Raw genomic sequence first — 115,343 nt, forward strand, 5'->3', positions numbered from 1 at the left:
AAATCTTGTATAAACACAGTATAACAAAAGGTTGACGGAAGCTCTCCTCAAAAAAGAACCGGCTGCTTCAACTTCGAAGGCAAACCGGTTCCTCTCGCTTATAAATACGCCTCAGATGGATCATCCGACAGCTTCTCAATCTTTAAATAGTCAAATTGAACAAGCTGGTCTTTACCCTGAGGACTGCACGCGTAAAGGCCAGCCTTTAATGCAGCACCTTCCGGCAAATCCAAATGAGCAATCCTGATCTGATTCCATGTCTCACCGTCCCAGGAAAAGTCGGCATATGCGTTTAGCCCAATTCGGGATAGCCTGAAATAAAGTTCTACTTTTTCAATATCTACAAACTGCGTTGACCAGTCAGAAAAGCCCCTGTTCGTCACGACTGCCCCGAGCTTGCTTTGACCATCAGGGATGTATTCAAGTGATGTTTTCAACCAGACATCCTCTGAAAAACGAAGCATTAATCCAGCCTGGTCATATTTTGACTGCGGCACTGCTCTTACCTTAGTTGTCATACGGAAGTTTTCATTGGTCTCAAAAGCTAAAAAATGTCCGTTATCCGCCTGAAAACCGTAATGAGTCCGCTGCCAATAATCCGTATTTTCATCCGTCTTAAACTCAAGCTGACCCTTTTCCTGATCAACCTTCCACTCAGCCGGTTCATTCTCCCATTTCAAATCACAATGAAGCTCTGACCGATCAAACTGCTCATTTAACAAAACTTCTGCCATGACGATTCCTCCAACTTTGTTTTATTTTTTTTATTTTAATCAAATGGAGTGTATTTGGCGAGTTTGAAGCGGGGACGGAGCGGGCGTTCTTTTTTCAAAAAAGGAACACCCGCTCCGTCCCCTTTAATCAGGAAACAAGCTTCAATCCAACTGCAGCTGCCAGGATTAAGGCAATAAAAAAGATTCGTTTTACTTCCTTCGGTTCACCATAAAAAATCATACCAAGTATCGCTCCGCCTGATGCACCGATACCTGTCCAAATCGCATAGGCAGTTCCCATCGGCAATGTCTTCATGGCTTCAGCAAGTAAAAGAAAGCTTGCTGCAAATGCGCCTGCAAGATACAGAAAGGCACGGATCGTTTTTTCCTGATTTAATTTGTTCATCATCAGGACACCTGTCATTTCAAATAATCCTGCTAATATTAAATAAATCCAAGCCATTATGCCCTGCTCCCTTCTGATTCATGACCGTCTGAAACTAATTTCAAACCGATTACCCCAATTAATAAAACCCCAATCAGCCCTACTTTTAACCATTGGAACGGCTCGTTAAATAGTAAAATATCAACGACCACTGTTCCGGCTGTCCCAAGTCCGACGAATACTGCATACACCGTACCAACAGGCAGATCCTTACTTGCATTGATCAGTAAATAGAAGCTGATCGCAATAGCTATAAGCGTTCCGCTCCATTCCCATAAACCCTCTGCATGCTTCAGGCCAATGACCCAGCACACCTCAAAAACCGCAGCAATTAACACTTTAATCCATGTCACTTTCTATTCATCCTTTCTTATATTCAAAATAAAAAAGCCCGGGAGATCCTGTTTGTCAGTGATCTCCCGGGCTTTTGTCCCTCCGTGGCACGAATGCAGCTTACGCTTTCGTGAGCCTTCTCTCGGACCAGACCAGCGAGCGCTGCGGAACCCTAGAAAGCATATATATTATTTAGCATTATAACAAATCTCACGGCATTTTCAAGCTGGGGACGGAGCGGGTGTTCTTTTTCGCAAAAAGGAACACCCGCTCCGTCCCCTGTTTATACTATTTCCTTCCTGATCAAAACCCTGTTAATCACCTGCTGCAATACCAAAATCATAATCGGAATCCCTATGACATATAATCCAACATTCCAGATGTTCATATGGTGAGTCACGCTTACCTCACCCCATTCAAGTAACAGTCTTCCTACAAAACCGGTCAAGGTACCTGACAAACTAAGAATAAACACCATGCCACCTTCTTTTTCGGTGTAAATCATACTTAATAACCAAATTACAATACTAAGAACAAGTATTGTCGTGAAAAGATATAACCAATCGGAAATAGGTACAGGATAAATGGCAAACATACTCATGTTTATGAGCAACAAAAACACGACGATCCGTAACGACTTCTTCTTTTGCTGAAACATTTCTCTTTCGGACTCTTTCACAAAACCAACCTCCAAACTACTTTCTTCCCTCCATAACAATTCCATTATAATCCAAACAGAACAAACAAATCATCTGACTTTGACATGAACCCTTTTTCTACTGGTTGAATATCTTGTTTGCACGGATATTTTTCTTGAGGCACAAGTGTTTAATCTAAACATGTTTATTACATGCAAACAAAAAAGTTGCCTTAGGTAAAAAATATGATATATTATCATTATAATTATTTTAATCTAAAGGAGAATGACCATGGATAATGCGATTTTATATGCTTTTCTATTAACGCTTTTTGCCGGATTAGCTACCGGGGTCGGAAGTCTGCTCGCCCTGTTTGCCAAGCGGACCAATACAGCCTTTTTATCTGTAGCACTCGGATTTTCAGCTGGGGTGATGATTTATGTCTCCTTTGTTGAGATTTTCCCAAAAGCACTGGATGAGCTCGTCGCTGTTCATGGAGAGCAATCCGGAACACTTTATACAGTCATTGCTTTTTTTGCCGGAATGCTATTGATCGGGCTGATCGATAAGCTCATTCCTACGGCGGGAAATCCACATGAAAGTAAGTATGTTGAAACGGGGTCTGCGACTGGGAGCGCGGCAGCAGAATCGGCTGTAGCAAACGCGGATGTTCAAAAAACAGGTCTTTCTCACAAAGCAACGAACAGACTGAAAAAAATGGGTGTCTTTATGGCGCTCGCCATTGCCATTCACAATTTCCCTGAAGGATTGGCAACCTTTATATCAGCGATGGATGACCCGGCAATTGGCCTGGCGATTGCGATAGCTGTGGCACTGCACAATATTCCAGAGGGAATCGCGGTATCAGTTCCAATCTATTATGCAACCGGATCTAAAAGGAAGGCATTCAAGTTGTCGTTCCTGTCAGGTCTTGCAGAGCCTGCCGGCGCACTGATTGGGTTCTTGATCTTAATGCCGTTTTTAAATGATACGATTCTCGGACTTGTTTTTGCCGCAGTTGGAGGCATCATGGTCTTTATTTCACTCGACGGCCTCCTTCCAGCTGCACGTGAATACGGAAAGGCGCACCACGGAATGTACGGAATGGTTGCCGGTATGATTGTGATGGCAACAAGTTTGGTTATGTTAATGTAAAAGAAACGAGCCGGCATTGATTTGCCGGCTCGTTTTAGTTTAAAGTACAACTGTTATTGCTTTAACAGGCGATTAATTTCGTTTTTATATAAATCTGAACGACCTCCGAAGATTGCCTGAATGTTTTGACCCACTTTTACTACACCAGCTGCTCCAAGCGATTTAAGCTGGTCCTCATCGATTTTATCTACCGCTTCTACTTCTACTCTTAACCGTGTAAAGCAGGCATCTACATGTTTCAGGTTTTCTTCGCCTCCAAGTGCTTCCATAATGGCTGCTGCAGTTTCTTTTGACTGTGAAGACTTGGAACCTTTTTTCTTCTCATTAAAATCTTTTCGTGTATACAGTTTATTCTCCTGCCCACCACGACCCGGTGTAGCAAGATCCCACTTTTTGATCGCAAAGGAGAATGAATAGTAGTAAATTACGAAGAAAATCGCACCAGCAATCAGATTTACCCACCAGTTCTCAGTACCCGGCAGAGCATTTACCAGAATAAAATCAATTAAACCTGAGCCGCCTGCCCATCCGAGGTGTACATCAAGCATATACATAACTGCAAAGGAGATACCAGCAAGTAAGGCATGAAATAGGAATAGCAGTGGTGCAACGAACAGGAAAGTGAATTCGATTGGTTCGGTGATTCCTGTTAAAAACGCCGTACCTGCTGCTGCAATCAGCATCCCTTTTACGACAGGCTGATTCTTTTTATCGGCACGACGGTACATCGCAAGGGCTGCGCCAAGCAGACCGAACATAATGATCGGGAACTTCCCGGCCATGAATCTTCCCGCCGTTACATCGACACCGGCAGCAATCTGAGCAAGGAAAATATACTGATCTCCTGATACAGTATTTCCTGCCACTTCCGCTGTACCTCCAAGGGAAGTCCAGAGAAATGGCGCGTACCAGATATGGTGCAGACCTGTTGGAATTAATGCACGCTCAAGAAATCCATACAGACCGATGTATAAAGGATTCGTTACACCATTTGCGATCACATTGGCAATGGCATTGATTCCACCCTGAATAGGTGGCCATACCATCATCATGACAAAAGCCAACAGAATTGAAGCAAATACCATAACAATCCCTACTGAACGATCGCCAGCAAAAAAACCAAGTACTTCTGGCGGATCAAACTCATGAAATTTACGGTAAACCCAAACAGCAAGCAGGCCTACCACTATTCCGCCAAGAACCCCTGTTTCGAGAGTCGGTATTCCGACAGCCATCCCATATTCTCCGCTCTCTTCAACCATTTCCGGTGTAATTCCAAGAGCAAAGGATAACGTCTGGTTCATAATTACGTAACCAAGCAAAGCTGCAAGCGCAGCAATTCCCGACCCTCCCGTGAGACCGATCGCGACACCAATGGCAAAAATAACAGCCAGGTTGTTAAAGATGCTAATCCCGATCTCAGACATTCCATTCCCTATTGTCTGGACAGTATCATTCTGCAGAAATGTTAAGGAATCTGCGAGTGGACCCGTTAATGCCGCGCCGAGCCCCAAAAGAATACCGGCAGCTGGCAGAAGCGCAACAGGAACCATAAGAGATTTTCCGAATTTCTGCAGGCTTCCAAATATGTTTTTCACTGTTTCTCCTCCTCGTAACCGCTTACTTTTTGTTTTTATAAGGAACCCAGGCAATACGTGCCCGGGTTCTGTTTATCAGGCATTCACAGTAAGTCGTCTGCTGTGATAAAGCTCCGGCCAGTAATCTTTATTGGCTTCAATCATGTCATCAAGAATTTTACGCGCCCGTGGTGCATCCACGACTGTCCGATTCAAAGTGAGTGCCTGAAGTGCTTTCTCATAACTATTTTCAAAGTATGCATCTACCACAAGCTTTTCATATGCTAATTGACCCTCAATCATCCCCTTATAAAATGTATCGATATGTCCTACAGAGAAAGGTTTTGGTCCTCTGTTTGTGATCATAGCCGGCACTTCCACCATGGCATCATCAGGTAAATTTGCGATCGTCCCATTGTTTTCAACCATTACAATAAAGATATCTCCATTGTTATAGGCCATAGAGGCAGCTACACGAATCATATACCGCCCGTGAATATCTACTTCCAGCTCTGCATGAGCCGTTGTATCGTCAGCGATGATTTGATCAGCCAGCTCATGAACACGCTTTTCACGTCCATTGATTACCTGTCTGGCGCGTGTGTTATCCACATCTTCTTTTTCAACCATTTGTGAAGGATACAAGTAATACTGAAGATACGTATTAGGGAGATATTCCGGAAAATCTGACAGCATTTGTTCTACTTGTTTAAATGTTTTAATCCATGAAGGATCGTTGGCAATTTCAGCGTCTTCAGGTATGAAACCATCTTCAGTTATCGCCCGTTTAATCGTTTCTGTATGATCATGTCCATCTTTATCCAGCACTTTTGTAAACCATCCGAAATGGTTTAACCCGAAATACTCAGGTACAAGATCAAACACATCTTTACCCAGAATGCCTGCATAGCTGACCATGATCGCAGCCGGCATATCACAAATGTTCAGCAGTTTTCGGTCTTCCGGGAATTCTCTTCTAAGTGCCTCAGCTACAATCGCTGCAGGATTTGTATAATTTAAAATCCAAGCATCAGGTGAATAATGGCGGATGTCATGAACCAGCTGAATCATATCTTTAATGGAACGCAGCCCATAAGCCATGCCACCCGGTCCGCAAGTCTCCTGGCCAACCGCTCCATACTTAAGCGGGATTTGCTCATCCTTTTCACGCATTGCCAGGCCACCCGTGCGGATTTGAACGAATACAAAATCAGCATCTGTTAGAGCGGTCTTCTTATCTGTTGTATAGCGAAACTCTTCAAGTTCAGGATATTTCTCACGCAGGATGATTTCACTAGCCTTCGCTATTTTTTCCTGGCGCACAGCATTCGTGTCATAAAAGGTGATAGAGCGAAGTGGAAATTGCTCTTTTTCTGCAACCAGACTCATGACCATACCGATCGTATAAGTGCTACCTCCACCGATTACGACTAAATTTTGCTTTTTCATCTAAACCAGCCTCCAATAGGTATCTTATTTGTATTAAAATTAATTTGATACAAATATAAGATAAATTTTTGACAGCGTCAACATTTTGTATCGAATTTATGTGCTTGTTTCGATATAATAGGTCTATAGAAAGAAGGAGGAGGCAAGGAAATGGGAGCTCCACTTTACAAGCAGATTGCACAACAAATTAAAGAAGAAATCAGCAGCGGGAAATGGAACGAAGGAGAAGCAATTCCTACGGAGCTGCATTTATCCGAATTGTATAAAGCCTCACGCGTTACCGTTAGACAGGCAATTAAACAACTGGTAGATGAAGGCTTGCTCGAAAAAATACAGGGTAGCGGGACCTACGTAAAAGAACAAAAGATTGAACATAATATTTTTGAGCTCGTCAGTTTTACTGAGGAAATGAGAAGACTGGATAAAGAGCCTGTTAATAAAGTTCTTTACTTTCAACTAATACAACCGGATGACCATGTGAGGCGAATGCTCAGACTTGGAGAGGATGATCAGGTATTTTATATTCGCAGACAGCGCCTGGTTGACGATATTCCATATGTACTGGAAGATACTTATCTCCCTGTTTCACTATTTCCTAATTTGTCGTATCAAATTATGACCGGTTCTAAGTATGACTACATTGAAAAAGAGGTTGGAACAAAAATTAAAGAAAGTTTTCAGGAAGTAATCCCCATCCTGCCAGATGAGGAGATCGCAGAAGCATTAAAGATCACCAGAGACAAACCAATATTAAAGATTCAATCATACAGCCTTTTCCAGAATGGTACTGTTTTTGAATACAGTGAGAACCACTTCAGAAGTGAAGAATATAAATTTACGTTACGAGCTTCCAGACCTTAAAGCAGGGTATAAATATTTTAATGCCTAATTAAAAGCCACCCTGACTTCAAAAAAAACCGCTAGAACCTTAGAGTTTTAGCGGCTTTCTTTACTCATAATTTTTTACTCTGCTGAAGCAGCTTTGACTTCCCTGTCCGCTCCCAATCTTCTACTGTTTTATAAGCGTTTTCAGGCGTATATCCTTTGCCGACCAATACGCCCATCAAAATAAATTCCTGGAGAATATGAAGTGCATTCACACCTTTCCGTACGTCCTCAAGACCTTCTTTTACAAGGTAGGAGGTATGCATAACCCACTCATCAGGTGTTTTGCCGAATACTGAATCGGGCTCGTGATGCGCCGCCTCTGCATCTGCTTTTGTCTGATGAACCGTTCCTCGAGGATGATTCGGTGGTGCATAAATAGAATACAGCTTCAGCGGAATGCTTCCTGTATTGACTAGGTTATGCCATGTTCCGGCTGGAATCAGAATCGCGCTGTCATCCATCACCATTCTCCGAAAATCAAGCTGATCCTTCGACTTGCCCATCATCACTATTCCCTGTCCCTGCTCTATGCGCAGAAACTGATCCACATCAGAATGCATCTCAATTCCAATGTCTTCACCGGGATTCAGACACATCAGCGTCACCTGAAGCCGACTCCCTGTCCACAAAGCCCGACGGAAAGCCGTGTTTTGAAGTGTAGCCTGGTTGATGTTGATCGTGAAGGGGTTCGGACCCTGGTCTGATAGTGGCGGGTTTGGAATGGGTAGGGATGGATAGTGATAAAAAGAACCTTCATTCATACTGTTTGACTGGTAGGGATACTGATACATATCATTCTGACTATACATATTAACCTCAATCCCTTCTGTGGGTTTATGGTTAGTTTATGCGCAATAAGTTTATAAGGTCAGCCTTTATCCAATTTAACGTGTAAAATCTCTGTAATCAGTGCGGTTCTTAATATATCTTACTTTCAGCAGATATTTATTCTAATTTACTGATAGAAGGAGCCTTACATGACTCAACCTTTAATTATACAAACAAAAAAGAATAATAAAGATTGGTTTATTCAAATTCAAAACGGACGTATTTTTCGTCTGGGTCATGAAACAGAAGGAATGGCTGGTGATGTTCTGCAGGTACCTGATGGATATCACCTTCTACCTGGTTTCATCGACACACACATCCATGGCGCTTACGGAGCGGACGTAATGGATGCGACTTCCGAAGCGCTTCAGACAATTGCAGACGGTCTGGTAAGGGAAGGTGTTACGTCGTTTCTTGCAACGACGATGACACAGAGCAAGGAAGCAATTTTAAACGCTGTAAAAAATGCAGGGACGTTTATGGACCAGCAAGTTTCAGGTGCAGAACTTCTCGGTATTCATCTGGAAGGCCCTTTTTTATCTCCTGATAAAGCTGGTGCACAGAACCGTGAGCTTATGACAGAACCGGATGAAAACTGGTTTAATTCCCTTCAGAAATTATCGGGTCACTCTATTAAAGTCGTGACAGCTGCTCCGGAGCTTGCCGGAGGAATTGCTTTTTTCAGGAGGTATGCCAAAGAGCTTGTGATGTCAATTGGGCATTCCAATGCTTCTTATCAAGATGCATTGGATGCTATTGAAGCCGGCGCATCACAGGTAACACACCTGTATAATCAGATGAGTCCTTTTCATCACCGGGATCCAGGAGTAACAGGAGCCGCCCTCCTGCATCCAGAGCTGAAAGCTGAATTAATCGTGGATCTGGTTCATGTCCATCCGGATGCTGTGCGTTTGGCCTGGTCGCAAAAAGGAGCAGACGGACTGATTCTGATTACAGATGCAATGAGGGCAAAGGGATTGAAGAATGGTCTGTATGACCTTGGCGGGCAAAAGATCGAGGTTCTTGGAAAGGCAGCTAGACTCGTTGATGGAACACTGGCAGGAAGTGTTCTGACGATGGAAACAGCGGTTCAGCATATAACCGATATCATAGAGCTTACGGACGAAGAGCTGGTCAAAATAAGTTCAGAAAATGCGGCAAAGCAATTAGGGATTTTTGACCGAAAAGGAAGTATTGAAAAAGGAAAAGATGCTGATTTTGTTGTGATGAATGAAAACTATCAAGTTGTCACGACCATCATCAATGGAGTGGTTGCCTTTAATAAGATGTAACGGACATTTTATCGGAATTTAAAACCAGTAACACACTGGTTTTTTATTTTTTATCAAATATATAGTACATTTAACCTATAACTTTTATACCATTTAAGTTATAATAAAAGTAAGTTTATTTGTAAAAATTTATAATAAAGGTGTGGTATTTATGGTCAGCCTTGATACGATCACCCTGGCATTAGTCATCAGCATGCTGGCTCTTGTTTCGGCAGTTGTCATGACGTTAACCTGGCGAATGAACTCTGATGAAAAAGGTCTTGGTTTTTGGGCATGGGGAGCCATAATCGGGGGACTTGGTTTTATGGTCATGTTGATCATGCCCACAATTGGTACTTATGCTATTGTCATAAACAATGTGGCTTCTATTGCCGCTCCTCTTTTAATACTGGAGGGAATCATGAGGTTCCGTCACTTAGGTAAAGAAAAATGGAGAATGGGAATCATGATATCTGTCATTTTATATGCTATCACTATTGCTTTTATCAATAAGGATGACACTACAACACGTTATCTGTTTCATGACTCACTTGCCCTTGCCATTTTCTTTTTGTCAGCATACGTGTTGATGTGGCGAACAACAGGTATTGAGCGAAAAATTTATGGACTTTCGGCAGTTGTCTTTACGATTATTGGCGCTTTCTTTGTGGGAAGAATGGTTTTAGCAAGTCAGGGTGCTTTTAACAGTGGTGTTGATCACGTTTATAATACCTACTTATTTATGGTCATCATCCTCTGGATTATCGGTTGGACATACGGTCTAAGTCTGGCCGTTAACTACCGAGCTCACCAGCGTATGATGAAAATTGCCAGTCACGATTATTTAACCGGGCTTCCAAATCGTAAATACTTAAACGAATATCTGCATTCAAAAATAGACCGGTCACTTTCAACTAAAACACCTTTTACATTGTTTCTGTTGGATTTGAACGGATTTAAACAAATCAATGATACGCATGGACATGGATTTGGAGACCGCGTCTTAATCATGATGTCCGATGCCATCCAGGAAACACTTGGTGAGGAGGATTTTGCTGCACGGCTTGGCGGGGATGAATTTGTAATTGTTCTGCATGGGATCAGCACATCAGATCAAATCCAGTCCGCTAAAGAAAAGATCAGGATGACGATTGAACGTGAACGACCAGTCGCCGGAAGACTGATTGAACTCCGGACATCGATCGGCCATGCAGTGTTCCCATTAAATGGACGGGGAATGGATGAAATTCTTCATCAGGCTGATTATTCCATGTATAAGGAAAAAATGATTGACCGGGAATGCTCAGTCGTCAAGGAAGCTTAATGATTGATTGATTTTTTTACCATAAAATGAAATGATAAAGAAAAATGAATGCTTGAAGGGAGATTTGACCATCGGGGACATCCTCTTAGTATTTAGTATTTATGTACTTTTTATGGTTTTAACGGAGTGGTATTTGATTAAACGGCTCGATATTCCAAGAGATAAAGGCCCCTTTTATAAACGGGCTCACCGTTACCAGTTGATGACTGAGCTTATGGTTCTGGTTGGAGCTTATGCTGGTATCTTTCTCTTATTTCCTTTTCCATCCGTTATCTATGCAATTCCGGTCGGTCTGGCACTTGTTCATGCAACACGAGCGATTTTTGAGTGGCGTTTAGAACGAGACAAACGCCGATACGTCATTTCGCTGATTGGCAGTGCTTACTTGTTTGGTATGGTACCGCTTTTTGCACTTTTATCTTAAAACAGCTGAGGTGATCAGATTGAATCAATTTGTATTATTCGGAAAGCTCACTGCCATACAGGGGCAGCGGCACCAGCTACTAAAAATATTGAAGAAGGCTTCTGAGGAAATGGAAAAGCTCATGGAATGCTATGTATATAGTGTGAGCTTTACTGAAAAAGAACCGGATGCTGTTTTTGTATACGAGGTTTGGGAAAATGAAGAGGCTCATCAGGCCTCTCTTCAGCTGGATGTAACACAGAAGATGATTCAGCAGGCACGTCCGGTGATTGCGGGCATGGAAAGACTGTATACACTGGAAAGTTAAACAGATCGAAAAAACCGGAAAACTTGTTTTCCGGTTTTTTTGATCTTTAAATGCTGCGTAGGATTTCATCTGAGCACACACTACCTGACATTCTCTTTTAAGCGAACCAAAAGCCCGGAGTCTTCACCCCGGGCTTGTACATCGTTTAGTTTACTTTTGCAAATCCAAATCCTGATGCTAAGTCATCGCCAGCCGCTGCACTTCGTCCGCCAAGGATGTCATTTGCTTTCGCACGATTTTGCAGTTCTGTGCGAAGCTGTACATGAGAGAAGCCAGGGTTTTCAGCCCACACTTTTGCTGCAAGTCCTGCAACGTGTGGTGACGCCATAGATGTACCACTGATTGTGTTATAACCGCCATTTGGCCATGTTGAGAAGATGGCTGCACCTGGTGCCGAGATTTCAACGTCACCTTCCTGGATCAGGTAGTCACCAGCTCCTCCACGAACACCGCGTGATGAGAAGTCAGCTACACGATACGTACCATTTTCAAAGCGGTTTTCAAGAGCTGCTACCGCAATCGCATTTTGCAGACCGCCCGGATAACCAATTGACCCTACGCGGAAGCCTGAGTTACCCGCAGCTGCTACTACTAGAACACCTTTCCCGTATGCATATTCAACCGCATCAGCAATTAAACTGTTTTTTACAGACGATCCAAGTGACATGTTAATAACTGTTTTCGTTCCAGTAGCAACCGCCTGATCAGCTGTATGACGGATCGCTGCTGCGATATCGTCTGAGTAACCTGAGCCGTCATCACCAAGCACTTTATATGCCCAAAGATCTGCATCTGGCGCAACACCATAAACTCCTGTGCCATCACTGCCGCCATCCGCAAGTACTGAACCTGCCACGTGTGTTCCGTGGCCGTCTACATCGTTACAAGATCCGTTGACAAGCGGTGTTGCCTGTGTGAAATCCTTACACTGTTCGACCGTTCCTGCAAGATCATGGTGCCCTGTGAATACACCAGTATCCAAAACGGCTACATTGATGCCTGATCCACCTGACGTTGAAGCTACATTTGCATCGTTATAAATTGCCTGAATGCCCCAAGGCGTCTGGTCAGCAGGTGCTGAAAATGCTGCGGTCACATTTTCTTTACTTCTATATGTATCAAGTTGAACCTCTTCCACTTTCGTTAATTTAAGATTTTTATTGTTTTGAAGGGCCTTAAATTGTGCGGCATTCATTTCAGTTGAAAATCCATTCGCACTAAGCTCCCAGCGCGCATCATACTGCTTTTGAAGTGACGCTTTTGTTTTTTGTGCAGAATCTCCTGTTACCTCTACATACACTCGGAACTTCTCAGCATTGTTAACCTGAGCATCCGGTGCAGCACTTGCCCCCGCTGGCGCTGCCAAACTTGCAGCCAATAATAAACTCATAACGATACTTCTCGATTTCTTCATTTCCCCCGACTCCTTTTTGTCAAAATATTTTGTGAATAGACTTATCCTAACAGAGGGGGAGAATATTGTTTATCGGGAAAATTAACGTATTTATGATACGGTAAAGGGGTATCATTCCCTTTATATGTAACACTTCACACGTACTTTTTGTGTTTATCAATCTTTAATGTTGGGAAAATTCTGATAAAATATAAAACTAAATCGCTCTCAAAATATTTTTTTTATGAATAAAATTGATGTTTTTTTACTAAAGCTTATTATTTCCTCTATCTTACCTATTGCCAAAAAGTGTATAATCAGACTAAAAGGGGAAAATCAGATGACATTATACGGTGGGTACGGAAAAATCGTTGCTGAGAAGGGGAAAAGAGAAGAGCTAGCTGCCCTTTTAACTGAAGCTTCAAGAAACATGGTAAAGAATAAGGAATGTGAAATCTTCAGCGTCAGCACATCAGATGAAGATCCCGACGCAGTATTTGTCTATGAAGTATGGGCAAGTGAGGACGCCCATAAAAAATCCTTAAATATGGACGTCACACGGACACTTGTATCAAAAACGCTCCCTATTATTACAGGCATGGAAAGGCTCTATACATTAGATGCCAGAAAATAAATATAAAAATGGACGTCCATGCTGATACAATGGCCGCCCATTTTTTGTTTAAATCATTCTTCACACTACTCAATATGTACTTTCAAAATAGAACAGCTCTCACATTATTTCACCTGCATTTTTCTCACGCTGTCCCGGTGGAAGGGTGAACCTTTTACCTCATTGACTACACTGAACGGATTTCCATCCGGATCAAAGAAATCAAAAAACTTCATCCCTCCGAACTCGCCAATGTCAGAAGTTCTGATCCCCTTATTTTGAAGTGATCGGTATGTTTCATCAATATCCTCAACTACAAAGTTAAAGTATCCGTTCCTTTGATTCTCACTGGTTGTAAATTCAGACACCTGCGGAGAATCCACCTTAACCAGTCCAAGCTGCGTGTCACTATCAGGGAAATAAAACCCCGCTCCACCTTCCCACACATCGATGATCTTCACTCCAAAATTCTCTTCGTACCATCTTGATGATTGTTCCATATTTGTGACTGGTATAAATATACTGCCTACTCTGAACATGAAATCCCTCCATCCATAATTTTTTTAGTCTATAATGCTAATCCTTAAATCGGTTAAACACCCAATCCCCTGTGAATATAATTAGCCTTAACCGGTTTCTTCCCGATCTCCCTTGACCAGATAGACAGCTGGCCTGAATGATGAACCTCATGAACAATCATGTGATTCAACACCTCTCCCTCAGTAAAGGATTCTCCTTCTATTTCGATCAGCTGATCTTCCCGGTCTGCTGACCAGTTTTCCACATATTCTTTGATTTCATGATGATACTGGTCGTTTAACTCCCTTACTTTTTGAAGGGTTGTAAATTCCGAAAGATCATCTTCAAACCGCTCTCCTTTTAAATCCTTCAGCCAACCGATTTCTACCACCACAATATGTAGCAGCGTCTCAAGAATGTTCCCGATTCCGCCTGTTCGTCTCAACAGCAACTCATCCTCTGAAAGCTCAGAAGCCCACTCGAACCATTCCTGTCTCTTTTGCCAGTTGTAATAAAACAATTTTTTCATGAACGAACTTCCTCTCTGTTTTTAAAGCCGGATGCTTTTATCGTTCGGGTAAACTTTTGTATGATCAGCGTCCCCCATAACAGAAGGCCGATATAGAACAAGGTAAAGAAGTTTGGAGTAGATAAGATGGATAACCATTCATAAAATTCGATCCCTTGAAAAACAGAAAATCCGTTTCCATCATCCCATTGCTCAATGCCTGGAAACCCTCCTTCTGTCAGAAAGAAAAAGCCCACATTTGACAGTACATATCCAATAAATAAGCCCGCTGGAAGACTCCACATCTTAGATTTCAATATAAGTCCGAGAAAAATGCCCATCATAAAAAATGCAGCAGGATAGAAGATGAGCAGCACCGTATAGGTTGTCATTCGATTCAGCTCCCTTTATCTATTCTATTTATTACATTCTTCGGGGCTGCTCATCATTCCTGCTTTTTGGATGATATTTTCCATTTAAAAATGATTTACCTGTTCAATCGCCCATTTGTGATGCTCCAAAAGCAGTCTTTCCCTAGCCATTTCTTTTGTCATCCATGTCAGATCATATCCAGCAGCAATCTTATTTCTTCTCTTCAGTGACACTTCATAAAAGGAGGCTTCCTGCTGGATGTTCTCCCCATCCTGATCATAGTGATGCTCTGCCCTGCCGATACACTTACTCAAAAATGCTTTATAACCTGTTTCAATTTCAAACTCTCTAAGCAAACACTGAGCTTCCTGTTCGTTCACTTCCATTTCCCCGCCAGGCAAAAAATATTCACCTTTGTCATTCCTAACCAATAGGAAATGCTGATCCTTAAAACAGACACCGAACACCATTCTTGCATACCGATAATTTACGTCTTCCTGCTTCATACCAAACCTGATCATAAAAAACACCACCTTTTCTTCAGATGTATTTTCCTTAGTCATAATGTCTCTGCACGAGTAAATCCATTGAATACTTTCAAACATGAAAAAATGATAAAACGAAAACTTTATCACTATTTATGATTCTTTTCTGAGTATTTTTACCCTTTTACCTGAAATGATCTATATTTAAACCAAAAACCAGACAAAGAACATTCTTTGTCTGGTTTTTATGCTCGATTCTGAAGGTAAGCTTTGATTTTGTTTCTGAAAAGCATTGGAACAATAAAAACAATAGCGAAGATCGAAATTGCCAATACAATGGTTCCGGAGCTGTCCGAACCTGCACTGAAGCCCAGGAATGTGTATGCAAACGTTCCCGGAATAATCCCGATCAATGTGGCTAAAGAAAAAGGAAGCAGTCTGATTTTAGAAGCGCCTGCTGCATAGCTGATTAAATCGAAATTAAATATGGGTACAAGCCTCAATAGCAATACAATAAAAAAGCCGTTGTGCTCCAACTGATCCTGCAACTTCCTCCCTCTATCACCAAGCTTTGTTTCAATCCGTCTTGCACCAGCTTTTTTTGCAAACATAAAAGCAAGAATAGCCCCTGCTGTTGCACCCGTAATGGTCAGGAGCGTACCGTACACGGGCCCAAATGCCAGTCCTCCTGCCAGAGAAAGAACCGATGCTGGAAATAAAATGAAAGGTCTCGCCGAATAAAATAGAACATATAAAAGTGGTGCCAGCATACCAAATGATAAAATCCAATTGCGGATCCGTTCAGGTGATAAATCCAGTACAGTGCGATTTAGTATAATCAGACCTGCCAGGATGATCACTATAAGTACGATCCATCCCCACTTCCTCATAACCTTCCACCTCGTTATACTACTTGAATAAAAAACAGACGTTCATTTTTAAATAACTGATCTTTTTATCGTAATGGGAATCTGATATTTTGTCATATTTCAAATGTTTACAGACTTCTGCTATCCAGAGTCAGACGAAAAATCTAATGTATGCAGCCGCATTTTTAAGTACTATTACATTTATTTCATTATACACAACCTGTTTACAGTAAGCTGTAGCGGGTATTTTTAATTATAAAGAACTACAACTTTATAACTATTTAGGAAAGCGAGGGATTTTTGTTGAGCATTCAAAAGAAAAGCTGGATGATGACGGGGCTGCTGGTGGCAAATATTATTGCGATCGCTTTATTTTCGTTTTTTTCCTCACAGAATAATGCACAAATTGCGGAAAGTAACGAAAACCGGTTTGAGTCATACTTGTTAGCGGATGAGTTACGGCAAAGTTCGGATGATCTCACTAGATTAGCACGTACATATGTCATCACAGGAGATCCGTTTTATGAAGAAATGTATTTCAGCGTCTTAGCGATCAGGAACGGTGAGGTGCCACGTCCGGAAAACTATGAGCGCATCTACTGGGATTTCTATGCTGCATCCGGTGAGGCTCCGCGTCCAGACAGCGATGTTCAGCGCTCCCTTAATCAGCTTATGATTGATGCAGGCTTTACCGAAGAAGAGATGGGAAAACTTGCAGAAGCAGAAGCAAACTCTAATACACTTGTTAATACGGAAGTCATTGCCATGAATGCTGTAAAAGACATTGTTACGCCTGAAGCAGAAGTTTTAAAGGAACCAGGTGAATCAAATAGTGAATTTGCAGCACGAATCATGCATGATACCGCTTATCACGTTGAAAAAGCGACGATTATGTCGTCCATTGACGAATTTTTCGCTATCCTTGATGCCAGAACATCTGCTGAAGTAACGGCAGCAACGGATCGGCAGGCTGTTCTCAATACGATTTTAGTTGTATTAATCTTTTTACTTGTTGCCTCAGTCGTTTATAATGCGATCAGCCTCAGGTCCATTGTTAAGCCAATCAGACGTTTATCAGGAACGGTGGAAGAGCTTGCCGGTTATGATTTAACGACAAAGAAAAATGATGCAGCTCAGGATTACGCTCATCGTAAGGATGAAATTGGCGTCATTGCTGCATCCATTTTGAATATGCGGACTCAATTTACAACGATGATTCAGCTCATAAGTCAAACCGCCGTGGATACAAACCAGACAGCTAAATCTTTAGCAACAGGAGCGACGGAAACAGGTATGACCTCTGAGCAGATTGCTGTATCCATTCAGGAAGTTGCGACTGGATCAACGACTCAGGCTGACCGGTCCAACACCATTCTTGAATCCAGCACAGAAGTGCACCAAATAGCAGTAGACGGACACTCAAGCATTCTCAGTACAATCGATAATCTGAGCGATACCGGACGTCTGGCCAGAAGCGGTAATGATGTTATTAATGAATCCGTCACCCATTTAGAGAAAATAACGGAAAGCGTTCATCAGTCCTCTCAAGCAGTTCAGCAGCTTGGAGCACGTTCGGGCGAAATTAACAGCATTATTACGACCATCACAGATATTGCCGGTCAGACAAACCTTCTTGCTTTAAACGCAGCAATCGAAGCAGCCAGAGCAGGTGACAGCGGTAAAGGGTTTGCTGTTGTAGCATCGGAAGTACGAAAACTGGCAGAGCAGTCCAGTGATTCTGCAGCAAAAATCGCTGATCTCATTCACACAATTCAGACTGAAACGCATGAAACCGTCAGTATGATGGAACATAACGTGAAGCTCGTTGAACAACAGGCTGACATGATGTCTTCAGCCTCCGGCGCACTGCGGGCCATTCTTGAAGCAGCCGAACGTGGTGAAAAGGATACTGAAGTTATCAATGAACTATTTGACAGGCTTCAAAAAAGTGCAGCAGAGTCACTTGAAAATGTACAGGAGATTGCCAGCGTGATCGAGCAGACAGCTGCGGCTGCCGAAGAGGTTGCTGCAGCAGCCGAAGAACAGACAGCCACTGTTGGTGACATTTCTAACCAGGCTCAGGAATTACGCGAAAAAGCACAGACACTTGAAGAGCAGATTAAACGTTTTAAGGTGGATTGAATGAAAGAAAAGTGTGAATCTCCGGTGAGGTTCACACTTTTTTATTCATTCTCCTTCACCCTCCACCCCAAATACTCCTCCCGCTCACTTTCAAAAATCCCTGTCTGAATCCATTTGCATGCCTTACATACAAGCGGTGATGCATTTTCTATCGTCAGATCCTCCAATGCCATCCAGACAACTCCTTCAGAATCCTGTCCTTCAAATATTTCTGGCGCCACCAGGTCTCCACCTGTGCTGATCTCATAAAACACAGCAATATGATGGATCCAATCGAATTCCTGCCAGTGTGAGGGCAGCAAGAAATCTGATGTGCCAATCTGGTTTGCTGAAAGTACACTCAGGCCCGTTTCCTCCGCAATTTCTCTATGGAGCGCTTTCGTTAAGGCCTCTCCTTCTTCAAGACTGCCACCCGGCAAGTCAAACCGGTTTTGATAAGGACCTCTGTTTTTTCGAATCACAAGTATTTTACCGTTCTCCACGTTGACCCCGTAGACGCCAAACGGCTTATTCACCTTTCCTGCTCCCGGACGCAATTGATAAATGCTTTTTACGAAGGCTGTTTTAGCTTCGGTGTAAGCCTCGATCCCCGTTGTACACTCACTCACATAGTCATTTTTAATCGCTCCATATTGATCCCTGGCATTTTTGTTTTCATTTAAATAATCGCGAAAAAAGATCAGGTTTCGCCATAAAGGTCGGTCGTACTCAGTTAAATGAAGGTAATGCGTTTTAATTTTATAGTCAGGATCGGCAAAAAGGGCAAAAACGATTTCGCCAGGTCTTTCAACTCTCAATCTTAAGAAACCCGCCTTCTTCAATCCATTAAATATATACGGTTCAACGTCATCCAGATTATCTACACCCATTAGCAGATCAATAACCGGCTTAGCTTTAATACCACGAATCGCTGTGCTTCCAATATGTTCAACCTGTAACTCTTCTCCATCCATCTGTCCTAAAATGGACTGTTTCACCTGTTCAAATTCAACTTCCCACTCATGTGTATATGGTACAATTCGTACCTCATCCCTCGATAATCCAAGTTTCATCCAGACACGCCCTTCCCATCTTCCATCTTACCCGGCAGATCAAAACAAAAACAGGGTTAAAATGGATTTATTTGTATGTTATAATAGACTTATAAAATTGGTCATTTTACATTCAAATCAAAACCACCAGTGAGAACTGGTGGTTTTGATTTAGACGTTCACAGAATTTCGTGTGAGTTTCGCAGGATCATGTCCATATACCTAGTATCCAACCCGAAAAAATCAAAAAGCTGCTCCATTTGGAGAGCGGTTTTTCAAACACAATTAAAAAGGCTGCTGAATTAGATGCATCAGCAGCCTTTCGTTCATCTATTTCTGTAAATTCTTAAGTCTGACACCAGCGCCAAATAATAGCACCCCTATCATGACCAAGCTGCTGTAAAAGGCAAGCTGGAACGGACCGCCTCCCAAATGACTGAAGGGGAATGGACCATTTAATAAGGTAAACCTGAGATCTGTGTTAGCATTCATTGTGCTCCACAAAATCAATGGAAGCATAACAAAAAGACAAGCCATGTAAAAAACAATTTTATGCTTCATGTCGACTCTCCTTTATGCACAATCCCTCTCGTTGTCTTCAAGGATAATCTTAACATAAAATCACTTTATTTACCAATTATTCTTAAAATTCCATTTAAAATAGAAAAATGAGACAGTCTTATCAGACAATCTCATACTTATCCTATCCTCTTCAGCCTGCTTTGCTTTAACAGCTGGTTAATAACCTCAGATAACACGATCCCCATTGCAATGGAACCTGAAATCAAAAAAGCTTTAGCAGCAAATTGGACCGCTGTATTATAATCATTTGTCGCAAAAGCACGCATCGCATTATAGGCGGTTCCACCAGGTACAAGCGGAATAATTCCGGATACAATATAAATAATAATGGGCGCCTTATATACTCTCGCATAAAACTGACTGATCACAGCAATTAAAAAGGCTGCTGTAACCGTTGCCGGTATTTCCCCTATCCCAAACGTAAAGAGGAGAAAATAGGTCATCCAGCCAATCATTCCAACAAAACCGCATTTCCACAAAGATTCCTTCGGAGCATTAAAAATAATGCCAAACCCCGCCGCTGCAATAAAGCTCGTAATGATTTGAATCAAAATATCCATCCTTTTCTCCCCTCCTTACAAGAACGTCACAATCACAGCGATTCCTGATCCAATAGCAAAAGCCGTTAAAAATGCCTCTGCTCCTTTGGACAATCCTGATATAAAATGACCGGCAATCAGATCGCGAACGGCATTCGTAATTAATAATCCCGGAACAAGCGGCATTACTGAGCCGATAATAATCTTATCCAGCTCCTGCCCAAGTCCCGTCAGCACACTGATGGCAGCAAGCAATCCAATGATTAAAGAAGCCATAAATTCAGAGAAAAACTTAAGCAGAATTAAATCATGAAAGTACACAACACTGGCAAAACCAATTCCGCCAATGACCATTGCAGGAAGAAAATCTGCCCAGGACCCGTCAAACATCATTAAAAAACAGCCACTTGAAATCGAAGCCGCAGCAATCCGGATTTTCAATGGATACGTTTCCTCTGCTACCTGGATCCGTTTTAAGATCCGGTAAGCCTGCTGAACATCAAGCTCTCCATTGGCAATCCTCCGTGAAATACTGTTAACCTGCATCACTTTTTTCAAATCGGTCGTTCGGTCTGAGATTCTGATCAGCTTCGTCTTCGTTGGCTCTTCTGTTTCAATGGAAAACATAATGCCTGTCGGTGTCACATAACTGTGGGATTCCTTGATCCCGTAATTTTTTGCAATCCTCATCATCGTGTCCTCAACCCGGTAGGTCTCCGCTCCGCTTTCAAGCATAATTTTCCCGGCCAGCAGACTCACGTCCATAATGTCATACTGCTCTTCCAAATATTGTTCCAAGTTATCGATTTCCATTTGATCGCTCCAGTCTTACCATTTCGTTCGTAAATTGTGGTACTAGTGTATCATGATTTTTTGTAAGAATGGTCATTAAATCATTGTAAAGATAGCTTTTATTCACGTGTAACAAAGTCATTTTATTCTGTATTGAATGACACTCTTTAATATGCTTTTTCAGGGGGATCATACTTGAATCCAACAGATGTAGGATTATAATTTTTTCCAAAAAGATATTGACCAAAGTGATTTTTAGTGTAAAATTACACTATAAGTATACTTTAACCCTAATTAGGTGGTAATGAAAATGGAAAAAGAACAGGTTGTACAGGACATTGCAAAAAAAATGAAACTGATCAGAACAGAGCAGTCACTTTCTCAGGATCGGATGGCGGAAATTCTCGGCATTTCAAAAAAAACACTCGTCCAGATTGAAAAAGAACGAACGCTGCCGGGATGGAATGTTGTGGTGAGCTTTACGGCACTATTCGAAAACAGCGAGATTCTGCAGAATACGCTTGGTAACGAACCGCTTGAGGTGATTCGCCTTGTTACATTTGGAAAACCGGAAGAGCCTTACGGAAAAACGATGGGCGGTAAGGTCTGGTGGAGAGAAATCGATTCACAAAACGGCTACACTCTCCAGCAGAACCTGATCAGTCAGCATTACCGCATCATTGATCAGCAGCACTTTCGCTGGTACAGCACGTTTGATCAAAATGAAGCACTGGAACGTTTTAAGCAGTTAATACAATAAAGGGGGACACTTATGATCTGGAAAACGTTTGTGTCAATCATTTTAGCAATGGGATTACTGTTTATAACCGTATTTTTAAGTTTTACACTTTATTTTAATTTTGGTTCAACAGGCGTTATATTCATATGGATTACCTCTTTTATGCTTTATTTCATCTTAGTGATGGGGATATTTGAAAAACTAAAAGGGAAAAAATTCGGGATCACAGTGAGCACTTTTGTAGGTTTGTGCATAATTGTGTTAATAAGTCGGTACGGCTATGATCTTTATATTGAACGTATTACAAACTCAGCTGAGGTAGACTTGACCGAATATGAACCGTTCGGATCAGAAACAAAAGCTGTCTCGTTAGAACAAGCGGCTTCACTGGGGCTTTCAGGTGATCTTCCAGAGCTGGATGGGGCAACTGCACTATATCCTGTGTATTCCGCATTTGCCCAGGCAGTTTATCCTGAGGAACATTATCCACATGTGAATAATACTGACGGAATTGTATTATCCACAAAAACCGACGAAGCTTACACACGTCTTATCAAGGAAGAAACGGATATTATTTTCGTTGCCGGACCATCCGAGCGCCAGATTAAAGCAGCTGAAGATGCAGGACATACGTTAGAAATGACGCCAATCGGCCGGGAAGCATTTGTATTTTTCGTTAATGCCAAAAATCCTGTTGACTCTCTAACGATGGAACAGGTACAGAAGATCTACTCCGGGGAAATTACAAACTGGAATGAGGTTGGCGGAGAAAATGAAAAAATTCAGGCTTTTCAGCGTCCTGATGATAGTGGGAGTCAGACAGCACTTGAAAATCTGATGGGAGATATTCCATTAATGGAGGCTCCTGCTAAAGAGATTGTTTCCGGTATGGGCGGGATCATACGTGAAACCTCTGATTATCGAAATCATGGAAATGCCATTGGTTATTCATTCCGCTTCTTTTCTACAGAAATGCATCGTGATGGAGATATCAAACTGCTTGCCATTGATGGTGTGCCTCCTTCAGAAAAATCAATTCGTGATGGATCTTATCCTATCGCATCTGAATTTTATGCGATCACAGTCGGGGAACGTACAGAAAACGAAACAAAGCTCATTGACTGGATTGTTTCTGAAGAAGGACAGTGGATTGTTGAAGAAACGGGATATGTAGGAGTAAAGGAATGATAGATCCTTTTATCTGGCAACTCGTTATTGTTCCAAGTGTTACAATCAGCTTAGGATGCCTTAGCTCTTGGTATTTTAAAAAGCTCTGGGTTGGTCCTGTGATTAATTGTTTTTGAACATGATTTTTGAAGCTTGGTATTCACTGATATATTTTCAATTAGAATCAGTAAGCTTCTCATCCTGGAATTTCTTTTTTCCTTTTGCAACCTTCATCCTGGTCACGCTTGCCTATTTTATTTTTCGAGAATGGAAACCAGAGGATCCATTTTCTTAGACTGGATCTTTTTAACATTAAGGGATATAAATTTTAAAAAACAAAAGTGCCTGATCATTCCAAAGACGCGCAACTCCAAAAGCGCTGGAATGACCAGGCACTTTTTTATCTCAATTTCAATTATTTTCAAATGCAAAATAAATAGCTTGTCTATCAGAGAATAATGAACTATTATTTTATTACGTATAAAGGACTATTTCTTATTATTTTCCTGTTTACACCCGAACACAGCCAAGCCCCACAGACTGGAGGATCTTTCATGGGAGAATACAATCTGTTTCTCGTTACAGGCTCACTGCTTATCGCGATCTTTTCCTCTTATGCCGCCTTACTCCTTGTGAAAAAAATGATTCAGGAAAACAAAAGAAACCGAAAAGGATTGTGGCTGACATCAGGAAGCCTCATTTTCGGGGCTGGCATCTGGTGCATGCACTTTGTGGCGATGCTTGCCTATCATTTGGACATGCCCGTCTCCTATCATCCAGGTCTTCTGTTCCTCAGCATTGTTTTTGCCGCTATTTCCAGCTTTACCGCTTTTCTACTACTAAATAAGAAAGTCATCACGTCAAGAGTGATTATTTTTGGATCCGTCTTCATTTCCATCAGTATTTTATCTATGCATTACATAGGAATGGAAGCCATGAGAATGCAGGCTGATATTGTGTATAACCTGTGGATTGTTGCACTATCTGCTCTGATTGCGGTCGTTGCTTCCTATGCAGCACTGAGAATTTTCATCTATTTTTCGTTCCAGAAAAACAGCAGTGCCTTTATTGGACCTGCTATCAGCGCGGTAATCATGGGAATCGCCATCTCAGGCATGCACTATACCGGAATGGCTTCAGCAACATTCGATCACTCTGTGCATCACGCAATAGAGGACGTGACCGGACTGGATCAAAATGCGATTGGTTCTATTATTGCCATCGCCATGCTGGTCATTTTATCTTTTGTTTTTATCGTCATTTTTTATGATAAAAAAATGGCGCTGGCAAATCAGAGGCTGACAATGACTGATCAGCTATACCGCTCAATTATGGATGCTGCCAATGATGCCGTCATCACCACTGATGCCAACGGGGCTGTTCTTTCCTGGAATAAGGCTGCAGAAACGATTTTCGGATATGGAAAGTCTGAGATGATGGATCAACCCTTATCCATCATTTTGCCAGGTTACGAACTTTCAACGGACAATGACAAACAGACCCTTGTTCTTAAAGGAAAACATAAGAATAATGAGACTTTTCCGATTGAACTGTCGTTTTCATCTGTAAAAAATGAAAGTCAGCTTTACTACACAGGGATAATCAGAAACATTTCCGAGAGAGTCAAACAGCAGAAAAAGATTGAAGAGCTTGTTTATAAGGATCCACTGACGAACCTTCCTAACAGGCGTATGTTGAATGAAGAGCTTGGAAAGATGATCCACTCAGCAAGTAACGCAGGTCAGGAAGTCGCCGCCGCTTTTATCGATATGGACCGCTTTAAACAGGTGAATGACGTTTACGGACATCAGACAGGGGATCTGCTGCTGAAGGCTATGGCGGATCGAATGAGTAATTTGCTAAAATATGAGGATTTGATTGGAAGACAAAGTGGAGATGAATTTATTATCCTCTCCCCTGCCAGTTCTCCTTTTCAGATCAGCACAAAGGCTAATGCCGTGTTAACAGCTTTTAAAGAGCCTTTTTTAATAGGGAATACAGAGATTTTCATGTCTCCGTCTATCGGGATCAGCCTTTATCCACAGGACGGCATAACTGCTGATGAGCTCATTAAGCATGCAGACATGGCCATGTACAAAGCAAAAGAGCTCGGCGGGGCACATTTTCAATTTTTCACAAGTGAAATTAATGACGAAATTTCAAGTAAAATGAAGATGGAATCCGGTTTAAGAAAAGCCATTATGAATGAAGAACTGGAGGTCTATTATCAGCCGCTTGTCTCTATTCATGATAATCAGATTAATGGAGTCGAAGCGCTGATCCGCTGGCACAGCAGAGAATTGGGTACAGTACCTCCCGCAGATTTTATTCCTTTAGCTGAAGAAACGAACTTGATTTTACCGATCGGCGAATGGGTGCTGCGAAAGGCCTGCACGCAATTTACAGAGTGGAAAAAATCAAATTACATGCCCGGCCACCTTGCTGTGAATATCTCGTCCATCCAGTTTAAGCAGGAGAATTTCCCACAGCTCGTAAGCAAAGTCTTAGAAGAAACAGGCATGCCTCCCCACTGCCTTGTCCTTGAAGTGACTGAAACGGTTATTCAGAATGTGGAAAAGTCCCTTCCGACCTTACACAGCTTAAAGGAAATGGGCATTAAACTTTCGCTTGATGATTTTGGGACAGGCTATTCATCCCTTCAATACTTAAAGGATTTCCCGCTGGATATTATTAAAATTGATAAATCATTTGTACAATCTCTGCTGATCAGCCCCAAAAATCAGGCTGTTGTGGATATGATCATCAATATGGCGGAGCAGCTGGAAATTGAAGTCATTGCTGAGGGAGTGGAGTCTGAGGATCAGAGAAAATATCTCGCCACGAGAGAATCTATTTTTTATCAGGGCTACCTGTACAGTCCTCCAGTAACATTTGAAGAGTTGACTTCCCAGCTTATCAGTCAGTCTGTTCAGCGACTGGCTGAATAGCCGTTAAAAAACAGTGGATTCCTGATGGAGTCCACTGTTTCTCTATCTTATAACCCAAGACTTTCTTATTTATGCCTCAACCTTCACCAGCACACGACCTCGAATTTTACTTTCTATAATATCCTGCATCGCCTGCGGAACTTCTTTCAAAGGAACCTCACGATTGACCAGCAGCTCCAGATCATCAGGTTTCAAATCCTGACCGAGACGTGCCCAGATCTCTTTACGCAGAGGCATCGCACAATACGCTGAATCAACTCCAAGCAGACTGACACCTCTCAGGATAAATGGATGCACCGTAGTCGGAATTTTAGTTCCACCTGTCAGACCGCTTACAGCTACTGCACCATTTTGCTTCATTTCACTCAACACCGCAGCCAGGCTGTCTCCTCCAACCGGATCCACTGCCGCTATCCATTTCCCTTTACTTAACGGCCGGATTTTTCCGCCATCATACACTGCATCGCGTGACAGCACTTCGTTTGCTCCCAGGGCTTTTAAGAAATCATGCTCTGACTGTTTTCCTGTACTCGCAGTAACATCATATCCCCGTTTAGCGAGCATCGCCACAGCCATACTGCCGACACCGCCTGTAGATCCGGTCACGAGAACCTTTCCGGATTCAGGGGTAATACCTGTCTGCTCAAGTCTATGTACAGATAATGCAGCCGTAAAACCGGCAGTTCCAAAAATCATGGCTTCTCTGAGTGATAAATCATCCGGCAATGGCACGACCCAGTCTGCAGGTATTTTCGCATATTCACTGTACCCGCCAAAATGAGTGACACCAATATCATAGCTCGTCGCAATTACCCGGTCGCCCTCACTAAAACGGTCGTCCTCTGAGGAAACGACCGTCCCTGACAAATCAATTCCCGGAATAAACGGATACGATTGAACAATTTTCCCGTCCTTCAATCCAGCAAGTCCATCTTTAAAATTCACGCTTGAGTATGCAACCTTAATCAGCACTTCCCCTTTTGGAAGATCTTCTTCAGATAGCTCTTTTACCTGCGCCTCTACCTGATCATCTTTTAAGTCCACCATCACTGCCTGAAATGTTAACGACATGATTTTCTCCCCTTTGCTATTTTGATACATAGAGATTGTCTTTCACCCAGAAACGGTACGGATAATCGCGCGCTTCACCTGTGTTATCAATCCCTATTCTTGGTCCTGACACTACTTCAAAAGAACCCTCCGGCCAGCCCTCACAAATCTTAAGCGGCCGTCTTGTAAAATGAGTTCCGTAATCGGACATCGCAATCCCTAACGCTTTGGTCAGCTTTCCAGGACCACTCGTCCATTCAAGCTGCTTTCGCCCCTTTCTCCGCTGCTCCATTAAATGCAGTCCATCAACAGGTTCGACCGCCCTGATCAGCACGGCCTGAGGTGTATCAATCTCAGCTGCCACAACATTCACCAGAGTATGTGTATGCATCTGATATGTGTAAACAGAGCCGGCTTTTCCAAACATAATCTCCGTTCTTCGTGTTCTCCGGTTACCAAAGCTGTGAGCAGCACGATCCTCAGCCCCCATGTATGCCTCTGTTTCCACAATGATACCGGATGCCAGTCCCTCTGCCGTCTCTTTCACAAGCAGCTTACCTAAAAGGGCAGGTGCAAGCTCCAGAGCACTTATTTCATAAAAAGACTGATCCAAAGGAATCCGTTCCATCCGCATCCCAACTTTCCATGCTTATATTCTTCTGCTTTTCCCTTTGTAAGTCCTGTTTGAAACGGGATATATGTATAAAAGAGTGTGAATCCTCTTTTTGAGTTTGGAGTTTGTGAGGTTGGGTGGTTAATTCGTGAGGATACATCCGGAATTCATCAGCTTATCAGGGGAGTTTGTGAGCTTAACCCACGAGTTCGTCAGCTTACAAAAAAGTTCGTGAGTTCAGTGAGGTTTGACCTACTCCGGTTACCCTCTGCATACGCGTAACCAGTCTACATAAACAATCAATCCTGTTTCCGCGCGAGCAGACAGCAAAAAGACAAAAAAACACCTGCATCTCCTAAGAGAAACAGGTGTTTGAAATTGTAAAAATTATAATTTTACAACGTTAGCAGCTTGGTCGCCACGGTTGCCTTGAGTGATATCAAAGCTAACTTTTTGACCTTCTTCAAGAGTTTTGAATCCGTCGCCAGTGATAGCTGAGAAGTGTACGAATACGTCTTCGCCGCCGTCAACTTCGATAAATCCAAATCCTTTTTCTGCGTTAAACCATTTTACTGTACCTTCGTTCATGGGTAATTCCTCCACTTTGTTCTTGGTTTTACTTAATAGCTGAGTAAAAACAAAGAATTCACATGTTAGCACGAATTTTACATGATCGGAAATGTAAAATCCCTGATAACATGTGAATTAGATGGTTGTTACGTATTAAGCATGTGTTAATACTAGCACGCACTCGTATAAATAGCAAATTATTCTTTACTATATTTTCCGACAGGTTTCGCATTTACGGCGGTTAACCTAGTCGTGCTAACGGTTCAGCGAGAGGTAAATTAAATTAATTTTATTTATTTCCCGCCTGAAACCGATGATATTTCAGTCGAATAAACGAAACAACCGGATCGATTAATATCGTCCGGCTTTCCGTTTATTCATCAGCTTTCGGATAATCGGGTATACAATCGGTCCATATTTAATGGCTTTTTTAATTAAATTCTTCATGAACAATCTCCTCCTGAAAACGGGATATAGTTATAGGTATTCCCTGATTTCAGTATACACAAACATGAGGATCAGGCGTAATGACAGGCAGCGTAATGTCCTGTTTTGACCTCGCGCCACTCAGGTTTCTCAGCTGCACAGCGTTCATCTGCAAGAGGACAGCGGGTTCTGAATACGCATCCGCTTGGTGGATCAATCGGACTTGGCAGTTCTCCTTCAAGTAGGATCCGCTCCCTGCTTTCCTCAATATCCGGGTCAGGAATCGGAATGGCTGACAGCAGCGCTTTTGTGTAGGGATGCTGCGGATCCTCGTACAGCTTCTCACTCGTTGTGAGCTCCACCATATGACCAAGATACATGACCCCGATCCGGTCTGAAATGTGCTTGACCATGGACAAATCATGCGCAATAAACAAATAGGTAAGCCCTTTTTCGTCCTGGAGGGACTTCAGCAGATTGACGACCTGCGCCTGCACTGATACGTCCAGCGCAGAGATCGGTTCATCCGCAATGATGAAATCCGGATCAAGCGCAAGGGCACGTGCAATCCCGATACGCTGACGCTGACCACCTGAGAATTCATGCGGATAACGATTGGCATGATCACGGGTCAGACCAACATCCTCAAGAAGCTGATACACCTTTTCCTTCATTTCTTTAGCATTTTTGTAAAGACCATGTACTTCCATCGGTTCCGCAATGATCTCAAGAACCGTGGACCTGGGATTCAGTGATGCATACGGATCCTGAAAAATCATTTGCATATTCCGTAAAAAAGAAAAACGCTCTTTTTCATTCATCTGATGAACGTTCTGCCCATCAAAGTGAACTTCCCCATCTGTCAGGTTGTATAGACCCATAACGGTTCTGCCTGTCGTGGATTTTCCGCAGCCTGACTCTCCAACGAGTCCGAGCGTCTCGCCTTTATACACGTCAAAGCTGACGCTATCCACTGCTTTTAACAGCTGGTTTTTTCCTAAATCAAAGTGTTTTTTTAAGCCCTTGACCTCGAGCAGCTTCTGCTGTGTCATGATGTTCCCCTCATTTCTTCCAATATCGACGCGTTTCGCACCATTCTTTTTCATAAAAGGAGCTTTTGATTTCCTGGATCATGATCCGTTTACCCGGTGTTGGGGAATGAATCATTTTACCGTCTCCATGATAAATCCCGACGTGATGAAGTTGCCCTTTGCCTTCTTCATAAGCGAAAAACAGAAGATCACCAGGCTGCACGTCTTCCTTTTTAACCTTTACTCCCGAAGCTGCCTGATCTGAGGCATCACGTGGAATGATATAACCGCTTGCTTTATGTATGGAATAACTGAAGCCTGAGCAATCATAGCCGTAAGGCGTCATTCCTCCCCAAAGATACAGCAGGTCGTTGAAGCGTTCCCCTTCAGTCGCAAGCTCCCGACCGCTGCGTTGCTCCTTTTGACTACGATAAAGCTCTACATCATCCGGTTTTAAAAACCCGCTGCCATGCGGTGTATGTACTTCAATACGCTCTCCTTCTTCAAGTACAGGTAGAATGGTTGTATAAACGAGTGGAAGGATCTGCTCTCCGTTCTCATTTTTCAGATCAGCAAAGTCTGCTGTTACCATAGCAAACAGTTGACCCGGCTCTCCCTCGGCATCCTCCTCTGAAACGTCAGTTAACTGCACAGAAGGAATCCAGCCCGGATAGCCTCCTTCATTCTTTTTACTCGTCTGGGAAGGGACAAGGACATGCGACCACCCATCCTGTTCCTCCAGCACGTAAACTGTTTCTCCATATAGCACCTGTGACTGTATTTTATTATTATCGAGCAGCTGTTTACGTTCCTCTGCCGACATCCCGTTCAACCATTTTTCAATTTGTACAGGATGTTCAATGGCTCCCTGATCCAGATCTCTGGGGGAGTCAGGACCTGTCCATAAAGTCGCAACTGTAACGTTAATTTGAGCTGTTTTCATGATGTTCTCCTCCTAAATGACGGCATGATTTTGAATCGTCAGGATTCCGAGCCCCGGCGTATTAGCCAGCTTCATTTCAGACTGTTGATAGCTTACGCCTCCAACCACGATATCTTCAGCAAGCAGCAACGGCGCATCAAAATCAAATCGTGTAATGTTTCGCTGGCTTGCTGCAAAATGGGCGGCGGCCGTAATCCCGATCTTTGTCTCAATCATACTGCCTGTCATACATTCAATCCCATGACTTTCAGCCAGCTTGGCGATCGTCAGCGCCTGATGAATCCCACCGGCTTTCATCAGCTTAATATTGATCAGGTCAGCAGCCCGCATTTGAAGAACCCGGATTGCATCTTTCGGTGAAAACACACTTTCATCTGCCATAATCGGCGTGAACGTGTGATCGGTCACTCTTTTTAACCCATCAATATCATGTGCTTTGACCGGTTGTTCAACGAGCTCAATATCCAGTCCCTCGTCTTCCATTTTACGTATCGCATAAATCGCCTCTTTCGCCGTCCAGCCCTGATTCGCATCCAGCCGCAGTGTACAGTCCGGTGCTTTTTCACGGATGGCACGAATACGCTTTAGATCTTCTTCGATCGCTCCAATACCCACTTTTATTTTCAAAATGGAAAAACCGTCCTGAACGAACTGTAATGCATCTGAAGCCATTTCATCCGGTTCGTTGATACTGACTGTATAATCGGTTTCAAGTGTATCCCGACTTCCCCCAAGAAACTGATAGAGCGGCAGTCCAGCGTGCTGGGCAAGCAGGTCATGAACGGCACAATCAAGCGCAGCTTTTGCACTGGTATTACCCACCATGGATGTATGGATGATATGTAAAAGATTTTCGCGTGACAGCACGGATTGGCCGATGCATTTCGGTCCAATCACTTCATTAATCGCGGCCTCAATACCTGAAAGCGAATCTCCCGTGATGACATGTGTCGGCGGCGCTTCTCCGTAGCCGGTACGGCCTTCTGAATCCGTTATTTTCACGATAACTGACTCAGCTGTTGTCAACGTTCTTAAAGCCGTTTTAAAAGGTTTTTTTAATGGAACACTCACCCTGAAGGTGTCAATCGAACGAATCATCACTCCACCCCCGGAAGAAGCGTCAGAGATTTTCTTGAGGAGGATAACCTTGCTTTTACACCGAGCGGTACGGCAAAATGCGGTTCGCAATGGCCGATTTTAAACCCGGATAAAACCGGCACACCAAGGTCACCCAGATAATGACCCAACACTTCCTCCAGCGATAAAGACGGCTTTCCGTTAGTAGGTACGGCATTTTTAAAATCACCGATGACTATTCCGGACAGCTGATCAAGCTTTCCGGCCATCCGCAGCTGATTCAGCATACCATCCACCCGATACGGCTCTTCATCAATGTCCTCAATGAGCAGCACTTTATTTTTCAGATCAATCTCCCACGGCGTGCCAAGCGAGCTTGTAATCAGGGTCAGATTGCCTCCTGTCAGCTCTCCGACAGATTCACCCTCAGACACAACGGAAAGTGGGGAAATGGCTTCTGTGTAATGTAATTCCTTCGGTTCAAAGAGCTGGTCAAACATTCGTTTAGATAAATCGTGGAACGTGTCCTTGCCAATATCAGAAGCGGGCATCGGACCATGAAACGTCACAAGTCCTGTTTCCTGCCTGATAGCAGTATGTAAAAACGTAATGTCACTGTAGCCCCAGAAAATTTTCGGGTTTTGTTGAATCAGCTCATAATCAATCCGTGCAGCAAGTCGGGCTGTACCGTAGCCGCCACCTGCACAAATCACGGCGTCAATTTCAGGATCAGCAAACGCCTCATGAAGATCCTGAAGACGGTCTTCATCTTTTCCACCCAGGTATCCGTACACATCTCTCACATGTTTCCCTTCTTTGACTTTAAGTCCAAGGGAAGTAAAAAATTCAATTGATTTTTCCATCTGTGCGATATTCGGCGGACTCGCCGGCGCAATAAAGCCAACCGTATCTCCCGGTTTCAATGCTTTTGGTGTGATCATATTTATTGCTCCTTTCTTAACTCTGGAAAAGAGGACGGAAGAATCTTTTCCACAATCAAGAAAAGTGTATGATTTTTTGCGATAAACTTGCTGATTGACGTCCATTTTTAAAAATAAAACCGGTGAGCTGCGCGCCGGGCTTTCCGCGGCCGGGCGGTGAGCCACCAAGTGCTTCGCACTTCGGTATCTCACCTGACCCTTCTATGCCGCAGGAGTCGCCGCCTTCTGCTCCGCTCACCTTTTATAATCAGTAACTGGTTCTATTTATCCTATGTTTTAAAGATAAGAGTTAAATCAGAACCTTACTCCGTCTTATCTGCCCACTTCAGCTCCACATAGCCAACCGGGTGGCGGACAACGTCTTTTACATTGTCAGCATATAGATAAACCTGGTTGTAATAGTGAAGTGTGAAGATCGGTGCTTCGTCCATCAGCAATTTCTCTGCCTGGTACAGAAGCTCGTAACGTGCCGCTTCATCTGTTTCAGCTTTTGCATCGGCAATCAGCTGATCAAATTCTGCGTTGGACCAGCCTGTGCGGTTCATGGATGAATCCGTAACAAAGCTTTCAAGTGCATTGATTGGATCCGCATAATCATGCAGGAATGAACTGCGTGACAGCTGATGCTGAAGGCCTCGCTGTTCATCAAGGAAGACATTACTTTCAACGGCTGAAAGCTCCATTTCAACACCAAGGTTCTGGCTGATCATCTGCTGGATCGCTTCTGCTACGACACGGTTTGATTCGGTGTTGCTGTATGAAAGCGTGATCGCCGGTAGCTCATCATAGCCTTCCTCTTCCATTCCTTCTGCTAAAAGGGCTTTTGCTTCATCCGCATCAAATACCTGAAGATCTCCGTTTGTTTCACGGAAGTCACTGCCGCTTGCATCTTCAAAACCTGGTGATACAAAACCGGTTGCCGGTACTTCACCCATTTTCGTTACAAAATCAACAAGCTCCTGCTGGTTTACTGCTTTCGCAATTGCCTGACGGATCTTTTTGTTCTGAAACGGCTCTTCATTTACGTTAAAACGATAGAAAGCAAGTCCTGCCTGATCTTCGATTACAACATTTTCGCTGTCGATCAATTGATCAGCACTGTCGGCAGGAATTTCAGACATATCAAGATCTCCACTCTGGAACATCTGATATTCTGTATTCGTGTCACTCACCATTGCCCAGTGAACCTGATCAAGCTTTACATTGTCAGCATCCCAGTACTCTTCGTTTTTAGCCATGACAAGCTCGCTGTCATGTGCCCATGATTCCACTTTAAATGGTCCGTTTGCTACAAATGTATCTGCCTCTGCGTACCACTCAGGGTTTTCCTCTGCTGTTGCTTTATGAATCGGGAAGAATGACGGGTTTGAGATAATGTTCAGGAACGCCCCTGTTGGTGCCGTCAGTTTTACTTCCAGTGTTTTTTCATCTACAGCTGTGATGCCAAGAGATGATGCATCTCCTTCACCTGCGTTAAACTCCTCCGCCCCTTCGATGAAGTAAGCAAGGAATGCTGCCGGAGAAGCAGTATTCGGATCCAGCATATAAGTCCATGCGTAGACAAAATCCTCTGCTGTTACAGGCTCTCCATTTGACCAGTTCGCATCTTCACGAATGTTAAACGTGTAAGTTAAACCATCCTCAGAGATGTCCCATGACTCGGCCATTGCTTCCTGCGGCTGATCATCCTGACCAAGACGCGTTAAGCCTTCCATCACATTATTTAAAATATTCCATGATGAAGCATCAAAGCCGATAGATGGATCCATTGACGTCGGCTCCACACCGTTGTTCATACGAAGCACCTTTTCTCCGCTTTCGCTCTCAGTACCCTCTACATCCTGCTCCGGCGATTCATCACCGGCATTTTCATTTGCTGTACATGCTGCCAGTACAAGCACCATGACGATTGAAAATAAAAAGATTCCCCATTTCTTCATGCTGTTTTCCCCCTTTAATGATTATGTATGGTTCCGGCCTGAAAGCCTGTCTGTCATCAAATCAGACACGTCTCTTTCAGGCCGGATTTGCGCGCTCATCCAGCAGCCAGCAGCTTGCTTTATGCGTGAATGTGAGCTGTTCTGTCTCGGGCATCAGTTTGTCGCACACGACCATGGCATGCGGGCACCGGGCGGCAAACGGACAGCCAACAGGCGGTGAAAATAAATCAGGCGGCGTTCCCTCAATCGGTTCAAGCGCCTTACCCTTTAAATCCAGCCGCGGAACGGAATTCAACAGCCCTTTCGTATAAGGATGCTGAGGCTGATAAAAGATTTCTCTTTTCGTGCCTGTCTCTGCAATCTTTCCTGCATACATGACTGCAATGCGGTGGGCAATTTTCGCTACAACACCCAGGTCATGTGTAATTAAAATGATGGATACACCTGTCTTTTCCTGAATCTCCTGAAACAGCTCCAGAATCTGCGCCTGTATCGTCACGTCGAGTGCAGTCGTCGGCTCATCGGCAATTAACAGTTCTGGTTCACACATCAGGGCAATCGCGATCACGATTCTCTGTCTCATCCCTCCACTGAACTGGTGAGGATACTGTTTCAGCCGTTCTTCAGGATTTGGAATGCCCACCAGCTTCATCATCTCAACCGCTTTTTTCTTCGCCTCAGCTCCGGAGATTTTCTGGTGCTGACGGATTCCTTCTGTCAGCTGATCCCCTATTTTTAATGTAGGGTTAAGAGCTGTCATCGGATCCTGAAAGATCATAGAGATATCAACACCCCGGATTTCCCGCATTTCCTTTTTTGAAAGTGAGGTAAGATCCTTTCCTTTGAACACCACCTGTCCACCCGTGATTTCACCGGGTGGCGATGGAATCAGTCCCATAATCGCGCTGGACGTCACACTTTTACCGCAGCCGGATTCGCCTACAATCGCAAGCGTTTCTCCCCGAAACACATCAAAGCTTACACCCCGGACCGCCTGGACTGTTCCTCCATACGTTTTAAACGTGACCTGCAAATCCTTCACACTTAATACCGGAAGATCTGCTTTAGCGTTTCCGTACTGCTTCCTTTGCTCCTTGATTAAAGTCATTTTTTCACCCCACTTTGTTATTTTCTCAATTTAGGATCCAGCGCATCCTGTAAGCCGTCACCTAATACGTTAAAAGCAAACATGGTGACTGAAATAAAGAACGCCGGGAAGAACAAACGCCACCAGTGCCCTGAAATAATGACACCTAATGCATCATTGGCCATCACACCCCAACTGGCATGCGGTGCCTGAATACCAAGCCCAAGAAAGCTTAGAAACGCTTCCGCAAAAATAGCGGTTGGCACCGTTAACGTCATCTGTACAATGATCGGCCCCATCGTATTCGGCAGAAGATTTTTTCTGATAATACGGGACGTTTTTGCTCCAAACGACTGTGAAGCCGTCACAAACTCATAATTTTTAATCTGCATGACCTGACCGCGGACAATCCGGGCCATTCCAATCCATCCGGTAACCGTCAGCGCCACAATAATCGTGGCAAGGCTCGGCCCCATCACAACAAGCAGCAGAATAACAACGAGCAGGTAAGGAAGTCCATACAGGATCTCCACAATACGCATCATGACATTGTCCGTTCTGCCACCTTTATAACCTGCAATGCCTCCATAAATAATCCCAATAAAGAAATCAATTAAAGCAGCCATCAGACCCACGAATAATGAAATCCGTGCTCCGTACCAGGTTCTGGCGAAAACATCACGGCCGAGGTTGTCAGTTCCAAACCAATGCGTGCTGTTCGGTGCAAGGTTCTGGTTAGGTAAGTTTTGTGTTGTAGGTGAATGAGGGGTCATCATCGGTCCAAAAACCGCCATAAAAGCAAGTCCGATTAAAAAGACTAACCCTGCCATTGCCAGCTTGTTTTTCAACAGACGCCTCCAGGCATCCTTCCAGTAAGAGAGGGAAGGACGAACAACCTCCTCGGCTTTTTCGCGATCCTTCCCAACCGGCTTAAACCAGTCGTCCGGAATTTGTTTTTTATGTGTGTCCTGAGAAGATACTTGTCTCATTCCTACTCTCCTCCCTTCTTCGCCAGCTTGATTCTCGGATCAAGCAGCGTATATGCCACATCAACAAGGAAGAGCATAAAGACCAGAATGGAACTGTAGAACACCGTCGTCCCCATAATAACCGGATAATCACGGTTATTAATACTGTCGACGAAATACTTACCCATTCCGGGAATGGCAAAAATCTTCTCGATGACAAAGGTTCCTGTTAAAATTCCTGCAAGTAACGTACCTAAAATCGTGACAACGGGAAGCATGGCATTTTTCAGCGCATGCTTGACGACAATTTTAAAAGGTGTCAATCCTTTGGCACGCGCCATTTTTATGTAATCCTGCGTCAATACTTCGAGCATGCTGGAACGTGTCAGCCTCGCAATGATTGCCATCGGTCCCGTTGCCAGGGCAATCACCGGTAAAACCATATGCATCGGACTGGACCACGTGGCAGCAGGAAGTACTTGCCAGTTAACAGCAAACTGCTGAATCACAAGTGTTGCCAGTACAAAGTTCGGGATGGAGATACCCAACACAGCGAGCGTCATCGCCATATAATCGACAATTCCATTGTGCTTTAATGCGGCAATGATCCCTAACGTAATACCTGACACGAGTGCGACCAGAACCGTCACGATCCCAAGCTCAAATGAAATCGGAAAGCCGCGTCCCAGCAGATCATTGACCGTCTGATCAGGGTTCTTGATAGATGGTCCGAAGTCAAAGGTTGCAATACTTTTCAGATAAACGCCGTACTGCACGTACCAGGGCTGGTCTAAACCGAAATGAGCCTCCAAGTTCGCCTGAACCGCTTCACTCGTTCCACGGTCCTGATTAAACGGCGAACCCGGAATGCCTTTCATGAGGAAAAAAGTCAGCGTTGCAATCACCAGCACGGTGATGATCATGATAAAAAACCTTTTAACAATATATGTAGTCACTGACTGATCCCCCTAACAAAATGTTGTACGCATCGCGAGCTCCGTCATGACAAGCATCGCCTGATACGCTTCTAAGATGTTTTTTGCTTTGTATGACACAATGCAGGTTCCCGGCTCCAGCACGGTCCCAGGCATTAAAGCTGCCCATTCAGCCTCACCATAATTGGTAAACTCTATTTTCAGCACTGGAGCATCTGATGCAGTGACAGGCTGAATGGATTTGCGTCCTGATAAAGCCTCCCCCGTCGCGAGCTTTAACTTCTCCCGCGCCTTTGCCGGCGTCAGACTTTTAACAGAAGACCTTGATATTGTTTCTTTCACGGCGACCGTTTTCACGTTTTCTATCAGCTTATGCGCTTCTTCAGCCGCACAGTCATCCCCGGCTACCATCACAACCGGAACACCATAATGACCGGCTACCATCGCATTAAACCCAAGCTCTCCAATCACGTGGTCATCAATCCACATATTGCGCACACCCCAAGTCATCGCGTGCGACATCACACCCTTTTGTCCTGCCCTTGCATGATAGCCAACAAAAATAGCCGCATCGAAGTCCGCGGTAAGTCCCTGGACCATTGAAAACGGCTTAACATCTCCGGTGATCAGCTGCGCTTCCTGGTGTAGTTCCTCAATGATGATGTTATTCATTTTTGAGTGAGAATCATTGACGACCACCTCAGTGGCTCCTGCTTCAAAAGCCGCTTCAATGACGGCATTTGCTTCGCGTGTCATGATCAATCGTCCACGTTCATAGTTTTTTTCATTCGAACTCACGTATGTATAATCCGGAAGGCCTGTGATTCCTTCCATGTCCACAGACAAATAAACCTTCATCCCCTTAATCCCCTTTTCTTCTCTCTCTTTCTAATAAACAGGATAACTATCATAATTTTCAAACTACTATAGCAAAATAATCATGATCTATCAAATGAAGGAAGGACTGTTTTTAGTTGGTACAGATGGGTTCTGAAGGAATGGATGATGGCTTTAAATCGCGATATATCAACTATTTCGTGTAGGAAAATAGTTTGGTAAATGGATGCAGAAAAAATTTATTTTTATGTTATTCAAAAGGATATTTATTCATCTGTTCACATACAAAAAACCGGACATGCCCATGAATAACACTGGGATGTCCGGCTTTGCTTAACTGTTAATAAAAATCAGATATGAAGTTGTAAAGTAAACTATGACAATCAGGATGGACGGCAGCATGTATTTAATCGTGGACGTTGCCTTTTTCATCAGGACTGCCCAAATCGCAATGATTGACAGCACCGTTACGCCAATAGCTGTCAGTAAATGCGAATCTGATACAGAAGCAATAATCGCACCTTCACGGTAAATGACATCCGAACCGGCAAGGATCAGCATGTTAAAGATATTACTTCCAAGAATAGAGCCCATAGCAAGATTGATGTTCTTCAGCCTTAATGCTACGAATACAGATACTGCTTCAGGAAGCGAGGTGGTTGCCGCTACTAGAAAGCTTCCGATAAAACTTGAACCAAGCCCTGTAATTACGGCGATCTGGTCACCCATAATGGATAGAACGGTTCCTGCACCCATGATGACAATCGCAGCTATAATAAAACCAATCACAGCATGCCTTACAGTCATCGTGAAATTAGACGCAGTCTTATCGATCGGTTCGTGTGACTCAACCGGTTCAACAGTCTGATTATTTTTTGAAATCCGTCCAATCACCACAATCCCAACAACGTAAATGATGGCAATCAGGAGTGAATCAAGCCCAATACCAATGATCGTAAAATCAAGACGCAGAATTAAGGCAGTCATGACCAGCAGGGTTAACAGTAAACCGAGACCCGCTGTATATAAGTGATCGTTACTCGCCTGCAGGAAAAGCTTTCTTTTCCTGTAATACAAATCAAAACAGGCAAGGATAAAGACGTTGAACAAGTTTGAACCAAGTACGTTTCCAATCGCAATATCATTGTTGCCAATCAGCACCGCTGAAAGGCTCGTCGTCACCTCAGGCAGCGATGTTGCTCCCGCAAGCAGGAGCGTCCCGACCAGCAGGCCACCCATTGCGGTTTTCGTACTAATCACATCAGCGTAGGACGAAAGCTTCATCGCCGCATAAACCGTTACAACAGCCGCCAGCACAAACCAGACGAATACCATTATGTATTCACTCCCTCAAAGAGATTAAGAATAAACCCATATGATTTATTCTCCCCAGAATTTTCTATTTCGAAACCAAAATAGACTGCCGGACAAATCGGCAGTCTGATTTTTACACTTCTTCAGAAGCAGCGTCATGTTTTTCTTTTTCTACTTTAATATGAACTCTTTCAATACGGTTTTCTGAAACCTCAAGCACTTTAAACACTGTGTTTTTGTACTTAACTACCGGCCTCTCATTATTTGACGGAATATAACCAAGCTCATGAATCATAAATCCGCTGATCGTATCCAGATCCTCTGATGGCAGACTTACATGAATGATTTCCTCCAGTTCCCACAAGCGGAAGGTTCCCTCTGCCTCATACTCACCTGGTGTCAGCTCCGTAATTTCCTGTTCAGAAAAACCGGGTTCAAGGCTCTCACTGAGTATTTCTCCAACAATTTCTTCAATGACATCCTCAATCGTAATTAGGCCCTCTGTACCACCATACTCATCAATCACGATGGCGATATGTGTATTGCTTTTTTGCATGGAAGCAAATAATACGTCGATCGGCTGGGATTCTAAAACGAAAAATGGCTTGCGGATGACATTTTTTAAATCAAACGGTTCGTCACGGCCCACGTACTGAAAAAGATCCTTCGCGTGCAGCACTCCGACAATTTTATCAATTTCCCCCTCATATACAGGGAAACGCGTGTAACGCTCTTTATTAACAAGAGCCAGCACGTCTTCAAACGACGCATCAATCGGCAGTGCAGACATATCGCGGCGGTGCGTAATAATATCTGATGCAATTTTATCGTTAAATTCAAAGATATTATTGATCATCGTTTTTTCTTCGGGATTAATAGTGCCTCTTTCACGTCCCACATCTACAAGCATCCGGATATCTTCTTCCGTTGCTTCTTCATTTTTAGCATTCGGATCCACCCCGAACAGGCGGACGACAGTGTTGGTCGAAAATGTAAGAATTGCTACGATTGGGGCACTGACTTTAGCCAAAAAGGATAAAGGACCAGCAGCAACTCTTGAAATCGCCTCTGCTTTTTGTAATGCCAGCTGTTTAGGTACGAGTTCTCCAAATATCAGTGTAAAGTACGAGAGGATGATCGTGATGGTTACAACCGATATTGTATTAAGAACCCCAATTGATAAAGGTACCCCCCAGTCTACAAGCGACTCGGCGAGAGGTCCTGCGAAGAAATCAGCGGCAAAAGCACTGGACAAAAACCCGGCCAGCGTAATACCGATCTGAATGGTACTTAAAAACAAGCTCGGCTTTGAAATAAGATTATAAAGCGTCTTCGCTTTAGGATCACCTTCATCAGCTGCTCTTTTTACTTTATTATCATTTAGGTTTACAAGCGCCAGCTCTGATGCAGCAAAAAAAGCGTTCACCAGAATTAACACAACTAAGGTCACTAATGCGACTGTCAAGAGCAATAACCTCCATAAAAAATTTAATGGCCTTTTTTATTCCCATTTTCACAACACTTACACTTGAGAAGCTTTTATTAACGCTTCATTATATCCAGTCTTACGACAAGAATCTGATGATTGTCCATTTTATCGACACACCACCTGTGTAACTCGTCACTGTGGAAGAAGTCTCCCTCTTCAACATCATACTTTTGGTGTTGAAGCCAGCCTGCTAATGTATCGACTTCCTCTCCATCCGGAAATTCGATTCCAAATCTCTCTTCCAGATCTTCAAGCAGCATACGACCATTGATTCGATACTTTAAATCTCCCATTTCCTCAATATCCGGTGTTTCATCTTCATCAAATTCATCCTGTATCTCACCAACAATTTCCTCAAGTAGATCTTCAAGCGTCAGTAAACCCGCAGTTCCACCATACTCGTCCATGATCAGGCACATATGATTTCTTTCTGATTGCATTTTAACCATCACATCCTGGAGATGGGTTTGTTCATGAATGGAGACAATCGGTAAGAGAGCATCCTCCATTTTATAAGCTTTATCTTTTACAATATTAGTCAATAACTCTTTTACGTTAACATAACCAATAATTGTATCTTTATTGTAATCCTGAGTAACAGGAAATCTTGTATATTGATGCTCATCTATCATTTGAAGAATTTCTTCCGTTGTCATACTGACATCCAACGTCTCCATCTGAATGCGGGGAACCATAATATCCTTTGCGACCCGCTCATCAAAAGAGAAAATATTCTGCATAAAAGATAGTTCAGTCTCGTTAATTTCTCCACTTTTATAGCTTTGAGTCATTATGATTTTCAACTCTTCTTCAGAGTGAGCCTGTTCGTGTCCAGCCGGCTTTACCCCGAAAGCTTTAAGCAAAATTCTTGCAGAACCATTTAAAGTCCAAATGGCAGGAAACATAATTTTACCGAACCAGTATAGTGGTCTCGCCAATAACAATGTCATTTTTTCTGCAAACTGAATGGCCAAAGTTTTAGGTGCCAGCTCACCAATAACTACGTGTAAAAAAGTTACCAAAGAGAAAGCTACAGCGAAACTTACGACTGTTGAAAGTGAAGAAGGGACACCAAGACTATCAAATACCGGATGAAGAATTTTTTCGACGGTGGGTTCACCTAACCAACCAAGTCCCAGAGCAGTAACTGTGATTCCGAGCTGACAGGCTGATAAATAATAATCAAGGTCCGTCACCAATTTCTTGACAATAGGTGCTGTTTTATTTCCTTCTGCTATCAACTGATCCACACGTGACATTCTTACTTTTACAACGGCAAATTCTGATCCAACGAAGAAAGCTGTGAGCCCGATCAATACCGCTACGAGCACAAGGTTCAATATTAATATACTGTCCAATAAGTTCCCCTAAAATAGGGGATTCACCTCCGGGTTATTTCTATTTATTTATGATTTCAAGCTCTACCATCATTATTTGGTGCTGGTCCATTTCTTTAACTGTCCATTTATGTTTAGGGTCACTCAACACTTCTTCCCCTATTTGAGTATCCTGATGCTTATACTGAATCCATCCACCGATCGTATCAAATTCATCGCCTTCACTAAATTGAATACCAAAGCGATCTTGCAGATCATCAAGCAGCACTCTTCCGTTTATCGCGTAAACCAGCTCGCTTTTCTCTTCAATCTCAGGTCTCTCATCCTCATCAAACTCATCCTGAATCTCACCGAAAATCTCTTCAAGAATATCTTCAAGTGTTATTAATCCGGACGTCCCACCAAATTCATCGATGACGATTGCCAAATGTTTCCGTTCGCTCTTCATTTTCATCATTGTCTCTTGCAATGAAGATTGCTCACTGACAAAGATCACTGTTTGCATAGAGTCAGTAAGTTGACTCTTTTCATCCCGGATCATTTTATGAAGCATTTCTTTCACGTTAATAAATCCTAGTATTTCATCTTTATTGTAATCAGACGTTACAGGATATCTGGTGAACTGATATTCGTCTACTAATCCGACAATTTCAGCCTTTGACATTGATAAATCCAAATTGATCATCTGAACCCTCGGGACCATAATGTCTTTTGCAACCCTTTCATCAAATGAAAAGATATTTTCCATATAGGCAAGCTCAGCCTGATTAATTTCTCCGCTTTGAAAGCTCTGAGCCATAATAATTTTCAGTTCTTCTTCAGAGTGCGCCTGTTCATGATTTGCCGGGCGAACACCAAAAGCTCTTAATAAAATTCGTGCAGATCCATTTAACAGCCAAATGGCCGGGAACATAATCTTACCAAATATGAACAAAGGTCTCGCAAGTAACAGAGTCATCTTTTCAGCAAACTGAATTGCGAGTGTTTTCGGTGCCAGTTCCCCAATGACAACGTGTAAAAACGTTACAACAGAGAATGCTACCGCGAATGCAATAACAGAAGATACAGCCGCAGGGACGCCAAGAGTGTCGAATAAAGGATACAAAAGAATTTCGACGGTCGGTTTACCTAGCCAACCAAGCCCTAAAGCCGTAACAGTAATACCCAGCTGACATGCAGAAAGATAATAATCAAGATCTGATACAACTTTCTTCACAACAACAGCCGTTTTATTACCTTCAGCCAGTAGCTGATCTACACGTGACATCCTAACCTTAACGATTGCGAATTCCGATCCTACGAAAAAGGCAGTAGCTAAAATCAATACAACAAGCAAAGTCAAATTAATTAATAACAATATGTCCAATAAGTTCCCCTGAAATAGGGGATTCACCTCCGAAATTTTTCAACTTAACAGAGTCGTGATCATCTGCAGGACAGGTACCATTTTCAGCTGAATTTCCTGTGCAGCATAGCGTCTCTCTTCAGGAGAAGCATGCTCAAGCTCAGACTGAAGTGATGCCAGTTTTGATTGCAAATGCTCAAGCTCTTCATTCACTTCATTTAATGTTGGAGCTGTCGTCTTCTCTTCTTTGCAAGCCATGATTTCTTTAATTTCATGTAAAGTCATTCTGGCCTCTTTCAGCTTCTGTATGTGTTCAATTTTATCCAGAACGGACTCCGGATATAATCTGTAGTTTGCTTCAGAGCGCGAATAAGATAAGAGCCCCATCTGTGTATAGTAATCAATCGTCCGGGTTGAAAGACCACTGCGCTTTGCAACCGTTCCGATTCGTATTAGCTCCTTCCCATCGAACCATCTTCCTCTCTTTTATCAAATTAAGAAAACTATACAGTATAACGTGCTACTTTACAATCGAATTGTTTGTAAACATTAAAAAACTGCAGGAGATATACCCCTGCAGCTTTACACCTATTATAACCAGCCCTTCACAACCGCAGCACTTGGCTGCACTTCTTCAACCGGTTCTCCGTCAAAATGCTCCTGCTCAACGACCAGCCAGTCTAATTGCACGGCACCTGCATACGATTGAAGAGGCAGTGAGCCTTTACCAACCGCCGCAGTCCGCGTTTCACCGTCTCTTTTTTCCAGATCTTTCAGGTGAATAGAGAATATCCTGCCGCGCAGGCGTTCCAGTAAATCATATGTATTCACACCCGAATACTCCGTCCAATACACATCAATTTCGAAATAAACAGGATGATCAGCTGTATGCTTCTCAAGGATCTCCCACCCGGTACGTCCATCTTCAAGCTTCGCAAACTCGAAGTCATGATGATGGTAACCTATATAGATTCCTTCTTTTTCAGCTGCCTGCGAGGTCTCGTTTAGCAGTCGGGCTGCATCCTCATATTTATCGGCAGTGCGCCAGTCCTCATCTAAATAAGGCATGATCAGTTTTGTGTTTCCAATCTCCTTGGAGAACGTGATCCACTTCTTAAATTTTTCAGGGTCCTGAAAGTTTTCCACGGGAACATGAATACCCGCAGGCTTCAGGTTATTTTCATGGAATAATTCATTCCACCGGTTGCTCGTTAATCCATAGTCACCTGCAAGCTGCACCCCTTCATAACCTGCTTTGCTAAGCTTTTTTAACGTTTCTTCAAGGTTTTCTTCCATCGCTTCTTTGACCGACCATAATTGAATCGCCACTTTTGTCATAAAAATCCGCCTCCTTTTCCACAAGCGTACGCTGAAAACCTTTTCAAATCAATTATGTAACTTTATCTGTTACTTGTTCGTCATATTTATAACAAATCATTCCAACAGGAGGATCTTAACGATGGTTAATAAAAAATGGCTCTTTGCTGCTGCGGTGTTGCTGATCGCAGGAGGGGGAATTACCGCCTTTTTGCTTACCTCAAGACCTGAACTGACAGGTACGGCAACAAGTGCATCATCTAAAATGGTGTTCCCGGATCATACTTGGACATTTTATTTCACCGAAAAGATGAACAGTGAGTCGATTAACGAAGATACAGTGTTCATTGAAGATTCAGAAGGAAACAAGATTGAGGTCTCCCTGACGCTGATCAATGAGAATCGATCGTTGAGAGTGGCTCCTCCTGAAAAAGGATACATGGTCGGGCAAACATACACGATGCATTTCTCAGACGAACTGAAATCCTCTCTCGGATTGAAAATGAAAGAGTCTTCCTTCAGCTTCACAATTGTCGATGATCTTCCTTCCTTTCAATCAGAAGAGGATGTAAAGAATTACTTTGCTGCTGCGATGGAAAAACAAAGAGTGGTTATGGAGTCAGATGTGACTGTTGAAGAATCAGCTGCCGAGAGCACAAGCAACTCTTCCGATATGGCCTCGAGCGGCGGTGAAGGTAGCGGTGGACATTCTGAAACCAACAATCAGGTGGAAGGTGTGAACGAAGCAGATATTGTCAAAACAGACGGCTCCTACATTTATCACTTGAATCAAAATCAGGATCTGTTGATTCACCGCATTCTAGATTCCGGTGAGACAGAAAGGATTCAGGCACTTTCATTTGAGCAGGCAAATTTCTACGGCAATCAGCTGTTCTTACATGAAAATACGTTAGTTGTTCTTGGAGATGCATGGAGTGAAGTCGCAAAGAATGGACTCCCGGCGCATTCCGGGGTTACAAGTGCCTATATTTACGATGTCAGCGATCCGGCGAACCCTCAGCTTCAGAGGGAGGTTGCCGCACAGGGACATATGGTAAACGCACGTATGATTGGTGACAACCTCTATTTCATTACCGGTCATTACCCTGATGTGTGGCTCATGCAGGAAGAGCCTGAGAAGGTTGAAGTACTGCCATTCTTTAAGGATTCTGCTGTATCAGAGGAGTACCAGAAGACGGCGGCTGAATCAATTAAGGTGTTCCCTGAATCAGAGGAGACAAATTACTCCACGATCACTTCCGTCAATGTTGCGGATCTGACATTACCGGCTAAAACTCAATCTTACCTTGGCGGCAGCGGAGAACTTTATATGTCACAAAGTCACCTGTATATGGCGGCTTATTCATATGATATTCCTGAAAACGCAGCAGCCACTTCTGACGCTGATTCCACGATGGATATCATGCCTGTCGGACGTTTTAACGCCAACACGAAGATTTATAAATTTGCGATTAACGGCCTCGATGTTCAATTCGTGGCAGAGGGTACGGTTCGCGGAACGATTTTAAATCAATTTTCAATGGATGAGCATGACGGATACTTCCGCATCGTGACGACAGATGGTTCCACGTTTGGTGAGAATCGGGATTCAACCAATAACCTGTTTATTTTAGATGAGGGTATGAACATTACAGGCTCCGTTGAAGATCTGGCAATCGGTGAAAGAATTTACTCTGCACGGTTTATGGGTGATAAAGCGTATATGGTCACCTTCCGTGAGACGGACCCGCTGTTTGTTATTGATACAGCCGATCCTGCCAACCCTGAAGTACTCGGTGAGCTGAAGATTCCAGGTTTCAGTAACTATCTGCATCCGCTTGATGAAAATCATCTGATCGGCTTTGGCAATGAAACGTCACTTGCGGCGACTAAACCAGGTGAGCCACCACTCGTTTTGCAAGAAGGGATGAAAATTTCACTCTTTGATGTCACCGACTTTTCGAACCCGGTCGAAAAAGACGTGGAAGTTATCGGTGGCCGCGGAACGTATTCACCCATTATGCACGACCACAAAGCGCTATTTCAGCATAAAGAAAGAAATCTGTACGGTTTTCCAATCAGCCTGTATAACCAGAAAGACCTGAACAGCGAAATGGAATTCGTCGGTCAGGGTGCCATGGTGTATAAGATTACAACAGATGGCATCGAGCTTGCTGAAGAATATATTCAGGAAAAAGACCCGAACCAGATGTATGACGATTACGAATCAATGGTTCAGCGAATGATTTATGTTGATGACACCCTTTACACCATCAGCATGAAAGGCATTAATCATTATCCGCTGCCTGAATAAATCATGGATAAAAGAAGCCCGGATCTTCATTGAGATCCGGGCTTCTCTCTTGTCCTCTCTCCCCCTTTTGCCTTACAATATAGAGATTGTATAGACAAGAAGGAGCTACTTATTATGACATATAAAATGATTGTTTTAGACATGGATGACACATTACTGCAGGATGATCATACGATTTCCGAGCGCACAAAACATGCGCTTTTACAGGCACAAGAGCAGGGAGTAAAGGTAGTGCTAGCGTCCGGACGCCCGACTTATGCAATGTGGGATACAGCGCGCGAACTGCAGCTGGCTGATTACGGAAGCTATATTTTATCATTCAACGGCGCAAATATTTTTAATGCCAAAACAAAAGAGCTTTTGTTTAAAAGTACACTCTCACCTGAAACGGTTCACCGTCTGTACGACCTGAGCAAACGTGAAAACGTAGGGATTCAGACGTACGTTGGGGATGCCATCGTGACGGAACAGGATAATCCTTATACTCAGATCGAAGCCGATATCACCGGGCTTCCTGTTGAGATTGTTGAAGACTTCAAAGCAGCGGTTCAGGAGCCGGTTGTAAAAGTGTTAATGCTTGAGGAAGGTCCTTTTCTCGCTGAGGTTGAAAAAACACTGAAAAAAGAACTTGAGGGTGAGCTTGCCGTTTATCGTTCAAAGCCTTATTTCCTTGAGTTCACAGAAGACGGCGTGACAAAAGGCTCCAGCCTGTCTCAGCTGATCGAAAAGCTGGGGATCAAACGTGAGGAAGTCATTGCTTGCGGTGACAGCTACAATGATCTTGAGATGATCAAGTTCGCAGGTCTTGGTGTTGCGATGGGTAATGCACCTGAGGATATTCGCGAGGCAGCCGATTTTGTCACGGAAAGCAACATGAATCACGGTGTAGCCCATGTAGTCGAAAAATTTATCCTGTAACGGGGGTCAGGCTGTGCATATTCAATCGTACTTAAGTCAGTGTGGCGCTTTTTCACGAAGAGAAACTGCACGTCTTTTAAAAGCGGGGCGCGTGACAATTAACGGCGAAACCGGTCATGAGAGGAGCACTGTAGGGGAATCCGACCTTGTTCTTGTTGACGGGACGCCCCTGCCTTCTCCCGCTGACCCTGTCTATCTCGCTTTTCACAAGCCGCGCGGTATTACTTGCACAGCTCAGCCCTCTGTTGAAGGAAATTTGTCTGATTACCTGAACTGGCCGACCAGGATTTTCCCTGTAGGCAGGCTCGATAAGGATTCAGACGGGCTCCTGCTGCTAACCAATGATGGCGCAATCGTTAACCAACTGATGAGGGAAGAACAGCAGAAGCAGAAGGAATATGTCGTAACGGTTAAGAGGCCGATTACAGAAGATATGCTTGAAAATATGCGTGCCGGCGGCATCCTGATCAAAGGACGTGCCGCCTCACCCGCAACCGTTCAGAAGATCGATGATTTCAGCTTTCGCATCATATTAATGCAGGGTCTGAACCGTCAGATCCGGCGAATGTGCCGTGCTTGCGGGAATGAGGTTGTGACGCTGACACGTGTCAGAATTGAACATATTGAACTTGGCAGCCTTCCCCTGGGAAAATGGCGCCCGTTAACTGAATCAGAGATTGAAGGATTGAAATAACCGGTGCCTGGTGCGCCGGTTTTTTTATGTGATATGCAGATGGCTATTCGCAGGATCTTGGGAATGTTTCGCAAAATTTTGATGGCGGTTCGAATAATACGACGCCGGTTTCGCGAGATTTTGTCCCCGTTTCGCAGAATTTCATGCGTCTTTCATAGAATTATGCTAAAAGACTTACTCCTCTAAAGCTGCTAACAAAATTTATAAAAAACGATCAATTTTTGTTTCTATTTGTCAGCACTAGGGAATTAAAAAGGTGATTACTCACTTTCAAGGAGGGATAGAATGAACAACCTGTTTTACGATGGCGGATTTAATACAAGTGCTTTTTTAAATTCACTTGGAAACCTTTTACTGGCTGTCATTGTTCTGATTATCGGTTATTTTATCGCGAAAGCCATTGGAACAGCAGTCGAAAAGCTTCTGAAGAAAACCGGTGTGATCCGCAAATACGGCTCTCCACGCAGCTCTTCCCGCGTGACCACCGCATCACGTGAAGGAAAAGAAGGTGAGCAGAAAAACAAATGGCCGCCTGAAAAGATTGCCGGAAAGATTGTATTCTGGATTCTGATGGTCTTTGTCTTTATCTTATTCTTTAATATACTTAACCTGAATATTATCGCTTCCCCACTTGTCGATATGATGAGTACAATCCTTGCCTTTATTCCAAATGTCCTGACTGCTGCGCTGATTCTTCTTTTAGCGTATGTGATTGCGCTTGTACTGAAGTTTCTGGTTGTTAAAGTTGGATCCCGTCTTGTTAAAAACCGTAAAGTCCAGGAAAGTAAATATGTAAAAGACAGATCCAACCTTCAAAGCTATGTCGAAAACGCAGGCACGATAGTGTTCTATATTGTTCTATTAATGTTCCTGCCTGGCATTCTCGGTGCACTTGGCATTGAAGCAGTATCCGGTCCTTTCAGCGGCATGCTGGAAAGCTTCCTGGCATTTATTCCAAGGCTCGTTGCCGCTGCACTGATCTTTGTCATCGGCTGGATTGTCGCTAAAATCGTCCGCGATATTATCACTAATTTTCTTCATGCAATTGGTACAGATAAATTAGGAAGCAGATTAGGATTAAGCAATTTCCTGAAGGATACGTCTATTTCTTCAATCATCGGAACGGTTGTCTTTATTCTGATCATGATTCCTGTAACTGTTTCAGCTCTGGATCAGCTCCAGATTGCCGGTATTACTGAACCGGCGATTAACATGCTGAATGATGCCATGGCGATGATTCCGAACATTATTATCGCGATTATCCTGATCCTTGTAGGTTTGTGGATCGGAAAATGGGCTCGCCGCTTTGTGTCAGATTTGCTGGCAAGACTCAGCTTTAATAACGTCACGAGTCATCTTCGTGTAGGGGGCTGGAAAGCATCAGGAACGAGTATGACCCCTGCTGACATTGTTGGATATCTTGTTCAAATTGTGATTGTTATTCTGTTTGTTGTAGAGGCTTTCAATGTTGTAGGCCTGAGCTTCCTTGTAGACCTTGGAACAGCTGTACTTGCCTTCCTTCCAAGCGTCATCACAGCGATTGTGATTCTCGGACTCGGAATTATTTTAGGCAACATCGTCAAGCGTGTGTTGGACAGTCTGTTCAGCGGATCAGAGCTTTCCATGCTCAGCTCTGTTGCCAAATATGCGATTATGGCACTGGCACTGTTTATGGCGCTCGATCAGCTGGGTGTAGCAGACACAATCGTTAACTCTGCGTTCATTCTGATTCTTGGAGCTGTTGCGCTGGCATTCGGCCTTGCCTTTGGACTTGGCGGGCGTGACAATGCATCACGCTATCTCGATAAGCTTGAGCGAAAAGCAGCCAACACAGAAATTGATACAGAAAAAGCAAAGCAGACACGGGAGGATATCAAACGTGAAACACGTGAAGAATCCGCTCGTTATGAAAACAAATCCACATCGGATCATGACAACCGTCCTGTCGTCAATGACTGGTCACAGGATGAAAAAGTAAATGAAGATCTCTCAAATGATACCTCTGCCTGGGATGATTCGAACGAAGATCTCTCAAACGATACATCCGCCTGGGATGACGTAAACAGTGCAGATGACTTCCCGGAAGAAGACAAACGGAATGAAAACCCGTTCGCCCCGGATGATTTTGACGACGATCGCAGAAGTTAATGAAGTAAGGCGCTCCTATTGGGGCGTCTTTTTTCATGTGCAAAAATAATTTTTTCCAAATGTATTGACTTTTCAGCCGTATGGTTTTATGGTTAATTACATAAGTAACTAACCAAAGAGGCAGGCGAGATTATGGACGAAAAATTACGAGATGATATACCTATTTTTCAACAGATCGCCGAAACGATTGAGTCAGGCATCCTGGAGGGTTCATACAGCATCGGAGATCGTGTTCCATCCACAAACGAATTTGCAAAGTTTTATCAGATCAACCCGGCAACAGCAGCCAAGGGCATTAATCAGCTGGTGGAGCAGGAAATTCTTTTTAAGAAAAGAGGAATTGGAATGTTTGTAGGGGATAACGCACGAAACATTATTTTGTCTAAACGGAAAGAACGCTTCTATCATGATTATGTTGTTCCGTTAAGAACCGAAGCTGCACGTCTAGGCATTTCAGAGGATGAACTAAATGACTGGATCAGAAAGGGTGATCGTGATGAAAATTGAGCTGTTGGAAACCTCAAAGTCATATGGATCCAAGCAGGCGTTAAAGTCCGTCAGCACGACAATTGAACCAAACAAAATTGTTGGTTTACTTGGAAGAAACGGTGCCGGAAAAACAACCATGCTTCAGATCTTAGCCGGACATATCAAGCCATCAGACGGCCGTGTTCTAATCAACGGCCTGGAACCTTTTAATAACCGGAAAGCACTTCAGCATATATGTCTGATCAGCGAAGCAAATAACTTCAAGCGAAAGCTGAAAATTCGTGAAGTATTAAAAACGGTCAGCCGTTTCTACCCGAATTGGTCCCAGGAGACAGCTGAACGGCTATTGAAGACATTTAATCTTGATCCGGGTATGAGTGCAAAAGGGTTATCTAAAGGAATGGAGTCTGCATTAAGTATTACGATTGGTCTTTCGAGCCATACTTCCATTACGATCTTTGATGAGCCCTATATCGGAATGGATGCCAGTGCACGCTATAAGTTCTATGATGTGCTTCTGGAAGAGTATGAATCCTATCCGAGAACGTTTATCATATCTACTCATTTAATCGATGAAGTGAGCAGCCTGTTTGAAGAGATCATCCTAATGAAGGAAGGAAAAATTCTAACGCATGAATCTGCAGAAGAGTTAAAGCTTAAAAGCTTACAGATCAGCGGTCCTAGAGCAAAAGTAGATGATTTCATTGAAGGCAGACAGGTTATTCACGCTGCAGAAATCATGGGACAGAAAACTGCCCTCTTATACGGTGAGGGACTTGACCTTAATAAAGCAAAAGCAATGGGGCTTTTGACAGAACGAAGCTCTATTCAGGAATTGATGGTTCATTTAACGGAAAAGGAGGAAAAATTGTATGTTTAAACAAATGATGGCGCTCATTCGTTTTTTCTTGATTGATATGCGTTTTTCGATTTTGCTATTCTGGTCAATTTACATGATAAGCCTCATCCCGATAAGTGTTTTATCTGCTGCGGCTGAAGGAAATGTTTATATTTCCTCTACCATTGCTATTCTTATATTCTGTGGCATTTCAGGTTTTATTTTACTGAAAGAAACATTCTCCTACACCATTAGGTTAGGGGTAACACGTCTAGAATATGCGATCTCCGGAGTTATTTTCGCAGCTGTTTTAGCATTTATTATGAGCAGCACAGGGATCATCATTAACATGATTTTTTCTGCTTTAATGGAGTGGATTGGGTGGTCACATGTTCAGCTGATCAATATATCCGATATGATCGGGACTCAAAGTACGATGCTTGCTGAATTTGGTTTACTAATGTTGTTTAGTTTTATCACCCTGATAGCCAGCTTCTTTCTTAGCACAGTATTTCACAGGTTCGGCCTGGTTGGCGGACTGAGTGTTGTAGCTCTCTTATTTATTACTATTCTTATTGAATCTCTTCGCACCGAAGTAATTGATTGGTTTGTAAAGGATATGGAGCTTGGTATGATGCCTATCCATATCACACTTAATTATCTCAGCCTTTCTATACTGGCTGCCTCTTTTCTGATTCTGAGCATGCTCGTATTATGGAAAGCGTCAATCCATCCTGGGGCAGCCAGATAAAAAACCGTGCCGGATACTGACCCGGCACGGTTTTTTAATCTTTCTTCCTGAAATAAGTCAGCGCCAGCGCACCAACAAGAATCCCACCTTTAATTATATCCTGCGCATAATACGGCACATTCATCATCGTCAACCCGTTTAACAGAATACCGATAATAATCGCCCCGATAAACGTACCAATGACATTCGGCTTCCCTGCGCCAAACACAGAATAACCAATCAATGCAGCAGCCACTCCGTCCATGAGCAGCGGATCACCTGCTGAAACCTGCCCCGTTCCGATACGGGCAGCAAGCACAATACCGGCCAGTGCAGCAAACACACCACTGATCACGTAGGCATAAGTCCGGTAACGGTTCACAGGAACACCGGAAAGTCGCGCTGCCTCCTTGTTGCCTCCCGTAATATAGAACAGACGGCCGGCACGGGTATACTGCAGGAATAAATGAACAAGTGCCACAATCACCACCATCAGAATAACCGGAAACGGGATATTAAAAATTTCACCCTGCCCGATAAACTGAAAAGCGGGAATAAAAATACCCGGTGCCGTCCCGCTGCCATCCGGAAGCGGCATATTGCTGTAAATGGAGTAACCCTTTGTATACGTTAAATGGACGCCGTTAATGATATACATGACGGCAAGCGTCCCGATTAAATCAGGAATTCTGATTTTTACAGTAATGAAAGCATTCAGCAGCCCAATTAATGCGCCTAAAATCAGGGGCACAATGAGGACTACCAACAGCTCCTGGCTGTACCAGACGAGCAGTGCACCACTCGCTACTGTTGCTAGACTGACTGTTGAACCTACCGATAAATCAAATCCACCTACAATCATCGAAAAAGTGACCCCTATTGCAACAAGCGTCACGATCGATATCGACCTTAAAATCTCAGTAATGTTGCCATACGTTAAAAACTGTTCATTCGTTAAGCTGAAAATAAGGATAATCAGCGCCAGTGCAAGGATGGTGCCGAACTTCATAAAGAAGTTGACGATCCGCTCCTTTTTACTGATGGTGTCCTGCTGCGGATAATCGCTGATATTGAGCTGTTTCATCGGCATTCCCTCCTGTTGCTGCGGTCATCAGGCGCTCCTGAGTCGCTTCCTGATTCGTTACTTCATCGACGATTTCCCCATCTGCCATAACGAGAATCCGGTCAGCAATTTGCAGAAGCTCGTCAAATTCACTTGTAAAATAAATGATGCCTTTTCCCTGATCTGCCAGTGATGTGATCAGGCGGAACACATCATTTTTTGCCCCGACATCAATTCCCTTTGTCGGCTCATCAAAAATAAAAACGTCACTGTCTCTATTCAGCCATTTCCCGATCGAGACTTTTTGCTGATTCCCTCCGCTCAAATGCTTAAGAAGGGCTTTGGGGGAGGAAGCAACGATGCCAAGCTCCTTGATCTGGTCAAGTGCAGTCGTTTTCTCTTTGGAACGGCTGATCCATCCTGCCCTTGTATAGGATTCTAGAGCCGGGAGTGACAGGTTCTCCTGAACAGAAAAGTCAATTAAAATACCACTTTTGCGGCGCTCTTCAGGGATAAAGGAAATACCGGCTTTTACAGCATGGCGGGGATTTTTGATGGTTTGCTTCTTTCCTTTCACGCTCCAATCACCTTTCGCACCGGATGCACCAAACAGAGCGTTCGCGGTTTCTGACTTTCCTGCTCCCACCAGTCCTGCGATGCCTAAAATTTCACCTGATCTTACTGAAAGATCGATGGTCTTGTTCGTCTCCGGCACCTCAAGTCCTTTGACCTCAAGCGCTATTTTACTGCTGAAGCCGCGCTGCTGATAGTCCGCTTTGTGCAGCTGTCTGCCAAGCATCGTCTGAATAATTTCTTCAGTGGATACTGCACCTGATTGATGAACAGCTACCACTTTCCCGTCACGCATAATCGTCATCCGGTCAGCAATCTGATGAATTTCATTCATACGGTGAGAAATATAGATCATTGCAATGCCCTGTTTCTTCAATTCACTAATCACGTGAAACAATTTAGCTGTTTCGTTTTCACTTAGAGGAGCAGTTGGTTCATCGAAAATGATCAGCTTTGCATTGGAGGCAATCGCTCTCGCCAGCAAAATCATCTGTTTTTCAGATAAACTGCAGTCCTCGACAAGTCTGTTTAATGGGATTTGCGTTTGCACTTTTTCAAGACGCTCTTCTGCCAGCTGCTTTCTTTTGCGCCAGCTGATTGGCTTCAGGTTTTTGCCTTCTACCGTTATATCCAATGTGACATTCTCAGCGACTGACAGGTTTTGAATCAGTGCCGTATCTACCTCCTGAACGACAATCGCAATGCCTTTTCTCTGTGAATCGGCAGGCGCTGTAAAATGAACATCCTCACCGTTTACGAGAATCGTTCCCCCGTCCTTCTCATAATCACCGGACAAAATTTTCACCAGCGTGCTCTTCCCGGCGCCATTTACACCGAGAAGGGCATGAACTTCTCCAGGCTCAACGGAGAAGTCCACCTGTTTTAACACATTGACGGGACCAAATGATTTCGTCAGCTGTTGAACCTGTAGATAACTCATTGTGCGTTTTTCGCCTCCAGTGCGTCCATCCATGGGGAACGCGCTACATTCGGTGAGCCCCATCCTTCAATAAATTCTCCAACGTTCGCCATCGTCACCGGCTCATCAGGCAGATCACTTACATTGACGACAGATGGATCAAGCGAATAGATGGATGGTGTTTCTTCTCCGGCGATTTTCTGATAAAGGAATCGTACCTGAACGGCCGCTACCTCAGCAGGATCCGTTGCTGCTGTGGTCACCCACGGACTGTTTTCAGCCTGCATGATCTGAAGGTCCTCATCACTTAAATCAATGCCATAAACCTTGATCTCATCGCGTCCCGCCTGCTGAATTGCACGCGTAACACCTTTAGCGAATTCATCATATGGAGCAAAAACAGCGTCGATTGAACCTTCTTCAGGATACTTCTTTAAAACGGCCTCCATCTGGCTTTGTGAATCAAGTGCTGTATTATTGCTGACACTTCCAAAACGCGCGATTTCCTTAACATTTGGATAATGCTCTAAAAACGCCTCATAAATCACGTTACGTCTTTCCATCGGCGTGAATCCACCTGCCCATACGTAGACGATATTTCCTTCGCCATCAATATCCTGTGCCATTTTCTTTAACGTGCCCCACGCAAGACTGTAGTCATCCTGACTGATCGAGGTTACGCCTTCGAGCGAAATGTCATTATCAAACGTGACAACCGGAATTCCTTTATCCAGCGCTTCCTGAACGCCTGGATTCAGTGCTTCAGCACGTCCATGATCAATCAGAATGCCATCGACTCCCTGATTAATCGCTGTCTGAAGGTGGTTGGCCATTTTAGACAGATCATTACTCGCGTTGTAAACCTGAACCTCGCCACCGAACTTGTCGATTTGAGATTCAAGTCCGCTTACATACTGAGATGCAAACGTTCCAGTAGAGAATTCCATGATCGCCGCAATCTTAAGTGGTCGATCAACAGCTTCCGGAATGTCAGCCGTTGCACCCTGCGATGACTGCTCCTCTGTATTTTCTGTTTCTGCTTCCGCCACTTCTGTATCTGCCGGCGGCTCTTCCTCTGTTTGTGAAGAAGGCTGTTGGTTGGTGCAGGCTGCCAGCGCCAGCGTGAAAATGAGTAAGAGTAAAAGTGCTGTTTTTTTCATGGTCTTTTCTCCTTTAAAAGGTTAATTGGTTAAAGTGTCAGGCGGCACAGGACCTGAAAAAGAGTCCCATCCCGTGCTATTGTTAAAATAATTTTTGTAATTCCTGCTGATAATCTCCTCTGATCACGCCTTTTTCGGTAATGATGGCAGTGATCAGTTCGTTTGGCGTGACGTCAAACGAGGGATTAAATACCTTAACGCCTTCCGGAGCAATGCGCTTACCCCCAAGATGCGTTATCTCTTCCGCTTTTCGCTCTTCAATCACGATATCATCACCAGTTGCAGTATTCAGATCAATCGTAGATAAAGGTGCTGCGATATAGAATGGAATGTCGTGGGCTTTTGCCAAAAGTGCAAGACCGTAAGTGCCAATTTTATTAGCCGTATCTCCATTTGCGGTAATCCGGTCAGCGCCTACAATGATCGCATCAATATTTTTCGTTTTCAGCACGTGGGCAGCCATATTATCCGTAATCAGCGTGACGTCAATATCAGCCTGCTGAAGCTCCCAGGCAGTCAGTCTTGCTCCCTGTAAAACAGGTCTCGTTTCTGTCGCATAGACGTGGATTTCATTGCCACGTTCCTTTGCAATGTAAAACGCGCCAAGAGCAGTTCCGTATTTCGATGTCGCAATCGCACCCGTGTTACAGTGGGTTAACACATTTGCTCCCTCGGGTAAAAGAGAATAGCCGTTTTCCCCGATCAGGCGGCACGTTTCCTCGTCCTCCCGCTGGATCGCAATCGCTTCAAGCTCCAGCTTTCCTTTGATGGAAGGAATGGTAGTCTGCTGCTCAGCAACCTTGACAAGCCGTTGAAGCGCCCATGCCAGATTGACTGCGGTAGGACGTGCTGAGTTGAGATAGTCTGCTGTTTTTTTCAATTCCTGAAGCAGTTCACCAGGTGAGGTTGGTTCACTGTTTTTTGCCCACAGCGCAAGACCGTAAGCCGCGGTAATGCCAATAGCAGGAGCTCCGCGCACTTTAAGTTCAACGATCGCGTCCCACACATCTTCCACTTCCGTTAAAAAAATATATTCCACAGTCCCGGGAAGCTTCTGCTGATTTAACAGCTTGATCGATTCTCCTTCCCAGATAACCGGCTTAATAAAATCCTGCTTCACTGTCATGACTCTACCAGCTCCTTTAAGTAAGCAGTCCAGTCTGATGGAGATTGCCACTGCTGACGGTTGAAAATCAAGTGACGACCTGTTTCAATCGCACGTTTTTGAGCACGAAGTCTCTCCTGCTCATCCTCAATCCCGTCAATGTCCTCTACATGTGCAAGTCCGATAATGCGGCGAATCGTTTTACAGCCTGCGAAGCCAAGCGTATCCTGCCAGATTTTCTTCACAATGAAATCAGCATATTCATCTGACTTGTAGCGTTCTTCCACTGCATGCTCTTTCAGCAGCTCACGGTAGCGCTGCTCAAACACTGCCCACGTTTGTTCGATTGCCTCAAGCAGATAAGCACTGATTTCCTGACGATCTCCCTCTGAAGAACGCTCCTGCTGGGCAATAAAGTTCAGCGTAAGATTGGCCAGAAATGCACCGGCGTCAAACCCGGCAGGTCCAAAAAAGGCGAATTCCGGATCAATGACTTTCGTTTGGTCACTTGTGACAAACACACTTCCCGTATGGAGGTCACCATGCAGCAATGCCTCACCCTCCGTCAGGAATTGTTTTTTCAATTTTGCGACTTCGAAAAGCAGAACATTGTCCTGCCACAGCCCATTTACTGACTCCTGAAGATTATCAGGGTACGAATTCGATTCAGCATCGAAGTAAGGATCCGTGAATACTAGCTTTTCTGTAATATCACACAAATCCGGATTCACAAATTGACGCGCAAGCTTCTTCTTTTCAACCGGCCCAAGTGCCTCGTCCGAAGAATGGAAAAGTGTTTCTGCAAGATACCGTCCAATGTGCTCTGCAAGATTCACATAACGGTTTCCTTCAATCAGGCCTTTGCGCAAAATCACATAATCAGACAGATCCTCCATGACCGTAATTGCAAAAATATCGTCATAGTCATACACTTCAGGCACAAGATGAGGGACATGCTTTGCAGCCTCCTGCAATGCCTGCCGCTCGATTCGCGCACGGTCCAGTGACAACGGCCAGCTCTCTCCGACAACCTTTGCATATGGCAACGCCTGTTTCACCACAATGGATCGATCTGTCGTGTTGTCACGGACGATAAACACATAATTCAAATTGCCATCACCGACCTCTTTGCAGTCAGCTTCCTTGCGATCTTTAATTAATCCTTTATGCTCTAAGTAAACGAGGACTGATTCCTCTGTAAAGGGCTGATACGTTTTTTCCTGCAGTACTGTCATGGTGCGATTCGCTCCTTTAATCAAATTCTTTTTTATGCCATTCATCCTCCGGAATATCTAAATCCTCTCCGGAAAATCGCTCTTCTTCAAACACATCTCCATAGTTATGAAAACCGTTACGCTCCCAGAAACCGGGACGGTCCTCAGTCAGAAACTCAATGCCTCTGATCCACTTCACACTCTTCCAGAAATACAGATGCGGAACAATCAGACGGAAAGGATAACCGTGCTTCGGCGTTAAAGGTTTACCATCATAGGAATGAGCAAGCAGTATATCTTCCTTCAGTAAATCCTCTATCGGTAAATTCGTTTCATAATCGTAATCTCCATAAATCATCACGTGCTTCACATTTTCCGGTATTTCAAACCCTTTCAACAGATCACGTATAGTCACACCTGTAAACGTATTATCAAACTTTGACCATCTCGTTACACAGTGGATATCTCTGACAATCGTCGTCTGGGGAAGTTTCATTAACTCGTCATATGTAAATCGCCTTCCGTTTATGCCATTTCCGAAAAGACGGAAATCCCACTGCCCAAGATCGTACTCCGGCACCTCTCCCTCATGAAGAATCGGAAACTTTTCTGTCAGGGTCTGTCCCGGTGGAAGGCGGCCTCCATATGTGTCTTTTTGTACGGGTGGCTTTGCTTTTTTCAAACGCTCTGCTTTTCCCATCCGGCAGCTCCTTTCCTGGTGAATGTATGAAATAAAAAAAGCCTCTTTCCATGATAGAAAGAGGCAGAATAAATCGGATTCGACCTCTTATCTCTCAGACAAAAAATGTCTGTTGGATGTAGCACCGTGTCCCTGTTACCAAAATGGTAAACAGGGCCGGTTGCCGGGCTTCACAGGGCCAATTCCCTCAGCCAACTCTCGATAAGAGAAGGTATTCAGTTGGTGTTTTCTGGTTCATTTGAAATTCATAATTGCAAGTTTACGGAATAGGATTCCATTTTGTCAACGCATTTTTTAAATAAAAAATTTTTTCTGAAAAGTTATTGACCTGCAGAATTTTTTTTGCGATAATTCGAAACATGAATTTAATTCCAACTGAATACGTATGTACTCTTATAAAGAGCAGGTGGAGGGACGAGCCCGATGAAACCCGGCAACCTGTTTCAGCTTAACCGCTGATTCAAGGTGCTAATTCTCACAGCAATGGCTGAAGGATAAGAGGAAGAACGTTTACTGTAAATGTCCGCTTCCTCTTTTGGAGCGGATTTTTTGTTCTCTCTAAATGTGATGGGTGAATGAACGCGTATATGGATTTGTTTTAAACAGGTGGGTGAACGAAGTCAGCTGGGTCCTGCTTAGTCAGGTGGGTGGAAAAGGCCGAAGGGATTTGTACTGTTTGAGTGAGTTATTGTATCGAATCAGCTTTTTATTGTACTGTTTCACTGTTTATTTCAATCGAATGAACATTTTTTTGTACTGATACGACTTCACACCTTCATTTTTATAATGTTCCTCACCGTTTTTGTACTGATTCGGATCATATTTGTATCGTTCCAACTCATCATTGTATCGTTCAGCCCGCCCTCCCGTTCACAAAAAACCGATTTTATCACTGAAAGGATGCTTATCATGTCTCAGATTACGGCTACATACCTTGTACACGATGCGAAAGGCAACTTAGAAAAAAAGGCAGAGTCGATTGCACTCGGCTTAACGGTTGGATCATGGACCGACCTTCCGGCTGTGGATCAGGAGCAGTTAAAAAAACATAAAGGTGAGGTGCTTTCTGTTCAGGAAGTTCCCGCACTGGAATCAGCTTCTCATTTAGGACAACGAAAAGCAGGCCTGATCAAAATTGCGTATCCGGCTGCAAACTTCAGCCCGGATATTCCGGCAATTTTAACAACGATTTTCGGAAAGCTGTCCCTGGACGGCGAAGTAAAGCTGATTGATATCGAGCTGGATCCTTCACTGGAACAGCAGTTTCCGGGACCGCAGTTTGGCATTGATACCATCAGACAAACACTGAATGTTCACGACCGTCCGCTTTTGATGAGCATTTTCAAGGGGATGATTGGACGCGGCACTGATCTTTTTACTGAACAACTCCGCGCACAGGCTGCCGGCGGTGTTGACCTTGTAAAAGATGATGAAATTCTGTTTGACAACCCACTCACACCATTTGAAAAACGGGTGGAACTTGGCGTTCAGGTACTGAATGAGGAATATGAGCGTACCGGCCACCGTACACTGTATGCAGTCAATCTTTCCGGAAGAACGTTTGATTTAAAAGACAAAGCGAAGCGTGCGGTTGAACTTGGAGCGAACGCGTTACTATTTAACGTTTTTGCTTACGGTCTTGACACCCTGCAGAGTCTCGCTGAAGACCCGGACATTCATGTGCCGATCATGGCGCACCCTGCTGTGTCCGGTGCATTGACTGCTTCACCACTTTACGGTATTTCCAATCAAGTACTGTTAGGTAAGCTGTTGAGACTTGCCGGAGCTGATTTTGTCCTGTTCCCTTCTCCATACGGCAGTGTGGCTATGGAGAAAAGTGAGACACTCGCGATCAGAGATGCACTTCGCACCGACAGCAGGCTGAATCGGGCATTCCCTGTGCCATCAGCAGGTATTCACCCTGGGCTTGTCCCACAGCTGATTCAGGACTTTGGCACAGATTCAATTATCAATGCAGGCGGCGGTATTCACGGTCATCCGGACGGAGCAGCTGCCGGAGCAAAAGCCTTCCGTGATGCGATTGATGAAGTCATTGCAGGCGGCAGCCTTCAAACAGCTGCCTCTAAATCTCCGGAGCTTGAAAAAGCACTGGCACTTTGGGGGTAAATGCATGACCAAAATGATCTTTTGTGACTTTGATGGGACGATTACAAAATCAGACAACATTATTTCCATCATGCGTCACTTTAATCCCCCTGGCTGGGAACCGATTAAAGACCAAATTCTTTCCCGGGAAATAACGATCCGGGAAGGGGTGGGAAATATGTTTGCCATGCTCCCCTCATCACTGAAACAGGACATTATTCAATACGTTGTCGAAACAGCTGAAATTCGTGATGGCTTCGGGGAATTTGTCGCCTATACAAGAAAAGAAGATGTCCCTTTAAAGATTGTAAGCGGAGGCATTGATTTCTTTGTGAAACCGATGCTTGCTCCGTATCACCTTGATAACCAGCTGTATTGTAACGGCAGTGACTTTTCAGACAACACGATCCGGATTACCTGGCCCCACACATGTGACAGCCAATGCTCCAACGATTGCGGCTGCTGTAAACCAAGTATCATTCGCAGGCTCGCCGGGGATGATGTACAGAAAATCGTGATTGGCGATTCTGTCACGGACCTTGAAGCCGCTAAATTGGCGGATCTTGTCTTTGTCTGCGGTGATTATCTGGAAGAAAAATGCCGGGAATTAAACCTTCCCTATCAAAGGTTTGAAGATTTTAATGAGATCATTCAGTATCTCGAACAGCAACAGGAGGTGGTGCAGCGATGAGTGATGTGACGACACGCTGGAATGAACTGGCGGATGTAAAGGATACGCTTGGCGCGCGCGGCTGGTTTCCCGGGACGAGCGGTAATTTATCTATTAAAGTCTCAGATTCCCCTCTTCAGTTTCTTGTTACAGCAAGTGGGAAAGATAAATACAAAAGGACTGACGAAGATTTTCTGTTAGTAGATTCAAATAGTCGTCCGGTTCATGATACTCATTTAAAGCCGTCCGCTGAAACGCTGCTGCACCAGAAAGTATATGAGCTCACAGATGCCGGCTGCTCGCTTCACGTTCATACTGTCAGCAACAATGTCATTTCCGAGCTTTATGCCGCGCAGGGTGAAATCACCTTTCAGGGGCAGGAGCTGATTAAAGCTTTTAATCTTTGGGATGAAGAGGAAATACTTCGCGTCCCGATTATTGAAAACCCGGCCCATATTCCTGATCTGGCTGAGCAGCTTGCTGGCAGGATTGAGGATGGCATCTATGGCGTGCTGATTCGCAACCACGGCATTACAGCCTGGGGGCGTAATGCCTTTGAAGCCAAAAAACATCTGGAAGCGTTCGAATTTCTATTTGAGACACATTTAGCCTTACGACTACACACTCAAGGAGGAATATCACATGGCAACAATCACAATCAGAGATACTCAGGAAGTTATTAAAGGTGAAGAGCAGGTACACGCATTTTTAGCTGAACAGGGCGTTCTTTATGAAAAATGGGATCCATCAAAACTCCCTTCTGCACTGCAAAACGAAACAGGATTAAATGACGAAGATAAAGAAACCGTGCTATCAGTATTTGATGAAGAAATCCGTTCTCTTGCTGAGCGTCGCGGCTATCATAACTGGGACGTCATTGCACTAAATGAACAGACACCGGGCCTTGATGACCTGCTTAAGAAGTTTGAACAGGTTCATACTCATACAGAAGACGAAGTACGTGCCATCACTGCCGGATCCGGAATCTTCATTATTAAGAGTGAGGAGAAAGGTTACTTTGATGTGAACCTGACGCCGGGAGATGTGATCTCAGTTCCGGTTAACACACCACACTTCTTTACTTTGACAGATGAGCGCGAGGTTGTTGCTGTACGTCTTTTTATTGAAAAAGAAGGCTGGGTAGCCCACCCGTTTCACGATCCGGCGTTTGAAGAAGCGAAATAAATAGATGATTCTTTAAACCGTGCCAGTTCATTCCTTCGCTTTCCGCGGCCGCGCGGTGAACCCGTTGTGCTCCGCACATCGGTTTCACCTGTCGCTTCACTGCCGCAGGAGTCTTCGGAATGACCTGGCACTTTTAGCATGTTTATCATGTCGATAGACTGTTTAAGCAGCCTGTATTTTGTATTTGTTAATAGTCACTTGAAAGCTGTCGATCTTATCTTACAATTTGTATATAGCATTAAAAGAACTGTCAACAGATCACCGCATCCTTCCCGGGTGCGGTTTTTTGATGGTCAATATGGTACTGCGGGTTTGTCCGAAGGCGGTTTATGGGTATTATAAGTCATATCGCTTTAACGAACGGACACCTTTTGATCACCGTTTTCCTTTCTCGATCCCCTTGTCATGCGTTAAAATAATGAGAGTTAGGGGGAAGTGCCTTGAGAAAATTACTGCTGTTGATTGTCATCGTCCTTGGCCTATTTCTCACAAAGCCGTTCTGGGAAGAAGCTGTACCGGAATCGGTAAACCTGTCGTTTATGGATAAGATTTCAGGCAGTGTTGTTTCTGCTGTAAATGGCAGTACCATAGAGAATTCATGGAATTCAATGCTCGAATCGGTTACTTCATTTATTGTAGAAGTAAATGAGATTGTACAGAATGCGCCTGAAATATCGACTGAAAATGAAACGGCTGCTGTAGCACGGCCGGATTTAGAGGTGCCCACGAGCGAAATTTTTTCTGTTCATAATGTTCAGCTTGGTGATTCTGAGAGCTCAGTAGTGGAGAAAGCAGGACAGGCTGACCGGATGTCAATGAATGAATTTGGTGTGGAATGGCATACTTACCACGAAAATTATCAAAACTTCTTCATGGCTTCTTATAATGAAAATGGAGAAGTGAATGGATTATTTACAAATCAGGATCTAATCTCTTCTTCCCTGCCTTTACAGATGGGAAGTACACGTGAGGAGGTCCGTGCTGAGCTTGGCGAACCATTAACTTATTTGCAAAAGGGAATGGTCCGCTACCAGCTTCAAACGGACGGAGAATATGATATGTTCGCCTTCAACGGAGCCTATATAACAGTATTTTATGATTTACATGAAGAACAGACTGTGACCGCTATTCAAATTATCAACGACCGTCTTGAGGATCAGCGCGAAACGCTTTATGCTGAGCCTTCTGCTGATTTGGAAGAAGGCTTTAAATATCAGCTGTTCGACCTGACAAATGCCGCGCGCGTTGTTCACGGAGAGTCAGTACTGGAATGGGATGAAGCAATCAGCGGTACTGCAAAAAAACACAGTACGGATATGGCCGTAAATAATTTCTTTTCCCATGATAATCTGGAGGGTCAGTCTCCTTTTGACCGGATGGATGAGGATGGGATTGAGTATGCCATAGCTGGCGAAAACCTCGCTTACGGACAGTACAGCAGCGTATTCGCCCATGAAGGACTGATGAATTCCCTTGGACACCGTGAGAATATCCTGAAGTCTGATTACGGTTATCTCGGCATTGGCGTTGACTTTAACGAAGACAACCAGCCATTTTTCACCGAGCTGTTTTTTGATACTTTTTAAAAAACACTACCTGACCATCAGGGAAACCCAGGCTCATAGTGAAGCCGTGGAAGGATATCACCGGCACGGCTTCACTAATCATACCCATACAAAAAGCGGAGCAAATTGCTCCGCTTTTTATCGTCTGAACACAAACCACTTCATGAAGAAAAAACTCGACAAAGAAGACAGCAGCATCGAAAGCCCTTTTGCTGTGTTCGTTTCCGCCCAGTCCGGCAAAATCGCGAGTGCATCCATGATCCAGATGCCTCCGATAAAAACGCCATTCGCTATAAAAAGACTGGCCGTTGCCTGCAAAATAAACCCCACGAACTGCTTCTTATTTTTTTGCACATTAAATGTATAGCGCGAATTCCACACATAACTGTTCAAAATCGCCGCTGTATAAGCTACTGTATTGAACGTGGTCAGCCAACCCGCATCCTGCGTCGGGAAGGCAAAAAGCAAGGTGTTTAATACGCCAATATCAATTAATGCACAACTGAGTCCAATCAGACTGTATTTATAAAATTGGGTCATTCCCTGGTTGTTCTTCATTGATCACACCATCTGTTTTTAAGTCATTTCACTGCCTTATGGTGCAGTTCCAGAGTTTGCATGTAATAGTCGTACAATTGACTGGACTGATCATCCCATCCGACAGACTGAATGCCTTCATGTGCACGCACGCCCATTTTAACACGCTCTTCCTTATTTTTCAGTTTTTCAACCGTGTTAAACAAGCCGTCCGGATGAGTTGAATGGTACAGGAGCCCATTCACTCCGTCCTCAATCTGTTCCCCTGTAGGGCCGCTGTCTGCAGAAATAACCGGCAGACCCGCTGCCATTGCTTCCATTAACACAAGTCCCAGCGTTTCAGTTGTAGAAGGGAATACAAATAAATCAGAAGATGCATAAGCACTTGCCAAATCATCCCCATGCAGAAAACCGGTAAATATCGTATTGGTGCCTTTAAAATGCTTTTCAAGAAAGTTGCGATGTGGACCGTCTCCTACAATCGCAAGGCAATAATCGTTGGATTTCTCCAAAACAGATTTAATTTTTTCCACTTCTTTTTCTGGCGCCAGCCTGCCAACGAATAATAGCAGCGTTTGTTCCGGTTGTCCGTTACTTAGACGATTCCGCATATCTTGCGAGAAAAATGATGGATGGAACTGTTTTGTATCAACTCCGCGTTTCCAATGATGCAGATTATGAAAGTTCTTATCCTCCAACTCTTTCAGCACCGCTTTCGATGTACATAAGTTGAGGCTCGCCTGATCATGGAGTTTTTTAAAGTATTTCCACATCGCGGGTTTCAAAAAGGAAAAGTGGTAGTAATCCGCGTATTTTGGAACGTGGGTATGATAAGATGCCATCAACGGCAGCTTCAGCTTTTTCGTATAATAAATGCCTGTAGCGCCCAAAAAAGCAGGATTGACAGCATGCACAAGATCGGGCTGAAAATCCTTTAAATAAGCCTTTACCTTTTTTGAAAAAAAGGACAGCTTTTTATCCTTGTACAGAAAAAAAGTATAAGCGGGAACACCCGCCACTTTGACTCCCTCAAAATCAGACACACCAAGATCCGGTGCGATCACAAGGATTTCATGCCCCTGCTTTTTCAGCCACCTGATGGATGCGCTTAGTCTTGTGACAACGCCGTCTGTTGAGGGAAGGAAGGTTTCTGTTATGATGGCTATTTTCATATAATCTTTCCTCCCTCTGTGACATCAGCTCTGCACGGCCTGTTCAGTAAATGGTTTCTTTTTTTCAGGCACACCCGGCTGCTGCTGTTTCGTCCATGTGCTTCTTGCCGGAATTTTCGAGTGATCAGCCCGGTGAGCATATTTTCTGGCAACCTCCGTTACTTCCTCAAGCAGCCCTTTATTTAATGTGATTGGATTTAATCCTTTTGATAAAAACAGTTCATTTTTTACGTGCAGCTCATTCTCGGCTGCTTCTTTGCGCGGATTAGGGACATATGCAATCTCCCCGCCTGTCATCTCTGCTACCATTTCAGCCAGATCACGGACACGGTGGGTTTCTGTCATCTGATTAAAAATCATCACAAGATCACCTGCTGCAGGCGGGTTTTCAATCGCAAGCTGCACACATCTCACGGTATCCTGAATATGGATAAAGGCTCGAGTCTGACCGCCCGTTCCGTGAACCGTAATCGGATGTCCAAGTGCCGCCTGCATTAAAAAACGGTTTAAAACAGTACCGTAATCACCGTCGTAATCAAAACGATTGATCAGCCGATCGTCCAGATTCGTCTCCTCAGTGTTCGTACCCCAGACAATCCCCTGGTGAAGATCAGTGATCCGAAGCTGATCGTTCTTATTATAGTATTGAAAAAGCAGCTGATCCTGTGACTTTGTCATATGATACACAGAACCTGGGTTTGTTGGATAAAGGATTTGCTGCTCCACCCGTTCACCTGACTCCGTTTTAACTTCCACATCGAGATACCCTTCCGGGATTTTGACACCTGCTGTTCCATAGCCGTATACACCCATTGTTCCCAAATGTACAAGATGGATATCAAGCCCGCTTTCCACAATGGCACATAGGACGTTGTGTGTTGCATTCATATTGTTATTCACTGTATAACGTTTATGCCGCGGAGATTTCATTGAATAAGGAGCGGAACGCTGTTCGGCAAAATGAACGATGGCATCCGGTTTTTCTTCAAGGAGCACTTGTAGAAAACGGTCATAGTCCTCTGCAAGATTGATATTAATATGCTTCATTTTTTGCCCAGATACTTCTTCCCAGGCCTGAATTCTCGCACCCAGAGGCTGAATCGGTGTCAGGGACTCCACTTCAAGTTCATTGTCAATATTACGTCGTGACAGGTTATCAATGATGACTATTTCATAGCCCTGTTTTGATAAATGAAGGCTCGTTGGCCAGCCGCAAAAGCCGTCTCCCCCGAGAACGATTATCTTTTTATGCTGATTAATAGAACGAATCTCTGCAGTCAATGTCTTCACCCTTTACTATGTCGTTTTCACTCTTAATAAATGTGCCGGAGCATTGCGTACTTAATTTTCTTTCTTCATCTTTACCCTGATTTAACGATGTTTATATCTATATTTAAAAATCTTTCAATATGGTCTGACCATGGTGTTTTATTATGATAACAGATGGAAGAGGAGTTTTTATTGAGGAGATGTAAAGATTGGGTTGAGTCAGAGGAATATGAATGATTGTTTGAGGCTGTCCGAGGGTTTTCTTGTCATTCCTTCACAAGACGAAGTGATTCAGTCTTTTCAGGATTTTTTTAAGGCTTTCCAGATTACATTTCCTTCTTTCCGGAATTTAATTCCTTCAAAACAGTTTTTGAAGCTCATTTTCCCTTCAATACAATTGCGGATCCCCTCTTTTCAACATTGGGATTCCATCATTCCCGCCATTATTTCCTTCAAACAAAAAACAGACGCGGAGCCATGTCGGCAGGTCTAACAGGCCTGCCGGCATCCGTTCCGCATCTGATCAATTTTCGTATTTCTCCGGATTCTTTTCCATTTCAATCTTCTTCTGTTTTCGGATCCAGAACATGCCCGAGACAGCCACAATGAAAAACAGCACATAGATGCCAAGTTCAACGTTGCTGACGGTTTGCATCGTAATGTCATCCTTCATCAGTACGTTGATCAGTCTGAAATTCAGACCGAGTGCGCCACCGATCAGAAGACCGAGAAAGATTTTTTCACGTGATTTTAATACATCCATTCGTGAAGGTTGAGGTGAATGATTCATGTTGATTGTTCCTTTCGGGTTAATACTGAGATAGAGTCACTGATGATGTATGCAAGCTTCAGTCTGACGGTCCATGCATCGATGTCAGACTGGGAATTCCCTTTATTTTGTTCAAGGTACTGCAGACCGGCCGTTTCATACGTACCAATGGAGGACAGACCCCATTGATTTAAAATGAGCATCGGCCATTCCCCGTCCGTCATCATGGCTTCAGATTGACTGGTGATCAGTTCCGCTGCCCTTCTGCTGAAGCCGCAGGAACCGGCTGTTATATCTGCGTCTTTACCTAAAACAATAGAAAATACACGGTTGGCAATCTTTTCTGTCTCCTGCCATTCTACCGGATGTGAAGCAAATGCTTCTGCCGTCCGTCCGATAATCGTGTAATCCCTCTTTACTATGTTTCGCTTTATGTCCGGAATCTCCTGCTTATTTGTCTGAAACCATGTGACGAGACGATCAAGGTCGCAATAATGATAGTAGTCGTGCGGAAGCACAGATGCCCACTCAGCAGCACGTCTTCTTGCATCAGCGACCCCTCTTTTCGGAATACGCCGAAGGTGAAAACCCGCTTTCGATAACAGGTACTCAACAGAAGGATGGGTTTGCTCGCTCAATAAAACATATTTATCCGTATAAGCATTTGCCACGTCTGTTGTTACCTGCGCGAGTGATTCTGTAATGTGTCCTGAAGGATCATGGAAAATAGTCAGTAAAGCTGGTTCATGTTTCAAATCGGATCCTCCTAAAGCCAAGTGTCCATACAATGATAATAGCAATCAGAAGGATCACTGCATAGATCTCAAGCCCATATGCCCAGTTCTTAAACAGGACGTGGATTAAACAGAAGCCACCGATCACAAGCATCATGATAAATGCCTTGATACCCTCCTGATGCTGCGCGACTGAAAAAGGCTGGCTGAACGGCAAGCTTTTCCCGTTTAGTGCAAAGGTACAGATCGCAGCATACAGAATCGCAGTCGCCATGATCACGATCAGGTCCAGCCAGATTCTACCGGAGAAAATCCAGATGAAAACAGGCGCAAGAATCAGCATGATCGGCAAATAAAACATCACCAGCACACTTTTCGTCAAACCTCTGTCAATTAACACGCGATCTCTTAAAGGCATGGCGGCATAAATCCAGGACCCTTTATAGGTACCTGAGTATTTCACCATCGAAATAACGGTTGGAATCACAAGCAGCGTAAAATAAAACAAATAATAGGAACTGCCTTCTCTAAGTGCTTCAAAAGCTCCGTCTTCAGTTGTTGTAAACATAAACAAAAATGGAATCACGAATGTAAATCCAACCTGGGGATAAACTTTGAGCTTGAATTCACGTTCATTTTTCATCATCGCAAAAGAGAAGTTCATAAAATTCCTCTCCTCCTGATCAGGTGCGATGAAGCGAAGAAAGGCCTGCTTCAAACGATTTACCCGCTTCTCTTTCCCCTGCTCAACCGTAGAAAGTTTATGAAGAGATGATTCAAAGGAAGGAATTAATTTGATATAAAGAATCATGGAAATCACAGGGGTAGTTACAGCTAAAGCCGCCAGCACGATGACAAATAAGCTCCTCTCTCCACTTAACAGCGCTTCATGCAGTGCGCCAAACCAGACAGGCGGGGTAAAAAGCTGCCACCAGGCTGGCTGGAAGGTCCAGTCCAGCTCTGTTAATTGAAAAGAACGTGCCACAAGCTGGTAGCCAATAATGATGCCGAGTGTTAAAGCAATCTGCATAAAGTTAATGACATTTTTCAATTTTTCCCCATCGAAAAATTGAAGGATCGCAAAGTAAACGAGAGCAGTCATCATCAGGATGAGAAAATTCAGCAGGATCAGCTCTGCCAGAAACAGCAGGAAAAAGCCAAAACCATTTACATAAAGTGAGACAAACAACGGAATGCCAGCCGTAGCAATTGTTAATAAGGACATATACAAAGTAATATGAAGCATTTTCGCCGTGCTGATCGTGCGTTGGTCCACCGGTTTTGGCACCATCATATTACGGTCTCTGACATCAAGCAGAACAGATGAAAAGTCAGAGACCATTGAGGTCATCAGAATAAACATCAAAATGCCAAAAATAACACTCATCTGAAAGAAATAATCATCGAAAAATAAAAATGGAATAATCGTTAGTCCATATAACGCATAAACCCAGAGTGATCTGATAAAGTAGTTTTTCCCATCCTTCACCTTTGACTGGGCGAAAACGGTCGGCACCCTTCTCGTATCCATCGTCAGCTTGATGCCAAGAATCAGCCGCAGCATCGGATAATCGATCCCTGCACGTCTGAAAAGCGGGGCGAAACGGTCGAGCAGTCTGAGCGTGGCAAAATCGTTCATGCAGATTCCTCCTGAACGATAGCCACAAACTCTTCTGCGATTTCCTTATGCTGATTAAAGCCGGTAAGACTATTGAAAATATCCTGAAGAGATCCCTTCTGATTCTGCTCCTTCAGCTCATCAAAGGTACCGTCAGCAGCAATATGTCCTCCCGAAATCAACACGATCCGATTGCTGATCTTTTCGACAATATCCATGATGTGCGAAGAGTAAAAAATTGTTTTCCCCTGAGCCGACAGCTGGGCAAGAATCTCTCTTACAATCAGCATACTGTTCGCATCCAGTCCGCTCAGCGGTTCATCGAGAAATAAGACATCCGGATTGTGCAACAGGCTTGAGATAATCAGCACCTTTTGCCTCATTCCTTTAGAAAAAGAGGACAGTCTGGCATTCATAACGTGATCGATCTCAAACTTCATCATTAAACGATACGCTTTTTCACGCGCCAGCCCCTCATCAAGACCATAAAGCCCTGCAATAAATGCGAGGTATTCCTGTGCCGTCAGTGAATCATAGAGCTCCGCATTTTCCGGCACGTAACCAATCCTTCTCTTGTATGTATGATCCTGATATTTCAGATTTTCTCCGAAGATAAAGATTTTGCCCTCGTATCCATCAACAAGTCCAAGCATCATTTTCACCGTGGTACTTTTACCTGCTCCGTTCGGTCCAATGTACCCGATAATATCCCCTTCATAAACGGACAGATCAATGTTCTCCAAAACAAGCTTATCCCCAAACCTTTTCGTTACATTTTCGAGCCGGATGACTTCCTGACGCTCCATCAAAAAACTCCCTTCTATTCTTTAATCCAGTACCTTCTAATGACTGTACCGTCTTCTTCTATTTCGTCCTGATCCCTTACGCCACCGTTTGCTTCAATGGCTTTGGCAGATCCGGTATTGTCATCATTACACGTGACAAGAACTTCCTTTATTCCTAGTTTACGGACTTCTACGAGTGATTGTTTCAAAATTTCTGTTGCGTATCCTTTTTTCCGCTCGCTTGGACGGACGCCGTATCCAACGTGACCGCCGATCTTGAATAAATCCTCTGTCAGATCATGACGGATATGGGATGCGCCTAAAATACGATTATTCTCATCAACAAGAAAAAATAAAGAAGCTTTTACCCATCCAGCCGGAATGTTGATTCCTTCTTCTTCGTTATGCCAGCTGATCAATCGTTCTGCAAATGGAACAGGTGCAGGCTGAGTCGCCGTTGGAATCATTTTCTCCCCTGCCTGCACCCATTCCTCCTGATATTGCTGATACGCATCTGCCAGTGCTGCAGATGGCTTTACTAATGTCACTTTACTCATATGTATAACCTCACTTTTTATGAAACTCTGAACTTTCAGTAACTTCATGGTATCCTAGAATAAGGCAGAAAGGAAGATGTCTTATGGTAAATGAAAAGGAGTTTTTACGGATTCTTCTCCCCTTTGCTCAAAAAGAACCGGCTATTGAAGGTGTTCTGCTCACGAGCTCACGGGCAAATCCCCATGCGTTTCGTGATGAATGGACTGATTTTGATATAGAGTTTTTTGTAAACGATTTCAACTTATTTAAGACTGATCATTGGCTGAATGTTTTTGGTGAGCTTATGGCCGTTGTTCCTAAAATGCCGGAACCAGGTGAGGAGCACATGACCCGGCTGACCCTGTTTAAGGATGGAACAAAAGTGGATTTTCAGATTCTGCACGTTTCATTCAGCCAAACGTTAAACCCCCTGCCACCTGAGTATGACCTCGGTTATCGCATTCTGCTCGATAAGACAGGTGTGTTCAAAAATATGCCGGATCCTACTCATCAGGCCTACCGGATCCAGCCGCCAACAGAGGTTGAGTTCGCAGAAACGGTTAACAGCTTCTGGTGGGATACATCCTATATTTCTAAAAGTCTGCGCAGAGATGAATTGTTTTTTGCGAAATTCATTTCAGAAAGTGCGCTGCGGCTGAACTTCTTCCAGCCGCTCATTGAATGGAGAATCGGGTCCAAGCATGACTGGAGCGTGAATCCGAATAAAATGGGCCGCTGGTTCAAGCGGTATTTATCTGAAGAGGACTGGGAGCGGATTGAGCGGACATATGCAGGTCCGGATCTCGAGGATAACTGGCGCGCGTTGTTTCACATGATGGATATGTATCATGATTGGGCCACGGAACTCGCGACAGAGCTCGGGTATCCTTACGACCTGCAAACGGAACAAAATATGCGGGAATACAGCTTAAAACTTTATCACGAAAGGTAGATCAACATGAACAAAAGATTAGCACTTATCACAGGCGTCGGCCGTAAAGAAGGCATTGGTGCTGCGATTTGCAAGCAGCTTGCGGCAGATGGCATGGACATACTGTTTACCTACTGGCATGCTTATGACCGGGAAGTCATGCAACATGAACGCAGTGAGGATCCGGAGAAAATCAGAGAGGCCTGCCGCGCTTTTGGTGTGCGTGCAGAAATCATTGAACTGAATCTCGCAGATCCACGTTCCATTGAGGAATTATACGCATACAGCATGACCGTTTTCGGACGTTATCCGGATACTCTTGTTCATAATGCAGCTGTATCGATTAATGATTCTATCGAGACAATTACAGCGGATGGGCTTGATCGTCATTACGAGATTAACACAAGAGCCGTAACGCTTTTGACACAGACCTTTTTAAAGCATTTCGATTACGAATATGGCCGCATTATTTGTATCACAACAGGTTGGGAAGTCGGACCAATGCCGGACGAGCTCTCTTACGTGTTAACAAAGTCCACAATGGACACACTGGCCTTTACACTCGCACCAAGGCTGGCAGCTAAAAAGATTACGATTAACTGCATTAACCCGGGGCCAACTGACACAGGATGGATGAATGAAGAGCTGAAGAAAGTGCTGCTCGAGCGTTCACCTCAGGGTAGACTCGGCCGCCCCGAAGATGCCGCAAAGCTTGCAGGTATTCTGGCAAGTGAGCAATCACAGTGGATCACCGGGCAGACGATTCACTCAGAAGGCGGCTTTATTAACCACTTTTAATTTTAGGGTTGTGCTGACTGGCGACAGAGCGTATACTGTTAAAAATTATAAATGATTCAAGGATCAGGAGAGTACAAAATCAGATGGTGGCAAGCGAGTCAGGGCTGGTGGGAGCTGACACACACATCGTTTTTGGAAGCGCACCTGTGAGAAGGAAAACTGAATTCAGTAGGTTTTCCCGCAGACGGCAGCGATAACGTCGGGAGCAGGAAGAGCATTAGTCTCTTCAATAAGAGTGGTACCGCGGATGTAAGCATTCGTCTCTTGCCTTTATGGCAGAGACGGGTGCTTTTTTATTGAATCAATCTTCAGGAGGAATGTTAATGAAACAGCATATTGCACAAGCATTGAAAGAACAATTACCCCCGCATTTAGCGGAGCATGACATTGAACAGCTGCTCGAAGCACCACGTTTTCAGGAGCAGGGCGACCTTGCCTTCCCCTGCTTCCGTCCGGCAAAAGCACTCAGAAGAAATCCTGCACAGATTGCTGCAGAGCTGGCTGAGTCATTCACGTGCAGCGGTGTACAGGAAGTAAAGGCGATCGGCGGCTATGTGAACTTTTATTTTCATATTCCAACACAGGCTGAGTCTGTACTTTCAGAGATTTTAGCGAAGGGAGCTGATTATGGAACAGCTGCTTCAAAGGGAGAAATCATTGCGATTGATTTTTCTTCACCAAATATCGCTAAACCCTTTTCCATGGGCCACCTGCGTTCAACCGTCATCGGTCAGTCCATGTCCCTGATCTCTGCCAAATCAGGCTATCAGGTCGAAAAGATCAATCACCTTGGAGACTGGGGTACCCAGTTCGGAAAGCTGATGGCTGCCTACACCCATTGGGGAAATGAAGAACTGGTCAAAGCCGATCCGATTACCGAACTCCATAAGCTGTACGTTCGTTTCCATGATGAGGCCACTAACAATGAAAATCTGAACGAGCAGGGCCGCAGCTGGTTTAAAATGCTCGAAGACGGCGATGAAAAGGCTGTTCGTCTATGGACGTGGTTCCGTGATGTTTCACTCGATGCCTTTGAACAGATTTATGAGCTGATGGGCGTATCCTTTGACTCCTATCAGGGAGAAGCTTTTTACAATGATAAGATGCATGAGGTTGTGGAAAAGCTTGACGAGGCGGGATTACTGGAGGAATCAGACGGTGCAAGAGTGGTCAGACTGGATGAATTGAACCTTCCACCATGCCTCATCCAAAAATCCGACGGAGCCACTCTTTATGCGACTCGTGATTTAGCCGCAGCCTATTATCGTGTAAACACATTAAAGGCTGACAAATTATTTTATGTTGTTGGAAATGAACAGTCCCTGCATTTCAAACAGCTGAAGGAAGTACTGAAAAGACTTGGGGAGAACTGGGCTGATGAACTGACACATATCCCGTTTGGCATGATGCTCAAGGACGGCAAAAAAATGTCAACACGAAAAGGCAAAGTCGTTTTACTGGAAAATGTATTGAAGGAATCGATTGAGCTTGCAGCGAAAACAATTGAAGAGAAAAACCCTTCCCTGCCAAATAAAGAAAAGGTGGCAAAACAGGTCGGAATCGGCGCCGTCTTTTTCCACGATCTGAAGGTGTTCCGTCAGAATGATGTTGAATTTTCACTGGAGAACATGCTGCGGTTTGAAGGAGAAACCGGGCCGTATGTGCAGTACACACATGCACGCGCCAGCGCGATTTTGCGTAAAGCAGAAGGACAGTCAACTGCTGAAGCATTCTCTTCCTTTGGCGAAGCAGAACGTCCACTCGTACAGCTGCTGGCCGCATTTCCAGACAAAATCGCGCAAGCCTTTGACCAGCTTGATCCTTCTATTATTGCGAAATATGTCGTGCAAACTGCACAGGCATTCAACCAGTATTACGCACATGAAGCGATCCTGAACCATGAACATTCCGCTGAACGACTGGCTTTGGTGAAGGCTGTCGTGACAGTGCTTGATGAAGGATTAAGATTGCTTGGATTGGAAGCGCCTGAGGAGATGTAATGCTGAAGCAAGTGTGCGGTTGGTCCGCAGCGGAGGTTCGTGGGATTTTGGGGGAGGTTCACAGAATTTTGGCCGGGGTTCATAAGATTTTCACGGTGGTTCGCAGGATTCCGGTGATGGTTCGCAAGATTTCCGCACAAGTTCGCGAGATTGTGCCAAAAGACCTACTCTCTCCGTACCTAAAACATCATTCCTGTATGCATGTTTACAAAAGTGCGGGGTCATTCCGCAGACGCCCCACTGCCGCGAATGACCCCGCACGAATTTAAAATTAACACGAATCATGAAATGAACCAAAAATGGAGGATGAAATGGTTAATCAAAAGTTTAATGAGTTTATCCACATTGCAAAGAAACTAAATGACATTGGCATCATCCCATTATTGATGGGCTCAGTTGGTTTAGAAGTCGTGACTGATAAGAGCTGGGATGCTCAAGACCTGGATATTCATGTACCTGGTGATAAGAGAGGGTGGGAAGTATCGCCTGAATTAAATATTCACAACTGGAATGAGATTGTTCGCATTATGATTTCAATGGACTATCGTTTGATTGATTTACATGAACATGAGTTTGCTAAAGATGGATTGTTTGTGGAGTTTGGTATTATTGACACTTTACCAGCATTCGCAGGGGTACAGTTAGAGGATCTGGACATCCATCAAACGGGTGGGGCAAAGTATTATTTGCTAAACCCAGAGCAATATTTGAGCGTATACAAGTCTTCATCCGAGGATAGTTACCGGGCAGAAAACAATAACAATAAAGATTTTGAGAAAATTTATTTCTTAACTAATATGATACCCAGCAATCAAAAGTCAGACTAGGTCATTAGTTAATGATATCATCAGTTTCAAAGAATGATTTTTTTATGTCATAAACACACTCATTAATGTCGATCGCTCAGCTATTTTTGTTGAAAGGAAGAAGATTTATGTCGATAGACTTCTGGAGAAAGCCTGAATCGTCGATAGCAGTCTGAGTATTGTTGATAGACACCTGAATTCTATCGATCGCGCATCCCAAAATGTTGATAGCAGCAGAATTACTGTTAATAGGAAATCGCCAGCTAACAGACACGTCCGGAGTTTAAAGCGAACGTCCCTTTAACACATAGTATAAGCCGGAAAACAATCGCTTTCCGGCTCCCAACATTCTTCAGCTAGTATAATACCTGTAATCCTCAATCAGCCTTTTTTCAACATCCTGCTGATAAGGCGCAAGCTCAAGCTGAACCTGCTCCTCTGTACGAACGTCAGGCTCTCTTCCAGAAGTGGATCCTCTCCTGGAATCCACATACTTCATTCTGAAATAAGTAGGCGGATGCGTGTCGTCCACCTTTGATTTTTCAAGCTCTGCAATTTTCAACATACGACGCTTTTCCTTATCGGGCATGTTTACCATTTGCTCGTTTAGAAGATCAAAGAACGAACTTTTTCCTGGTGACAATGCAGCCTTTCTGACAGCATACATATATGTCTGATCATACTGGACCTTTGTCAAAAGACCGTTCACCCCATCTGCGCCTGCATGCTTCACTGCCACATCATCAGCGTAATACTCTGCACGCTGGGAATTGAAAAACAGCAGGTACAGCAATGTGAAGAATAACGTTTTCGGGAAAAATGCCAGTCCTTTTTGAAAGACGATACTCACCCAGACCAGAAACGGATCTTCAAACTCACCATCAGCATCATCAGGCTCCGTTAAATCCCACCATGTATAAGCCGTAAAAAGTGCCGTTCCAATATAAGTCCCTCTCGCCAGATCACCGTTTACTAAATGACCTAACTCATGAGAAAGCAGTGCGGTCAATTCATTTTTATCAAGCGACGCAATAAGCGGAAGACCGATCCTCATAATCACTTGACGTTTCAAGCCGACGGTTCCGATTGAGGCATTGTATTCACCGTTTAGTACAATCCCGTCCACTTTCTTTGTTCCGATCTCACCGCTCAGCTGATCAAGATATGAAAAAAGCGCGGGTAAGTCCTCCCTTGTTAATACATGCTCGTCTTTACTAAGTTTGGGAATGCGATGTCGCGTCAGCCATGAAATCCCCATAAGCAAAACGCCACCAATTAGTCCTGCAATATGATCCCACTGAAACAGGAGCAAATACAAAGAAGTAAGTAAAAACAGAGCACTTACAAGATGGATCCCTGTTGATAAAACATATGCTGCGGCCGTGCTTAACGTCAGCGATGGCTTTTCAGCATTCTGATGAATCACCTGCTCTAACAGTTTTTCTCCATTGCGCCTGCCAAGCTCTTCATATTTTCTCTGCATCCAGGTCTGTTTCTCTTTTTGATCTAAAGGATTCAAGTTGTCTAAACAGTGTTCACACCACTTTACATAACCCGGAATGTAGTCTATTGATTTTCCGCAGGAGTGACAAGTTTCAAATTGTTGAACTGCTTCCATACGCATACCTCCCGTAACACTTTTTTCCATTATAAATTAATTCTTATATTAATTGAAGATAAAAAACTGATTTTTAATAACTTTCAGTTAGCTTAATTTAGCAAAAAACCGCGACATTTTTCCCTATTATTCGTTTTACTAAAAAATATTAGTTAAAATATTTACACAATTCTCACAATACACTATGATGAGTAATGACATTGGAAGCCTTTTCATCCATTTCATATCTCTAATGTCAGCTACTATACATATTTAGAGGGGGTTGTCAGATGAATGCAATAGCATTAGCCGCGATTGGACTTTTCATTTTTGTTATTGGTTACCGCTTTTATTCGAAATTCGTGGCTGAAAAGATCTACCGGCTGGATCCGAATTATGTAACGCCGGCGCACCGTTTTAAAGACGGCGTGGATTTTGTACCGACGAACAAGTTTGTATTGTGGGGTCACCATTTTACTTCTGTAGCAGGTGCCGCACCGATTCTTGGACCTGCAATTGCCGTGTACTGGGGATGGCTGCCGGCTGTTCTGTGGGTTGTACTCGGAACAGTTTTTGCAGCGGGGGTGCATGACTTCGGAACACTCGTTGTTTCAGTAAGAAACAAAGGGCAATCAATGGGGACACTGGCCAATAAGCTCGTTGGTCAGCGTGCGAAAATTCTGTTCCTGTTTATTATTCTGATTCTTGTATTGATGGTTAACGCTGTGTTTGCCTGGGTTATTGCCAACCTGTTTGTCACATTCCCATCAAGCGTTCTTCCTGTATTCATTCAGATTCCTTTAGCAATCTGGATTGGTCATGCCGTTTATAAAAAGAATGCTAAAATGCTTGTCCCATCTTTAATCGCACTTGCCGTTATGTATCTTGTTGCGGTTCTGGCTGCTGAATATCAGGTACTGCAAATTGACCTTGTACGCTACTTCGGCGGGGAGGATGGAGCAGGGCTGTTTGGTTTAGGCGCGATTTCAAGTGCGTTCTTTATCTGGATTATCATTTTAATGATTTATGTGTATATCGCGTCTACGCTTCCGGTGTGGAAGCTGCTTCAACCGCGTGATTTTATTAATTCACATCAGCTAGTTGTAGGTTTGGGTATCTTATACCTTGGACTTTTGTTTACGAATCCTGAGGTAACAGCACCAATGACAAATTCGGCTGCAACTGATAAATCATGGTTTCCACTACTCTTTATCACAATTGCATGCGGAGCCATTTCAGGCTTTCACGGCCTTGTTTCCTCCGGTACTTCTTCAAAGCAGCTGAATAAGGAAACGGACGCCCGTTTTGTTGGTTACTTTGGGGCCGTTGGTGAAGGTGTACTTGCGTTAATCTCAATTATTGCTGTTATCACGTTTTTCCCGACAGCTGATGCATTCAAAGAAGCTTACAACAGCTTCGGTGCTGCAAGTGGTGGAGGGCTTGGAAACTTCGTTCAGGGTGCGAGCCAGCTCGCAACCGGACTTGGGATCCCTGTAGATATCGCGGCTACTATTGTATCCATTATTGTGGTCAGCTTTGCTGCGACTACGCTTGATACATCGGTGCGTCTCATGAGATATATCATTTCAGAGCTGGGGTCTGAGTATAAGTTACCGGCTCTTGAGAAAACACATGTTGCGACAACGATTGCTGTCGTTTCAAGTGCTGCCCTTGTATTGATTCCTGAAGGGCCAAATGGTTTCGGCTCAGGTGGATATCTGCTCTGGCCGTTATTCGGAACGTCCAACCAGCTGCTTGCAGGAATTAACCTGCTTCTCATTTCAGTCTGGCTGAAACGTCTTGGACGAAACTATCTGATCACGCTGATCCCGATGATTTTCCTGATGTTTATGACGCTGTATGCGATGATCATTCAGGTCTTCACAGAGTGGGCTTTCTGGAATGAATCGTCAAGTACACTGCTGTTTGTATTTGGTGCAATCATTCTTGGATTTGCCCTGTGGATCAGCATTACAGCTGTATCTGCACTATTAAACAAAAATCTGCCGAAGCTTGATCCAAACGAATAATTAATTGATCAGGCTGGAACATTCACTTTTAAAGCTGAATGTTCCAGCCTTTTCTAAATGTTGTCACCATTTCTTAAACTTGAGACAATGGAAATAACTAAAGGAGTGATTTCTGATGATCGACAAGATGAAACAGCTGATCGCCTATTACGAAGAAGTGCTCAGCATGCCGCACAGACAGGAAATTGCCCGTGAACTGAGAAATGAAGACGACCTGTTTCTGCTCCTGCTTTATTCTGAGATGATCGGTATTCCAAATCCGGTTTATTACTACACGCTCGAACTTTATCCGCATATGATTGAGAAATTTCACGACTGGCATTTACGGATGGGAATGGACAAGTCTCCGCTCTCCGGTATCCGCTGCTGTTAAAAGGAGTTTTTAAAATGGATTTGTTAAAGCACAATATATTATTTGTGGGTGGAAAAGGTGGCGTCGGCAAATCGACATCAGCCGCAGCGATCGCATGGAAATCTGCACAAAAAGGCTATCGCACACTGCTTGTGTCAACCGATCCGGCTCACAATACAGGAGATATATTTGACCGGAAAATCGGTGGTAAAAACACAGAAATTGCCCCTAACCTGTATGGACTTGAGATTGATCCGGAAATGGAGACAGCCAATTATATTAAAGGTGTAAAAGCGAATATCAAGGGTGTCGTTCATGCAGGCATGATGGAGGAAGTTCACCGTCAACTGGATACAGCAAAAGCTTCTCCCGGTGCGGATGAAGCAGCCCTTTTTGATAAATTGATTTCGATTGTACTCGAGGAACGTGAGCATTTCGACAAAATTGTCTTTGATACCGCTCCTACCGGCCATACGATCCGTCTTCTCACCCTGCCCGAACTCATGGGGATCTGGATTGAAGGACTGCTCGAAAAACGCCGCAAAACGAACGAGAATTATTCTGCCCTTTTGAACGATGGAGAGCCGGTGGAGGATCCGATTTATGATGTATTAAGAACACGCCAGGACCGCTTTTCCCGTGCCAGAGAGCTGCTTTTGAACCCTAAGGAAACTGGATTTGTATTCGTTTTGAACCCCGAGAGGCTGCCAATTCTCGAAACGGAAAAAGCTTTGAAGCTGCTTAGTCAGTATGACCTTCATGTGAAAACACTTATTGTGAATAAGGTGCTTCCTGACGAGGTTGAGGGTTCATTTATGGCTGAACGGAAGAAGCATGAAAAGCCTCATCTTACTAAGATTCGTGAAACGTTCCGTAAGCAGAACCTGATTTACGTACCTTTTTCATCTCAGGATATTGTGAACAAGGAGCTTTTAGAATGGTTTAGCGAGAGATTAGATCAATAAAAAAATCCGGAATGGCTGACAGCCTTTCCGGATTTTTTGATCTGAGTAAGACGAAATACTTTCTTTAATACGAATTCCGGGAAATATTTAATACATTAAGAAAATAAAGTAGGCAGCTGATTAATCATCGTGTAACCACCCATATAAGCCATCACAATTACAATTAACACGCCAAATACCGTTAACCAGATCGGGTGCTTGTAATCACCGATGATTTTTTTATTGTGTGCAGCTAAAAGCATTACGCCAAGTGAAATCGGCAGGATGAGCCCGTTTAGCGCACCAACAAGAATCAGAATGGTCACTGGCTGACCGATCAAAGCAAAGACGAGTGTTGAAATGGTGATAAAACCGATAATGACCCATTTTTCAACGCGTGCAATGGCAGGGCTGAACGTTTTAATAAAGGAAACAGATGTGTAAGCCGCTCCGACAACAGAACTGACGGCGGCTGACCACATCACGACACCAAAGATTTTATATCCAACGTTTCCCGCCGCCAGCTGAAATACCGATGCAGGCGGGTTGTCAGGGTTAATTTGCAGCCCCTGTGCGACAATCCCAAAGGTCGCAAGGAACAGGAAAATTCGCATGATAGAAGCGATTCCAATTGCCGACACAGAGCTTGTCGTCACCTGACGCAGGTTTTCCTGTCCTTTGATTCCTGCATCAAGAAGACGGTGTCCACCTGCAAAAGTAATATAACCGCCGACCGTTCCTCCTACAAGCGTCACGATCGCCAGAAAATCGACCGTTTCCGGGATAAATGTCCGCGTCACTGCTTCACCGATTGGCGGCTGCGACTGGAACATGACAAAAATCGTTAAGCCGATCATCAGAAATCCAAGTACCTGGGTGAAACGGTCCATCAGTCTGCCCGCTTCTTTCACCAGGAAGATACCGATGGCTACGATACCTGAGAATACTGCTCCGGCCTGAGGCGAGACACCAAACAATACGTTCGTCCCTAACCCGGCACCTCCGATATTACCAATATTAAAGGCAAGTCCCCCGATCACAACGAGGGCTGCGAGAAACACACCGAGCCCCGGCAGTACCTCGTTTGCAATTTCCTGGGCACGTTTGCCCGATACCGTAATGATTCTCCAAATATTCATCTGTGCGCCTATATCAATGATAATGGATACTAAAATAACAAAACCAAAGCTTGCAGCGAGCGTCTGGGTAAACGTCGTGGTCTGAGTAAGGAACCCAGGCCCGATAGCGGATGTTGCCATTAAAAATGCTGCCCCGAGCAAAATACTGCGGGTTGATTCCTGCTTTTTCATCGTGTCTGTCTTCCCTTCATGATGGATTCAAGCTCTTGATGCCTTCAGGTAACAGTGCTGTTGCCCAAAGGCATGAAGGGCTGGTATAAGGTCAGCCAGGCTCACCTGACTGACCCGGATAAGTTTACTTTAATGACTTGATCTCAATTCCTTCATCAGCGAGCGTCCGGTTAATTTTCCGGGCAAAAGTCAGCGCATGTTCCCCGTCTCCGTGAATGCAGACCGTATGCGCTTCAATAGGGACATCATTTCCGGATGCATCCATCACGATGCCTTCTTTCACCATGCGGACAACCTGGGCCACGGCTTTTTCATCCTCGGTAATGAGTGCATTTGGCTGTGTGCGCGGTGTAAGACTGCCATCCGGCTGATAAGTCCTGTCCGCAAACACTTCAGAAGCGGTTTGTAACCCGGCTTCCTTCCCAGCACGGATCAGTTCTCCACCTGATAACCCGAATAAGATCAGCTCCTCGTCCAGATCGCGGACCGCCCTTGCAATGGCACCTGCTAATAACGGATCCTTCGCTGCCATATTGTAAAGGGCACCATGAGGTTTCACGTGCTGCATCTTGCCGCCCTGTGCCTTTACGAAGCCATACAGTGCTGCTACCTGGTATAACGTGAAGTCATAGGCTTCCTGTTCGCTGACGGATAGATTTCTCCGTCCAAACCCGCTGAGATCGGGAAAACCTGGATGCGCGCCAATGGCTACCCCTTTTTCAAGTGCGTGCTCAACGGTTGTTCTCATAACTGACGGATCCCCTGCATGGAATCCGCAAGCAATATTGGCTGAGGATACAGAGGCCAGAATCTCCTCATCATTCCCCATCTGCCAGGCGCCAAAGCTTTCACCCATGTCACAATTTAAATCGATTCTAAGCATGCTCTTATGCCTCCTTCAATTTTTTGTTCATGATCCACTTTAATTCCTGCCATTCCTGCTCGCGTTTTTTAAAGAGCTGCTGTGCTTCTTTCACAGTGACCCATTTAAAACGGACGCTTTCACCCGGCTTTTTCTGAATCAGGGCAGGCAGATCCACAGAGGCCACCTGTCCGATCTTTGGATAGCCGCCAAGTGTCTGACGGTCTGCAAGTAAAATGATCGGCTGTCCATCTGACGGCACCTGAATCGTTCCAAACGAGACTCCTTCTGAGAGAATGTCCTCATCCACCGTCCGTTCCAGAGGCTCTCCTTCCATCCGGAATCCCATCCGGTCAGACTGTTTGGACAGCTTATATACAGAGCTTGTGAATGTCCGTTTGCTCTCTTCTGTAAATTCGTCAAATTGCAGACCCGGCATTACATGTATAAACTCTGGTGAATACACGCTGTCTGTGTAAGCACCCGATACTGACCAGGTAAACGGCGACTCTTTAGCACGCTTAAAAATCGCTTCTGATTCCTTACCCGGATCTCCGATTGGAAGAACATCCTCTTTATCAAGTGCCCTTCCTTTAAAACCGCCGATTCCTGCCCTCAGATAGGTGGACTTACTGCCAAATACGTCAGGAACATCAAATCCGCCAGCAACAGCTAACACCCCTCTGCAGCCGGTTTTGGAAAATCGCATATGAAGGGTACTGCCTTTTTTCACGACGACAGGTCTCCACAGCGGAGCAGGTTCACCATCGATTTCGGCTGAGAAATCTGCTCCGCACAACGCAATCAGATGATCCTCTGTAAATTCCAGCGTAGGACCTGTTAATGTCAGTTCCAGCACCCCTTCACTTTCGTTGTTTCCGACCAGTGTATTGGCAATCCGTAATGTAAATGAATCCATGACACCGGACTGAATCACACCGGATTCCTGATAGCCTGTCCGGCCTTTATCCTGAATGGAGGATAGCAGGCCGGCTTCAATTACTTTTATCATTCCTGCCACTCCTCATATTCTTTTTCTGTAATCGGATAAAATTCAATCTTATCCCCTGCTCTCAAAAGGAAAGAAGGGTTTTTGGTTATATCAAACAGTTTCTCAGGCGTACGGCCAATAATTTGCCAGCCACCAGGTGTTTCAATGGAATAAACGCCTGTCTGTTGTCCCGCAATGCCGACTGATCCTGCCGGAATAGCACTGCGCGGATTCTTTTTTCTCGGTGTGGCGATCGAAGCATCCAAACCGCCTATGTATGGAAATCCAGGGGCAAACCCAAGCATATAAACCGTGTAATCTCCGTTCGTATGACGTTTTACAACCTCATCCGGTGCAAGCTGATGATACTCTGCCACCTCATTTAGATCAGGTCCAAACTCTCCTCCATAACAAACAGGAATCCGCACAATTCGCTTCTCCGGTGGCTCACTATTCTTTGAAGCAGCTACTTTTTCTTTCACATAATCAATCACGACAGCTTCTGCATCCTCTGCATGAAGCAGCTGTTTCAAATCATAATGAACCGTAATCGAAGCATAGGCCGGAACCGCTTCAATTAACCACTCAGGAGCGTCTGATTTAATCTCCTGATACACACACTGAACATCCGAAAGAATCTCAGGGCTCACTTCCTGCTCAAACTCAAGCAAAACCGCCTGATCTCCTAACGGATAGTACGATACCTTCATCCAAACGCCTCCTATTTAAATAGATTCGTTGTTTTGCATTTTATCGCAAAACGAAAAGTGCCGCAAATACGCCCGTGAATAGGGCATCTCTTGATAAGCAATAAATAAACAAAAAGTGCCTGATTTTTTTGCAGACTCATGCCGCAAAAAAACCAGACACAGATTTCAAGTTTCTATCAACATCAAGAGTCACTCTATCAGCGGCACTACATTTTGTACATTTCCATCAAAAGGGCCAGGGACACTTATAGACTCCCCTAGGCAAAGTTAATTTTAACTCAGTATGATTAACTCTATATTTAGGGCCGGACTCATCCGAAGACTCCTGCGGCAGAGAAGCGACAGGTGAAACAGCGTAGTGCGAAGCACTAGCTGGTTCACCGCGCGGCCATAGAAAAGCGGAGACGGGCGCTTAGGGACGTACAAACTGGACCGGCCTCGACGAAGATAAAGGAAACACAGTGAACGCAGTAAGCTGATGTTGACTTATCGAACGAGAGGACGGGAAGTTTGCTAGTCCCTGCGCGTCGGAGCTAGACAATAAAGCGAAGGATGAGTCCGGCCCGGATTCCCAAAGCCAAACACCTATTTCCCTAACAAGCGTATCAACCCTCGAAAGATCCTTGCAATCAAGTAAGCCAAAAAGCCTCCAGCTGTATTCACAATCAGGTCATCCGTGTTAAAGCCTCTCATCCACGCAATGCCTACATATGACAGAACAAGCTGAGACAATTCAATCGTCAGACTCACCGTAAAAATCATAAAAAAGGCTTTCCAAAACGGCTTCATTTGAAATAAAACAGCCAGATAAACCCCAAGCGGCATCAGCATAATAAAGTTGAAGAATGTCAGTCTCGCATTGTTAAAGAAAGACGAGCTGTAGAAGTCCTCATAGGTCTGCCATTCGTCAATAAAGTATAGAGGCTCAAGTTGTATCCGCATCGGCGCATTTTCCTCAGGCGGAAGATGAAAGTAGCCGAGTGTTAAATGAGCAATTGCTACAAGATAAATCAGAAAGCTGATATATAAAAAGCGTTCCCAGGCTGATCTTTTTACTTTTTTATAATCACGCAGAAGAAACATGAGCGCAATAACCGCGGCAACAGCTGCTGCCGGAATGAATAAACGTTCCATTGTCTTTCCTCGCTGTCAGTTTTCTTCTATCCTATTCGATTTCACATGAAAAATAAACAGTTACCTTTTTTCTGACAATACTGAAACTTTTTCCTTTTTTATCCGTCTAATAGATATGACAAGAAAAAAGGAGTGAGTGTGATGATGAAACAAACCAACAGATGGCTGGTCACTTCATTTTATGCAGCTATTATTACTATTTTGCTTATTTTAATCGCTGCATTTGCCTTTAGAGGGGATTTGATGGAGTTTGTGATTGGTTTTTTCCAGGAACAGCCTATTGTAGAAGATGACAGTGCTGCTTTTCACGTACATATGAATGACGATCATTTTTTTAATACATAAAAGCGCTTTTGAGGATGGTCCCCAAAAGCGCATCAAAAATTATTGAGCTGTATACCCTCCGTCGAGTGCGACCGACTGCCCTGTAATCCCTTTGGCTTTATCGCTCGCAAGAAACATCGTATAGTCTGCAATTTCCTGAACATCAAGCAGACGTTTTTGAGGGACAAGTGGATAGATGACCTCCTCGAGTACTTTTTCAAGTGAAACTCCTCTATTTACCGCCAAATCCTCCAGCTGATTACGTACAAGTGGCGTATCCACATATCCAGGACACATCGCATTTACGGTAATGCCATGTGCAGCTCCTTCCAAAGCCGCTACCTTCGTTAAGCCGATCACGCCATGCTTGGCACTGTTGTAGGCAGCCTTACCTGCAAAACCAACAAGGCCATTGATAGAGGACATATTAATAATACGGCCCCAACCCTGCTTTTTCATAATCGGAAATACGTGCTTTGTAGCAACAAATGGGGCTGTCAGCATGATATTTGTCAACAGCTGAAATTTCTCTGTCGGGAAATCCTCTAAAGATGAGACATACTGCATTCCAGCGTTGTTAATCAGTACATCCAGCCGTCCAAAATGAGAGACCGTTTCATCTATCGTCGCTTTTAACTGCTCCTCTTTTGTGACATCACACGTTAAACCGATACTTTCATAACCCTGCTGACTTAATTGTTCTGCCGCACGAACAACTGCTTCTTCATTAATATCTGTGAGGGCAATTTTAGCGCCAGCCTTTGCAAATTCGACGGCAATCTCATAGCCGATTCCACTTGCAGCCCCTGTGATATAAACGACTTTATCCTTCACCATGACAATCCCTCCAAATTGTTAAATCCCAAGTCCAAGTGAAAATAATGCAATCGCAACAGCAAGACCGATTAACGGTACAATTACGGTTACGGCAGCCACTGGTCCGTAAGCATCCTTATGGGTCTCTCCACAGATTCCGCGGATCGTTGTGACCACATATCCATTGTGCGGAAGCGAATCAAGCGCACCTGATGAAATCGCAACCGTTCTGTGAAGCGCTTCCTGATTTACACCTGCATCAATATAGCCTGGCGCAAGCAGTGGCAGGGCAATTGTCTGCCCGCCTGAAGCAGATCCAGTCATTCCTGCAATGACACTGACAGCGATCGCTCCACCTATCAGCGGACTCCCAGGAATACTCGCCATCGCATCAACGGCTACATTAAAGGCTGGAACGGCTTTCGCCACGCCGCCAAAACCAACAACTGCTGCCGTGTTACCAATGGCAATTAATGCACCAATCGTTCCATCTGATAAAGCCTTACTGAAATCGGTAAAGTAGCGGCGATTTAATACGTAAGTCGTAATAACACCGCCTAATAAAGCGATAATCAACGCAGATGTTCCAAGGTCGTGGTGGAAGATAAAGCTGATCACAAGGACTACAAACAATGGGATCTGACCCATCCACGGGTTCGGCAAATCGCGCTCAAGTGAAGTCGGATCATTTTCACGTGCTTCAAACCGCTCTCCTTTACCAACCGCTTTATTGATCATCCGCTTCAGCCACCAATATCCTAAGATCATCATCAGAACAGCGACTAAAATACTGACCTCCCAGCCAGCATAAGGTGTTGTATCCAGGTAATCCATCGGAATCCAGTTTTGAATCTCAGGTGATCCTGCTGACGTCATCGTGAACGTTACTGATCCGAATGCCAATGCCGCCGGAATAAAACGGCGTGGCAGATCAGCCTGTTTAAATAAACTTAGAGCCATTGGATAAACGGAGAATGCTACAACAAACAAACTGACTCCGCCGTACGTTAACACAGCACAGGCGATGACAATCGCAAGGACCGCATACTTTAATCCAAATGCATTAACAAGCGCTTTCGATACACTGTCTGCAGCACCGCTGTCCTCCATTACCTTTCCAAAAATCGCTCCTAACAGGAACATCGGAAACCAGGACATAATAAAGCTCGTAAATCCACCCATATAGCTCGTTAAAAAGTTAACCCCGCCTTCTTCCACCAGCTGCGGAAATAATGGCAGTCCGCTCATCAGTGCGACAAACAGCGCACATAACGGCGCGGCCACTAACAGGTTCATCCCCTTCATAGTGAAATAGATCAGTAATCCCAATCCCACAATCAATCCAATCATACTAAGCATGTTCGTTCCCCCTTGTCCGGTTCAATCAATAAGCATTCTCTTTAAAATCAGCATGCAGCTTTAAAGGAGCTTCAGTTGAGGCCTTCACTTCTTCAGCTGACCATCCCTCAGCTGTTTCAATCAGTACCAGCCCCTCAAATGTTACATCCATGACCGCACGTTCCGTAATAATCCGGTTCACAACACTCTTTCCTGTGAGCGGCAAAGTGCATTCCTTTAATATCTTGGATTCGCCTGCTTTATTCACATGCTCCATAATAACAACCGTCTTCCGTGCACCGTGAACGAGGTCCATGGCACCACCCATCCCTTTGATCATTTTCCCCGGGATCATCCAATTTGCCAGATCCCCATTTTCAGCAACTTCCATTCCACCCAAAATCGCGATATCAATATGTCCGCCGCGGATCATGGCAAAAGACTCTGCACTGTCAAAATAAGAGGCTCCTTTAATCGCTGTTACCGTTTCTTTCCCTGCATTAATCAGATCCGGATCAAGCTCATCCTCTGTCGGGTAGGCACCGATGCCAAGAAGTCCATTTTCTGATTGCAGCACAACTTGTTTGTTGTCTGAAATATAATTCGCAATTAATGTCGGCATACCGATGCCCAGATTGACGTAAAATCCGTCCTGTATTTCCTGATCCGCTCTGCGGGCAATTTTCTCACGCACCGCTTTTTTATCTAATTCTACAGCCATGTATGGTTCCTCCTATCCCTGACGTGTGGTTATACGCTCAATTCGTTTTTCCTGATCTCCCTGAATCAGCCCCTGCACATAAATACCGGGCGAATGAATGCGATCCGGATCGATCTGCCCTGTCTCCACAAGCTCTTCCACTTCAGCAATTGTGACCTTCCCGGCCGCTGCAATCATCGGATTAAAGTTACGTGCAGTTTTGTTATAGACCAGGTTCCCCGCATGATCCGCTTTTGCTGCTCTGACAAAACTGAAGTCAGCTGTCAACGCTTCTTCGAGTACATATTCCTTACCGTTGAAGCTCCTGATCTCTTTACCTTCTGCTACAGGCGTTCCTACACCAGCAGGAGTGAAAAAGGCTGGAATACCCGCTCCGCCTGCACGGATTTTTTCAGCGAGAGTACCCTGAGGTGTCAGCTCAACCTCTAATTCTCCTGAAAGCACCTGACGCTCAAACTCTTTGTTTTCACCAACATAGGATCCAATCATTTTTTTAATCTGCTTGTTTTTCAACAAAAGACCGAGACCCCAGTCATCCACACCACAGTTGTTGGAGATCACTGTTAAGTCCTTCACGCCGGATCTCTGCAGTGCCAGAATCAGATTTTCCGGAATACCCACGAGTCCGAACCCTCCAACCATAATGGTTGCACCGTCTTTCACTTCTTTTACAGCTTCATCAAAATCATGATAAATCGGTTTCATATGATCCGCCCCTTTTGCAAACGCTTTCTTTTTGATGTAAACAAAAAGCCACATGAATTGTGGCAAAATTATGACGTTTTTACGTTTTTCAGTGTACCTTGTCTTTTTCAATAGGTAAAATGAATAATAATTATAATACTCATAGATAAAAGTTATAGGAGGATCATATGGATATCCGTCAGCTACAATATTTCAGTGAAGTCGCAAAGCAGCGCAGCTTTACTAAAGCAGCCAGACAGCTTCACGTCACACAGCCTACACTGAGTAAAATGGTCAAAAATTTAGAGGATGAACTTGAAGTAACATTGATAGACCGTACAGCCAGAAACATTTCACTGACAGATGCCGGTGAGATTGTTTTTGAACAGGCACAAAAAGTGATCAACAGCATTGAGGACCTTTCTGTTTCTTTGTATGACACGATGAATGTAAAAAAAGGAAAAATCACAATCGGTCTTCCTCCTGTGATCAGCACCCTGTTCTTTCCAAGGATCATTGCTGAATGCCAGAAACGATTCCCGGAGGTGACGATTTCACTTATAGAAGTAGGTGCTCAAAAAGTGGAACAGAAAGTACTAGAAGGTGAAGTAGATTTCGGCTTTGTACTGCTGCCTGTTGATGAGGAAAGATTTGATGTCATTGAATTTGTTCACCAGGAAATTAAACTGCTTGTTCATAAGTCCCATCCCCTTGCAGATCGCGAGCAGATTGACCTGATTGAATTGAAAGAGGATGCTTTTCTGTTGTTAAGCAAGGAATTTACGCTGAATAGCCGTACGATTGAAGTTTGCATTAACGCAGGTTTCACACCAAAAATCGCATACGAAAGTTCACAATGGGATTTTATCGTGGGAATGGTTTCAAAAAATCTCGGTGTGACCCTTATGCCTGAACAAATCGGCCGCCGCGTTACAGACCCTGACGTCAGAATGGTTCATCTTTCAAAACCATTCCCCTGGGTGCTCGGCATGATCCTCGCAAAAAACCGTTATGTCACTTATGCAGGAAAGGAATTTATTAAGACAGTGAAGGAATTGCATGAGGGCTGGTGAGTACATTCTAATCATGATAAATAGTTATGATGGACTAGTGTGCATTCTCTTCATTCTATACAAACATAATATTTCTATAATTTTTCAGGCGAGTGGAGTTGAAGGCGGTGACTCCTGTGGCAGAGAAGGGCTGGTAAAACTTATTAAGGTACGAAGCGGCTTAGAGTTCCACCGCCCGGCCGCGGAAAGCGTCCGCCTGGCGCGGAACTCACCGTTTCTTTTTTATTTTCAAATCACAAATTGTAATATTAGACGCGATGTAAATATTCACAAAATTTAAACTAGTCCATTCGGTGTGTTTTGTGCAACTTTTGTGCAAACGCTTTCACTAATGTTGATTAAACCTTATAATGCTTGTGATACCAATTTTAAGGAGGTCAAAATCATTGAAAAGTAAAAAGTTTTTAGCAGGCTGGTTAGCGATCATAATGGTGCTTTCTTTATTACCGATTGTGCAACCGTTTGCTCCAACAGCTAAAGCAGAGGGGACTACATATTCTACGCTAATCGTGCATTACCAACAGGACCCTGCTTCAACTCTCGACTGGAATATTTGGGCATGGCCGGAGGGTGGCGATGGCGCTGCCTATGAGTTTACCGGTGAGGATGAATTCGGTAAAATTGCCACAATTGACTTCGAAGGTTCTCATGAACGCATTGGATTTATCGTCCGTACAGATGCATGGGAAAAAGATGGTGGTGACCGCTGGGCTGAAGTTGAAGCCGGCGTTGCTGAAGTCTGGATTAAGGCTGGGGACGATACGGTTTATACAGAGCCACCCGATGGTGAATACCGTGAATTTCCTGAATTTAATGAAGTAGATGTTACCCTGCACTATTACCGTTTTGATGGAAACTATGAAGGCTGGAACCTGTGGGCATGGCCAAATGGTGCTGACGGTCAGGAAATCGAATTTACAGAGGAAGATGATTTCGGTAAAGTAGCGAATTTCACCGTATCAAGCGATGAGTTATTTGACCGTGTTGGATTTATTGTAAAAAAACGTGAAGGTGATAATGCCTGGGCTGACCAGGAATTCGGTGACCGCTTCATCAGACAGATTAATGAAGATGGTACGGCTGAAATCTGGATTGTGCAAAGCGATCAGGGGATTTATTACGATACGAAATATATCGATTCAACGCCACGGATTATCAGCGCAGCGATTGACGGCGTAAACGAGATTACGTTAACGACTAATCTGCCAATCGATACGGCTTCTGAAGATCCGGGTATCCGTTTAACAGGCGGACTTGAAATCGCAGAAATCCGTCCATTTGAAGGCGAAGAGCCTGTTACAAATAAAGTAACGATCGAAACGACTGAAGAAATTGACTTAACTAAAACTTATACAATCGAAACGGATTTCTTTGGTGAAGCAACGGTTCAGGTCGGTAAAGTGATTCGAACAGAAGCCTTTGATGAGATGTACTTTTACGAAGGTGACGATTTAGGAAATACGTATTCACCGGAAAAAACAGATTTCCGCCTTTGGGCTCCGACTGCCGGTGAAGCAAAGCTTGTTCTATATGATTCATGGGACGCAACTTCAGGTGAAGAAATAACAATGGAAGCATCTGAAAAAGGTACATGGACTGCAAGTGTTGAAGGCGACCTTCACAATCAGTTATACACATACAAAGTAAAAATTGGGGATGAGTGGCGGGAAGCCGTTGACCCTTACGTACGCTCCACTTCTGTTAATGGAGACAAGGGTGCTGTGATTGATTTAGATCGTACAAACCCTGAAGGCTGGTCAGATGAGCGCTTTGAAGCCTCTGACAATCCTGAGGATGCGATTATTTATGAGCTGCACGTCCGAGACCTTTCTATTCAACCTGAAAGCGGCATTGAAAACAAAGGTAAGTATCTTGGCGTAGCAGAAAAAGGTACAACAGGCCCTGAAGGTGAATCAACAGGCCTTGACCATATTCTTGACCTTGGCGTATCACACGTTCAGTTTCTGCCGATTTATGATTACCGTACAGTAGATGAATCAAAGCTTGATACACCACAGTTTAACTGGGGCTATGATCCAAAGAACTACAACACGCCTGAAGGATCTTACTCAACGGATCCTTATAACCCGGAAGTTCGCGTGAAGGAACTGAAAGAAATGATCCAGACGCTTCATGAAGAGGATCTTGGTGTGATCATGGACGTTGTCTACAACCATATGTACGCTGTAAACGAATCAAACTTTAATCAGCTTGTACCGGGCTACTATTTCCGTTACAACGAGGATGGTTCACTGGCTAACGGAACAGGTGTTGGAAACGATACGGCTTCTGAGCGTAAAATGATGCAGAAGTTTATCGTGGACTCTGTTTCTTACTGGGCTGATGAATATCAGATGGATGGATTCCGATTTGACCTGATGGGTATTCATGATACTGAGACTATGAATCAGGTGCGCGCTGCCCTTGATAACATTGATCCATCTATTATTGTGCTTGGTGAAGGTTGGGACCTGAATACGCCACTTGATCCTGAGCTGAAAGCAAACCAGAAAAATGCTGAAGATATGGAGCGCGTTGCCCACTTTAACGACACTCTTCGCGATGGTGCAAAAGGAAGCGTCTGGGAGGATGCTGATCCAGGATTTATTAATGGTAAACAGGACATGGAAGACATTATGCGCCAGAGTGTGGCAGGCGGACTTGCTTATGACGACAGCTTCGCAACCTACCGCGATCCGGATCAGGTTGTTCAGTATGTTGAAGCACACGATAACCTGACACTTTGGGATAAACTCGAAAAAACAAACCCTGATGCAACCGAAGAAGAAATGAAATCAATGCACAAGCTTGGTTCATCAATCGTCCTGACTTCTCAGGGAATCTCCTTTATCCATGCCGGACAGGAGTTCATGAGAACAAAAGGCGGCGACCATAACAGCTATCAGTCTCCTGATTCTGTGAACCAGCTTGACTGGGAGCGCCGCGCAGCATTTGATGACGAAGTCGATTACATGACGGGGCTCATTAAGCTTCGCAACAAATATGAAGCCTTCCGTTTAACAGATGCAGAAGCAATTGAAGAGCGCCTGACATTTGCCGAATCACCAGAAAACACAGTTGCCTATACACTCCAGGAAAAGAAAAACCGTCACCTGTTTGTTGTGCATAATGCAAACAAAGACGCAGTAACCGTTGACCTTCCAGGTAAAGGTATCTGGAAAGTACTTGTGAACAGTGAAAAAGCCGGTACAAAGGTTCTTTCAGTGAAGAACGGCGATAAAATTCAGGTAGAAGGCTTGAGCAGTATGGTGTTATTGAAGGATGGAAAACTGAAGTAATGTTTTGATGCCGGAATGACTTGTTCATTCCGGTATTTTTGTGGAGAATGGCGAGCCGGTGGAGTAGGCCTTAATACCTTATTCGATGAACCAGCCTTATCATTTTGAGAACCTGCCTAAAAATCCTTTGAACACCCTTCAATATCACATGAAACTCCCTCAAAATCCTGCGAACAAACAGCAAAATCCTATGAACCTCCCCTGCTAAACAGCCTTACAATCTTTGACTTCCCCCTCACTCCATTTATAATAATGGAAAGGGATGGAATCTGATCATGAGAGGGCGTGTAAGAATGGAAATGGTAAAAGGAAATCGTGTTGCACTGATTGGAACAGGCTTTGTTGGATCGAGCTATGCATTCGGATTGCTCAATCAGGGTGTGGCCGATGAGCTTGTCATGATTGACCTGAATGAGGAAAAGGCAAAAGGTGATGTACTCGATTTAAATCATGGGAAAGTATTTGCAGCTAATCCTCTGAATATTAAATTTGGTACATATGAGGATTGTAAAAACGTTGATATCGTTGTGATTTGTGCCGGTGCTAACCAGAAGCCTGGTGAAACGAGACTGCAGCTCGTGGAAAAAAACCTGAAGATTTTCCATTCTATCGTTACTCAGGTCGTTGAAAGCGGTTTTGACGGGATTTTTCTTGTTGCAACGAATCCTGTTGATGTCCTCACTTACGCTGTGTGGAAGTACAGCGGATTTCCAAAAGAACGCGTCATCGGCTCCGGTACGATTTTGGATACAGCACGATTCCGCTACCTGCTCGGTGAATATTTTGAAGTCGCACCGCAAAATGTCCACGGCTATATTATCGGCGAACACGGCGACAGCGAGCTGCCGGTCTATAGCTCAGTTGATATCGGCGGCGTATCCGTAATGGATATGATCAAAAAGAATCCAAAATTCAAACAGGATGATCTTGATGAATTGTTCATCAACGTCCGTGATGCCGCTTATCAGATCATCAATAGCAAGGGTGCTACCTACTATGGTATTGCGATGGGACTTGTTCGCATTACAAAAGCCATTCTGCACAATGAAAACAGCATCCTGACCGTATCGACATTGCTTGAAGGTGAGTATGATGAGAAGGATGTTTATATCGGGGTTCCTGCTGTGATTAATCGCAGAGGCGTACGTGAAGTTACCGAGCTGAATCTGAATGAAACCGAAAAAGAGCAGTTTCATAAAAGCGCTGATGTGCTGAGGAATATTTTGAAGCCGCATTTTTAGGTAATTTAGACAGGTGAAAGAGTCAATTTTGGCTTTTTCGCCTGTTTTTGTTTTGGTAGTTTGCCGCAGCAGCCTGAGTTTTTTTCGACAGAGCAGATAGCAGGATTTTCTCACAATCCGGCGAAACTGAGCTGAAACCTTGCGAAAGGCTCACAACATCCTGCGAAGCATCCTGCATATTTTACGAACCTTACCCCAAATCTTATGAACCACTCGCAATATTCTGCGAACCCTCTCCCCCCTGTTTGCCGCGGAACCGGAATCGTTACAACCGCACTCTGCTCCGCGTCATCCTTATTGAACTTCCATCCGGATCACGAGGTGAGTATATCGTCACAACCCTGCGAAACACAGCTGACATTTTACGAACGAAGGCGAATATCCTTTGAAACAACCCGCATATGTTGCGTACCTTCAGCCAAATCTTACGAACCACCCGTATAATTTTGCGAACCTCCCTCACACCACCATAAAAAAACGACCGCAGCCCTGCTACGGTCGTTTTCACCATATTTACACCTGCTCATACTGCACGCGATGAAGGTTTGCAAATATACCATCCTTCTCAAGCAGTTCGGCATGCGTGCCATCCTCTGCAATGCCATCCTCTGTTACAACTACGACCCTGTCTGCTTTACGAATCGTAGCAAGACGGTGGGCAATGACAAGGGTTGTCCTTCCTTTTGCAAGCTCCTCAATCGCTTCCTGAATAATGGATTCCGTTTCCGTATCCAGTGCGGAAGTCGCTTCATCGAGAATCAGAATACGCGGGTTTTTAAGGAACATCCGCGCGAGTGCAATACGCTGCTTTTGCCCGCCCGAGAGCTTCAGACCCCTCTCCCCTATCTGCGTATGATAGCCAAGCGGCAGCGAGTCGATGACGGATTCAAGGTTTGCTCGTCTTGCGGCTTCTGCGATTTCTTCATCTGTCGCATCGAGCTTTCCATACGCAATATTTTCACGCAAAGTACCAGTGAACAGAAAGACATCCTGCTGTACAATCCCAATTTGTTTACGAAGGGATTCAGTCGTCATGTCACGGATGTCGGTTCCGTCAATCCGGATCGACCCCTTTTCCACATCGTAAAAGCGTGGAATGAGTGAACAGATCGTTGTTTTCCCTGCTCCTGAAGGTCCGACAAAAGCGACCGTTTCTCCGCTGCGTAAAGAAAGTGAGATATCATTTAAAACAGGCTTTTTCTCATCATAACTGAATGATACATGGTCAAATTCAATGTCCCCATCTAAATGGCTGACCGCTTTCGCATCAGGACGATCCTTGATCACCGGCGCCTGATCCAGTAAACTTGTAAAACGCTTAAAGCCGGCCATTCCTTTCGGATACATTTCAAGCAGTGCACTGATTTTATCAATCGGCTTGAACAGCACATTCACATAAAGCACAAATCCGACAAGCTCACCGTAAGACAGCTCACCTGTGTAGCTGAGCCACGCGCCGTACACAAGCACAATCAGTACGATCAGCCTTGTCATTATATAAATCCCTGACAGACTGAACGACATTACCTTGTAAGCACCTATTTTAGACTGACGATACGTTTTGTTATCAGTCGTGAATCGCTTGATTTCATGCTTTTCGTTTGTAAATGATTGAACAACACGCGCGCCGGATACGCTGTCCTCCACGCGTGCATTGACCTCTGCAATGTTACTGTACATGGATTTCCACGCCTTATTCATCCGTACATTACAATATGTAATCAGCCAGATTAGAAACGGCACAACAATGATCGCAACGAGTGCCAGCTTAACGTTGATCGTCAGCATAATCCAGAACGCGCCGATAAAGGTCATAATCGCAATAAATAAATCCTCAGGCCCGTGGTGAGCCATCTCCCCGATATCAAAAAGATCGTTTGTGATACGGCTCATGATATGTCCCGTTTTGGTATTATCAAAAAACGAGAATGACTGTCGCTGAACGTGTTCAAACAGCTCCTGCCGCATATCCGTTTCAATATTAATGCCAAGTTTATGGCCCCAGTAGTTTACAACGTACTGAAGAGAGGTACTTGTGAGATAGAGAAACAAGAGTAAAAAGCTGACCCAGGTAATTGCCTGCCAGTTTCCTTCCGGCAGCAGGTCATCGATAAACCAGGCTACTGCAAGCGGAAAGCCCAGCTCTAAAATACCAACTAACACCGCACAGCTGAAATCCACAGCGAACAGCTTACGATGGGGTTTGTAATAAGAGAAAAATCGCCGAAGCATAACGGGATGCCTCCTTTTTTAAAGAATCATGTTGCACTACTCATCTATTTTACAGCAAGTTTTATGAACAACCACTACTTTTTTCGCGTGACGAAACATCAACAAATAATTGTCAGAATGTTCAATACCTTTTATAATCAATCTATTCAAGATGCACAACACTCAGGAGGAATGCCGGATGGAACGTAATCACACCATGCTTCAATTTTTCGAATGGCACATCGCAGCAGATGGAGATCACTGGAAGCGGCTGCGTGATGCTGCAAAGGAATTAAAAGAAAAGGGCATTGATGGCGTGTGGATTCCCCCTGTCACAAAAGGCGAATCAGATGCAGATGTAGGGTACGGGGTTTATGATCTTTATGATTTAGGTGAATTCGACCAGAAAGGAACTATACGGACAAAATACGGTACGAAAGAAGAGCTGCATGAAGCCATCCAAGCCTGTCAAGAGCAGGGTATTCAGGTTTATGTAGATATTGTGATGAATCATAAAGCAGGCGCTGATGAAAAAGAAACGTTCGAAGTCATTGAGGTCGATGCTGAAAACAGACTGGACGAAATTTCAGATCCGTTCGAAATAGAAGGCTGGACGAAATTCACGTTTCCGGGCCGGGAAGGCAAATACTCCGATTTCGAGTGGAATTTTCACCATTTTAACGGCACCGACTATGATGCACGTGAAGAGAGAACCGGATTCTTTAAAATTGTCGGAGAGAATAAAGATTGGAACGATGAAGTAGATGAAGAGTTTGGAAACTATGACTATCTCATGTTTGCCAACATTGATTACAACCATCCGGAGGTCCGGGATGAGATGATCAGCTGGGGTAAATGGATGATTGATACGCTTCAGCATAACGGATACCGTCTGGACGCGATTAAGCATATCAGTTCAAGCTTTATCAACGACTTTATTAAATCTATGATGGCTCATCGTGATGGAAACTTTTATATCGTTGGTGAGTACTGGAATACAGACCTTGAAGCATGCGGGAATTTTCTTGAAGAAACAGAGTATCAGCTTGATCTGTTTGATGTACAACTTCACTATAAGCTTCACGAAGTCTCAGAAAAAGGCCGGGATGCTGATTTATCAGCCTTATTTAATGGTACTTTAGTGAAAGAGTATCCTATGAATGCAGTCACATTTGTGGACAATCACGATTCACAGCCTGGTGAATCGCTGGAATCCTGGATTCAGGACTGGTTTAAACAGAGTGCTTACGCCCTTATTCTGCTGAGAAAAGACGGCTATCCATGCGTCTTTTACGGCGATTATTTCGGCATTGATGGTGAAGAGCCGATTGAAGATAAACGTGAAGCGATTGATCCTCTTATTTATGCACGCTATCACAAGGCGTACGGCGATCAGGATGACTACTTTGACCATCCGGCTACAATCGGTTGGGTTCGACATGGCGTCGAAGAGATCAAAGGCTCAGGCTGTGCTGTAGTGGTAACCGTCGGAGATGAAGGAGAAAAACGCATGTTCGTGGGGCAACATCGTGCAGGCGAGCAGTGGAGAGATTATACCAACTCACGTGAAGAGCATATGACAATTGATGAAGAAGGCTACGGAACATTCCCTGTTAATGCCGGCAGCGTCTCTGTCTGGGCATTACCTGAAGAATAAAGAAAAGCAGACCGCGGTCTGCTTTTTTGTTTAAAAATAACTCATTTTCACACTGTCTCTTTCACTGGAAAGTAAATCCGGTACAGGCTCTGCACGGCACGTTCCACATCCTTCACGTTCACGCCGAACATCATGCTGACCTCACTTGATCCCTGGTTGATCATTTTAATATTCGCTCCAGCTTCAGCCAGTGCTGTAGTTGCTTTTGAAGCAATCCCTACCGTCTGATTCATGCCTTCTCCAACAACCATAATCATGGCAAGATCCCGCTCCACATAGAGGTCATCCACTTTCAACTCTTCTCGAATGCGGTCAAGCACCCTTTTCTCCTGTCCGTTATAGAGTTGATGATCCCGTAAAATGACAGACATATTATCAATTCCTGACGGAGTGTGTTCATACGAAATGCCCTCATCCTCAAGAATGGCGAGCAGTTTTCGCCCAAAACCGAGCTCACGGTTCATCAGATATTTGGTAATGTTAATGCTGCAAAAGCCTTCATCACTCGCGATCCCAATGACAGGTCTGCCATCCAGCTTTCTCTCATGCACAATTCTTGTACCCGGTGCCTCTGGACGATTAGTATTTTTTACACAAACAGGGATTTTTTTTTGAACGACCGGCTGTAGGGCCTCATCATGAAAAACTGAAAATCCTGAATAGGCCAGCTCCCGCATTTCACGATATGTCAGCTCCTTCAGCTCGCGTGGCTGCTGAACCATTTTGGGACTCACGCAGTAAATGGAATCCACATCCGTAAAATTTTCATATTCCGTTGCATCAAGCCCTGCCGCAATAATAGAACCGGTAATATCCGATCCCCCGCGCGGAAATGTGACGATATTTCCCTCATAGGAATAACCAAAAAAGCCCGGTATCACCAATAGACCCGGATGATCTCTTAACTTCGCAATCTCAGGATACGCTTCCGGCAGAATTTGTGCGTTCCCAGGTTCATCCGTTACAATCATTCCAGCTTTTTTCGGGGAAACATAAGTCACTTCCCGTCCGAGCGATTTCAAATAAGCCGTCATCACCTTGGCATTTAAGTCCTCTCCACTCGCCTTCAGACCATCGAGCAAACGATCCTTCGAATGGCGGTAAAAAGAAATGACTTCGTGCAGATGCGATTCCACTTCAGTCATGAACCTCACATCCAGCTCAAGGTCCTCTACAATATCGCGGTAACGGGCTACAACTGCCTGAAACGCCTCTTCATTAAAGCTTTTATCATCAACGCTTTCAGCGAGACGAATGAGTAAATCCGTCGTTTTCGTATCACCTTCATGACGTTTTCCCGGGGCAGAAACAACGACCGCTTTCCGCTCAGGATCTGCGGCAAGAATCGCCGCTACTTTTTTATACTGGCTGGCACTTGCAACTGAACTTCCACCAAATTTTACAACTTTCATGAAGGCAAAACTCCTTTTTGTTTTTATCAGAAGAACATTTGTCTTTTGTAGATAGAATTTTATTGACAAGTATACAAGACTATACAAGCCCTGTCACCCTTTAGTTTCAGAAAATTTGGCAGGAATGGGTTGTAAACAGAAAAAAGAGGGAAAGGCAGTAAAAGAATGACAGGAAAGGCTGTGATTGAAGTGGGAAAAGTATTATTAACCGGCGCTTCCGGAGGACTTGGAACCGTGCTTGCCCATGCACTGAAAGATCAATTTGAACTCGTGCTGACAAATCGTTCTGAATCAGATGAGTTGCCAAAAGATGTTCCATTTATCAAAGCAGATCTGAACGATTACAAGGCTATACTTGCTATTTTTAAGGAGCATGATATTGAAACCGTTCTTCATTTCGGCGGACTGCCGGTTGAAAATGAGTTCGAGGATATATTGGATGCCAATATCAGAGGAACTTATCACATCTATGAGGCAGCCAGACAAACCGGTGCGAAACGGATCGTTTTTGCCAGCAGTATACATGCGGTCGGGTTCCTTCCTGCTGAAGGCGCCCCATACGATATCCATACTGAAACAAGACCAGATACCTTTTACGGTCTGTCCAAAGTGTATAACGAAAATCTCGGGAAGCTTTATCACGATAAGTTCGGCATGGAAGTCGTCAACCTCAGAATCTGCGGCTGTGTGGAGAAACCCGATTCAAGAGAACACCTGATGATCTGGCTGAGTTACGCCGATTTAACACAGCTTGTTGAAAAATCAATCACGGCAGACATTCAAGAGGTCGTCACAATTTACGGGATCTCTAACAACAAACAAAGCTTCTTCAAAATTGATCCTGATAATCCGCTCGGCTATGCACCTGTCGATGATGCGAACGAATATCTCGATGACGTTCCGGATGAATTCGGCCATCCTGATGACTACAAGTTTGTCGGCGGTCATGAGTTTGTGAAAAAAGATGCTGTGGAGGATTGAGTTTTGTTTCCCCGTCTGGCCCGCCGGAGCTGGACAAAGGAAAGGAATGACCCGGAACGGTTCATGACATGTAATCTATAAAATAAAGCTTCCCTGCAAATGAGGGAAGCTTTATTGGTTGGAAACAACAAGATGAAGGTGGCGTCCGTTTTCGCTGTAGGCGCCCTGGATTTCACCGATACCGGGAATATTGACTGATCCGCCATTCACAACAGGCTTTTCTGTGAGGTTCAGTTGAAGTCGCTTAGCCTGAAGCACAGAGTCCTCGTAATAAGTCAGGGCAGGCTGGTTAATTAAGTACTCCCGCTCCTTGATCTGCATCTTGACGAAATACTGATGCAAGAGCTGATGATCGACGTTCACCATGTTCATCGGATCAAAAAATACTGCACGCATTGGCCCTTCAATAGTCAGCTGGTAGCCCTCAAATTTTGAAAATGCTTTGATTTTCTGTCTGCGGTTTTGTTTTACAAGGTTAAAAATTCTTGCTGCTTCTTTTTCGTATTCAGCAGATTCAATTTTGTCGTCTAATAGCTGTACAGGCACCTGTTCTTTTACAAGGTCATAAAGCGTCTTATCCTGTTTAAAATACTGCTCTTTCCAGGATGGTTTAATTTTGTTTAGCAAAAGACATAATGCAAGACCTGAGCTGTAGCAGCTGCCTCTCAAGTTAAGGCTCGCATATTCGTGCTCGAGAAGCTTTTCCCTGTAACGGCTTTCAGCTTCCGCTTCATTACCATTATGAATTGAAGCAAAGGCTTTCATTTCTACATACCAGGAAGGACCTTCTACTGTTTCAATTAGTGTTTCATAACTGAATGCTTCGCCCAGCATTTCGCGACGTTTTTCCCTGATCGATACATATCGTGAAACGAGAGACTGTCTCTCTACTGAAGAATTCGTATCGAGGGCTTCGCGTAAAAGAATTCTCTCACGGATACACAAATAGATGTTTTCTTTCAATACAGGATATTGAACACCGATCAGTTCGTCTGGAAAACGTTTCTCATCCATTAAAGTCTGATAGCCATGAAAAAGTTCATGCATAAGTAGCGGATAGACTTCTTCAATACCTGATACATGCTCAATATTCACAATCGCAGTAGGATAATCTTCAAAAAGCAGAAGTGTATTTCCGACAAAGCGCTTATCCCATTCAAATACTACTGGCTGATCCTTCCCCTCACAGCTCGGGTGTCTGAATAAAAAAACGTGCTCGCGGTTGTATAAAGCGTAAGCAGTCAAAGTAAATCCGGGCCAAAGCTGCTCCAAATCCGCTTTCTCCACCAGCTCTTCCAGCTTTTTACCTTCTCCACACGGTATCATTACGCCACCTCCATTCACTAATCCTCATCCTTCACATCCACACTCTCCGGAATCGGTTCATTTTTCCACTCTTCAAGCAGCTGCTTCATTTTCTCAACCTGCTTTAAGTGCTGGTTAAATTGCTCTTTATTCACTAAATACTGAGAGCCATCATAAACGGCCCTGATTTTATTCTGATAAATTAAATTCAAAACCGATTGTTCAGACATATCTAAATAGTCAGCTAATTCTTTCGTTGTGAGATACATCCATAACACCCTTCTTATGTCACGATTAATAAGGATCTTTATATAGGTAATTATACACTTTAACCTTATAAATATCACGTTTTAATTGTGCGGAATATGTTTTATTTTTCGTGACTAATTCACTATTTTCCCAACCTTTAAAAGAGCAGAAGAAGCCGTGTGAATGACTTCTTCCGCTCTGTATAAATATAAACCTTTATGTCAGGATAAAGATTGCTGATGAACCCTTTCCCACGTGTCATAAATAAAATCACGATACGGCGTATGTGGAAAATCTTTGACTGCTGATTTTGCAAGATCTGCATCCTTCATAGCTTCTTCCCATTGTCCTTTGTGTGCTAGGCAAAGGGCACGGTAGGCGTAGGCAGTGTTTAACATAGAGAGGTCAAACGGATGGTGAGAGTATTTCGGCATCTCAAGTTTATTCAATTCTTTAAGCGCATTATCGATTTCCCCCAACCCAAAATACGCTCGTCCTTTTTCGAGGTATACATAGGGGTCCTCTCCCCCACTTTTTTCTTCAATCTGTTCGAGCATCTTTAGGGCTTTATTATGCTCCTTTTTAAATTCATTAAGCCAATGAATCTCAATAAACTGTGCACTCTCAATCTCCATTTTGCTTTCTTTAAATTCAGCAAACTGGCGGGATTTCTTCAAATAGTAAAGGAATTTATCTTCATCACCTGTCAATAGTGAGTTAAATGCCGCGATCCGGTATATATCATCCATCTGATGAAAAATACTGCGTCTCTTCGTAAAAGCAAGTAACTCGTCTATCAACGCCGTCCCCTCTTCATTTTTCCCAACTGCATATAAATAAACTGCTTCATTATAGTCCGACTCAATTTGAACAAGCGGATCCGCAACAACTGTCCTCGATAAATAATGCTGTTTTTTATCCCGCAAAAAGTCCAGCGCTTCCTCATATTTTCTTTCAAGGAACAGATCCAGCGCATGATCCAGCTGGACTTTATACGCCCGGTTAAATAACGACAGCTGGTCATATACTGCTGCCGCCTGTTGGGAGAGTGCTTTACTTTCCTCTGTCGGCTTCTGCACGATGCCTCTTTTTACCCTTGAACCAATTTCAAGCAGCCTTCCTTTTTCATAAGTGGCAGGTAGGTTCATTTTTAGATATTCAGCTATTTCCTGATCGAGTTGTTTTAATAGTGTTTTATATTTGTCTAATTGCAGGTCGCGCTCTGAATCCTGAATCCGCTCTTCGAGACTGCGTATGAATTGCTGCAACTCTTCTGAAGCCTGTTCTTCCAATAGGAAGTGAACATCCACATCAAGCTGACGCGCAATATGCTGCAAGCTTTCCATAGAAGGATTCGAACGTCCGTTTTCAATTAAACTGAGCATACCCTTTGTCATAAAATCGCCTGCGACGTCCACAAGCGTCATTTTCCGTTCTTTTCTCAGTTTTCGTATTCGTTCTCCAAGATTATTCATGCTGTTCATCCTAACTGTCGATTGGTTAGTTTAATTATATTAAACTTTTGCTTGCATGGAAAGTAAGAAGGTGTTATGATTTGTTTAATTAAATTAAACTTTATTTTTGGGAGCGATAAAAATGACAGATCAACAGCGTATTAAAATGGCCACCCGAAACTTATTTTTCTTTACAGGTGGCGAATTCATCGGCACGATTGGTGCTCACGTTTATATGTTTGGAATCAGCTTTTTCGTATTAACACTGACCGGCTCTGCTACAAGCTTTGCGATGACACTCCTGTTTTCCATGGTGCCTAGAATTATCCTTTCGCCGATAGCCGGACACATCGCTGACCGCTTTCCAAGGAAGAAAATTCTGCTGTTCTGTCACGGAATAATGACGCTCATTATGCTGTGCGTTTTCTTCTATACGTTATCGTTCGGTCTAAGTCTGCCAGTAATTTATATTACATCTGCATTAATCGCTACTTTCTCTACTTTTGCCGGAATTAGTCTGACAGCCGGGATTGCAAATTTTATTGACGGAGACCGTATACAAAGAGCAATTTCTCTCACCCAGTCGTCCACTTCACTTGCAAGCATTTTGGGACCAGTTCTTGGAGGAGTGATGTATGGATTTTTCACAATTGAAGTATTTTTATTTACTCAGGTTATTGCTTATTCAGTTACCTTATTCTGTGAAGCCAATATCGATTTTTCTTTATATAAAGGAAAGGATAATGACGTGACACCAGATCCTGAGAAAAAAGAAACGATGTGGGAAAGCCTCAAAGCAGGGGCGGTATATGTAAAGCAGGACAAAATACTTTTTCCAATTATGATGGTCGCTCTATGGTTGAATTTTTTCTTCATGGCTTCAATCGTTGGATTACCGTTTATCATTATCGAAGTACTTGGTGCCAGCTCAAGGCAGCTGGGTATGATAGAGGGAATGATTGGCGTTGGTACACTCATATTTTCATTGATTGTAGCAACTCGAAAGCAATCAACCCGGCCAATCCGCCAGATTAGGATTGGAATGATTTTAAGCGGACTCATATTTGCCGGGATTGCATTACCGCTTCTCTTTTCCTTTGGCTCGACAGGTTTCGTTGTCTTCTATATGTGCCTGAACTTTTTAATGGGTGGCATCATGATTGTGATTAATACCCCTCTGATGGTTCTCCTACAAAAGACGACTCCTGAAAATTACAGAGGACGGGTATTTGGCCTTTTAGAAATGGTAGCGAGCGGTATTTCCCCACTCGGGCTCGTATTGTTCGGATTTTTATACGATGTCATTTCACCGCAATGGATCATCCTGACATGTGCTGCCTTACTGATCAGCGTTACATTGATTAGCATGCACCCGTCCCGTGTGAGTGATGGAGATGTTCCAGTTGATGAAAAGAGTGAAGTGAAGCAGCCGAAACTCGCACAGGCATAAACAAATGCAGCATACCGGGTGGATACATCCGGTATGCTGTTTTTATATTGAAAAGGCTGACGCGTGAGCCACTTGGTCACTGATCGCTCAAAATAGGCTGTAGGCACTTTTCCTAAAAATAGAAACGTCAAAGCTGAGCATTTTTGTAAAGTTTTTATTAAACCTTGTGATATGATGTGTCTCTCTGTTTAATCCTGGTACTTGAACGGGTAAACGAAAGGATACATTTTATACACTAAAACCATCCAACGAGGAGGACATACTGATGATGAAAGCTTTACTTCTACATGATAAAGGTCAATGGCGTGAGATGAAGGTGGAGGAAACCGAAACACCAAAGCCGGGGACAGACGAAATTCTTGTCAGAGTGAAGGCTGCGGGGTTAAACCCTGTTGACTATAAGACCGGACAGAATGGCTCTCCGGCATGGAGCTACCCACATATTCTCGGCCTTGATGCGGCAGGTATTGTGGAGGAAACAGGATCAGACGTAACAGACTTACAAAAAGGCGACCGCGTTGTTTTTCTTGCTGATATGGCACGAAAAGGGGCTTATGCAGAATACATTGTGACAAAGGCTCATACAGTATCTAAGCTGCCTGATGCCGTTTCATTTGAAGAAGCGGCTGCGCTTCCTGTCGCTGCCTATACAGCGTATCAGGCGCTATTCTTTAAGCTTCACATTCAAAAAGATAAATCTATCCTGATTCACGCAGGTGCTGGCGGTGTTGGCGGATTTGCTATTCAGCTTGCAAAATATGCAGGCTTGAAGGTCATTACGACAGCTTCTTCTGCCAATCATGAATATGTCAAAAGTCTCGGCGCTGACTTAGCCATTGATTATAACGAAGACGACTTTGTTGAGAAAACTAAGCGATTTACAGACGGTTTGGGTGTGGATTATGTTTTAGATACTGTAGGACGTGATAATGCAACTAAATCATTGAAAGCACTGGCGTTTAATGGACAGATTGCCTTTATTGCCGGACAGCCGGAAATGAATGAGTCCATCAATTTTGCCCATCCGATTTCATTCCATCACGTTGCGCTCGGCAGTGTTTATCAGTCTGGAAACAGGGCTGAGGAGCTGACGCTGAAGGTAATGGGCGACCATTTAGTTGAATTGCTGGCTGAAGGGAAAATCTCAGCTCTTGTTGAACAGACGATCCCGCTGCAAGATGTTCCAAAAGGACTTGAGGAGCTCGAAACACGAAAAGTAAAAGGAAAAATTGTCGCCGTGATTGACTAAATAAAAAGGCTGGACCAAACTCTTTACAGAGTTTGGTCCAGCCTTTTTAAGTCATTCATATACAGATCAATTGAGTACTCTTCCATGTAACAGTGTTTTATGCGTGATATGATTTAAATGAGGTGAACAAAAATGCCCATTAAAAAACCTTATATGGTCATGCTGATCATGGCTATGCTCGGATTCCTGGCCGGCCTTTTTTATGATTATTTCATTTCATTAATCGGAGCCGGCGGCAATCTTCTGCTTCAGCTGCTGTTTCTGTTAGCCGGGATGATGTTTTTAAATCTGTTGATTCTTCGGCTGATTCCTCTCTCCCGCTATTCTATGGCTCATCCTGTCCGGCTTCTGGCTTATACGATATTTATTATTTCCGCAGTCGTTGCGATGACGACGATTCAATTTTAACGGCCGGGATCAAGCAATTCTGCGAGTTCCTGGTCATGTTCTTCATGAAACATCTCACACAGAAGCTTTGCACCTAATTTGCTATAGACGGTCCCGTTACCACCAAAGCCAAGGCAATAATAGATTCCCTCTTTCTCAGGATGAGGACCAATAAATGGCAAACCGTCTTCAGACTCCCCAAACGTCGCACACCATTTATACTCAGCCTGAATTTCATAGTCCGGAAAATGCTCTTTAATTCGTTTGATCAACCTGTCTCCATTTCTCTCAAGCTTTTCATCGGTCACGTCAGCATCCATTTTTTCTTCATCCAGTCCCCCGGCAATGATCCGGCCGTCCTCTGTTGTTCTCATATAAAAGTAAGGGCGTTTTGTTTCCCAGATCAGTGCACGGTATGTCCACTCTGGAAAATCTGCAACCGGGCTGGTCGCTATTGCATAGGATCTGTTCAAATCCGCCAGGTCCTTTACCCTGTAAGGAATTGTTTCATATCCCGTACAGTAGATGACTCTTTCAGCTCTGATGGAATGATCTCCAGATGTGAAAATATACGCTTCACCGTCACGGCCGGCTTCCTGCACTTCCGCATTCTCGTAGACGGTTATTCCTCTTGTTTCAGCACTCTCGAAAAGACGGTGAATCAGCTGATTCGGATTTACTTCTGCATCACCATGTGTCATGATCGCGGCAGGCTTTTCAAATCCAAACCGCTCTTTAATTTTTTCAGAATCAAGATATTCCACCTCGAATCCATGTTCATGCAGTGCTTCGTATTCCTTTTTCAGCTTATTTACGTCCTCCTCGGTAGATGCGTAATAAAGACTCGGTCTCCTGATAAATCCCGTCTCTCCGGCCAGCGTACCGGCCACCTGCTGGAGTTCATCCACGGCTTCAAGACAGCTTTTATAAAAACGGACTGCTTTTTCTTCCCCTAGATCTTTAATGAATTCATGGAGCATTTTATCATTGGAAAATTGCAACAGCCCTGTATTTGCTGCCGAACTGCCTTTAGCGACCTCACCTTTTTCCACCACGATCGTTTTAAATCGTGTGTGGGAAAGCTCCTCTGCACACAACGCAGCAGCCATACCGCCACCAATAATTAATACATCACATGTCTGATCACTCTCCAGAGAACGGTGTTTCGAAGGGGCTTCTATCGTCTCCGGCCAATATAACTTTCCTTTATGTAAACTCATGCATACCTCTCCTTTCAACTGTCTTTTTATATACCCTCTGATGAATCCCGGTCAAACAGCAGGAGGGTGGAACAATTTGAATATTGTCCCACCCTCTGCCTTTACATCAGAATCATCATTTCTGATAAATTCTGTATGAATTTTTACCGTTATTTTTGGCTTCATACAGGGCTTCATCAGCCTGTTTGATCAGCTCTCTTTTATTTCGCCCATGGGTTGGATAAATAGAAATTCCCATGCTCGACGTTGTACAAAAGTGATATTGATCCACCTTCCACTCATGCTTAATGGAGCTAAATATTTTTTCAGCCAACACTTCAACCTCTTTTTCATTCTCTATATCAGGGATCAGGATCAGAAATTCGTCCCCTCCAATACGCGCCACGACCTGATTGTCGTCAAGTGCACTTTGCAAACGGATTGAAAACTGTTTCAACAACTCATCACCAACATCGTGTCCCATCGAATCATTGATTTCCTTGAAATGATCCATATCGATATACATCAGCGCGAACATCTTGCCATTCCGGTGGGCATCCTGAATCGTTTCATCAATCTTCTCTGTAATATAACGGCGGTTTGGCAGAGCCGTCAGACTGTCGCTGAACGCCATTTTTTTCAGTGCATTTTCAGCACGGTTCTGCTTTGTGATATCCTGTCCTACTTCATACATCCCTATAATTTCATTGTTTACTTTTATCGGGATCGTTTTAATTTTTAAATCCACCTGACGTCCTTTTTTATGCGGAACCGTTGCTTTGTATTCAATAGATTCGCCCTGGAGCGTTCTTTCCATATATGATTGATAAAGCGTTCGCTGCGATTCCTCTGTCCCCATTAAAAGGTGACCATCATTATTCAGGACTTCCTCTTTTGAGTAGCCGAGAATGTGACTGACGGAAGCATTAACATCAATAATTTTGCCCGTCTGATCCGTTGCCCAGATCACATCCGGATTTAAATCAAACAGAGAACGAAAACGCTCTTCACGTTCCTTCAACTGCCTCTCGATCGCCTTCATCCCGCTGATATCTTTATACATCACAATGGCATAAGAACGTCCGCTCATTTTAATCGGGCGGTAGGATGCCAGCACTTCGATCATCCGGCCATCCTTACATACACGTTGACGTTCCATATTTTCAAAAGACTCTCCTCCGTGAAGTCTTGCCAGAAATGCTTCATGCTTAGTCTGATCATGCCCGTTAAAAAATGGGGCGACCAGCACATTTTTTACTTCAGCTTCTGTGTAGCCCAGCATTTTCTCAAAAGCCTGATTTACTTTATAAATGGAACCATCCTCATTCATTAAAAAGATGGCATCTGATGCATGATCCCATACCATTCCAAGTTCAATCGATTTTCTGAGAAGTGATGCCTCCAGCTGTTTTCTTTCCGTGACGTCTCTGGTAATGGATAATATATGATGAATATGTCCGTTTTCATCTGTAATTGGATTTAATGTCGTTTCACCGGTCCAGCCGTCTTCTGTACTAATTTCAAAAACAACAGGTTCATTAGTACGAAGAAGCTCCAGATAATGATGCCTTAAATATTCAGCACGTTTATCTGAATAAATATCTTCGAATCGCCGGCCCAATATGGTTTCGTCAATTTCCAGACGCTCCTTTGCTTTCTCATTAGCAAATTCATAACGGAAATCAGGACCATCTGCTACTTCTAATATAAAAACAATGTCAGATATTCGGTTCATCATTGTTATAAAAGGGTATAAATTGCTCTCATAATGCTGTTTCATGTGAATTCCTCCGATTCCTCTGACATAGTACTTTTATCATACCACCGTTTCCGGGAAAGTACTCATGACAATCGGCTTAAATGTGCTTTAAACGAATACGGTTCTTTTTACTTATTTTTACATAATTATCAATTTGATTGGATTTCTAAAATTACATTTTTAACACATAAAGCTGAGGCGGTACTCATCAAGAGTACCGCCTCAGCTTTATTAAAAAATGATCATGCTTTTTGAAATTGCTCCGTTTCAGTCGATCCTGACAGGGCAGTTGTTGAAGAGGTTCCGCCGGAAATGACCAATGACACTTCATCGAAGTAACCCGTTCCGACTTCACGCTGATGGCGCGTTGCTGTATAGCCGTCTGCCTCCGCATCAAATTCTGCCTGCTGAAGTTCTGAGTATGCACCCATCCCGCGAGCTTTATAACCTTTCGCAAGTTCGAACATGCCGAAGTTGAGAGAATGGAAGCCTGCAAGTGTAACAAACTGAAACTTGTAGCCCATTTTACCCAGCTCCTGCTGGAAGGTTTCGATCGTTTCATCATCCAGCTTTTTCTTCCAGTTAAATGATGGTGAGCAGTTATAGGCAAGCAGTTTTCCTGGGAACTTTTCATGAATTGCTTCTGCAAAACGTCTTGCTTCTTCAAGATTCGGTTCAGACGTTTCACACCAGATCAGATCGGCATATGGTGCATACGCCAGCCCTCTTGCAATCGCCTGATCCAGTCCGTCATTTGTTCTGAAGAATCCTTCAGGCGTCCGTTCACCTGTAATGAACGGGTGATCATAAGGGTCCACATCACTTGTAATGAGATTAGCCGCGTTAGCATCTGTTCGGGCAATAATCACCGTTGGTACACCCATCACATCTGCTGCAAGACGAGCTGAAATTAAATTCTTAACGGCCGTCTGCGTTGGCAGCAGCACTTTTCCTCCAAGATGGCCGCATTTCTTTTCAGAAGACAGCTGATCTTCAAGATGTACGCCTCCTGCACCCGCTTCAATCATTGCCTTTGTTAGTTCAAATACGTTTAATGTTCCCCCAAAGCCTGCTTCCATATCTGCTACAATTGGGGCGAACCAATATGTATCGCCCTTTCCTTCTGCCTGCTGAATCTGATCGGCACGCTGAAGCGTCTGATTAATTCTTTTCACTACCTGCGGAACACTATTTGCAGGATATAAGCTCTGGTCCGGATACATATGACCCGAAAGGTTCGCATCCGCTGCCACCTGCCAGCCACTCAAATAAATCACTTTTAAACCCGCTTTTACCTGCTGCATTGCCTGATTTCCTGTCAGCGCACCCAATGCATTCACATAATCTTCTTCATGCATCAGCTTCCACAGCCGCTCTGCTCCCATTGTAGCAAGTGTCTGCTCAATCACAACTGATCCTCTAAGCTTAATCACATCTTCAGGTGAATATGGTCTTTCTACCCCTTGAAAGCGGCTGCTTTGCCACTCCTGCGTTAATGTTTCTGCCTGCTGATTAGTGTTTGTCATTTCATCCATCTCCCTTTGTATTAATACAATAATTATATTTTAATTATGTTATATAACAGTTAATCCAAAAAAATTAATCGACATCCGCACAGCATTCGATTGCAGCTTTGAATGACTCATGCTCCATCCCGCACGCACGGCAGCTATTGTATGGGATCGTCTCCGCAGGCTGTCTGAAAACAACTACCTCCGTGATTTCCTCCGATACGATTTCAAGCTCACCTGTCGGATGATGATGCAGACGATGCGCTTCGTTTCCATATACGAAAAGCGTTCCAGCCATCTCCTCGTTCCGCTTACCCTGAAGAAGCTGCTGCGTCATCCACTTTTCAATCAGCTCACGGTTGGTTGTTGCCATGATTTGTGTTGTCATGTAAATCCCTCCAATTTATTTGATTGATATTAATATATAACAGATTATATTTATATGCAACTGTTTTATAACAGTTGCATATAAATTTTTTAAAAACCGCCCTTTTTAAACGAAAAGTTTAATTTTTAGTTGAAAGAAGGCTTTTACGTTTAAATTCCAGTCTTTTACGGTGCAGAATTGGCTCCGTGTATCCCGAAGGCTGACTTGTGCCATTAAATACAAGCTCACAGGCTGCCTGAAAAGCCACCGATTCATCAAATCGACCGGCCATCGGGAGATAATCAGGATCATCACTGTTTTGCTGATCTACTACCTCCGCCATCTTTTCCAGCACTTCAAGCACCTGCATTCTCGAACAAACTCCTTGCTCAAGCCAGTTAGCAATATGCTGACTTGAGATTCTGAGCGTGGCACGATCCTCCATTAACCCAACGTTATAAATATCCGGCACCTTTGAACACCCGACTCCGTGCTCGACCCAGCGGACAACATAACCCAGCAGACCTTGAGCATTGTTTTCAAGCTCCTGTTGAATCTCTTCTTCTGACCATTCAGGACGGGCTAAAGGTAAAGTCAGCAAGCCGGCACGGCGGTCAGATATCTTCTCCTTTAAATTTTCCTGAACTGATTTCACATGAATTTGATGATAGTGCAACGCATGTAACGTTGCAGCAGTTGGTGATGGCACCCACGCTGTATTCCCGCCTGCAAGTAAATGCGCAGACTTTTGCTCCATCATTTCTTTCATACGGTCAGGCATCGCCCACATCCCCTTTCCGATCTGGGCTCTTCCCTGCAATCCGCATTGTAATCCGTTATCAACATTAGATTTCTCATAGGATTGCAACCAGACAGACTGCTTCATTTCACCCTTTCGAATCACCGGTCCAGCCTGCATGGACGTATGAATTTCATCACCTGTCCGGTCCAGAAACCCTGTATTGATAAACACGATCCGGTTTTTCACCTCACGGATACAGTTTCTCAAATTGAGGGATGTCCGGCGTTCTTCATCCATCACACCAATTTTTATCGTGTATCTGCCGAGTCCAAGTAAATCCTCCACCCGATTAAATAATTCATTGGC

Annotated in this window: 108 protein-coding genes, 1 pseudogene, 3 riboswitches and 1 other annotated feature (1 of these 113 only partly in view); of the genes and pseudogenes, 39 read left to right on the top strand and 70 right to left on the bottom strand. The window is 44.0% G+C overall.

What is annotated here, in order from left to right:
• Positions 1 to 98: 98 nt before the first annotated feature.
• The 4 genes from E2491_RS05565 to E2491_RS05580 form a co-directional block, all read right to left on the bottom strand.
• Positions 99 to 734, bottom strand: coding sequence for a DUF1349 domain-containing protein (locus E2491_RS05565; protein WP_134373789.1), 636 nt, complete (start codon positions 732 to 734; stop codon positions 99 to 101).
• A gap of 127 nt (positions 735 to 861) precedes the next feature.
• The gene (locus tag E2491_RS05570) at positions 862 to 1,176 is read right to left on the bottom strand and encodes a DMT family transporter (RefSeq protein WP_134373791.1); all 315 of its coding nucleotides are present in this window, start codon (positions 1,174 to 1,176) and stop codon (positions 862 to 864) included.
• The gene (locus E2491_RS05575) at positions 1,176 to 1,511 is read right to left on the bottom strand and encodes a DMT family transporter (protein WP_134373793.1); all 336 of its coding nucleotides are present in this window, start codon (positions 1,509 to 1,511) and stop codon (positions 1,176 to 1,178) included. Before E2491_RS05575 ends, E2491_RS05570 begins: the two co-directional genes overlap by 1 nt.
• A 61-nt stretch (positions 1,512 to 1,572) precedes the next feature.
• Positions 1,573 to 1,678, bottom strand: a riboswitch (guanidine-I (ykkC/yxkD leader).
• 96 nt (positions 1,679 to 1,774) lie between these two features.
• Positions 1,775 to 2,170 (bottom strand): hypothetical protein, encoded by a 396-nt coding sequence (locus tag E2491_RS05580; RefSeq protein WP_134373795.1) that lies wholly within the window; start codon positions 2,168 to 2,170, stop codon positions 1,775 to 1,777.
• A 250-nt stretch (positions 2,171 to 2,420) separates the two neighbouring features.
• Between E2491_RS05580 and zupT the strand changes: the two genes are divergently transcribed.
• Positions 2,421 to 3,284, top strand: coding sequence for a zinc transporter ZupT (gene zupT / locus E2491_RS05585; protein ID WP_134373797.1), 864 nt, complete (start codon positions 2,421 to 2,423; stop codon positions 3,282 to 3,284).
• A gap of 53 nt (positions 3,285 to 3,337) precedes the next feature.
• Here the strand turns inward: zupT and E2491_RS05590 are convergent, their stop codons facing one another.
• Together E2491_RS05590 and E2491_RS05595 are read right to left on the bottom strand one after the other, a co-directional pair.
• Positions 3,338 to 4,882: a PTS transporter subunit EIIC gene (locus E2491_RS05590; protein WP_244093893.1), complete on the bottom strand. Its 1,545-nt coding sequence runs from the start codon at positions 4,880 to 4,882 to the stop codon at positions 3,338 to 3,340.
• Between the two features lie 75 nt (positions 4,883 to 4,957).
• Positions 4,958 to 6,310, bottom strand: coding sequence for a 6-phospho-alpha-glucosidase (locus tag E2491_RS05595; protein WP_134373799.1), 1,353 nt, complete (start codon positions 6,308 to 6,310; stop codon positions 4,958 to 4,960).
• 150 nt (positions 6,311 to 6,460) lie between these two features.
• Between E2491_RS05595 and E2491_RS05600 the strand changes: the two genes are divergently transcribed.
• Positions 6,461 to 7,171, top strand: a complete 711-nt coding sequence (locus E2491_RS05600; protein WP_134373801.1) for a GntR family transcriptional regulator — start codon at positions 6,461 to 6,463, stop codon at positions 7,169 to 7,171.
• A 92-nt stretch (positions 7,172 to 7,263) separates the two neighbouring features.
• Here E2491_RS05600 and E2491_RS05605 read toward each other — a convergent pair whose 3' ends face one another.
• A complete protein-coding gene (locus E2491_RS05605; protein ID WP_134373803.1) occupies positions 7,264 to 8,007 on the bottom strand; it encodes a cupin domain-containing protein in 744 nt (247 codons plus the stop codon).
• A 168-nt stretch (positions 8,008 to 8,175) separates the two neighbouring features.
• On the opposite strand from E2491_RS05605, the gene nagA reads away from it, so the two are divergent.
• From nagA to E2491_RS05625, 4 genes are all read left to right on the top strand, one after another.
• The gene (nagA, locus tag E2491_RS05610) at positions 8,176 to 9,318 is read left to right on the top strand and encodes an N-acetylglucosamine-6-phosphate deacetylase (protein ID WP_134373805.1); all 1,143 of its coding nucleotides are present in this window, start codon (positions 8,176 to 8,178) and stop codon (positions 9,316 to 9,318) included.
• 151 nt (positions 9,319 to 9,469) lie between these two features.
• Positions 9,470 to 10,621: a GGDEF domain-containing protein gene (locus E2491_RS05615; RefSeq protein ID WP_134373807.1), complete on the top strand. Its 1,152-nt coding sequence runs from the start codon at positions 9,470 to 9,472 to the stop codon at positions 10,619 to 10,621.
• A gap of 112 nt (positions 10,622 to 10,733) precedes the next feature.
• Entirely contained in the window at positions 10,734 to 11,045 is a 312-nt protein-coding gene (locus E2491_RS05620) for a DUF4181 domain-containing protein (protein WP_256369343.1), read from the top strand.
• Between the two features lie 19 nt (positions 11,046 to 11,064).
• On the top strand, positions 11,065 to 11,352 hold the full coding sequence (locus E2491_RS05625; RefSeq protein WP_134373811.1) for a putative quinol monooxygenase: 288 nt from the start codon (positions 11,065 to 11,067) through the stop codon (positions 11,350 to 11,352).
• Positions 11,353 to 11,497: 145 nt separating this feature from the next.
• Here the strand turns inward: E2491_RS05625 and E2491_RS05630 are convergent, their stop codons facing one another.
• On the bottom strand, positions 11,498 to 12,766 hold the full coding sequence (locus E2491_RS05630; RefSeq protein WP_134373813.1) for a S8 family serine peptidase: 1,269 nt from the start codon (positions 12,764 to 12,766) through the stop codon (positions 11,498 to 11,500).
• A gap of 319 nt (positions 12,767 to 13,085) precedes the next feature.
• Here E2491_RS05630 and E2491_RS05635 point away from each other — a divergent pair, with 319 nt between their 5' ends.
• The gene (locus E2491_RS05635) at positions 13,086 to 13,379 is read left to right on the top strand and encodes a putative quinol monooxygenase (RefSeq protein WP_166805799.1); all 294 of its coding nucleotides are present in this window, start codon (positions 13,086 to 13,088) and stop codon (positions 13,377 to 13,379) included.
• Between the two features lie 104 nt (positions 13,380 to 13,483).
• Here E2491_RS05635 and E2491_RS05640 read toward each other — a convergent pair whose 3' ends face one another.
• The 5 genes from E2491_RS05640 to E2491_RS05660 all read right to left on the bottom strand — a co-directional run bounded on the left by E2491_RS05640 (position 13,484) and on the right by E2491_RS05660 (position 16,132).
• The gene (locus tag E2491_RS05640) at positions 13,484 to 13,897 is read right to left on the bottom strand and encodes a VOC family protein (protein ID WP_134373817.1); all 414 of its coding nucleotides are present in this window, start codon (positions 13,895 to 13,897) and stop codon (positions 13,484 to 13,486) included.
• Positions 13,898 to 13,950: 53 nt separating this feature from the next.
• Positions 13,951 to 14,406, bottom strand: coding sequence for a DinB family protein (locus tag E2491_RS05645; RefSeq protein ID WP_134373819.1), 456 nt, complete (start codon positions 14,404 to 14,406; stop codon positions 13,951 to 13,953).
• The gene (locus tag E2491_RS05650) at positions 14,403 to 14,777 is read right to left on the bottom strand and encodes a hypothetical protein (RefSeq protein ID WP_134373821.1); all 375 of its coding nucleotides are present in this window, start codon (positions 14,775 to 14,777) and stop codon (positions 14,403 to 14,405) included. Before E2491_RS05650 ends, E2491_RS05645 begins: the two co-directional genes overlap by 4 nt.
• Before the next feature lie 84 nt (positions 14,778 to 14,861).
• Positions 14,862 to 15,278: an NUDIX domain-containing protein gene (locus E2491_RS05655; RefSeq protein WP_166805800.1), complete on the bottom strand. Its 417-nt coding sequence runs from the start codon at positions 15,276 to 15,278 to the stop codon at positions 14,862 to 14,864.
• 209 nt (positions 15,279 to 15,487) lie between these two features.
• Entirely contained in the window at positions 15,488 to 16,132 is a 645-nt protein-coding gene (locus tag E2491_RS05660) for a TVP38/TMEM64 family protein (RefSeq protein WP_134373826.1), read from the bottom strand.
• A 282-nt stretch (positions 16,133 to 16,414) separates the two neighbouring features.
• On the opposite strand from E2491_RS05660, the gene E2491_RS05665 reads away from it, so the two are divergent.
• Positions 16,415 to 18,253: a methyl-accepting chemotaxis protein gene (locus E2491_RS05665; RefSeq protein WP_134373828.1), complete on the top strand. Its 1,839-nt coding sequence runs from the start codon at positions 16,415 to 16,417 to the stop codon at positions 18,251 to 18,253.
• Positions 18,254 to 18,294: 41 nt separating this feature from the next.
• On the opposite strand, the gene E2491_RS05670 is transcribed toward E2491_RS05665, so the two are convergent.
• The 5 genes and pseudogenes from E2491_RS05670 to E2491_RS05690 form a co-directional block, all read right to left on the bottom strand.
• Entirely contained in the window at positions 18,295 to 18,789 is a 495-nt protein-coding gene (locus E2491_RS05670; protein ID WP_371414459.1) for an NUDIX hydrolase, read from the bottom strand.
• Positions 18,790 to 18,801: 12 nt separating this feature from the next.
• Positions 18,802 to 19,305 (bottom strand): annotated as a pseudogene (locus E2491_RS05675) (GrpB family protein); the annotation flags it as partial.
• Positions 19,306 to 19,614: 309 nt separating this feature from the next.
• Positions 19,615 to 19,845, bottom strand: a complete 231-nt coding sequence (locus E2491_RS05680) for a hypothetical protein (protein ID WP_134373830.1) — start codon at positions 19,843 to 19,845, stop codon at positions 19,615 to 19,617.
• 137 nt (positions 19,846 to 19,982) lie between these two features.
• A complete protein-coding gene (locus E2491_RS05685; RefSeq protein ID WP_134373832.1) occupies positions 19,983 to 20,426 on the bottom strand; it encodes a threonine/serine exporter family protein in 444 nt (147 codons plus the stop codon).
• 15 nt (positions 20,427 to 20,441) lie between these two features.
• Complete coding sequence (locus E2491_RS05690) at positions 20,442 to 21,218, bottom strand: threonine/serine exporter family protein (protein ID WP_134373834.1); 777 nt, start codon at positions 21,216 to 21,218, stop codon at positions 20,442 to 20,444.
• 289 nt (positions 21,219 to 21,507) lie between these two features.
• Here E2491_RS05690 and E2491_RS05695 point away from each other — a divergent pair, with 289 nt between their 5' ends.
• The 3 genes from E2491_RS05695 (at position 21,508) to E2491_RS05705 (ending at position 26,051) form a co-directional block, all read left to right on the top strand.
• Entirely contained in the window at positions 21,508 to 21,957 is a 450-nt protein-coding gene (locus E2491_RS05695) for a helix-turn-helix domain-containing protein (RefSeq protein WP_208528041.1), read from the top strand.
• A gap of 12 nt (positions 21,958 to 21,969) precedes the next feature.
• The gene (locus E2491_RS05700; RefSeq protein ID WP_134373838.1) at positions 21,970 to 23,124 is read left to right on the top strand and encodes a PstS family phosphate ABC transporter substrate-binding protein; all 1,155 of its coding nucleotides are present in this window, start codon (positions 21,970 to 21,972) and stop codon (positions 23,122 to 23,124) included.
• 533 nt (positions 23,125 to 23,657) lie between these two features.
• Positions 23,658 to 26,051: a bifunctional diguanylate cyclase/phosphodiesterase gene (locus tag E2491_RS05705; protein ID WP_166805801.1), complete on the top strand. Its 2,394-nt coding sequence runs from the start codon at positions 23,658 to 23,660 to the stop codon at positions 26,049 to 26,051.
• 69 nt (positions 26,052 to 26,120) lie between these two features.
• On the opposite strand, the gene E2491_RS05710 is transcribed toward E2491_RS05705, so the two are convergent.
• The 18 genes from E2491_RS05710 to E2491_RS05800 all read right to left on the bottom strand — a co-directional run bounded on the left by E2491_RS05710 (position 26,121) and on the right by E2491_RS05800 (position 45,292).
• A complete protein-coding gene (locus E2491_RS05710; protein ID WP_134373842.1) occupies positions 26,121 to 27,122 on the bottom strand; it encodes an acrylyl-CoA reductase family protein in 1,002 nt (333 codons plus the stop codon).
• 16 nt (positions 27,123 to 27,138) lie between these two features.
• Positions 27,139 to 27,735, bottom strand: coding sequence for a DNA-3-methyladenine glycosylase (locus E2491_RS05715; protein ID WP_134373844.1), 597 nt, complete (start codon positions 27,733 to 27,735; stop codon positions 27,139 to 27,141).
• Positions 27,736 to 28,101: 366 nt separating this feature from the next.
• Complete coding sequence (locus E2491_RS05720) at positions 28,102 to 28,302, bottom strand: cold-shock protein (protein ID WP_134373846.1); 201 nt, start codon at positions 28,300 to 28,302, stop codon at positions 28,102 to 28,104.
• A 500-nt stretch (positions 28,303 to 28,802) separates the two neighbouring features.
• Positions 28,803 to 29,762, bottom strand: a complete 960-nt coding sequence (locus E2491_RS05725) for an ABC transporter ATP-binding protein (RefSeq protein ID WP_134373848.1) — start codon at positions 29,760 to 29,762, stop codon at positions 28,803 to 28,805.
• A 10-nt stretch (positions 29,763 to 29,772) separates the two neighbouring features.
• The gene (locus E2491_RS05730; RefSeq protein ID WP_134373850.1) at positions 29,773 to 30,684 is read right to left on the bottom strand and encodes a C40 family peptidase; all 912 of its coding nucleotides are present in this window, start codon (positions 30,682 to 30,684) and stop codon (positions 29,773 to 29,775) included.
• A gap of 12 nt (positions 30,685 to 30,696) precedes the next feature.
• Positions 30,697 to 31,785 (bottom strand): dipeptide epimerase, encoded by a 1,089-nt coding sequence (locus E2491_RS05735; RefSeq protein WP_134373852.1) that lies wholly within the window; start codon positions 31,783 to 31,785, stop codon positions 30,697 to 30,699.
• Positions 31,782 to 32,702, bottom strand: a complete 921-nt coding sequence (locus E2491_RS05740; protein WP_134373854.1) for a S66 peptidase family protein — start codon at positions 32,700 to 32,702, stop codon at positions 31,782 to 31,784. Before E2491_RS05740 ends, E2491_RS05735 begins: the two co-directional genes overlap by 4 nt.
• 302 nt (positions 32,703 to 33,004) lie before the next feature.
• Entirely contained in the window at positions 33,005 to 34,642 is a 1,638-nt protein-coding gene (locus E2491_RS05750) for a peptide ABC transporter substrate-binding protein (protein WP_134373858.1), read from the bottom strand.
• A 76-nt stretch (positions 34,643 to 34,718) separates the two neighbouring features.
• Positions 34,719 to 35,750 carry an ABC transporter ATP-binding protein gene (locus E2491_RS05755; RefSeq protein ID WP_134373860.1) on the bottom strand — a complete coding sequence of 344 codons (1,032 nt, stop codon included), beginning with the start codon at positions 35,748 to 35,750 and terminating at the stop codon, positions 34,719 to 34,721.
• A gap of 17 nt (positions 35,751 to 35,767) precedes the next feature.
• A complete protein-coding gene (locus tag E2491_RS05760) occupies positions 35,768 to 36,718 on the bottom strand; it encodes an ABC transporter permease (RefSeq protein ID WP_134373862.1) in 951 nt (316 codons plus the stop codon).
• 2 nt (positions 36,719 to 36,720) lie between these two features.
• On the bottom strand, positions 36,721 to 37,653 hold the full coding sequence (locus E2491_RS05765) for an ABC transporter permease (protein ID WP_134373864.1): 933 nt from the start codon (positions 37,651 to 37,653) through the stop codon (positions 36,721 to 36,723).
• A 12-nt stretch (positions 37,654 to 37,665) separates the two neighbouring features.
• Positions 37,666 to 38,490: a M55 family metallopeptidase gene (locus tag E2491_RS05770; RefSeq protein ID WP_134373866.1), complete on the bottom strand. Its 825-nt coding sequence runs from the start codon at positions 38,488 to 38,490 to the stop codon at positions 37,666 to 37,668.
• 312 nt (positions 38,491 to 38,802) lie between these two features.
• Positions 38,803 to 39,804, bottom strand: coding sequence for a sodium:calcium antiporter (locus tag E2491_RS05775; RefSeq protein ID WP_134373868.1), 1,002 nt, complete (start codon positions 39,802 to 39,804; stop codon positions 38,803 to 38,805).
• A gap of 112 nt (positions 39,805 to 39,916) precedes the next feature.
• Positions 39,917 to 41,248 (bottom strand): hemolysin family protein, encoded by a 1,332-nt coding sequence (locus tag E2491_RS05780; RefSeq protein ID WP_134373870.1) that lies wholly within the window; start codon positions 41,246 to 41,248, stop codon positions 39,917 to 39,919.
• 77 nt (positions 41,249 to 41,325) lie between these two features.
• Positions 41,326 to 42,630 carry a hemolysin family protein gene (locus E2491_RS05785; protein WP_134373872.1) on the bottom strand — a complete coding sequence of 435 codons (1,305 nt, stop codon included), beginning with the start codon at positions 42,628 to 42,630 and terminating at the stop codon, positions 41,326 to 41,328.
• Between the two features lie 40 nt (positions 42,631 to 42,670).
• Entirely contained in the window at positions 42,671 to 43,975 is a 1,305-nt protein-coding gene (locus tag E2491_RS05790; RefSeq protein ID WP_134373874.1) for a hemolysin family protein, read from the bottom strand.
• 39 nt (positions 43,976 to 44,014) lie between these two features.
• Positions 44,015 to 44,407 (bottom strand): MerR family transcriptional regulator, encoded by a 393-nt coding sequence (locus E2491_RS17715; RefSeq protein ID WP_134373876.1) that lies wholly within the window; start codon positions 44,405 to 44,407, stop codon positions 44,015 to 44,017.
• A 138-nt stretch (positions 44,408 to 44,545) separates the two neighbouring features.
• Positions 44,546 to 45,292 carry a sugar phosphate isomerase/epimerase family protein gene (locus tag E2491_RS05800; RefSeq protein ID WP_134373878.1) on the bottom strand — a complete coding sequence of 249 codons (747 nt, stop codon included), beginning with the start codon at positions 45,290 to 45,292 and terminating at the stop codon, positions 44,546 to 44,548.
• 121 nt (positions 45,293 to 45,413) lie between these two features.
• Here E2491_RS05800 and E2491_RS05805 point away from each other — a divergent pair, with 121 nt between their 5' ends.
• From E2491_RS05805 to E2491_RS05835, 7 genes are all read left to right on the top strand, one after another.
• A complete protein-coding gene (locus tag E2491_RS05805) occupies positions 45,414 to 47,585 on the top strand; it encodes a beta-propeller domain-containing protein (protein WP_134373880.1) in 2,172 nt (723 codons plus the stop codon).
• Positions 47,586 to 47,699: 114 nt separating this feature from the next.
• Positions 47,700 to 48,503, top strand: a complete 804-nt coding sequence (locus tag E2491_RS05810) for a Cof-type HAD-IIB family hydrolase (RefSeq protein WP_134373882.1) — start codon at positions 47,700 to 47,702, stop codon at positions 48,501 to 48,503.
• Positions 48,504 to 48,516: 13 nt separating this feature from the next.
• Entirely contained in the window at positions 48,517 to 49,197 is a 681-nt protein-coding gene (locus E2491_RS05815) for a pseudouridine synthase (RefSeq protein WP_134373884.1), read from the top strand.
• Positions 49,198 to 49,482: 285 nt separating this feature from the next.
• Positions 49,483 to 51,345, top strand: coding sequence for a mechanosensitive ion channel (locus E2491_RS05820; RefSeq protein ID WP_134373886.1), 1,863 nt, complete (start codon positions 49,483 to 49,485; stop codon positions 51,343 to 51,345).
• A 132-nt stretch (positions 51,346 to 51,477) separates the two neighbouring features.
• Complete coding sequence (locus tag E2491_RS05825; RefSeq protein WP_134373888.1) at positions 51,478 to 51,852, top strand: GntR family transcriptional regulator; 375 nt, start codon at positions 51,478 to 51,480, stop codon at positions 51,850 to 51,852.
• Positions 51,815 to 52,714, top strand: a complete 900-nt coding sequence (locus E2491_RS05830) for an ABC transporter ATP-binding protein (RefSeq protein WP_244093895.1) — start codon at positions 51,815 to 51,817, stop codon at positions 52,712 to 52,714. The genes E2491_RS05825 and E2491_RS05830 overlap by 38 nt, the downstream gene beginning before the upstream one ends.
• Positions 52,707 to 53,423 (top strand): hypothetical protein, encoded by a 717-nt coding sequence (locus tag E2491_RS05835; RefSeq protein WP_134373890.1) that lies wholly within the window; start codon positions 52,707 to 52,709, stop codon positions 53,421 to 53,423. The genes E2491_RS05830 and E2491_RS05835 overlap by 8 nt, the downstream gene beginning before the upstream one ends.
• A 34-nt stretch (positions 53,424 to 53,457) precedes the next feature.
• Here E2491_RS05835 and E2491_RS05840 read toward each other — a convergent pair whose 3' ends face one another.
• The 6 genes from E2491_RS05840 to E2491_RS05865 all read right to left on the bottom strand — a co-directional run bounded on the left by E2491_RS05840 (position 53,458) and on the right by E2491_RS05865 (position 60,136).
• On the bottom strand, positions 53,458 to 54,486 hold the full coding sequence (locus E2491_RS05840) for an ABC transporter permease (RefSeq protein ID WP_134373892.1): 1,029 nt from the start codon (positions 54,484 to 54,486) through the stop codon (positions 53,458 to 53,460).
• On the bottom strand, positions 54,437 to 55,978 hold the full coding sequence (locus E2491_RS05845; RefSeq protein WP_134373894.1) for a sugar ABC transporter ATP-binding protein: 1,542 nt from the start codon (positions 55,976 to 55,978) through the stop codon (positions 54,437 to 54,439). Before E2491_RS05845 ends, E2491_RS05840 begins: the two co-directional genes overlap by 50 nt.
• Positions 55,975 to 57,117: a sugar ABC transporter substrate-binding protein gene (locus E2491_RS05850; protein WP_134373896.1), complete on the bottom strand. Its 1,143-nt coding sequence runs from the start codon at positions 57,115 to 57,117 to the stop codon at positions 55,975 to 55,977. The genes E2491_RS05845 and E2491_RS05850 overlap by 4 nt, the downstream gene beginning before the upstream one ends.
• 82 nt (positions 57,118 to 57,199) lie before the next feature.
• Positions 57,200 to 58,243: an S-methyl-5-thioribose-1-phosphate isomerase gene (gene mtnA / locus E2491_RS05855; RefSeq protein ID WP_134373898.1), complete on the bottom strand. Its 1,044-nt coding sequence runs from the start codon at positions 58,241 to 58,243 to the stop codon at positions 57,200 to 57,202.
• Entirely contained in the window at positions 58,240 to 59,457 is a 1,218-nt protein-coding gene (gene mtnK / locus E2491_RS05860; protein ID WP_134373900.1) for an S-methyl-5-thioribose kinase, read from the bottom strand. The genes mtnA and mtnK overlap by 4 nt, the downstream gene beginning before the upstream one ends.
• A gap of 16 nt (positions 59,458 to 59,473) precedes the next feature.
• On the bottom strand, positions 59,474 to 60,136 hold the full coding sequence (locus E2491_RS05865; RefSeq protein WP_134373902.1) for a sulfite oxidase-like oxidoreductase: 663 nt from the start codon (positions 60,134 to 60,136) through the stop codon (positions 59,474 to 59,476).
• A gap of 84 nt (positions 60,137 to 60,220) precedes the next feature.
• Positions 60,221 to 60,344, bottom strand: a riboswitch (SAM riboswitch).
• Between the two features lie 182 nt (positions 60,345 to 60,526).
• Positions 60,527 to 60,637, top strand: a riboswitch (SAM riboswitch).
• Positions 60,638 to 61,045: 408 nt separating this feature from the next.
• Here E2491_RS05865 and E2491_RS05870 point away from each other — a divergent pair.
• The 5 genes from E2491_RS05870 (at position 61,046) to E2491_RS05890 (ending at position 65,683) form a co-directional block, all read left to right on the top strand.
• Positions 61,046 to 62,263: a 2,3-diketo-5-methylthiopentyl-1-phosphate enolase gene (locus E2491_RS05870; protein ID WP_134373904.1), complete on the top strand. Its 1,218-nt coding sequence runs from the start codon at positions 61,046 to 61,048 to the stop codon at positions 62,261 to 62,263.
• Positions 62,264 to 62,267: 4 nt separating this feature from the next.
• The gene (locus tag E2491_RS05875) at positions 62,268 to 62,933 is read left to right on the top strand and encodes a 2-hydroxy-3-keto-5-methylthiopentenyl-1-phosphate phosphatase (protein WP_134373906.1); all 666 of its coding nucleotides are present in this window, start codon (positions 62,268 to 62,270) and stop codon (positions 62,931 to 62,933) included.
• Positions 62,930 to 63,595 (top strand): methylthioribulose 1-phosphate dehydratase, encoded by a 666-nt coding sequence (locus tag E2491_RS05880; protein WP_134373908.1) that lies wholly within the window; start codon positions 62,930 to 62,932, stop codon positions 63,593 to 63,595. Before E2491_RS05875 ends, E2491_RS05880 begins: the two co-directional genes overlap by 4 nt.
• Positions 63,555 to 64,097 carry a 1,2-dihydroxy-3-keto-5-methylthiopentene dioxygenase gene (locus E2491_RS05885; protein WP_134373910.1) on the top strand — a complete coding sequence of 181 codons (543 nt, stop codon included), beginning with the start codon at positions 63,555 to 63,557 and terminating at the stop codon, positions 64,095 to 64,097. The genes E2491_RS05880 and E2491_RS05885 overlap by 41 nt, the downstream gene beginning before the upstream one ends.
• A 440-nt stretch (positions 64,098 to 64,537) precedes the next feature.
• Positions 64,538 to 65,683, top strand: a complete 1,146-nt coding sequence (locus tag E2491_RS05890; RefSeq protein ID WP_134373912.1) for a CAP domain-containing protein — start codon at positions 64,538 to 64,540, stop codon at positions 65,681 to 65,683.
• A gap of 117 nt (positions 65,684 to 65,800) precedes the next feature.
• Here E2491_RS05890 and E2491_RS05895 read toward each other — a convergent pair whose 3' ends face one another.
• The 8 genes from E2491_RS05895 to E2491_RS05930 all read right to left on the bottom strand — a co-directional run bounded on the left by E2491_RS05895 (position 65,801) and on the right by E2491_RS05930 (position 73,103).
• Positions 65,801 to 66,220, bottom strand: coding sequence for a GtrA family protein (locus E2491_RS05895; RefSeq protein ID WP_134373914.1), 420 nt, complete (start codon positions 66,218 to 66,220; stop codon positions 65,801 to 65,803).
• Positions 66,221 to 66,243: 23 nt separating this feature from the next.
• A complete protein-coding gene (locus E2491_RS05900; RefSeq protein ID WP_134373916.1) occupies positions 66,244 to 67,371 on the bottom strand; it encodes a glycosyltransferase family 4 protein in 1,128 nt (375 codons plus the stop codon).
• 24 nt (positions 67,372 to 67,395) lie between these two features.
• Positions 67,396 to 68,652: an NAD-dependent epimerase/dehydratase family protein gene (locus E2491_RS05905; RefSeq protein ID WP_244093896.1), complete on the bottom strand. Its 1,257-nt coding sequence runs from the start codon at positions 68,650 to 68,652 to the stop codon at positions 67,396 to 67,398.
• 511 nt (positions 68,653 to 69,163) lie between these two features.
• On the bottom strand, positions 69,164 to 69,430 hold the full coding sequence (locus E2491_RS05910) for a hypothetical protein (protein ID WP_134373918.1): 267 nt from the start codon (positions 69,428 to 69,430) through the stop codon (positions 69,164 to 69,166).
• On the bottom strand, positions 69,427 to 70,164 hold the full coding sequence (locus E2491_RS05915) for a hypothetical protein (RefSeq protein WP_134373920.1): 738 nt from the start codon (positions 70,162 to 70,164) through the stop codon (positions 69,427 to 69,429). The genes E2491_RS05910 and E2491_RS05915 overlap by 4 nt, the downstream gene beginning before the upstream one ends.
• On the bottom strand, positions 70,154 to 71,782 hold the full coding sequence (locus tag E2491_RS05920; RefSeq protein WP_134373922.1) for a hypothetical protein: 1,629 nt from the start codon (positions 71,780 to 71,782) through the stop codon (positions 70,154 to 70,156). The genes E2491_RS05915 and E2491_RS05920 overlap by 11 nt, the downstream gene beginning before the upstream one ends.
• A complete protein-coding gene (locus E2491_RS05925; protein WP_134373924.1) occupies positions 71,779 to 72,567 on the bottom strand; it encodes an ABC transporter ATP-binding protein in 789 nt (262 codons plus the stop codon). Before E2491_RS05925 ends, E2491_RS05920 begins: the two co-directional genes overlap by 4 nt.
• 14 nt (positions 72,568 to 72,581) lie before the next feature.
• Entirely contained in the window at positions 72,582 to 73,103 is a 522-nt protein-coding gene (locus E2491_RS05930; protein ID WP_134373926.1) for a GNAT family N-acetyltransferase, read from the bottom strand.
• Between the two features lie 83 nt (positions 73,104 to 73,186).
• On the opposite strand from E2491_RS05930, the gene E2491_RS05935 reads away from it, so the two are divergent.
• The 4 genes from E2491_RS05935 to E2491_RS05950 all read left to right on the top strand — a co-directional run bounded on the left by E2491_RS05935 (position 73,187) and on the right by E2491_RS05950 (position 77,639).
• Positions 73,187 to 74,035: an aminoglycoside 6-adenylyltransferase gene (locus tag E2491_RS05935; RefSeq protein WP_134373928.1), complete on the top strand. Its 849-nt coding sequence runs from the start codon at positions 73,187 to 73,189 to the stop codon at positions 74,033 to 74,035.
• A 6-nt stretch (positions 74,036 to 74,041) separates the two neighbouring features.
• Positions 74,042 to 74,812 carry an SDR family oxidoreductase gene (locus tag E2491_RS05940; protein WP_134373930.1) on the top strand — a complete coding sequence of 257 codons (771 nt, stop codon included), beginning with the start codon at positions 74,042 to 74,044 and terminating at the stop codon, positions 74,810 to 74,812.
• Positions 74,813 to 74,862: 50 nt separating this feature from the next.
• Positions 74,863 to 75,080 (top strand) — a binding site (T-box leader).
• 49 nt (positions 75,081 to 75,129) lie between these two features.
• A complete protein-coding gene (argS, locus tag E2491_RS05945; RefSeq protein WP_134373932.1) occupies positions 75,130 to 76,812 on the top strand; it encodes an arginine--tRNA ligase in 1,683 nt (560 codons plus the stop codon).
• 311 nt (positions 76,813 to 77,123) lie between these two features.
• A complete protein-coding gene (locus E2491_RS05950) occupies positions 77,124 to 77,639 on the top strand; it encodes a phosphoribosylanthranilate isomerase (RefSeq protein WP_134373934.1) in 516 nt (171 codons plus the stop codon).
• Between the two features lie 331 nt (positions 77,640 to 77,970).
• On the opposite strand, the gene E2491_RS05955 is transcribed toward E2491_RS05950, so the two are convergent.
• Positions 77,971 to 79,236 carry a M48 family metallopeptidase gene (locus E2491_RS05955; RefSeq protein WP_166805802.1) on the bottom strand — a complete coding sequence of 422 codons (1,266 nt, stop codon included), beginning with the start codon at positions 79,234 to 79,236 and terminating at the stop codon, positions 77,971 to 77,973.
• 269 nt (positions 79,237 to 79,505) lie between these two features.
• Here E2491_RS05955 and E2491_RS05960 point away from each other — a divergent pair, with 269 nt between their 5' ends.
• The 3 genes from E2491_RS05960 to E2491_RS05970 all read left to right on the top strand — a co-directional run bounded on the left by E2491_RS05960 (position 79,506) and on the right by E2491_RS05970 (position 82,562).
• Positions 79,506 to 81,245, top strand: coding sequence for a carbon starvation CstA family protein (locus tag E2491_RS05960; RefSeq protein WP_134373938.1), 1,740 nt, complete (start codon positions 79,506 to 79,508; stop codon positions 81,243 to 81,245).
• A 115-nt stretch (positions 81,246 to 81,360) separates the two neighbouring features.
• Positions 81,361 to 81,618, top strand: a complete 258-nt coding sequence (locus E2491_RS05965) for a cory-CC-star protein (RefSeq protein WP_134373940.1) — start codon at positions 81,361 to 81,363, stop codon at positions 81,616 to 81,618.
• 14 nt (positions 81,619 to 81,632) lie between these two features.
• Positions 81,633 to 82,562: an ArsA family ATPase gene (locus E2491_RS05970; RefSeq protein ID WP_134373942.1), complete on the top strand. Its 930-nt coding sequence runs from the start codon at positions 81,633 to 81,635 to the stop codon at positions 82,560 to 82,562.
• A gap of 95 nt (positions 82,563 to 82,657) precedes the next feature.
• On the opposite strand, the gene E2491_RS05975 is transcribed toward E2491_RS05970, so the two are convergent.
• From E2491_RS05975 to E2491_RS05995, 5 genes are all read right to left on the bottom strand, one after another.
• Positions 82,658 to 83,851 (bottom strand): NRAMP family divalent metal transporter, encoded by a 1,194-nt coding sequence (locus E2491_RS05975; protein WP_134373944.1) that lies wholly within the window; start codon positions 83,849 to 83,851, stop codon positions 82,658 to 82,660.
• Between the two features lie 124 nt (positions 83,852 to 83,975).
• Positions 83,976 to 84,734: a LamB/YcsF family protein gene (locus tag E2491_RS05980; RefSeq protein WP_134373946.1), complete on the bottom strand. Its 759-nt coding sequence runs from the start codon at positions 84,732 to 84,734 to the stop codon at positions 83,976 to 83,978.
• A gap of 4 nt (positions 84,735 to 84,738) precedes the next feature.
• Positions 84,739 to 85,725: a 5-oxoprolinase subunit C family protein gene (locus E2491_RS05985; RefSeq protein WP_134373948.1), complete on the bottom strand. Its 987-nt coding sequence runs from the start codon at positions 85,723 to 85,725 to the stop codon at positions 84,739 to 84,741.
• Positions 85,722 to 86,414, bottom strand: a complete 693-nt coding sequence (gene pxpB / locus E2491_RS05990) for a 5-oxoprolinase subunit PxpB (protein ID WP_134373950.1) — start codon at positions 86,412 to 86,414, stop codon at positions 85,722 to 85,724. The genes E2491_RS05985 and pxpB overlap by 4 nt, the downstream gene beginning before the upstream one ends.
• Positions 86,415 to 86,999: 585 nt before the next feature.
• Positions 87,000 to 87,548, bottom strand: coding sequence for a VanZ family protein (locus tag E2491_RS05995; protein WP_244093897.1), 549 nt, complete (start codon positions 87,546 to 87,548; stop codon positions 87,000 to 87,002).
• Positions 87,549 to 87,689: 141 nt separating this feature from the next.
• Between E2491_RS05995 and E2491_RS06000 the strand changes: the two genes are divergently transcribed.
• Entirely contained in the window at positions 87,690 to 87,893 is a 204-nt protein-coding gene (locus E2491_RS06000) for a hypothetical protein (protein ID WP_134373952.1), read from the top strand.
• 39 nt (positions 87,894 to 87,932) lie between these two features.
• Here E2491_RS06000 and E2491_RS06005 read toward each other — a convergent pair whose 3' ends face one another.
• Genes E2491_RS06005 through E2491_RS06020 form a run of 4 tightly spaced genes read right to left on the bottom strand, consistent with a single transcriptional unit; the run spans position 87,933 to position 91,452 of the window.
• Positions 87,933 to 88,709: a 3-hydroxybutyrate dehydrogenase gene (locus E2491_RS06005; RefSeq protein WP_134373954.1), complete on the bottom strand. Its 777-nt coding sequence runs from the start codon at positions 88,707 to 88,709 to the stop codon at positions 87,933 to 87,935.
• Positions 88,710 to 88,727: 18 nt separating this feature from the next.
• Positions 88,728 to 90,047 (bottom strand): GntP family permease, encoded by a 1,320-nt coding sequence (locus tag E2491_RS06010; RefSeq protein ID WP_134373956.1) that lies wholly within the window; start codon positions 90,045 to 90,047, stop codon positions 88,728 to 88,730.
• A 25-nt stretch (positions 90,048 to 90,072) separates the two neighbouring features.
• Positions 90,073 to 90,747 carry a CoA transferase subunit B gene (locus tag E2491_RS06015; RefSeq protein ID WP_134373958.1) on the bottom strand — a complete coding sequence of 225 codons (675 nt, stop codon included), beginning with the start codon at positions 90,745 to 90,747 and terminating at the stop codon, positions 90,073 to 90,075.
• Between the two features lie 12 nt (positions 90,748 to 90,759).
• Entirely contained in the window at positions 90,760 to 91,452 is a 693-nt protein-coding gene (locus tag E2491_RS06020; protein ID WP_134373960.1) for a CoA transferase subunit A, read from the bottom strand.
• A 167-nt stretch (positions 91,453 to 91,619) separates the two neighbouring features.
• Here E2491_RS06020 and E2491_RS06025 point away from each other — a divergent pair, with 167 nt between their 5' ends.
• The 3 genes from E2491_RS06025 (at position 91,620) to E2491_RS06035 (ending at position 97,044) form a co-directional block, all read left to right on the top strand.
• Positions 91,620 to 92,504, top strand: coding sequence for a LysR family transcriptional regulator (locus E2491_RS06025; protein ID WP_134373962.1), 885 nt, complete (start codon positions 91,620 to 91,622; stop codon positions 92,502 to 92,504).
• Between the two features lie 428 nt (positions 92,505 to 92,932).
• Complete coding sequence (gene pulA, locus E2491_RS06030; protein ID WP_134374357.1) at positions 92,933 to 95,803, top strand: type I pullulanase; 2,871 nt, start codon at positions 92,933 to 92,935, stop codon at positions 95,801 to 95,803.
• 293 nt (positions 95,804 to 96,096) lie between these two features.
• Positions 96,097 to 97,044 (top strand): L-lactate dehydrogenase, encoded by a 948-nt coding sequence (locus tag E2491_RS06035; protein ID WP_371414460.1) that lies wholly within the window; start codon positions 96,097 to 96,099, stop codon positions 97,042 to 97,044.
• A 513-nt stretch (positions 97,045 to 97,557) separates the two neighbouring features.
• Here the strand turns inward: E2491_RS06035 and E2491_RS06040 are convergent.
• Positions 97,558 to 99,276, bottom strand: a complete 1,719-nt coding sequence (locus E2491_RS06040) for an ABC transporter ATP-binding protein (protein WP_134373964.1) — start codon at positions 99,274 to 99,276, stop codon at positions 97,558 to 97,560.
• A gap of 178 nt (positions 99,277 to 99,454) precedes the next feature.
• On the opposite strand from E2491_RS06040, the gene E2491_RS06045 reads away from it, so the two are divergent.
• On the top strand, positions 99,455 to 100,912 hold the full coding sequence (locus E2491_RS06045) for an alpha-amylase (RefSeq protein ID WP_134373966.1): 1,458 nt from the start codon (positions 99,455 to 99,457) through the stop codon (positions 100,910 to 100,912).
• A gap of 47 nt (positions 100,913 to 100,959) precedes the next feature.
• On the opposite strand, the gene E2491_RS06050 is transcribed toward E2491_RS06045, so the two are convergent.
• Positions 100,960 to 102,324 carry an aspartate kinase gene (locus E2491_RS06050; protein ID WP_134373968.1) on the bottom strand — a complete coding sequence of 455 codons (1,365 nt, stop codon included), beginning with the start codon at positions 102,322 to 102,324 and terminating at the stop codon, positions 100,960 to 100,962.
• A 165-nt stretch (positions 102,325 to 102,489) separates the two neighbouring features.
• On the opposite strand from E2491_RS06050, the gene E2491_RS06055 reads away from it, so the two are divergent.
• Positions 102,490 to 103,305 (top strand): NAD-dependent epimerase/dehydratase family protein, encoded by an 816-nt coding sequence (locus E2491_RS06055; RefSeq protein WP_134373970.1) that lies wholly within the window; start codon positions 102,490 to 102,492, stop codon positions 103,303 to 103,305.
• A gap of 111 nt (positions 103,306 to 103,416) precedes the next feature.
• On the opposite strand, the gene E2491_RS06060 is transcribed toward E2491_RS06055, so the two are convergent.
• From E2491_RS06060 to E2491_RS06070, 3 genes are all read right to left on the bottom strand, one after another.
• The gene (locus E2491_RS06060) at positions 103,417 to 104,631 is read right to left on the bottom strand and encodes a hypothetical protein (protein ID WP_134373972.1); all 1,215 of its coding nucleotides are present in this window, start codon (positions 104,629 to 104,631) and stop codon (positions 103,417 to 103,419) included.
• A gap of 17 nt (positions 104,632 to 104,648) precedes the next feature.
• Complete coding sequence (locus E2491_RS06065) at positions 104,649 to 104,879, bottom strand: excisionase family DNA-binding protein (protein WP_134373974.1); 231 nt, start codon at positions 104,877 to 104,879, stop codon at positions 104,649 to 104,651.
• A gap of 201 nt (positions 104,880 to 105,080) precedes the next feature.
• Positions 105,081 to 106,334, bottom strand: a complete 1,254-nt coding sequence (locus E2491_RS06070) for a helix-turn-helix domain-containing protein (protein WP_166805803.1) — start codon at positions 106,332 to 106,334, stop codon at positions 105,081 to 105,083.
• Positions 106,335 to 106,455: 121 nt separating this feature from the next.
• Between E2491_RS06070 and E2491_RS06075 the strand changes: the two genes are divergently transcribed.
• The 3 genes from E2491_RS06075 to E2491_RS06085 all read left to right on the top strand — a co-directional run bounded on the left by E2491_RS06075 (position 106,456) and on the right by E2491_RS06085 (position 109,420).
• Positions 106,456 to 107,763, top strand: coding sequence for an MFS transporter (locus E2491_RS06075; RefSeq protein ID WP_134373978.1), 1,308 nt, complete (start codon positions 106,456 to 106,458; stop codon positions 107,761 to 107,763).
• 268 nt (positions 107,764 to 108,031) lie between these two features.
• A complete protein-coding gene (locus tag E2491_RS06080; protein ID WP_134374361.1) occupies positions 108,032 to 109,012 on the top strand; it encodes a zinc-binding dehydrogenase in 981 nt (326 codons plus the stop codon).
• 132 nt (positions 109,013 to 109,144) lie between these two features.
• Positions 109,145 to 109,420, top strand: coding sequence for a hypothetical protein (locus E2491_RS06085; protein WP_134373980.1), 276 nt, complete (start codon positions 109,145 to 109,147; stop codon positions 109,418 to 109,420).
• Here the strand turns inward: E2491_RS06085 and E2491_RS06090 are convergent.
• The 5 genes from E2491_RS06090 to E2491_RS06110 all read right to left on the bottom strand — a co-directional run.
• Complete coding sequence (locus E2491_RS06090; RefSeq protein WP_134373982.1) at positions 109,417 to 110,619, bottom strand: NAD(P)/FAD-dependent oxidoreductase; 1,203 nt, start codon at positions 110,617 to 110,619, stop codon at positions 109,417 to 109,419. The genes E2491_RS06085 and E2491_RS06090 overlap by 4 nt on opposite strands.
• 115 nt (positions 110,620 to 110,734) lie before the next feature.
• Positions 110,735 to 112,378, bottom strand: coding sequence for a sensor domain-containing protein (locus E2491_RS06095; protein WP_134373984.1), 1,644 nt, complete (start codon positions 112,376 to 112,378; stop codon positions 110,735 to 110,737).
• A gap of 221 nt (positions 112,379 to 112,599) precedes the next feature.
• Positions 112,600 to 113,883, bottom strand: coding sequence for an isocitrate lyase (gene aceA, locus E2491_RS06100; RefSeq protein ID WP_134373986.1), 1,284 nt, complete (start codon positions 113,881 to 113,883; stop codon positions 112,600 to 112,602).
• Between the two features lie 73 nt (positions 113,884 to 113,956).
• A complete protein-coding gene (locus tag E2491_RS06105) occupies positions 113,957 to 114,256 on the bottom strand; it encodes a hypothetical protein (protein ID WP_134373988.1) in 300 nt (99 codons plus the stop codon).
• Positions 114,257 to 114,374: 118 nt separating this feature from the next.
• Positions 114,375 to 115,343, bottom strand: the 3' portion of a protein-coding gene (locus tag E2491_RS06110; RefSeq protein ID WP_134373990.1) for a malate synthase G. 1,203 nt of this gene lie beyond the right edge of the window; 969 of the gene's 2,172 nt are visible here — the last part of the coding sequence; the start codon falls outside the window, past its right edge; the stop codon is at positions 114,375 to 114,377.

Source organism: Jeotgalibacillus sp. R-1-5s-1 (assembly GCF_004405105.1).
GTDB lineage: Bacteria > Bacillota > Bacilli > Bacillales > Jeotgalibacillaceae > Jeotgalibacillus.

Coding starts and splice junctions, on each gene's coding strand:
- E2491_RS05705 (WP_166805801.1), top strand. CDS start 23,658: ATGGGAGAATACAATCTGTTTCTCGTTACAGGCTCACTGCTTATCGCG.
- E2491_RS06055 (WP_134373970.1), top strand. CDS start 102,490: ATGACAGGAAAGGCTGTGATTGAAGTGGGAAAAGTATTATTAACCGGC.
- E2491_RS05910 (WP_134373918.1), bottom strand. CDS start 69,430: ATGAATCATTCACCTCAACCTTCACGAATGGATGTATTAAAATCACGT.
- E2491_RS05850 (WP_134373896.1), bottom strand. CDS start 57,117: ATGAAAAAAACAGCACTTTTACTCTTACTCATTTTCACGCTGGCGCTG.
- E2491_RS05865 (WP_134373902.1), bottom strand. CDS start 60,136: ATGGGAAAAGCAGAGCGTTTGAAAAAAGCAAAGCCACCCGTACAAAAA.
- E2491_RS05885 (WP_134373910.1), top strand. CDS start 63,555: ATGGCAACAATCACAATCAGAGATACTCAGGAAGTTATTAAAGGTGAA.
- E2491_RS05710 (WP_134373842.1), bottom strand. CDS start 27,122: ATGTCGTTAACATTTCAGGCAGTGATGGTGGACTTAAAAGATGATCAG.
- E2491_RS06005 (WP_134373954.1), bottom strand. CDS start 88,709: ATGGTGAAGGATAAAGTCGTTTATATCACAGGGGCTGCAAGTGGAATC.
- E2491_RS05660 (WP_134373826.1), bottom strand. CDS start 16,132: ATGAGGAAGTGGGGATGGATCGTACTTATAGTGATCATCCTGGCAGGT.
- E2491_RS05600 (WP_134373801.1), top strand. CDS start 6,461: ATGGGAGCTCCACTTTACAAGCAGATTGCACAACAAATTAAAGAAGAA.
- aceA (WP_134373986.1), bottom strand. CDS start 113,883: ATGACAAACACTAATCAGCAGGCAGAAACATTAACGCAGGAGTGGCAA.
- E2491_RS05870 (WP_134373904.1), top strand. CDS start 61,046: ATGTCTCAGATTACGGCTACATACCTTGTACACGATGCGAAAGGCAAC.
- E2491_RS06090 (WP_134373982.1), bottom strand. CDS start 110,619: ATGAGTTTACATAAAGGAAAGTTATATTGGCCGGAGACGATAGAAGCC.
- E2491_RS06035 (WP_371414460.1), top strand. CDS start 96,097: ATGGAAATGGTAAAAGGAAATCGTGTTGCACTGATTGGAACAGGCTTT.
- nagA (WP_134373805.1), top strand. CDS start 8,176: ATGACTCAACCTTTAATTATACAAACAAAAAAGAATAATAAAGATTGG.
- E2491_RS05810 (WP_134373882.1), top strand. CDS start 47,700: ATGACATATAAAATGATTGTTTTAGACATGGATGACACATTACTGCAG.
- E2491_RS05720 (WP_134373846.1), bottom strand. CDS start 28,302: ATGAACGAAGGTACAGTAAAATGGTTTAACGCAGAAAAAGGATTTGGA.
- E2491_RS05920 (WP_134373922.1), bottom strand. CDS start 71,782: ATGAACGATTTTGCCACGCTCAGACTGCTCGACCGTTTCGCCCCGCTT.
- E2491_RS06105 (WP_134373988.1), bottom strand. CDS start 114,256: ATGACAACACAAATCATGGCAACAACCAACCGTGAGCTGATTGAAAAG.
- E2491_RS05970 (WP_134373942.1), top strand. CDS start 81,633: ATGGATTTGTTAAAGCACAATATATTATTTGTGGGTGGAAAAGGTGGC.
- mtnA (WP_134373898.1), bottom strand. CDS start 58,243: ATGACAGTGAAGCAGGATTTTATTAAGCCGGTTATCTGGGAAGGAGAA.
- E2491_RS06060 (WP_134373972.1), bottom strand. CDS start 104,631: ATGATACCGTGTGGAGAAGGTAAAAAGCTGGAAGAGCTGGTGGAGAAA.
- E2491_RS06000 (WP_134373952.1), top strand. CDS start 87,690: ATGATGAAACAAACCAACAGATGGCTGGTCACTTCATTTTATGCAGCT.
- argS (WP_134373932.1), top strand. CDS start 75,130: ATGTTAATGAAACAGCATATTGCACAAGCATTGAAAGAACAATTACCC.
- E2491_RS06010 (WP_134373956.1), bottom strand. CDS start 90,047: ATGCTTAGTATGATTGGATTGATTGTGGGATTGGGATTACTGATCTAT.
- E2491_RS05630 (WP_134373813.1), bottom strand. CDS start 12,766: ATGAAGAAATCGAGAAGTATCGTTATGAGTTTATTATTGGCTGCAAGT.
- E2491_RS05925 (WP_134373924.1), bottom strand. CDS start 72,567: ATGGAGCGTCAGGAAGTCATCCGGCTCGAAAATGTAACGAAAAGGTTT.
- E2491_RS05700 (WP_134373838.1), top strand. CDS start 21,970: ATGATCTGGAAAACGTTTGTGTCAATCATTTTAGCAATGGGATTACTG.
- E2491_RS05975 (WP_134373944.1), bottom strand. CDS start 83,851: ATGAAAAAGCAGGAATCAACCCGCAGTATTTTGCTCGGGGCAGCATTT.
- E2491_RS05955 (WP_166805802.1), bottom strand. CDS start 79,236: ATGGAAGCAGTTCAACAATTTGAAACTTGTCACTCCTGCGGAAAATCA.
- E2491_RS05570 (WP_134373791.1), bottom strand. CDS start 1,176: ATGGCTTGGATTTATTTAATATTAGCAGGATTATTTGAAATGACAGGT.
- E2491_RS05805 (WP_134373880.1), top strand. CDS start 45,414: ATGGTTAATAAAAAATGGCTCTTTGCTGCTGCGGTGTTGCTGATCGCA.
- E2491_RS05730 (WP_134373850.1), bottom strand. CDS start 30,684: ATGAAAACAGCTCAAATTAACGTTACAGTTGCGACTTTATGGACAGGT.
- E2491_RS05640 (WP_134373817.1), bottom strand. CDS start 13,897: ATGTTCAGAGTAGGCAGTATATTTATACCAGTCACAAATATGGAACAA.
- E2491_RS05725 (WP_134373848.1), bottom strand. CDS start 29,762: ATGACACAGCAGAAGCTGCTCGAGGTCAAGGGCTTAAAAAAACACTTT.
- E2491_RS05825 (WP_134373888.1), top strand. CDS start 51,478: ATGGACGAAAAATTACGAGATGATATACCTATTTTTCAACAGATCGCC.
- E2491_RS05985 (WP_134373948.1), bottom strand. CDS start 85,725: ATGATAAAAGTAATTGAAGCCGGCCTGCTATCCTCCATTCAGGATAAA.
- E2491_RS05950 (WP_134373934.1), top strand. CDS start 77,124: ATGGTTAATCAAAAGTTTAATGAGTTTATCCACATTGCAAAGAAACTA.
- E2491_RS05820 (WP_134373886.1), top strand. CDS start 49,483: ATGAACAACCTGTTTTACGATGGCGGATTTAATACAAGTGCTTTTTTA.
- E2491_RS06095 (WP_134373984.1), bottom strand. CDS start 112,378: ATGAAACAGCATTATGAGAGCAATTTATACCCTTTTATAACAATGATG.
- E2491_RS05565 (WP_134373789.1), bottom strand. CDS start 734: ATGGCAGAAGTTTTGTTAAATGAGCAGTTTGATCGGTCAGAGCTTCAT.
- E2491_RS05880 (WP_134373908.1), top strand. CDS start 62,930: ATGAGTGATGTGACGACACGCTGGAATGAACTGGCGGATGTAAAGGAT.
- E2491_RS05760 (WP_134373862.1), bottom strand. CDS start 36,718: ATGAGACAAGTATCTTCTCAGGACACACATAAAAAACAAATTCCGGAC.
- E2491_RS05715 (WP_134373844.1), bottom strand. CDS start 27,735: ATGCGGATGGAACGGATTCCTTTGGATCAGTCTTTTTATGAAATAAGT.
- E2491_RS05940 (WP_134373930.1), top strand. CDS start 74,042: ATGAACAAAAGATTAGCACTTATCACAGGCGTCGGCCGTAAAGAAGGC.
- E2491_RS05895 (WP_134373914.1), bottom strand. CDS start 66,220: ATGAAGAACAACCAGGGAATGACCCAATTTTATAAATACAGTCTGATT.
- E2491_RS05740 (WP_134373854.1), bottom strand. CDS start 32,702: ATGATCACACCAAAAGCATTGAAACCGGGAGATACGGTTGGCTTTATT.
- E2491_RS05830 (WP_244093895.1), top strand. CDS start 51,815: ATGACTGGATCAGAAAGGGTGATCGTGATGAAAATTGAGCTGTTGGAA.
- E2491_RS05750 (WP_134373858.1), bottom strand. CDS start 34,642: ATGAAGAAATGGGGAATCTTTTTATTTTCAATCGTCATGGTGCTTGTA.
- E2491_RS05605 (WP_134373803.1), bottom strand. CDS start 8,007: ATGTATAGTCAGAATGATATGTATCAGTATCCCTACCAGTCAAACAGT.
- E2491_RS05935 (WP_134373928.1), top strand. CDS start 73,187: ATGGTAAATGAAAAGGAGTTTTTACGGATTCTTCTCCCCTTTGCTCAA.
- pulA (WP_134374357.1), top strand. CDS start 92,933: ATGGTGCTTTCTTTATTACCGATTGTGCAACCGTTTGCTCCAACAGCT.
- mtnK (WP_134373900.1), bottom strand. CDS start 59,457: ATGACAGTACTGCAGGAAAAAACGTATCAGCCCTTTACAGAGGAATCA.
- E2491_RS05800 (WP_134373878.1), bottom strand. CDS start 45,292: ATGACAAAAGTGGCGATTCAATTATGGTCGGTCAAAGAAGCGATGGAA.
- E2491_RS05965 (WP_134373940.1), top strand. CDS start 81,361: ATGATCGACAAGATGAAACAGCTGATCGCCTATTACGAAGAAGTGCTC.
- E2491_RS06080 (WP_134374361.1), top strand. CDS start 108,032: ATGAAAGCTTTACTTCTACATGATAAAGGTCAATGGCGTGAGATGAAG.
- E2491_RS05635 (WP_166805799.1), top strand. CDS start 13,086: ATGACATTATACGGTGGGTACGGAAAAATCGTTGCTGAGAAGGGGAAA.
- E2491_RS05770 (WP_134373866.1), bottom strand. CDS start 38,490: ATGAAGGTTTATTTGTCTGTGGACATGGAAGGAATCACAGGCCTTCCG.
- E2491_RS05835 (WP_134373890.1), top strand. CDS start 52,707: ATGTTTAAACAAATGATGGCGCTCATTCGTTTTTTCTTGATTGATATG.
- E2491_RS05930 (WP_134373926.1), bottom strand. CDS start 73,103: ATGAGTAAAGTGACATTAGTAAAGCCATCTGCAGCACTGGCAGATGCG.
- E2491_RS06025 (WP_134373962.1), top strand. CDS start 91,620: ATGGATATCCGTCAGCTACAATATTTCAGTGAAGTCGCAAAGCAGCGC.
- E2491_RS05655 (WP_166805800.1), bottom strand. CDS start 15,278: ATGATCAGGTTTGGTATGAAGCAGGAAGACGTAAATTATCGGTATGCA.
- E2491_RS05755 (WP_134373860.1), bottom strand. CDS start 35,750: ATGACTTTAATCAAGGAGCAAAGGAAGCAGTACGGAAACGCTAAAGCA.
- E2491_RS05840 (WP_134373892.1), bottom strand. CDS start 54,486: ATGAAACAGCTCAATATCAGCGATTATCCGCAGCAGGACACCATCAGT.
- E2491_RS06020 (WP_134373960.1), bottom strand. CDS start 91,452: ATGAAACCGATTTATCATGATTTTGATGAAGCTGTAAAAGAAGTGAAA.
- E2491_RS05595 (WP_134373799.1), bottom strand. CDS start 6,310: ATGAAAAAGCAAAATTTAGTCGTAATCGGTGGAGGTAGCACTTATACG.
- E2491_RS05900 (WP_134373916.1), bottom strand. CDS start 67,371: ATGAAAATAGCCATCATAACAGAAACCTTCCTTCCCTCAACAGACGGC.
- E2491_RS05615 (WP_134373807.1), top strand. CDS start 9,470: ATGGTCAGCCTTGATACGATCACCCTGGCATTAGTCATCAGCATGCTG.
- E2491_RS05620 (WP_256369343.1), top strand. CDS start 10,734: ATGGTTTTAACGGAGTGGTATTTGATTAAACGGCTCGATATTCCAAGA.
- E2491_RS05695 (WP_208528041.1), top strand. CDS start 21,508: ATGGAAAAAGAACAGGTTGTACAGGACATTGCAAAAAAAATGAAACTG.
- E2491_RS05680 (WP_134373830.1), bottom strand. CDS start 19,845: ATGAAGCATAAAATTGTTTTTTACATGGCTTGTCTTTTTGTTATGCTT.
- E2491_RS05960 (WP_134373938.1), top strand. CDS start 79,506: ATGAATGCAATAGCATTAGCCGCGATTGGACTTTTCATTTTTGTTATT.
- E2491_RS05650 (WP_134373821.1), bottom strand. CDS start 14,777: ATGACAACCTATACGGTGCTGCTCATCTTCTATCCTGCTGCATTTTTT.
- E2491_RS05980 (WP_134373946.1), bottom strand. CDS start 84,734: ATGCTTAGAATCGATTTAAATTGTGACATGGGTGAAAGCTTTGGCGCC.
- E2491_RS06085 (WP_134373980.1), top strand. CDS start 109,145: ATGCCCATTAAAAAACCTTATATGGTCATGCTGATCATGGCTATGCTC.
- E2491_RS05845 (WP_134373894.1), bottom strand. CDS start 55,978: ATGAGTTATCTACAGGTTCAACAGCTGACGAAATCATTTGGTCCCGTC.
- E2491_RS06040 (WP_134373964.1), bottom strand. CDS start 99,276: ATGCTTCGGCGATTTTTCTCTTATTACAAACCCCATCGTAAGCTGTTC.
- E2491_RS05995 (WP_244093897.1), bottom strand. CDS start 87,548: ATGGAACGTTTATTCATTCCGGCAGCAGCTGTTGCCGCGGTTATTGCG.
- zupT (WP_134373797.1), top strand. CDS start 2,421: ATGGATAATGCGATTTTATATGCTTTTCTATTAACGCTTTTTGCCGGA.
- E2491_RS06050 (WP_134373968.1), bottom strand. CDS start 102,324: ATGAAAGTTGTAAAATTTGGTGGAAGTTCAGTTGCAAGTGCCAGCCAG.
- E2491_RS05645 (WP_134373819.1), bottom strand. CDS start 14,406: ATGAAAAAATTGTTTTATTACAACTGGCAAAAGAGACAGGAATGGTTC.
- E2491_RS06045 (WP_134373966.1), top strand. CDS start 99,455: ATGGAACGTAATCACACCATGCTTCAATTTTTCGAATGGCACATCGCA.
- E2491_RS05775 (WP_134373868.1), bottom strand. CDS start 39,804: ATGGTATTCGTCTGGTTTGTGCTGGCGGCTGTTGTAACGGTTTATGCG.
- E2491_RS06075 (WP_134373978.1), top strand. CDS start 106,456: ATGACAGATCAACAGCGTATTAAAATGGCCACCCGAAACTTATTTTTC.
- E2491_RS05690 (WP_134373834.1), bottom strand. CDS start 21,218: ATGGAAATCGATAACTTGGAACAATATTTGGAAGAGCAGTATGACATT.
- E2491_RS05685 (WP_134373832.1), bottom strand. CDS start 20,426: ATGGATATTTTGATTCAAATCATTACGAGCTTTATTGCAGCGGCGGGG.
- E2491_RS06065 (WP_134373974.1), bottom strand. CDS start 104,879: ATGTATCTCACAACGAAAGAATTAGCTGACTATTTAGATATGTCTGAA.
- E2491_RS06015 (WP_134373958.1), bottom strand. CDS start 90,747: ATGGCTGTAGAATTAGATAAAAAAGCGGTGCGTGAGAAAATTGCCCGC.
- E2491_RS06070 (WP_166805803.1), bottom strand. CDS start 106,334: ATGAATAATCTTGGAGAACGAATACGAAAACTGAGAAAAGAACGGAAA.
- pxpB (WP_134373950.1), bottom strand. CDS start 86,414: ATGAAGGTATCGTACTATCCGTTAGGAGATCAGGCGGTTTTGCTTGAG.
- E2491_RS05875 (WP_134373906.1), top strand. CDS start 62,268: ATGACCAAAATGATCTTTTGTGACTTTGATGGGACGATTACAAAATCA.